Genomic DNA, 111,978 nt, shown 5'->3' on the forward strand with positions numbered 1-111,978 from the left:
AAAATGCGCGACGACGAAATAGGTGTCGTGCACCTGCGTGTCGAACGGCACGGACGCGACCATCACGCCGGTCAAGCCGCCGATGACGAAGGTGATGATGAAGCCGATGATGAAGAGCAGCGGGCTCTTGAATACCGGCCTGCCGTCCCACAGCGTCGCAAGCCAGCAGAAGATCTGGATGCCGGCGGGGATCGCAATCGCCATGCTGGAGGCTGTGAAGAAGCTGTCGCCGAGCCGCGGCAGCCCCGCCACGAACATATGATGCACCCACAGCCCGAAAGCGAGGATGCCGGTGGCGATCAGCGCCATCACGAGGCCGAGATAGCCGAAGGCCGGGCGCCTCGCGAACGGCTCGATCATGGTCGAAACCATGCCGACGGCGGGCAGAAAGATGATGTAGACCTCGGGGTGGCCGAAGAACCAGAACAGATGCTGCCAGAGCAGCACGTCGCCGCCCTCGGCCGGATTGTAGAAGTGCGTGCCGACGAGGCGGTCGAGGATCAGGCTGGTGCTTGCGAGCACGATTGCCGGCATGGCCATGATGACGAGGAACGACGTCACCAGCATGGCCCAGACGAAGACCGGGATGCGGTCGAGCGTCATGCCCGGCGCACGCTGCTTGAAGATGGTGACGACGAGCTCGACCGCGACCGCGAGCGCGGAGATCTCGGTAAAGGTGATCATCTGCGCCCAGATGTCGGCACGCTTGCCGGTGCCGTATTGCGGGCCCGACAGCGGCACATAGGCAAACCAGCCGACGTCGGGCCCCATGTCGAGCGCGAACGCGATCCAGAGCAGTGCGCCGCCGGCGAGATAGATCCAATAGGAGAAGGCGTTCAGGCGCGGGAAGGCGATGTTGCGGGTACCGACCATCAGCGGCGCCAGATAGACCGCGACCGCTTCCATCACGGGCACGGCAAACAGGAACATCATATTCGCACCGTGCATCGTGAAGATCTGGTTGTAGCGATCGGGTCCGAGCAAGCGCGCCTCGGGCTGCGCGAGCTGAATTCGCATCAATGCAGCGAGCACGCCGCCAAGGGCGAGGAAGACGAAGGCGGTGAAGATGTAACGGCGGCCGATGATCTTGTGGTCGACGGTCGCAAGCGCGCCCCAGAGGCCGGACGGGGTCTTCCACGTTTCCGCCAGCGCGTCGGTCAGCTGCGCGCGCTCGACATCGATGTCGCGCTGCTCTGGGGCCGCGGCGGACGGCTTCATTTCAGGCTCGCCAGATATGCGGACACCGCACGCAGCTCGTCGGGCGTCAGCGGCACCATCGGCATGTTGTTGCCGGGCTTGATGGTCTGGGGATCGGCGATCCAGGCCGCGAGCGAGCCCCGTGTGGTCTCGAACAGGCCGGCGGCGATGGTGCGGCGGTTGCCGACATGGGTGAGATCAGGGCCGGTGGTGCCGACCGCCGCGGTGCCACGAATGGTGTGGCAGGCCGCACAGGGCTTTGCCAGGAAGGTCTGCAGGCCGGCGGCGGTTTGCTCGTCGGCCGGTTGCGCCGCAGTCTGCCGCTGTGTTGCCGTCCATTTGTCGAAATCGTCCTGCGGTTCGGCAATCACCAGCAGCGACATATGGGCGTGCTGCATGCCGCAGAACTCGGCGCATTGACCACGGTAGATGCCGGCGTGCTCGGCGCGGATGGTGAGCTCGTTCGGACGGCCGGGAACGAGATCCTGCTTGCCGGCGAGGCTCGGGACCCAGAACGAATGGATCACGTCGAGACCTTCGAGCTTGAGGCGCACCTTGCGACCGACGGGAATGTGGATCTCGTTGGCGGTCTCGAACCGGCTCGACGGATCGGGGCCGATATATTCGAGACCCCACCACCATTGCAGGCCGCGCACGCGGATCGTCAGATCGTCCTGTCCTGCGACGGTGAGCGCGCGCGTGGCGACGAAGCTCATGACGGTGAAGGTCCCGATGATGAGAACGGTGGCGACGACGGCACCGGTGACGGCAATGGTCATGCGTCGCTCGCGTCCGGGTTCGGGCGACACCGGCCGCGCATCACGGCTTCGCCACAACGCGGCGATCAGCGCGATCAGCACCAGCATCCAGACCAGGGAGCAGACCGCGACGATCAGGATGATGAGGTGCTTCAGGCTGATCGCCGAGGTGCCGTAGACGTCGAGCGCGGATTGCCAGTTGCCGCCGCAGCCGGCCAGCGGCGCGGCGAGCATTGCGCTCGAACAGGCTTTGCGGGCGGCGCGGATCACGGTGTCGGTCCCTGGTCCGGATGGACGGGCGAGGGACCTTCATCGAACAACAGCTTTGCCGGCGCGCGGTTCTCCGCGGGCCGGGTCTGCTTCTCGTCGTTGCGGCTCGGTGCGGCGGTCTTGCCTTGGTAGGAGCCGATCGTCTGCACATAGCCGGCGAGCTGCCAGATCTGATCCGTCGTCATCTTGTTGCCGAACGCGGGCATGCCGTGCGGCCGCCCATCACGGATCGAGGCGAAGATCGAGACCATCTCGGGGCCGTAGTACCACCAGCCGTCGAGGAAGCCGGGGCCGCTGCCGCCCTGGCCGTCGCCATGGCAGCTCCTGCAGCCGAACCACGCATAGAGCCGCTTGCCCTGGCTGAGATTGTAGGCGTTGACCTCATAGGGCTTGCCGAGCACGAAATAGACGTCCGGCGGCGCACCGCTGATGCGGTTCGGCATCAGCGCTACCCTGTCGAGCGCATCGGCGATCGGCGGATCGAGCCGCAACTGCCGCTCTTCCCGCTGGCATCCCGCCAAAGCGGTTGCAAGACCAAGGAGAACAACGCCGGCCATCCGTTGCATCTGATCGCTTGAATTCAGGAACCTACGATCCTCAATCGAGACGCCGAACCAAGGTTCCTCGCGCTCAATTGACGTTGTCGCCGAGCATGTTACGGACGGCGGTGGTGACGGCGGCGAGGCCGCTCGCGCCGTGCATCAGCGCGATCTCGCCCTGCTGCTCGTGGCGAATGGCTTGCGCCATGATGCGCAGGCGCAGATCGCCGCGGCTGTGCCACATCTGATCGGCCATCCTGACCGCACCGCGGTGATGCTTGCCCATCGTCTCGACGAACAATTTGTCGAACTGGTCCGGCGGCGCGGTCTTGACCTGTCGCATCTCGGCCGGCGTCAGGAAGCCCGGCATCGCCGCACGCTCCTCCGTGCTGCAATCGGGCATCTCCGTGTCGAACCAGCTCAGCCACCAATTCTCGAAGATCCGGTTCTCGCCGGTCTGGCTCGCGACCATCAGCATCGCGAGCTTTCGCAGATGCGGATCCTGCGCGCGTTCGGCAGCCGTCCGCGCCAGCTCAATCCCCTGGGCGTGGTGCGTGCTCATATGCCGGATGTAAGCCTGATCTTGATCCCTGTCGCGGCCCATCCATGGCAGCTCGTATCCATGGCCGCCGAACAAAGCGATCGCCCCGAGCACTGCAATCACGGCCAGCGCGCCGGTGGTCCACGCGTTGGTGAACCGCACGTCGCGTCCCGGCGCATGCCCGCGCCTCCAGCGCAGGCGGGCGAACAGGGGATACATCACGGCCGAGGAGCCATGCACCAGCAGCCCGATCCAGTAGGGCTGCTGTAGCGTGAACAGCGGCTGCCAGAACGGAAACAGCGGCACCAGCGCGAACCATTCCACGCTGGATGAGAATACGGCCCAGGGCAGCGCCAGCAGCAGGATCGTGGCCGGCCGCAAGTCGGCAGTCCAGCGCCCGAGCACGCCGAAGAAGACCAACGCCCAGGAAAAATCCGCCCATTGGTGAAAGGCGATCCCGGCCAGGATCGTGCTCCAGGATGGCTCGCTGCTGATCGCCCAATCGCGCGCCGGAATGGCGGCGACCGTCATCCAGTCGACCGCGGCATCGCGGCCGATGCGGGCGGCGAAGAGCTGGCTGACGATGGTGGAGAAAGTGCTGCTGATCAGGCCGAGCTCGGCGGCGGCGATCCAGCGCGAACGTCGCCGCCCGCCGGTGATGCGCCGCGCCCCGCTGGCAAGCGCTGGTCGCGGCTCTGCGTTCACGTCAGCTGCTTGAGCTTCTTCAGCGGATTGAGCTCGCTCGGCTTGTCCTGTTCGTCGCGCCCGCGCTCGGCTTGCGCCTTGCAGTCATCGTGCAGATCCTGGTCGCCGATGATCTCGCCGACGGCCTGCTTGGTCCTGCCGGCGATCCGGTGCTGAAGACCTTTGGTCTTGCCCATGAGCTGCCTCCGATATGTCCTTCCTTAAGGGCTCGCGCCGCTTCCCCGGCGCCCGAAGGGGGCGTGAGCGCCGGGGCTGCGGTTCCGTCCAAATTGCCTCCGGCGACGGGGGGACGCCGGAAGCGTTGATGAGACGCTTCGAGAGGCGGATGGTTCCTTCGGGCCGTCACCGGGGCTCAATCGCGATGATCACGCCTTCGTTGCCCCGGAGCAGGATGGAAGCATCCGGCAAGGGCTCGGGTCGCCGGTCCAGCTGCGTCGACAGCAAGAGGCGGCCGCGGCCTTGCCAGTGGAAATTCCGCGGTTCGGCCGCGATGTTGAGCGCGACCAGAAATTCGTTACGGCCATCCATCCTCTTGTAGGCCAGGACGTCGTTCTGGGAGCGCAGCGGCGCGTAACCGCCCCGCCGCAGCCCGGCATGGTCGCGCCGCAGCGCCATCAGCGTGCGAAACAGCGCCAGGACCGAACGTTCGTCGCGCTGCTGGCCGGCGATGTTGGCCGCGCCCTCGGGCGGCTCCAGCGGCAGCCATGGGCTGCCCGTGGTGAAGCCGCCGCCCGGGCTGTCATCCCATCGCATCGGTGCGCGTTCGGGATCGCGGCACAGCCCGTATCCGGGCACGAGCTTCTCGAAGGGATCGTGGACGCGGTCCGGCGGAATGGGAACGCGCTTGCGGCCGATCTCGTCGCCCATGAAGAAGAAAGGCGTCCCGCGCAGCGTCATCAGCAGCATCGCCATCACGCGCATCTGCGCCTCGCCGATCTTGCTCGCGATCCGCTGCTTGTCGTGGCCGCCGATCACCCAGACCGGCCAGACATGTTCAGGGATCGCATTGAAATAGGCGTCGATCGTCGCTTGCAGCGACAGCGCATCCCACTTGGAATCGAGCAGGGCGAAATTGAGCGGCAAATGCAGGCGCGGCCGGCCGTTGCCGTAGAAGTGGCCGATGCGGTCGGTCTTGCCCTGGACTTCGCCGCAGAGCATTCGTCCCGGATAGGCGTCGATCACCTCGCGGATGAACTCGATGCAATCCATCGTTTCGGGCCGGTCGTCGGTAAACACCGGCGTCTGCCGCTGCGGTGGCGGCTTGCTCTTGGCTTGCGGGTTCGGCGGATTGTCGCGCAGCAGGTGGTCCTTGATCAGCACCGCGCTGGCATCGACGCGAAAGCCGTCCACGCCGCGGTCGAGCCAGAACCGCATGGAAGTGGCGATCGCGGCACGCACCTGCGGATTGCGCCAGTTGAGGTCGGGCTGCTCGACCAGAAAGGAATGATAGTAATATTGCCGCCGTGCCTCGCACCATTCCCACCCGCTGCCGCCGAACCGGCTCAGCCAGTTGTTGGGCGGCCCGCCATTCTCGGCAGGATCGGCCCAGATGTACCAATCCGCCTTGGCGCTGTTGCGCGAGCTCGAGCTTTCGACGAACCATGCATGATCGTTCGCGGTGTGATTGGGAACGAGATCGAGGATGAGCCGGATGCCTGCGGCGTGCAGCGCTTCGAGGAGGCGATCGAACGCGTCGAGGCTGCCGAAGGCGGGCTCGATCGAGCAATAGTCGGAGATGTCGTAGCCGAGATCGCGGAAGGGGCTCTTGTAGATCGGCGTCAGCCACACCGCATCGATCCCGAGCCACTTCAGGTAATCGATGCGCGACATCAGTCCGGCGAGGTCGCCCTTGCCGTCGCCGTTCGAGTCCTGGAAGGAGATCAGCGCGATCTCGTAGATGACGGCGGATTCCCACCACGCGGCTTCGTCACGGGACTCGACGCTCATCACCTTGCATCACCTCGTTATGCCCAGCATGCGATGTGATCTGCCGAGCCGCAGTCCGGACGCTCTCGATGCCCTTGGGGAAACCGCTGCGGTTGGGATAGAGCTTGCGCCGTGCGTTGCGCGGCGGTCGCCGCGGCTTGGTGTCCTGTGCGGCGCGGTAGTCCAGCATGGCGATGCCGCCGACCATCAGCAGCGCCAGCGCGATGTTGCCCTTCTTGGGATTATTCGACGTCAGCCCTGAGAGCAGCGCCGCGGCATCGAGGCCGTCGCCGCCGAAGCGGGCCCACAGGCCGGCGTTCTTGTCGATCGACAGCGACATGATGCCTGCGAGGATTTCGCGCACGCCGAAGGCGCGGACCATCGTCTCACGGCCTTCCATGCCCAACGTTTCCGTGACGCGCCTTGGCGCGAAAAGTTCGACGACGCCAAGCCCGATGCTGAACCAGCCGAGTGCACGCGCGAGCTGGTCCGCGGGCTGTTTCAGGCTCGGGCCGCCTTCGACGATCTTCGGATCACCCTTGGTGCGGACGATGTTGGAGAAATGAAACATAAGCCTGCTCCTTCAGGGCTTCAGCACGACCTTGACGCAGGAATCGCGCTTGTCGCGGAACACCTGGTACATCTCCGGGCCTTGGGCGAGCGGGACGGTGTGGGTGATGACGAAGGACGGGTCGATCTCGCCCTCTTCGATGCGGCGGAGCAGGTCGTCGGTCCAGCGGTTGACGTGGGTCTGGCCGGTGCGCATCGTCAGGCCCTTGTTCATGAAGGCGCCCATCGGCATGTTGTCGGAGAGGCCGCTATAGACGCCCGCGACGGAGATGATGCCGCCGGGCCGGCAGACATAGATCATCTCGCGCAGCACGTGCGGCCGGTCGCTTTCCAGCATCACCATCTGCTTGGCGCGGTCGAGCACGGTGTCTGGCCGGGACGGCATCACGTGAGCTTCCATGCCGGCGCAGTCGATGCACTTTTCCGGTCCCTTGCCGTCGGTGAGCTCGTTCAGACGCTCCACCACGCTCTCGGTCTCGAAGTTGATCGTGGTGGCACCGCCGGCTTCCGCCATGCTGAGCCGCTCGGGCAGGCAGTCGATCGCGATCACCTGGTTGGCGCCGAGCAGGATGGCGCTGCGGATCGCCATCTGCCCGACCGGACCACAGCCCCAGATCGCGACCGTGTCGGTCGGCTCGATGTCGCATTGCACGGCGGCCTGCCAGCCGGTCGGGAAGATGTCGCTGAGGAACAGCAATTGCTCGTCGGGAATGCCTGGGGGCACCTTGATGTGGGTGGCGTCGGCAAAGGGTACGCGGAGATATTCGGCTTGGCCGCCGGGATAGCCACCGGTCAGATGCGTATAGCCAAACAAGCCGGCTGTCGTGTGCCCGAACACCTTATCGGCCAGATGACGCTTGCGGTTGGTGGTTTCGCACACCGAATAATTGCCGCGCTTGCACTGTTCGCATTCGCCGCAAATGATCGTGAAGGGCACGACGATGCGGTCGCCCTTCCTGAGCTTGCCGTCGACGCCCGAGCCGACCTCGACCACTTCGCCCATGGTCTCGTGGCCCATGATGTCGCCGGGCAACATGCCCGGAATGAAATTGTGGAAGAGGTGCAGATCGGAGCCGCAGATGGCGCAGCTCGTGACCTTGATGATGGCGTCGCGTGGATCCTGGATCTCCGGGTCAGTGACGGTGTCGCACCTTATGTCCTCCTTGCCGTGCCAGACCAGCGCCTTCATCGTCCGTCCTCCCGCTTGAATCACTTGGCATCTAAGTCCAGGAAGGAACGATGGTTGCTAATCGCCCCGCGCAAATTCTTCGCACTGCGCAAATAGGAACGCGGGAGCAGGGCGGCGATTGAGCGTCATCACCTCAATTCCCCAAGGGTCCAAATCCGAGGATTTGCCGCATGCCCGCCAATCAACTCGCCGTCGTCACAGGCGCCTCAACCGGTATCGGTCTGGAACTCGCCAGGTGCTGTGCGCAGGCAGGCTTCAACCTCGTCATCGCGGCGGACGAGGCCGCGATCGAGCAGGTGGCCGTCGATCTGCGCCGGCTCGGCGGCAGCGTCGAGCCGGTCGAGGCGGATCTCGCCACCACCGAGGGCGTGGACAAGCTCTGCGCCGCGCTCGGCGACCGGCCGATCGATGCGCTGCTGGCCAATGCCGGCATCGGCCTCGGCAAAGCCTTCCTCGACCAGGACTTTGCCAGGGTGAAGCACCTCATCGACACCAACATCACAGGCACGCTGTATCTGATCCACCGCGTCGGCAATGAGATGCTCCGCCGCAATGCCGGCCGCATCCTGATCACCGGCTCGATCGCCGGCTTCATGCCGGGCAGTTTCCAGGCCGCCTACAATGCGAGTAAGGCGTTCCTGGATTCATTCTCGTTCGCGCTGCGCGAGGAGTTGCGCGACAGCGGTGTCACCGTCACCTGCCTGATGCCAGGTGCGACCGAAACCGAGTTCTTCCGCCGCGCCGACATGATGGATACCAAGGTCGGCACCGAGAAGAAGGACGGCGCCTACGGTGTCGCCAGGGCCGGCTTCGATGCGATGATGCGCGGCGACGCCGACATCGTCACCGGACTGAAGAACAAGATTCAGACCACGGTTGCGAGCGTCACGCCGAACGAGATGCTGGCCAGGCAGCATCGCAAGATGGCGGAGCCGGGCACCGCGAGGTCGTAGAGCGACATCGTCGCAATTTCACGGAGTGGCGCGAACCGTGTTGCGGGCCGACAACAAAGGCGCCCGCCGATTCACATAGCCTAATGCACAGCGGCCCCGAAACCGTCAAATTGTACGGGCTGAAACAAGAGGGGGGCTGCGATGGCGATGGATCGCATCGAACAAGCCTTTGTCGCGACTGCGGTCACGGGTTTTCTCGTGATGATGGTGGCAATTGTCTGGATGATGATCAGCTGAATTGGGGGAGCTTGCCGTCTTGCGCGTCGCGCTACCTTACGCCGCGATTGTCCTGTGCCTGGCGGTGACCGCCTGGCTTGCTGTCGCACATCTGTTCTGATTCGATCGGCTGCGCGGCGCAGATCAGCGGGCCTTCCCCGATTTGCGGTCCCGGCGCGGCGGCTTGCGGCGCTCTTCCTCCAGCTCATCGCGCAGGCGCTGGGCGCTCACGAGATGGTCGGTGCTGCGCAGCAGCGCCATGCCCTCGCGCACCAGCTCACGCGATTGGCTGAGCATCTGCTCATCGAGGGCGGTATCAGGTAGGTAGATCATTGAACGTCACACTCCACTGCGAGAAGTGGGGAAGGATGCGCTGCGTTGCGTGTCATGCCCGCCGATCGCCGATGAGTCCCGCCAGAGTCCGCGCCATGGCTGCGACATCGATCGGCTTTTCCCAGAGCGGCACGTCGTGGAATTCCGGCGCGATGCTGATTCTGTCGTAGCCGGTGGTGAACACGAAGGGCACGCCGCGCGCCCTGAGTTCCCTGGCGACCGGAAAAATCAGCTCCGTCCGAATGTTGACGTCGAGCACGGCGCCGTCGAGTACGCCGGCCCCCTGCAGCATTGCCATCGCGTCCTCAATGTCCCCCACCGGACCTGCAACCTCGGCGCCCAGCTTTCGCAGCGCATGTCCGATGTCGTCTGCGAGAAAATATTCGTCTTCGACCACGAGGATACGGCGCCCAGTCAGGGGCGCGCGCTGACGAGACGATGCGTGAGAACTGGACATGATCCCCTCCAGCAATCCCTCCAGGCGGATAGGAACATAAGACCGGGACCCACTTTGGTGCAAACGATGCAATCGAAGGTGGGTTCCATGGGAAACCGCGACATCATCGTGATCGGGGGCTCGGCCGGGGCGACCGCGCCGCTGAAGCAGATTTTGGGCCGTCTGCCTGCGGATTTGCCGGCTGCCGTCTTCGTCGTGCTGCACATTCCGGCGCAGGGCATCGGCATCCTCTCGACGGTTGCCAGCAGTGCCGGCCCACTTCCGGTCCGGCAGGCCGAGAACGGCATGAAAATCGAGCCTGGTCACGTCTATCTGGGTGCGCCGGACCATCATTTGCTGCTCGCTGGAGATCGCGTTGTCCTCGGCCGAGGGCCGCGCGAGAACATGGTGCGGCCGGCGATCGATGCCCTGTTCCGCTCTGCCGCCCTCTATCACGGCCCGCGCGTGGTCGGCGTGCTCCTCAGCGGCCTGTTGTCCGACGGCGCGGCCGGTCTCAACGCCATCAAGCGCTGCGGCGGGATGGCCGTGGTGCAGGATCCCGCGGACGCAATCTCGGACGAGATGCCGCGGCGCGCAATGGAAGCGACTACAGTCGATCTCTGCGTTTCCGGCGCCACCATGGGCGACGTGCTGTCCGAGCTCGTCAGGGAGCCGGCCGGAGCCGCGCTGCCGGTCCCCCCCGAGATCAGGCTCGAGGTCGAGATCGCGGCTGGGGAGCGTGTAGGCAGCGACAATCTCAGCGCAATTGCGGACCCTGTCGGGCTGACTTGCCCGGCCTGCGGCGGCGTGCTTTCGGAAGTCAAGGAAGCGCGACCGATGCGCTTCCGCTGCCAGGTGGGTCACGGCTTCACCGCCGATGCTCTCGCCAAGGAGCAGGAGGGGCGCGTCGACGAAGCCCTGCGCGTGGCGCTGCGCATCATCGAGGAGCGCGCGGAGCTGGTGCAGCGCATGGCAGCCGACGGCCGGCGCAGCGGCCGGGCTGCCGTCGCCGAGATGTACGAGGCTCGGGCACGCGAATATCGCGAATATGCCAACATGATCCGGCGCGTTGTGCTAAAGTCCCTTGATCCTCCCGTGGGCAAACCGGAGGCCTGAAGGCTCTGCCATGGCCACCTCCCTTGCCGAACGCACCGCGCAACTCAACATCGAGCAGAGCCTCCTGGTGAAGGCCGATAGAGACATCGAGGAGGGCTGGAGGCGCATCCGCGATCAGGAGGATCGGGTGCGCGAGCTGATGGCGGGCGGACACGACACGCGCCAGGCGGAACGACTGGTCAGCCTACTCAGGCAGACCCTGGTGGAATGGGAGCGCCACCGCGTTTTGATCGAGCAGCGGGTCGAGTATCTCCGGCAGGAGGTCGCGGCGGGGTAGTTGGGGAAAGGACGGCAGCTCTCCTGAACTCCGCGCTGAGCTCGAACATGGTATCGAGCTGACGCTCCGTATACCGGCGCCAGCGCTCGTTCTCGGCCAGCAAGCGGCGGGCTTCCGCGGTCGCACGCTCGGCCCGCCTGATCAGGCCGGCGAGCTCCTCGGAGATGGGCATCGCGGGTTCCTTCGCAGTGCTGGCGAGCATGGACCTTTCGGCCGGAGCTGACAACGCTGAACGCTTCGGGACATTTTTGCGTTTGATCTATTGGGATAATATTGATTTCTGTTATTTGCAGGAGCCGGGCGCCTGTTGGTCCCGGCGAGCGAACGAGAGCCATCAGAGCCATGCATGACGTCGGCGACCAGCCGGTCCAAGGAGAGCGCCAGATCAAGACTCCGCTGATCATAGGAGTGGGCGCCTCGCCCGGTGCGCTGGACAGCATCGAGCGCTTCTTTGCCAAGCTGAGCTTAGGCGCCGATCAGGCCATCGTGCTGGCGCTTCAGCACCACGAGAGTTTTGACGAGCAACGGCTGCGCGGAATCGTGCGTGCGTCCAATGGCGGCAAGGTCGCCGATATCGGCGACGGCCACGCGATCGAAGGCGGCATGGTCTATCTGTGCCCGCCGGCGATGATTACCACGATCCAGAACAACCGGTTCGCGATTCGCAAGGCCGAACAGGCGCCCGGCGAGCGGGCCACGATCGACAGCTTCCTGGTCTCGCTGGCCGAGGAACGCTCCGAGCAATCGATCAGCGTCATTCTTGCCGGCACCGGCGGTGACGGCACGCTCGGCACGGCGACGCTCAAAGATCACGGCGGCCTCGCCATCGCCGAAAGGGTAGCGAGCCAGGACGAGGCTGAGCATCTGCGCAACGGCAACACGCCCGCCGCCATCGCCGACTATGTGCTGCCGCCGGAAGATATTCCCGAGCACATCCAGGTCTATGCCCGTCATCTCAGGCGTCTGGAAGAGAAGCAGGGCTTCGATGAGGTGCTCGCAGCGGCCGCGTCGTCGCTGTCGCGCATTGCCGACATCCTGCGCAACAAGACCGGCAATGATTTCCACGGCTACAAGCAGAACACCTTCCTGCGCCGCGTGCAGCGGCGCATGCAAGTGGTCCAGATCGACGACATCGCTGCCTATGTCGATTACTTGCGGAACGACAAGGACGAGGCCCAGCACCTCTTCAATGATCTCTTGATCGGGGTCACCGAATTCTTCCGCGACAAACGCGAATTCGAGGTGCTGGAGACCCAAGTCATCCCGAAGATCTTCGAGGGCAAGGGTGCGGGGCAGCAGGTGCGCGTCTGGGTGCTCGGCTGCGCCACCGGCGAGGAGGCCTATTCGATCGGCATCCTCCTGCGCGAGCATATGGCGCGGATGGAATCCGCGCCGCAGGTGCAGATCTTCGCCACCGACATCGACGGACGGGCGCTGGCGACCGCACGGGTGGGGCGCTACCGTACCAAGATCGAGGCAGAGGTGACGAGCGAGCGCCTGGCGCGCTGGTTCGTGCGCGAGGGCGACACCTATTGCGTGGTGAAGGAGCTGCGCGAGATGTGCATCTTCTCGCAGCACAACGTCATCAAGGACGCGCCGTTCTCCAAGCTCGACCTCGTCTCCTGCCGCAATCTGCTGATCTATCTCAATGCCGAGCTGCAGAACCGGGTGATCCCGCTGTTCCACTTCGCGTTGCTGCCGGACCGCTATCTGTTTCTCGGAAATTCCGAGAACGTGACGCGGCACCCGAAGCTGTTCGCGCCGGTCGACCGACGGGCGCGCATCTTCAAGAAGCTGGAAACCGGAACGCGGCTGCCGCCGGAATTTCCGATCACGACGGTGGCGGGCAGGGTGCCGGCCGAAGTGCCGGCGCCGCGCTCGTTCGGTCCCGACGTCGGGCTGGAGCGGCGCGCCCAGCGCATCGCAGAGCGCTATGCGCCGGCCTACGTCATCACCGATGACAATTTCCAGATTTTGCACTTCTCGGGGCGCACCGGCCGCTATATCGAGCCGACGGCGGGTGCCGCCTCGCTCGACCTGCTTCAGCTCGTGCACCGCGATCTGCGCCTCGAACTGCGCACCGCGCTCAGCCGCGCTGTCGAGACCAACGAGCCCGTCCATGCCGAGCAGGTGCAACTCGGGGTGAACGGTCACCGTGTCGTGGTCGACATCACGGTCGAGCCGGTCCAGGACGGCGCGGGCGGTCACCGAAATTTCGTCGTGCTGTTCAAGGACGGCCCGGTCCGAATGATCGAGGCCGATCAGGGCAACCCCAACGCGCTGGTACGCACTGAGCATGTCGAGCGCCTCGAAACCGATCTGCGCGCCACGCGCGAGCGCCTTCAGGCGACCATCGAGGAACTGGAGAGCACCAACGAGGAGCTGAAATCCTCGAACGAGGAATACCAGTCGCTCAACGAGGAGCTTCAGTCGGCTAACGAGGAGCTGGAGACCTCGCGTGAGGAATTGCAGTCGGTCAACGAGGAGCTGACCACCGTCAACGGCGAGCTGGCCCACCGTGTTCAGGAATTGACGCGCGCCACCAGCGACCTCAAGAATTTCCTCGAGAGCACGCAGATCGCGACTGTATTCCTCGACAATGATTTGCGCGTGATGAACTTCACGCCCGCGATCACGCACCTGCTGCATCTCGTCGAAACCGATACGGGCCGGCCGATCAGCCATATCAAGGCGCGCATCCCGATCGAGGAGCTCTATGACGACGTCCGCCGCGTGCTGCGCACGCTGGCGAGCGTCGAGCGCGAGCTGACCGCGCCTGACAGCGGCACCCGTTACATCGTGCGTATCCTGCCTTACCGCAGCATCGACAATTTCATCGCGGGCGTCGTCATCACCTTCATTGACGTCACCGCGATCACTCGCGCCGAGGAGCGCCAGCGCCTGCTGCTGGCCGAGCTCCAGCACCGCGTTCGCAACACGCTCGGTGTGGTGCGGTCGATCGCCCGCCGCTCGGCGGAAACGAGCTCTACCGTGGAGGAATACGCCTCTCATCTCGATGGTCGTCTCAACGCTTTTGCCCGCACCCAGGCGCTGGTGACCCGAGATCCCGAAGGCGGCGTCGATCTCGAATATCTCGTGATCGAGGAGCTGCTTGCCTACGATGCCCGCGAAGGCGAGCAGATGCGGGTCTCCGGGCCGACGGTGCGCTTCCAGCCCAAGGCGGCGGAAACCTTCGCACTCGCGATCCACGAGCTCGCGACCAATGCGCTCAAATACGGCGCCCTGAGCCAGCCGACCGGTCACATTGAAGTGACCTGGCGCGTCGATGAGAGCGTTGAGCCCGCGGAGCTGGTGTTCGAATGGCGGGAGCGCGGCGGGCCGCCCGTGACCCCGAGGCCTCGAAAAGGATTTGGTACCGATCTTCTGGAGCGTACGCTGGCATTCGAGTTCAAGGGCCAAACCAAGATGATATTCAACCCTGCGGGGCTGCAATGCACAATCACCGTCCCGCTGAGCAAGCGCGCCTTCCACACACCCGTGGTGGCGGCCTGATGCCGTTGTCGACGGTCGATCGCAGCGCATTGCAGCCGGTCATTCGCCGGCTGAGCGCGCTGAGGCCGTTGTCGACCGAGGCCCGCGCATCGCTCGAATATGCCATGCTCGAAGGCCTCCAACGTGCCGGAGCGGGCGAGGACCTGATCTCCGAGGGCGACCCTGTCGATAGCGTCCGCGTCGTCCTGTCCGGCTGGCTCTGTCGCTACAAGACGCTCGAGGATGGGCGACGCCAAATCGTCAATTTCATCTTCCCGGGCGAGAGTTGCGATGCGCATGCGTTCCTGCTCCCGGTGATGGATCATTCCATCGCGACGATGACGCCTGTGGTCTACAGCGAGATCAAGCGCGCGCGCTTCGAGAGCCTGATGGCAGGCGACCGTTCGCTCGCGGAGGCGTTCTGGTGCGAGACCCTCGTCAACATCGCCATTCAACGCGAATGGGCGATCAATCTCGGCCGTCGCGTGGCGGTTGAGCGCGTCGCCCATCTGTTCTGCGAAACGTTCGAGCGGCTTCGCGTCGTGGGGATGGTCGACGGCAATTCCTGCGTCATGCCGGTGACGCAAATGGATCTCGCGGATGCCACGGGCTTGTCCGTCGTTCACCTCAATCGGACTCTTCAGGAGCTGCGCGCGTCGGGGCTCATCATCCTGCGCGAGCGGATGCTGACCATCCCAGACCTCGATGCGCTCAAGAACGCGGCGCTATACTCGCCGAGCTATCTGCAGCTCTATCGAGGAGACTGAAGCGACGCGATGAAGCCGGCCTTCGTTATCGGGACCCGCTTCGTCGGTGACATCCCGCCGGAACGTCGCCGGAGCGGCCCCCTTGCGATCATCGCGGTCTGCGGGGCTGTCTGTCCTGCGCACCCTCACCTTGTTCGCTTGGAAAAGGCTCGTGAGTTCGTCGGCCGAGAAACGTATCCGGTCGGGGAAGCGTCAATACCTCCCACGATTCACGGATGGCCTTGCGAACCTGCTCCGCGTGCTTCTCGTCGGACGCCAAAGGATAGTGAGACTGCTTCGCCATCGGGCGCTCCCCGGATGATCATGCAGGCGGGAGCACCCTACGTCTCTCAGCCACCGGCGCCTACGGGCGGGGCGTTAGCCGGTGATGAACTGACCATACACCTGCCGCGGCGTTTCGGCCAAGGAAATCGGGGATCTGCCGGTCAATTCCCGTTCCGGACATCGATCATAGGTTGAGAAACCGTCCGAGAGGGGTTGTGAAGGCTTGATCCAAGTTAATGAGCGAGGCTCTTTGAGCGATTGGCGCAATATGAGTAACCTATGCAAGAGAGTGCCGTTGAACTCTGTTGCATCATGGCTGATGCCTGATTCCCTGTTTGCCCGCGCTAGACGTGCTATCGAGGAGAGCCGCGCCCTTCGGGAGCAGCATAGACAGGCTGCGGGTCACTACGGCGAAACCGTGAACGATTTGCGTTTGGCCATCATGGACAGCGCCATGCTTCGCTCGGAGATCAAGGCGCGCCGGGACAACGAGGAACCATAGCTCCGGTCTTTTCGCAGAAACGGGCAACCGTTCCTCCCCCACAACGTTGACCGTCTGCCAGGCTGCGCGGCTCGGCACCCGCCAGACGTCAGAACGCAACGGCGCGCTCGACCTCGTGCACCAGGGAGAACGCCTGATGACGACGCGACATCGGTTCAAGCATATAGAGACTCTGGAGGCGCGGCTCGCCGCCGAGGCGGAGCGACTGCGCCAACAAGCGAGCACGCTTCCGCCCGGCGCCGCGCGCGACGAGATGTTGCGCAAGGCGCGCCAGGCGGAAACAGGGTCTCAGATGAGCGAGTGGCTGCGGTCGCCGGGCCTGCAGCCGCCCGAATAGATTGTCTGCCATGATGATCCGCCTTCAAGTCGTCTTTGAATATGCGCGTTGACATTTCGGTTCCGGCGCGGTCCGGATCTCGCTCGCGCGAACTCATGCAGCGTTAACTTATTGAAATGCCGGAACCGGCTGTTGCGGCGGAAGCTACAAACGTTGCCGGGCTGGGCCGCCCCAGCCGGTAAGCGAATTGAGTGGCAATAGAATTTGGGCCCCGGCGCCAGATCCCCCGCCGGGGCTGATTTCCTTCCAACCGATTATCCGCGACAGTGCAAATGACCGCCAAACGTAACCGCAGGAAACAGACCCAATCGCTCCAGGAGCGGCTGGCCGCCTTCGCCGAAAACGCCCGCGAGCGCGCCCGCACCCTGCCGCCGGGCAGGGAACGTGAGATGCTGCTGCAACGCGCCAAACAGAACGAAGTCACCTCGAACCTGACAGACTGGTTGAGCGCGCCCGTCTCCCCAAGACGAGGACAAACATGATGGGGAGCATCAAGCATTACCGCGCGTTTCAGATCGATCCTGATGGGCACGTGTTCGGATGCATCAATCTGGTCTGCGACGATGATGAGCAGGCCAAGCGCGAAGCGGCCGCGCTCGTGCTGGTCCATCGCATCGAGCTGTGGCGGCTCGACCGGCGGATCGCGCAATTCGACGTGCCGCAGGAGCCTGCTCGCGGGTAGAGCCCTGGGAACCCCGCGCTGCGCGCCGGGTTGGTCGAATGATATCGACCTCGCCAGGAGCCAGCATGACGGACGCCGACGTTCGCAAGGGGATGCCACCCGTCAAGCTGTCGCGCGAGGAGTTCGAGCGCCGCTACAAGCGTCAGTTCGTCGATCCCGCCTTTGCCCCGCTCGGACGGGAGCTCGATACGATCACCGCTGCGGCCTGGGACGCCTACAGCCATTCGCGCAAGGCGCCGTTGACGCGGAAGGCGGGCCCAGGCTTCTCCGATCCCGACTACGATCTTGCCGTCGACTGGCTCGATGCGCGCGCAAAAATCCTGGAGGCGCAGCGGCGGCACGACGATGCCGACGAGACGCCGCGCATTCTCCTCATCAACGGCTCGACCCGCAGCGAGCACACCTGTCCCGGCGAGATGTCCAAGACCTGGCGGCTGGTCAAGCTGGCCGAGCCCGTCCTCGTCGAGATGGGATTTGCCGTCGACATCCTCGATCTGTCGCGCCTCGCCTCGGAGTTCGGCAAGACCATTCATCCCTGCAAGACCTGTGTCGGCACCGCCATGCCGCTCTGCCACTGGCCGTGCAGCTGCTATCCGAACTATTCACTGGGGCAGACTGGCGACTGGATGAACGAGATCTATCCGCTCTGGGTTGCGGCCCACGGCATCCTGATCGTGGCGCCGGTGAACTGGTATCATGTGCCCACCGGGCTCAAGGCGATGATGGACCGCATGGTCTGCGCCGATGGCGGCAATCCCGATCCGACTGCGACCCACGGCAAGAATGCCGCTGAGGCCAAGGCGCTGGAGCTGAAGGGCTGGTCCTATCCGCGCCATCTCGCCGGCCGTCACTTCGGCGTCGTCGTTCACGGAGATGCGGTCGGCGCCGCGGGCGTGCGCCGGGCGTTGTCGGATTGGTTGACCGACATGCAGCTGATCTCGGCGGGCCGCTACGCCGAGCTCGACGGCTATGTCGGCTATAGGGAGCCATACGCCACCTCGCATCGCGATCTCGATGAGGACAGCGAATTCCAGCACGAGGTGCAGAATGCGGCGCGTGCGCTCGGCAACGCAGTCCGGCTGGCAAGGAGCGGGCGTTTCGGCGATCCCGGTGCCGGTCTTGTGGACCCCAAACCCAAATGACCGGCGCGCCGCCGCTTGAATGCCTGATCGTCGGAGGCGGCCCGGCCGGGCTGATGGCCGCGATCTATCTGGCGCGCTTCCGCCGCCGCGTCTGCGTCGTGGACACTGGCGCGAGCCGGGCGGCGCTGATCCCGCGCAGTCGCAATGTCCCGGGCTTCGTCCACGGCCTGTCCGGCACGGAGCTGATCGAAAGGATGTCGGCCCAGCTGGACGAGCTCGCCGTCACGCGCGTGGACGCCGAGGTCACCGACTTGCAACGACACGATCGTGGTTTTCTGGCGAGCTGGAATGGCGGCGCGCATGCAGCCGCCACCGTCGTCCTCGCCTGCGGGATCGTCGATACCCATCCGCCGTTCGACGAATGGCGCGCCGCCGTCGCGGATGGGCTCTTGCGCTACTGCCCGATCTGCGACGCCTTCGAGGCGACCGGCCGCCGCATCGGCGTCATCGGCCCGCTGGCGCGTGCTGCGGGCAAGGCGCTGTTCCTGCGCGGCTATTCGCGCGACGTGACGCTGCTCGCAACCGAGCCGGATGACGATCGGGCCGCAACGTCACGGCTGGCCGAGGCGGGCGTGGAGGTCGTGCGTGCGCCCGATCTGCGTTTGCAGCGGAGAGGCGATGGCATCGAAGCGGTCTTCGCCGACGGCCGCACGGCGCAATTCGACATGATCTATCCCGCGATGGGCGCTGAGGTGCGCTCCCAGCTCGCGATGGCGCTGGGTGCCGAGCATACCGTTGAGGGTTATCTGAAGGTCGACGACCATCAGCGCACGTCGATCCGCGGGCTCTACGGCATCGGCGACGTCGTCACCGACCTGCACCAGATCTCGGTCTCGTTCGGCCACGCCGCAATTGCCGCCTGCACCATCCACAACAGCGTGCCGGCGCGATTGGCGTGAGAAGCGGAGTATCGGACATTGGCGAACATGGCGGCAGGATCATCCACGAAGACCTCTGTCTATGCGGCGCTGCTCGGCAATGTCCTCGTCGCGGTCACGAAGATCGGCGCCGCCGCATGGACGGGAAGTTCGGCGATGACGAGCGAGGCGGTGCATTCGCTCGTCGATACGACCAACGAGATCCTGCTGCTCTATGGCTACCGGCGCGCGGCCCGTCCACCCGACGAATCCCATCCGCTTGGCTACGGCCGGGAGCTGTATTTCTGGAGCTTCATCGTTGCGCTGCTCATCTTCGCGCTGGGCGCCGGCGTCTCGCTGTTTCAGGGCATTCTGCACGTCGCCGCGCCCGAGCCGATCGAAGATCCCATCGTCAGCTTCGTGGTGCTCGGCCTGTCATTCCTGTTCGAAGGCGGCTCCTGGCTGATTGCCCTGCGGCGCTTCAGGTCGGACGCCGAGCGGTTTGGTTACTATCAGGCTTTCGTCCGCAGCAAGGATCCTCCGGCTTTCATGGTGCTGCTCGAGGACAGCGCGGCGCTGCTCGGTATCGCGATCGCCGCCGCGGCCACTGCAGCTGCCGTATGGCTGGACCAGCCGGTCTGGGACGGGGTTGGTTCGATCCTGATCGGGCTGTTGCTGGCGACCGCGTCCGTCGCGCTCGCGCGCGAAAGCAAGAGCCTTCTGATCGGCGAGCCTGCAGATCCGGAGCTTGCGCGCTCCATCCTAGAGGTGGCAAGGCGCTCGCCCGGCGTGCTCAGGGCCAACGGCCTCCTGACGGTGCAGCTATCGCCGGCCGAGGTCGTGGTGGCCTTGAGCATCGAGTTCGCCGACGACAAGCGCGCCGACGATATCGAGCAGTGCGTCGTTTCGACCGAGACCGAGATCCGCAGGCGCCATCCGAGCGTGGCGGCGCTGTTCATCAAGCCGCAGACCGATGCCCGCTACCGGGCGGCGCGGGCGCGGCGTTTCGGCTAGAGCCGCATCATGTGGTTCCAGGTCGTCACAATCGGGGGGAGGGCAGGAACGATGAAAGCGTCGCCTTGGTTGAGTTGAGCAGGGGCGGCATGGACGCGCAACTTGGGAGAGAACGGATGGCCCGATCCGAAGAGATGACCCGCTGCATCGAACTCTGCATGAGCTGCTACCAGACATGCCTCGGCACGGCGATGAACCACTGCCTCGAGACAGGCGGCAAGCACGTCGAGCCAGAACACTTCCGCCTGATGATGGCCTGCGCGGAGATGTGCCGGACCGCCGCGCATTTCATGCTGATAAACACGCCGCACCACAAGCATACATGCGCTGAGTGCGCCGAAATCTGCGGCGAATGCGCCGAGGATTGCGCGCGGATCGGCGGCATGGACGAATGCGTCGCGATCTGCCGCTCCTGCGCGCAATCGTGCCGCGCAATGGCGGCGTGAGGAGGGGCCCATGCTGGAAGAAAAGCTCAAGGAAGCGATCGTCGGCGAGTTGCAGCGTCAGGCCGCCGACCGGCCGCAATCGCTCAAGGTCCAGGGCGCGAACGATGGAAACCGCTCGGAGGAGCTGACCGTCAACGGCAAGATCGACGTTGGCGCGCTGGTCATGGTGATCGCGGGATCGGTCGCGGGCGGGCCCTAAAGCATGATCCGGAAAAGTGCGAAGCGGTTTTCCGGAAAGATCATGCGTAAACAACAAGCTTAAGCGCGATGACGATTCATCCAAATCTCATCGCGCTTTAGCCATACTCCTCGCCGATGCCGTATTCCCGGTAGATCTCCAGCGGGTCGAGCTCGGGAAACAGGCGGCATTTGGCCTGCGCCAGGTGCAGGCTCACCGCCGCCGGCTCCTTGCCGTTCGCGAGCAGCTTGCGGATGTCCTCCATATGGGCGTTCGGCCGGTGCTTCGGCTCGAGCTGCTCCAGCGCGACCAGGGCGGTCGCGAGCGCCTCGGTCAGCACCCAGTCATCGTGGCCCGTGATTCCCTTTTTCGACATCGGCAGACCCCAGATGTGGCGGCAGCTCCCAAGTCTATCGCGACTTCGGCCAAATCGCCATTGAGCCGTTGCGGCCGCCGGCGCCGCCATGGACCGGCGACGTGCTCCGGCTTGCATTATGGCCGCGTGTGGCTAAAAGGCGGCGGGTGCGGGGCGATCGTATCTCTGTCGAAATAAACTTGGCGTAGACGGGCCTGCACGGCATCCAGGCCGGCTGTTCCGGTTTGGCCCCTGATCCCGTACGCGCAACGATCCGATTGCGCTACCCCTCAAGGCTCGAGCGCGCATGGTCTTTCTCAGCTTCGTCTATCGCTTCTTCACCAACTTCGCCTTCATGGCGATGGTCTATTTCAGCCTGAACTTCATGGAGAAATATCAGAACCGGGCGATCATCGCGATCCTGGTGCTGGTCTATGCCGCCATGCGCGCGGCCTCGACGCTGCGCGCATTCTATTTCTTCCAGAAGATCGAGAAGCTGGAGGCCGAGACCAAGCGCCTCCAGGCTCCGATCAATGACGGTTCGGGCGGAACCACGGCGCGCAAGCAGGTCGTCGCCGACGTTGCGCGGCTGCGGCGCGACGGCGAGCTCAAGTCCTATATGGACCTGTTTTTCCTGGCGCTGATCGTGCTGCTCTGCGTCGCCGCCATCATGCGGCAGTGAGGGCTTAAACGCGCTTCTTCAGGCTGGCGACGCGGGTCGGGCGGGGCGTAGCGCGCTTGGAGGCCGCGTCCTTGACCGCAATCCCCTTGGCCGCAATCCCCTTGGCTGCAGTCACCTTGGCTGCAGTCCCCTTGGGTGCAATGTCGATGGGCTGCGCGGCATGATCCGGTGCCGCCGACGCTGTATGCGCCGTACGCCGTCCTTGCAGCTTGGCTGCCTTGCCCTTTGCTGCTTTGCCCTGTGCTGCCTTGCCCCTGGCCGCATGAGGTGGCTCGGCTGCCATCGCCAGCCGGGTTGCGGCACGCCGCGACAAGGTCGTCGACAGCAGCACCTCGACCGAGCCCTCCGGAATTGCGAACAGATCGCGGTCGGGCACGGGCAGGGTGGATGCGATATCCATCTGCCCCTTGGTCCGGCGCGGCAGCAGCGGCTGATGCTCGGTCTGCGCATTGAGATCGGCCAGCGCGGGCGCCGGCAGCATCCGGGTCTGCGTGAATACGAAATTCGGCACGCGCGGCCAGCGTGCGATCGGCGTCGTTTCGGTCGGCGGATGCAGCAGCCATTCCACCGCCGTGGTCGGCGTCGCCGGCCGCTCGGCGGTCGCGGGCACCACATGGACGATGCGATAGCCGCGCGCCTTGAGGTCGCGGATGATCTTCGGCAGCGCCGCCACGGTGCGGGCCTGGATGTCGTGCAGCAGCAAAATGCCCTTGCCCTTGGCCTCCAGCCGCTGGATCGCGAGCTGGTAGACGCGGTCGGACGATACGTGCCGCCAGTCGTCGGCCGGAAAGTCGGCGCTCCACACCTGGATGCCGCGCGAGATCAGAAGGTTCTCGACGCCCTCGGCGCGCATCAGGCCGGGAATGCGGAAGAACGGGGCGAGCTGGGACGGATCGGTCATCGCGGCCGAGGTCCATTCGATGCCGCCGTTGATCTCGGCCTCGGCCTTTTCGATCGGCATCCGGTCGAAGGTCAGCGGATGGTCCATGCTGTGGGTGCCGACGGTGTGGCCCGCCGCGACCAGCTTGCGCACGCCTTCCGGATTGGCCTTGGCCTGGTTGCCGATGATGAAGAAGGTCGCCTTGATGCACTCGTCGGCGAGGATCTTGAGGACCTGGTTGGAATATTTCGGCAATGGACCATCGTCGAAGGTCAGGACGACCTCATGGTCCTTCAGCGGCAGCGTCTCGCGGTACTGCATGGTGCCGATGCGCGGATGCTCGCGCGGATCGACCACGAGGGTGCGGGACGTCCCGAGCGCGTCCGGGTGACCGGGGCAGTCGGCTGCATAAGCTGCCGGCGCGCCCACGGTCAGCAATCCCAGACAGAGGACGATCCACGATCGCGTCCGAACTACAACGCTACTTCCGATCATGAACCCGGTCTGCCCTCATAAGCGATTGCCGCCATTCTAGGTCGGAGCTGCACCGAAACGGTTCAGGCGCACGTCCCCTCCATGTTTGCACGGCGTAGCATGAACAGAGTGTTAATAGGGCCAAAATCACCCCATTTTGCGCCGGCGTGACATTCCGGGATCAGCGCGCATCGGCATTCTTCGGCGGCGCGCCGGCCGCCACGACATGAACCACGCGAAAGCCGTTCTCTCTCAGATACCGCAGAAAGGCCGGCATGATCGCCGCCGTGCGCGCCTTGGGGTCGTGGAAGAGGATGATACCCTTGCCGCTAGCCGCGAGGCGCTCCGTGACGAGCTTCAACTCCTGTTCCGGCGTCATCTCGTTCCAGTCGCTGGCCCAAAGATCGGCGCCGAACACGACGATGCCGCGCGACTGGAGCAGGTCGAGCTGCGCTTGCGTCCCCTCGAAATAGGGGAAGCGGAAGAACGGCGTCGATGGTGTCGTCGTCGACACCCCGTGCAGCGCCATCTCGTCGGCCGCGATGCCGCGGTCGATCTCGCTCCTGGCCTTGTCGAACGGGATCCGCGCCATGAACGGATGCGAGAAGGTGTGGTGGCCGATGGTGTGGCCTTCGCGCGCGATCCGCTTGACCATCTCGGGGTGTTCGGTGGCGTGCAGACCAATCAGGAAGAAGGTTGCGCGCACGCACTCCTGCGCCAGCGCCGCCAGCACCTTCGATGTCGTCGGCGGGTAGGGGCCGTCGTCGAAGGTCAGCACGACCTCGTGATCGGCCAGCGGCAGCGTCTGCGGAAAGCTCTTCAAGCCGACGCGCGGATAGGTCTTGGCGTCGACGCTGAGGATGCGCGAGGTACCGAGCGCGTCCTTGCGCGGGCACTCGGCGGCATCCGTCGAGACGATGCCGACGACGAGCGCACCCGCCATCATCGAGGTCCACCTCAGTTGGAGCATCTTTGTCATTGCGCTCGGAGTTGCCTTGTGGGTATTGCCTGATCGTCAGCCCAGATCACTCGTTCCACCTGTCAAACGGCGAGGCGCGCCATGGACGAACATATGGACGTTGCCCCTACCGCTTCGGATTCGGTACTCGACCACGTGCCGATGCGCAATGAAGACGGCGAAATTCGTCACGAATTCGTCGAGGAAATTGCCCATGCGATCGAGGCCGGCGACAGTGCGGCGCTGCGCGCCTGCGTCGCGGAGCTGCACGAGGCCGATCTCGGCGATTTGATCGGGGCATTGCAGCCCGACGCCCGCGTCCGCCTCGTCGAACTCACCGGCCGTGATTTCGACTTCTCCGCGCTGAACGAGGTCGACGAGACCGTGCGCGAGGAGATCCTCGAGGAGCTGCCGCCGGAGACGGTCGCCGAGGGTGTCCGCGAGCTCGAATCCGACGATGCGGTCGAACTCCTGGAAACCCTCGACGCCGCGGAGCAGGAGGAAATCCTCGAAAAGCTGCCGCTCAAGGAGCGCGTCGCGCTCGAGCGCAGCCTGCTGTATCCGGAGAACTCCGCCGGCCGCCGCATGCAGACCGAGTTCATCGCGGTGCCCCAGGATTTCACCGTGGGCCAGGCGATCGACTATATGCGCGAGACGCCGGATCTGCCCGACCGCTTTTACGAAATCTACGTCGTCGACAAGGACCAGCACTGGCAGGGCGCCGTGCCGCTCGATGTGCTCTTGCGCACGCGCCGGCCGGTGGCGTTGACCGAACTCACTGACGAGGACCGCCGCCGCGTTTCCGTCCTGGAGGACCAGGAAGAGGTGGCGCGCATGTTCGGCAAGTACAATCTCGTCGCCGCACCCGTGCTCGACACCCAGGACCGCCTCGTCGGCGTCATCACCGTCGACGACGTCGTCGACGTCATCGAGGAGGAGGCGGAAGAGGACCTCAAGGCGCTCGGCGGTGTCACCAGTGACGAAGAGCTGTCGGACACCGTCCTCACGATTGCGCGCGGCCGCTTCAACTGGCTGCTGGTGAACCTCGCCACCGCGTTCCTGGCGTCCTCCGTGCTCGGCCTGTTCGAGGGGCAGCTCGAGAAGATGGTGGCGCTCGCGGTGCTGGCGCCGATCGTGGCGAGCCAGGGCGGCAATGCGGCGACCCAGACCATGACGGTCGCGGTGCGGGCACTGGCGACGCGCGAGCTCGGCTCCTCCAATGCCTGGCGCGTGGTGCTGCGCGAGTCGCTGGTCGGCCTCGTCAACGGGCTCGCCTTCGCCGTGATCACGGGCATTGCCGCGGTGGCCTGGTTCAAGATCCCGGGCCTCGGCATCGTCATCGGGCTCGCCATCATCTGCAACCTCGTCGCCGGCGCGCTCGGCGGCATCCTGATCCCGATGGCGCTGGAGCGCGTGCGGGCGGACCCCGCGGTGGCGTCGGGCACGTTCGTGACCACCGTGACCGATGTGGTCGGCTTCTTCTCCTTCCTCGGCATCGCGACGCTCTGGTTCGGGTTGAAGTAGGGCCGGTTTGGGACCCCAGGCTCTCACCACGTCATTGCGAGCTTCGTCGCAAGGGCTCCTCGCAATGACGGAGGAGGCAGCGGGGGCATCCTCACTCTCGTGTCCTGGCTGCGCAGCGTTTGGGGGCACGAGACAATCTTTAATCCGAACTTAAGCGACCTGCCGCATCATCGCTGCGCTTGGGGGACTGGACATGCGGTTGCGGCTGAAGGCGGACGGACGGGTCGTTGAATTGCGGGACGGACAGGAGTTTCCGGTCCAGCCGTCGGCGGTCGAGCTTGCGGCCAATGCCGCGCCGGCCGACACCTCTTCGCTCGCGGTGCGCGATTTGCGCCGCCGCGCCTGCCTGACCCAGATGGAGTTCGCGGCCAAGCTCGGCGTTCCCGTCGAGACCATCCGCAACTGGGAGCAGGGCAAGCGTGCTCCTCGGGGGCCGGCCCGCGCGCTGCTCGCGGTGATCGCGCATGCGCCCGATACCGTGTTCCAGGCGCTCGCCAAGGCGTGACGTCAAGGCCTGAAGCCTCGCGCGAACCTCCGGTTAGCATTGCCCTGAACATCCGTCCCGATAGCACTGACGTCCGTTGGCAACCATCCCGGACGAGGTCCATAATGTCGACGGGGCTGCCGCAACAGAGGGGATTCCTCATGCTGTTCGTAGAGGCCAATGGTGCAAGGATTCCGGCGATCGGGCTCGGGACCTGGGAGCTTGAAGGGCGCACCTGCGCGCGCGTGGTCGAGCAGGCGCTGCGGCTCGGCTATCGCCACCTCGACACCGCGCAGGCCTACGACAATGAGCGCGAGGTCGGCGATGGCTTGCGCGCCTCCGGCGTGCGTCGCGATGAAGTGTTCCTCACGATGAAGGTCTGGACCAACCATTTCGCGCCCCACGATCTCGAACGCTCGGTCAAGGAGAGCCTCGCACGCCTGCGGCTTCCCTCCGTCGATCTGCTGCTGCTGCACTGGCCCAATCCCCACGTGCCGCTGGCGGAGACGCTTGGAGCGCTGTCGCATGCAAAGACGATGGGCCTGACGCGCCACATCGGTGTCTCCAATTTCACGGTGGCGCTGATCGAGCAGGCGGTGGCGGCCTCGCCGGAGCCGCTCGTCTGCAACCAGGTCGAGTATCATCCTTATCTCGACCAGGCGAAGGTGAGGGCGGCCTGCGACCAGCACGGCCTCGCGCTGGTCGCCTACAGCCCGATCGCCAAGGGCCGCATCAAGACCGACCAGAGGCTTGCCGAGATCGGGCGCATCCACCGCAAGACGCCGGCGCAGGTCTGCCTGCGCTGGCTGGTGCAACAGAATGTCGCTGCGATCCCGCGCACCTCGCGCGTCGAGCGCCTGTCGGAAAACATCGAGATCTTCGATTTCGAGCTGTCGGAGGAGGAGATGAGCCGGATCGCCGCGCTCGCCACCCCGAAGGGACGCCTGACCGACTTTGGCTTCGCGCCGAAATGGGATTGAGAGGGACCCGCGGTATGCTAGGACCGCGACGGCAACCCAAGATCGGTCGATGGAACTGCGGAAGATCATACGGACGGACATTGCGGCCTCGGCGATCGCGCATCTGACGCTGGTGGCGCTGATCGTTTTGATCAGCGAGGTCCATCCGTTTCACGCCGCGCCGTCCGAGACTGTCACGGTCGACATCGTCACGCCGGAGCAGGTGAAGCAGGAGGAAGCCAAGGCCGAGGAGAAGGAAGCGGCGAAGGAGAAGCCGCCCGAGCCGCTTCCCGACCTGAAGCTGCCCAAGCTCGATCTCAACGACAAGGCGGACACAGCGTTGAAGTCTGCGGCCGAGCAGCAGACTGCGGCACCATCTTCGTCACCGCACGCCTCGCCCGAGCCACAGCAGAAGCAGCCGCAACCCGCACAGGCGTCGAAGCAGCACGAGGCCAACGTGCAACCGCAGCCGCAGTCTCAGCCGCAGCAGCACTCTCAGCCGACGCCGCAAACGCCGCCTCAGGCGATGCCGCAGCAGCAGGCTGCGCCGCCGGCCTATCAGGCGCCCCAGCCCGACGTCACAGTCAAATACGGGGTCATGCTGGGCCTGCCGCCCGAGCTGCCGCCCGAGCCGAAGGATGCCCCCAAGGACGATGGCGGCGACGCCAAGGATTCGATCGCGGCCAGGTTGCCGGCCGAAGTCATCGCGGCACTCCGTCGTCATTTGCGAAGTTGCGCAAAGCTGCCCGCCGGGGTCGCGCCGAGCGACAACGTCCATGTCAAGCTGCGCGCGGTGTTCGCCACCGACGGCACGCTGGCGCGCGAGCCCATCCTGATCGAAGCGCCGCCGTCCGCGAAAGGCGTGGCCATCGTCAAGTCTGCAATGAGCGCGCTCCAGAACTGCCAGCCCTACAAGATGCTGCCGGCCAATTTGTATGGGGAATGGAAGGTGCTGGACCTGCCGTTCAGCCCGAAGGATTTTGGGTCGTAGCGCTCCCGCCATCGTGCCTGTGTCGCCCTCTGTCAATCCCATCACGCAAATTCCGCGGCGGGATTCTGGATTGCTCACATGGGGATTTGGTGTGTCAAGGCGGTTTGTTCAGCTCTTTGTTCGATTGCAGGCCAGCTCTTCGTCCCGACCGTGGAGCACGTGGGATGGCGCGCGCAGATCGAGTCAAGGTCGGCCCGGAGGGCCGTCGCGAAGCGACTTGGCCTTGACTCGAGCGAGCACGCCATCAGGCTTTGGCAGTCGGGGCAGCGGGCGGATAACTCCTTTTCGTCAGGCGATCCAAGGGTCGAGCCGGTTTTTGCAATCTGGTTTGCTTGCCAGATCAAACTCACATTCGGTCGCCGCGCGGCGGCGGCTGCACCAACATTCCGCTTGCGGCGGGCAGGCTCGAGAGGACGAGACCATTCTTCGTTACGGCGTTTGAAGCCATGCAATCCATCGGTTCGTCCACCCGGATCGGCCGAGGCTGATCAATCTCGGCGGATTGGCTTTGAGGCTGAGGAGCGTGGTGTCAGGCGGCGGCCTTTATCTCGGCTCCCTCGATCACCACGCCCGCGGTCACGTACTTCCAGAGGGCCACGAGCAGCTTGCGCGCGAGCGCCACGATCGCGCGCTTGCGGCCGCGTTGGCTGTGCACCTTGAACCACTGGGTCAAAGCCGATTGAGGCTGGTGGCGTACCCAGAGCCAGGCGAGCTGGATCATCGTGGTTCTCAGGCGCGGATTGCCAGCCTTCGACACGCCTTGCTCGCGCTCGATGCCGCCACTGCGCCATGGCGTGGCTGCAAGGCCGGCATAGGATGCAATCTGGCGGCGGTTGGCGAACTGCCGGTAAAAGGCCTCCGACCAGAGAACGGCCGTGAAGTTCGGGCCCAGGCTCTTCAGTTCGAGCAGCATTGCCACCGGGTTCGATACGGTCTTCTCCCCCGCCGCCTTGCTCGCGGCCAGCAACGCATCCTGCTCGCGCTCCACCGCCGTGATCTGGTCGAGCAGCAGTTCGAGCCGGTCGAGTTCGCGGCTGATCTGCGCCTTCAGATGCGCCAGCAAGGCGCGCCCGTCGCCCGTCCGCAAGGCCTCCAGCCGCTTCCGCCGGTCTCGCCGCAGCGGCGCGTAGTCGAAGATCCCTTGCGCGAACAGAAGACCCTTGATCCGGTTCACATGCTCGATCCGCTCCGCGATCAAGGTCTCTCGCTCGCGGCACAGCCTACGGCGGTCCTCCTCTGCCGGAGAGGGCGCAACGACCATGGCGCAGACCCGTACCTCGCCGCGCTTGTAGGCCAGCAGCGTCCGCAACAGCGTCTCGCCATCCAGCCGGTCCGTCTTGGCCCGCCGGCGCCGGCGCGGCGTCGCAATCGAGGCCGGATCGACTACGTGGCTCTCGATGCCTTCCTGCTGCAGGGCGCGGTGAAGCCAGAACCCGTCCAGCCCCGCCTCCTGGATCGTGATGATCGGATAGCTCTCACCCGTTCGCGCCTGCGCCTTGCGCTTCAGCTCCGCAAACAGCTTCAACAGTTCCGAAAGCTCGCCGGCCTTCATGCTGCGTTTGGACATCTTCTCGCCCTTGCAGGGCGACAGCGAAGTGACCAGCCATGTCGAACGGCTCAGTTCCAATGACACAAAAATTGCGCCAAACTGCGTGCGGATAGCGGCCAGTCCGTCGGAAGGATGATCGAGCAACATCGTCGTCTCCAGGTTGAATGGATTCAGCAACCCTCAGTCTGGCCTCAGACCTGGTCGCTATCCACTCCCCATGGAATCTTCGTCGCAAGGGCTCCTCGCAATGACGAGGAGGAGAGAGCGTGGACCACACGCCTCTCGCGTGCCCCGGACGCAGCGCAGCGCTCCTTCAGCGTGCGCTGCAGAGCCGGGGCCCATGTCGCCGCGCCCGTGCCGTGTTGCTCGGGGTCCCGGCTCTGCGCCGCAACGCTTCGCGCGTTGCAGCCTGTCCGGGACACGAGAGATCAATGACTGCGCTTCATCCCCTCATCAAGGTTGACCTCCGGCGCCATCGCGGCCCACGCGCTCGACGCGAACTGCCTGCGCCAGGTCACGACCACCACGGCTGCGGTGGTGACGAACAGCACCCATGGGCTGACGAACCAGCCGAGATAGCCGAGCGCGAAGAAGAAGGCGCGCTGGCCGCGATTGAAATGGCGGCCGGCGGATTCGAACAGGCGCGAGGTGCGGATGACGTGGGCTTCGGCCTCCGGCGTGTCGCGCCGGTTGGCCGGCGGCATGCCGCCGAACAGGATCGCGACATAGTTGAACAGGCGATAGGCCCAGGCGAATTTGAAGAAGGCGTAGACGCAGATCAGCACGAGGCCGACGCATTTGAGCTCCCACAGCGCGGGCGAGGTGCTGAGGTCGATCGGCAGCTTGCTCAGGATCGTGATCGCGTCGTTGGTGGCGTGCAGCAGCGCCAGCGCGCCGCCGAGCGCGAACAGGCTGGTGGAGGCGAAGAAGGCGGTGCCGTTCTGGAGCGAGGCCATGATCTGCATGTCGACCATGCGCGTGTCGCGGTCGAGCAGCCGGCGTACCCAGACCTCGCGATAGCCGTTCATGCGCGCCGACAGGCTGTCGCGGCCATAGGCCGAGTGCTCCAGCGTCAGGGCATAAATCAGCCATTCGATGATGAAGAAGCCGACGGCAGCGATGTCGACCCAATGCCTGCTCATGTCTTTCTCCTCGCAAGGACCGCAACGATTGCCACGCATGACGGGGCGCAGCAACGATTGATTGGCGGCAGGCGATGGCGTTAAAAGCAGCTCGCTCTAGGACGTCTCGGGAAGGACTGGTGACATGGCTGCGCTGAAACTCGCGATCGGCAACAAGAACTACTCGTCATGGTCGATGCGGCCCTGGCTCGCGCTCCGCGCCAACGACATCCCGTTCGTGGAGACGCTGATCCCGCTCTACACCGACAATCCCGCGGACAAGGAGCAGATCCTGTCCTTCAGCCGCGCCGGCAAGGTGCCGGTGCTGGTCGATGGCGACATCACGGTGTGGGATTCGCTTGCCATCATCGAATACATCGCCGAGCGCTACCCGGAAGTGAAGCTGTGGCCGGACGATGTCGCTGCGCGCGCGCATGCCCGTTCGGTGTGCGCCGAGATGCATTCCGGCTTCGCCGCTCTGCGCAACGAGTGCGGCATGAACCTGCATCGGCCGATCCGCCCCGTGACGCTGTCGGCGGACGCCAAGGCGAACATCGCTCGGATCGAGGAGATCTGGCGCGAATGCCGCGCCCGCTATGGCGCGAAGGGGCCGTTCCTGTTCGGCCGCTTCGGCGCGGCGGACGCCATGTATGCGCCGGTCGTGCACCGCTTCCGCACCTATGCGATCGAGGTGGCGCCGGACACCAGGGCCTACATGGAAACGATGATGGCGCTGCCGGCATTCCAGGAATGGACGCGCGACGGGCTGGCTGAGACGCTTGTCATCGCGAAATTCGAGGACGCCTGATCGCAGCTCTGGTGGGTGCGGCCGACCGCGTGTCGGCCGGCGGCTCTCATGATCCGGAAATCGACCAGAGCAACGCCTCACTCGGAGCTGCGACCGGCCTGCCACACGCCCCCTGAACCAGCGACCCCGGCGGTATCATCGGTCCGCTGGTTCCATCTCTATCATTCTGAAAAAACTGCAAAATTTGTGTGCTCGCCATGCTGGCATGGTGCTGGCCAAAACGACCGGCCGCGTGCTATATAGCGGCCCGGGTTTCCGGCCAGCCATCGCAGTGGGACACTGGGCGAGGCAGGCGCTGTTTGAGTAATGGAGAGGGTGTTGAAGCACAAATTCCCCGTGGGAACGCGCGTCCTGTTCACGGCTAGCAATGTTGCGCGTCCGGCCGCCAGCGGCGCCTATGAGGTCATCCGCCTGCTGCCGACCGAAGGCGACGATTGCCAGTACCGGATCAAGAGCTCGACCGAAGCTTTCGAGCGCGTTGCCAAGGAAAGCCAGCTCGCGCTCTCCTGAAGGCTGTGACGCCGTCAGCGCATTGGCGACCCCGGGGAATTGCATTCTGCCGCCGTCAAAAGGCCTGCTTCACCTTCACAAGGTGAGCGGGGGCAGTTGCCGACACGCGGTGCTCGCTTGACCATTCGCTCTTTGCTCGCGTGAGGGGACGTCGCGCATGAACTGGGCATGGGCCAGTTCGCTTGACCAAATCTGGCGTTCGCCGGCCCTCCCGATGTGGATGACGCTGGCGGCTGCCGGATTCTTCGGATTGATCCTCCTGATCACGCTGCTGCGCGCCGACAGATCGGTCGCCAATGGTGCGCTGACCGTCATCACGCTGTTATCGATCGCGATCGCGGGGGCCGCCACCGTGCGCGTCTATGGACCGGAAGCGCAGTCCGCTCCAGCCGAAGCGCGCGCGCAAGGTGCGGTGACCGCGAGCCTGCCGGCGCTGTCCTGTCTCGACGATCTCGCCGGCGATGTCGTCGCCGCTGGTTGCGAGAAGGCGCTGTTCGGTGCGCCTGACGCAGCGGCTGCGGCGGTCTCCTACACTGCCGCCAGGATCGACCGGCTGACCGCGCTCGGCGACGCCGCCGCGGCCGAGAAGAGTCTGACAATCGATATGAAGGTGCTGCGCAAGTCGCTGGAGCGTGATCGCTACGGCCTTGTCGCGCATGTGCTGATGATGCGCGACGGCTGCACGCAGGTCGATTGCGCCGCGTTCCGCTCGCTGGCCGACCAGCGGCAGGTCGCGGCCAACATGGACTCCCATCTCTATGACACGCTGGTCGCGCGCTATGCGCCGACCTGGAACACGCCTGCAGCAGCGACAGCGATGCCGGTCACCGCTGCACTCGCCGGGATGCCGCCATCGGTGCCGACGGGCAAGCCGACCAATGCAGAGTTCCCGAGCGCTTCGTCGACGCCACCGGTGAGCATCATGAATCCGGAACCGTCGCCCGCGGCGACCCGCCAGGCGACGCCGGCCGCAAACGCAGCGGCGGCACCGCGTGCGCCGGCCGCGACCTCGGCACAGGCCGCAGCGCCGGCCGCGAAGAAGCCGCCGGCGCCAAAAGCTGCGCGTGCGCCGGCAGCCGCACCGGTTCCGCTCGCACCGCCGCCGGCATCGGCCGCTGCTCCGGCTGCGGATAATGAATAGATCGGCATTCCCAATGCGTGGCTGCCCGGCTAATGCTTGGGCATGCCACTCCATCTGATCAAGCTCGCCGTCGGCTGCGACTCCGTCAAGGAATTGAAGGAGTGGGTGGCCGAACGGATGCGGACCGCCAAGAAGAAGGGTCTGCCGCAACGTCACATCCACATCACCCGCATGGTGCCGAAGCGCGACGCCGAAATCCTCGCCGGAGGTTCGCTCTATTGGGTGATCAAGGGCGAGATCGCCGCGCGCGAGAAGATCATCGGCATCGAGCCGTTCCGCGACAAGGACGGCATCGGGCGCTGCCGGATCGTGATGCAGCCGAAGGTGATCTCGGTCTCGCCGCGGCCGATGCGCCCGTTCCAGGGCTGGCGCTATCTGACCGATGATTCCGCGCCGGCCGATCTCGGCAAGTCTGCGGCCGGCTCGATTGCGGCGATGCCGGAGCCGATGCGGCGCCAGCTGCGTGACCTCGGGCTGCTCTAAACAGCGATATTGTCGATCAGCCGGGTGGTGCCGAGCCTGGCCGCGACCAGGATCCGCAGGGGGCCGTCCTTGCGCGAGGTGACCGGTGCCAGCGTCTCGGCATGGCGGACCTCGTAATAGTCGAGCGCCAAGCCTGCCGCCTTGATCATCTCGGCGCCGCCTCCCATCGCAGGCGCGATCGAATCGCCGGCACGGATGCGCGCGGCGCTCTCTTTCATGGCGCGGTAGAGGACGGTGGCGGTCTGGCGCTCCTCGGGCGAGAGGTAGACGTTGCGCGAGGACATCGCGAGCCCGTCGCGCTCGCGCACGGTGCGGGAGCCGATCACCTTGACGCCGAGGTCGAGGTCGCGCGCCATCTGCATCACCACCCGCAACTGCTGAAAGTCCTTTTCGCCGAAGATCGCCACATCAGGCCGGCACTGCGTGAACAGCTTGCCGACGACGGTGGCGACACCGCCGAAGAAGTGCGGTCGGAAGCGGTCCTCGAGCCCGGCCAGCGCCGGCCCTTCCGGCACGATGCGGGTGGCAAAGCCCTCCGGATACATGGCTGCGACGCCCGGGTGCCAGACGATATCGACCTCCTCGGCGACGAGCCTGGCGATATCGGCCTTCCAGGTTCGCGGGTAGGCACCAAAATCCTCGGTCGGGGCAAACTGAGTGGGGTTGACGAAGATCGACACCACGACGCGAGTGGCGCGCCGCTTGGCAAGACGAACCAGCGACACATGCCCGTCGTGAAGGGCCCCCATGGTCGGGACCAGCGCGATCGTGGCCTTTCGCTTGCGGAGATTGTCGATGGCGCGTCGCAGGGTGGGGACCGTGCGGGCGATCAATGGGCTTGCTGACATCAGGACTCGACGGATTGGGAAGCGACGAAAGGCGCGGGCGCAGCGCCAGCAGGCTAACCTTAACAAGCGGCGCTCGTGGACGCCATGCATCCGGATGCGGCACAGCATCCCGCGCACGGTGGCGCAGCACGTTTGCGACATTGTGGGCCGGATCGCAGATGAAAGATGGCGCGCGATTCATGATGAAGCAGGGCGCGCTGCGATTTGCATTACCTGTCACGCATTTCACTTGACCGCAGAGGCGACCAACTCGAAGATATTCGTCAGGGTGTTGAGGATCGCTATGCTTGTGCAGGCTAGCCAAGGCCAATCCGGCGCGGCGCATGTGGTCGTGCTCGGCAACGAGAAGGGCGGCTCCGGCAAATCGACCACCGCCTTGCACATTGCTGTTGCGCTCCTGAAGGCCGGCCAGCGGGTCGCCACCATCGACCTCGACTGCCGCCAGCGAAGCTTCACCCGCTATATCGACAACCGCGCCGCCTGGGCCCGTCGCACCAAGCTCGACCTCGAACTGCCGGTGCATCGCTGCATCAAGCTCGGCGAGACCATGCAGATTGCCGAGAACGAGACTTCCGAGTTCCAGCAGTTCATGGAGGCGGTCTCGGCAGTCGAGAGCAGCTTCGACTTCATCGTCATCGATACGCCCGGTACCGACAGCTATCTGATGCGGCTTGCCCATTCGATGGCCGACACCCTGGTGACGCCGATCAACGACAGCTTCCTCGATTTCGATGTGCTCGGCACCGTCGATCCCGCGAGCTACGCGGTGACGGGCGAGAGTCACTATGCCGAGATGGTACGCGACGTCAGGCGCAAGCGCCGCCAGGTCGATGGCGCGACCACCGACTGGATCGTCGTGCGCAACCGCCTCTCCATGCTCGGCTCCCGCAACAAGCAACTCGTCGCCGAGGGGTTGAAGGATTTGTCGCTGCGGCTCGGGTTCCGCTACGTCGATGGCTTCGCCGAGCGTGTCGTGTACCGCGAATTTTTTCCGCGCGGCCTGACCGCCCTCGATGAGATCGATGAGGCCACGCTCGGCATGCGGCCCAATCTCGGCCATCTCACCGCGCGGGAAGAGGTGACGAGCCTGCTCCGCCAGCTCAAGCTGCCGCTCGACGAGCGCGGCCGCCGCCGCGCCGCCAACCGGGCCGAGTGGTTCAGCCAGGTCGACAAGCCGCTTGAGGTCCACGACATCCTCGGCGCCTGACGCCTCGGTATCGCGCCAGTTCCAGCCGTTCCGGGTAATACCTGTCGCGGGAACCCGGCCCGCGTCCGGCGCGTTCTATCCTGCATCTACTGCGAAATCGAACCGAATCGAGACCGGTTGCGTCGAACGGTGACCTGCACCCTGACGTAGCGGTATGAGGATGGGGTGCTCACAAACCGTGTGCGACGCACAATGAAAGGGCTGCGGGCTCACAATATTTAGCCTTCCTGTCACGCTCCTGTGACATATATTAGGGAATAGGCGACCAGGGGCCGAAGAGCCCCGGAAGAACACGATTTTCAACAGGGATTCAGGCCGCAAAGCCTGAGGCTGAGGACGAAAATGAAGCGTGGAATTGCCGTTCTGGTTTCGGTCAGTGCCCTCTGCGGCATCGCCTATTTCACGGCGAGCAAGTGGGCGATCAAGCACGAGACCATCACCTTCTACGATGCCTCGCGCGACAACCGCCCGGTGCCCGTAGACATCGCGGTGCGCCGCGACAAGGAACTGCAGGCCAATGCCGGCATGATCACGCTGCCGGTCGCCGTGATCAACCACGGCAACACCGTCAAGAACACCGAGTACGGCTTCCTCGCCAACATCTTCGCCGCGCGCGGCTACATGGTCGTGAGCCCGCAGCATGATTTGCCGACCGATCCTCCGATGGTGACCAAGCCCGGCGAACTCTACGTCGGCCGGCTGCCGCAGATCCTGCGCGGCGTCGCCAACATCCATCTCGCCATGCAGGAGATGAAGAAGGTTCAGCCCAACGCCGACTATGACAAGGTGACCATGGTCGGCCACTCCATGGGCGGCGACATCACGATGTACTTCGCCAAGCAGTATCCGGACGAAGTCAAGAAGGTCGTCACGCTCGACAATCTGCGCGTGCCCTTCGTCACCGCCGGCAAGTTCAAGATCCTCTCGTTCCGCTCGCAGGATCCACAGTTCAAGACGGACGCAGGCGTGCTCCCGACCGACGAGGAATGCGAGAAGGCGGGCATCCAGGTCGTGAAGACCGAATTCCAGCACAACGACATGCGCGACACCGGTCCGGATGCGGCCAAGAGCTCGATCCAGAGCATGCTCGACAAGTTCCTGAACGCGACGGACAGCGAGGTGGCGCCGGTCGACACGCAATCGGCCCCGCCCAAGGTCCTCGAGCCTGGTCCGGTCGCCCTGATGGCGCCTGCCAAGAGCTGACGTACAAGGGCTGACGTACAAGAGCTGACATCGCCGCTCGACTGTAAGCCTCCGCCGGCGCCCGCCCGCGGAGGCTTTGCGCATTGACCGGGCCGCATGCGCTGACCACATTAGCCGTTCACGCAAGGTGCAAGCGATGTCGGGCGAACCCATCAAACCGCGCGGTCGCGATGCCGTCTCGGCGCAAGCAGACGGCGCGCTACCGCAAGCGGGGACCTCAACCGCGGAAGACATCGCCGCCTTCGTCGCCAAGGCGCGGGCCCTGTCACCGCATGCACCGGGCGCGAAGGGACGGCTGATCTTTGCGCTGGATGCGACGATGAGCCGGCAGCCGACCTGGGACATGGCCTGCGCGCTCCAGGCCGACATGTTTCGCGAGGCCGCGGCGCTCGGCAGTCTCGACATCCGGCTGGTCTATTATCGCGGCTTCAACGAGTGCCGGGCCACGGGTTGGATCTCCGACAGCGCCAAGCTGGCGGCGCTGATGAGCAAGATCGATTGCCGCGGCGGCGACACCCAGATTGGCAAGGTACTGAGCGAGGCCCGGCGCGAGGCGGTCGCATCCGGCGTGCGGGCCGTGGTCTTCGTCGGCGATGCCATGGAGGAAGAAATCGACCAGCTCTGCGCCAAAGCCGGCGAACTCGGCATGCTCAAGGTGCCGGTGTTCGTGTTTCAGGAAGGTCATGACGCCGTCGCCGAGCGGGCCTTCCGCGAGATCGCGCGCCTGACTGGCGGTGCCTGGTGCCGGTTCGATCCCGGTGCGGCGGCGCAGCTGCGCGAGCTGTTGCGGGCAGCTGCGGCCTATGCCGCCGGCGGACGTGAGGCGTTGCTGAAATTGGCTGGAAGCGTGAGCGGCGCGGCGAAGCTGATCAGCCAGCTGAAATAGCGGCCTGGCCGGCGGCAGTGAACGCCATGCTTTTTGACGAGAGGACGACTATATTCCGGCCATGACCCTGCTTGCCGGCGCTGTCGCTGTTATCACGCTTTACCTGCTGCTCCAGATGTTCCGCTCCGCCAATCCGGCGGTGCTGGCGCGCACCATCAAGTTCGGCGGCGGCGTGCTGGCGCTGGCGGTCGCAGCCTTCACGGGCTTGCGCGGCGAGCTGGCGGTTGCGATCCCCCTCGGAATATTTGGCGCCGGGTTGCTCGGCTGGACGCCGTTGGCGAATGCCGGCTTCGGCAATGTCGGAGGGCTGTTCGGCGGCGGCGCGACGCGCCCGTCCGGGCAGGCCTCGCGGGTGCGCTCGCCATTCCTGGACATGCGGCTCGACCACGACTCTGGCCAGCTTTCCGGCCAGATCGTCGCGGGGCCTCACGCCGGGCGCAGTCTCGATGAGTTCGATCTCGCCGGCCTGCTGGCGATGGTCCCGACCTTCGACGCCGAGAGCGTGGCCTTACTTGAAAGCTATCTGGACCGCCGGTTTCCCGCTTGGCGTCAGAACGCGCAGGGCGATGCGGCAGGGCGGCAGCGCCGCACGGCGGCGAGCAGCAAAATGACGGCGGAGGAAGCCTATCAGATCCTTGGCCTGCAGCCGGGCGCGGGGCGCGACGACATCAGCCGGGCCCACAAGGCCCTGATGAAGAAACTCCATCCCGACCAAGGGGGCTCGACGTATCTCGCTGCCCGGGTAAACGAGGCCAAGGATACTCTGCTTCGCACGCATAACGGCTAACTCCGGCACCACGCCACAAACGCCCGTACCGCGTGAGCTCCGTTTGCTCTGTGTCGCCGTCGCCCGCCTGTGTCGGCGTGGTCGATCCCCTCAAGCAAAGTTTTAACCGTAAATCCTTGACGAGAGGTTGTCGTGGAACAGCCTTGTCGTGAAACCGCTTCGGCATCACCGCAGCCCAAAATGAAAATGCCCGCGCAAGGCGCGGGCATTTGGTCTGCAACGGAGGAAGGAGATCAGTTGCGAACGGTGATGCAGGAGATCTCGGCACGCTTCAAGGTGCGGCAGACTGCTTCGGCCTGGTCGCGCTCGAGCCCGGCGAAGCGGGCGCGGTAGAGCTTGCGATTGTCCTTGGCGACAACGGGCTCGGTGAACGGGTCGGCCTTGCTGAGCAAGCCGCGCGCCGAGTTGCGGGCGGCATCGATGCGCTGCTGAGCTTCGTTCTCGCTATCGAGCGCGCCGACCTGGACGATCCAGCCGCTGTGGGTGACGGCTGGCCTGGTGGTGGCGCTCATCTGGATCGGCTGCGACGGCGGCTCGGCGGACGCGAGCTTCGGAGCGGCGGGAGCGGGCGCCGCGGCCGGCAGCACCCCGAGAATGCCGTTGCCGGTGCCGAAGCCGGCCGGCTGCCGAGGCAGTTCGGTGCGGGCAATCTCGGCCTTCGGCGCTTCCGGCTGGCTCACCGCCTCCGGCTTGTTGATGAGGTCTGCCCTGGCGACGATGGCGCCGGAGGTTTCCGCGACGTCCGAACGCGGCGGGATGGTGCTGGTGACCGGCGGCGCGACCTGAGCCGGGGCCGCAGAGGCGACCTTCACGGCGCCGGCCTTGACCTGAACCGTCTTGACCCGAACCGGCTTCATCGGCTCGGACGAGCCGGGGATGATGGAGAGCGGCTGGCTCGAGATCACACCATTGGTGAGCGGCGCAGGTTCGACCTTGGACTCCGTCGGCCGAACTTCGGGTTTGGGCTGAGCGGGCGGCATGGCGGCAGTCGCGGCGGCCAGCGTCGACAGACGCGCGGCAAGGCGTGACGGGGCAGCCTCGGGAGCAGGCGCTACAGCGGCCTGGACCTGCGGCGCGGAGCGGGGAGCATCCGATGCATCGGCGACGTCGGTATTGGCCTCGGCGCCGTTGCGCTCCGTGACTGCGGCGACGGTGTGGACGGTTGCACCCTTCTCGAGATTCTCGGCGAGCAGGTTGCGCATGATGGCGTCGCGCGAACCGCCGCTACGGCCGCCGAGCACAACGCCGATCAGGTGGCGGTTGCCCCGGCGCATCGAGGTAACGAGGTTGAAGCCTGAGGCGCGGGTGTAGCCGGTCTTGATGCCGTCCACGCCCTCGACGCTGCCGAGCAGGTGGTTGTGGTTGCGGATCGACTGTCCCCGCCAATTGAAGGTCGAGGTCGCGAAATAGCGATAGTAGCGCGGGAAGCGCTCCTGGATGGCGCGACCCAGCGTAGCCTGGTCGCGTGCGGTCGTGACCTGCTCGTCGTTGGGAAGGCCATTGGCGTTGCGGTAGACCGTCCGCGACATGCCGAGCGAGCGCGCCTTGCGCGTCATCATCTGGGCGAAGTCGTCCTCGTTACCGGCGATCGCTTCTGCGATCACCACGGCTGCATCGTTGGCTGAACGGGTGACGAGGCCCTTGATCGCGTCCTCAACGCGAATGGTCTGGCCGGCACGCAGATTCAGCTTGGTCGGATCCTGGTCGGCAGCGTGCTGGGACACCGGCATCTCAGTGTCGAGTTTCATCTTGCCGGATTCCAGGCGCTCGAACAGCAGATAGAGCGTCATGATCTTGGTCAGCGAGGCCGGATGGCGAATCCCGTCAGGACTTGTCGCCTGCAGCACCGCGCCGGAATTGCCGTCGATGATGATGGACGCGAATTTCGGGCTGGAGCTCTCGGACACATCGCGCTGGACCCGGTGGTGCGCGTAGTGTCGGCGATGGCGCCGCGCTTCGGCAGCATCGGTGGTGAAGATGACTGCGGTGGTGACCGTAAGAAGCCCGAAAACGCCAACCCGCGCCAAGCGCGAGGAAGACAAGTTTTTACGAAGCATGGAACCCCGTCCCCGTTTCTGACTTGATCACCGGCCCGTGAGGCGAAATTGTGCCCAATAAACCCGGGATCATTACCTGCTCAGGCTGTCCCTCCGCTGGTGTTCGCCGCGGGGGACGTTGGACCCGAGCCGCTGTTCTGGCCAAGGTGATGTTCTCAAACGGCTTTTGGCCGCTTGCGGAAGTGAACACGTCCAGGGAATCAGGGTAGGGGGCCGCGGTTTCCAAAAGCTTAAGGAACCCTTGCGGGAAACCCCGGGAATTTCTGCGATTTGCATCGAATTTTGTGCGATGCACAAGATTGTTGACTTTTTTGTGCGTTGCACTAATTTTGGGCGAAGTCAGGGAGCCGGGGCTTCCCGACGTGAGCCAGGGAAAAGGATTCCGAGATGTTCAAGGTTGAAGACTTTCAGAACTACGGGAAAGAGCAGTTCGAGCAGTGCGTTGCCTCCGCGACCTCGGTGCAGCACGGCCTCCAGGCGATCGCGAGCGCCTATGGCGACTATACGAAGAAGTCGTTCGAAGACACCAAGTCCTTTGTCGAGAAGCTTTCCGGCGTGAAGTCGCTGGACAAGGCCATGGAAGCACAGACCGATTTTGCCCGTTCCGCCTACGAGACCTTCGTTGCGGAATCGCAGAAGATCGCCGGCCTCTACAACGACCTCGCCAAGCAGGCGTTCAAGCCGGTCGAGACGATTGTGTCGAAGTTCACCCCGGCCGCTCACTAAACTCTCCGGGAAATCCTGGAAGCGAAAAGCCCGGCTGAAACAGCCGGGCTTTTTTTGTGAGTGGCTCCACTTCCGCGTCAGCGCGAGACGTGGAGCTTGGAGATGGAGGTTCCGATCTGACTGAAAGCGGATGCGATCTGGCTGGAGCTCGTCAGCATGAAAAACTTGCTTGAGTCGCTCGCGCAGGCCGGCAGGACCGCCGATTGGCCAGCGCCATCCGTATCGATCTGCACGGTGTAGATGGTGACGCCTGAATTCTTGATGTTCGTGCACAAGGTGCTCATGCGGGCATCGACCTGTGTGCTCGTACTAGAGAAGTCACCGTACCAGCGGTTGCCGGTGTTCAGGCCGTCAGTGAACAGCACAATGATGTGCTGGTAGGTGTTGCCGGTGATCGATTCCGCCGGTGCATTGAGGGGAGACTGCTGGAGCAGCGAGAACCAGCCCCACTGCAGGCCGATGGTTTGGTTGGTTGCACCGCGCGCGGTCATCGAGTTGATCGTGTTGTTGACCGCAGTCCAGTTGTAGGTCAGGGGGAGGATCTGGGCTGTCGGGCACGATTGATCCTGATCCGCGTAGAAGGAGGTGGCGAGAGAGGAGGGCGCGGTCGAGGTGACATCGTAGTTGGAGCTCTTGTCGCGGTCGGTCACGCATCCGTTCCACAGTGTCTTGTCGATCGTAGGCGTGTGATTCCAAGTGTAGCCGTGCCCCACGCATTGGGCATAAGTCATCCAGTAGCCGCCGCTGCAATAGGTCTGCCAGGGATACGACGAGTTCGGATAATTCGTGGGGTCCCACTGGTCCCAGCGCAGCCAGCTCGCATTGACGTTGGACGTGCCGACATTGACATCGATCTCGAACGGAATGACGGAAATGTAGACGTCGCCGGGGTTGACGGCGAGATTAGACAATTGGGTCACGAGGCTCTTGGCGGCGTTCTGCAACGAGGCGAGCTTGTTGTAGTTGGCCATCGATCCGGTGTTGTCGAGCACCAGTGCGACGCGGAGCAGGTTGGCTCCCCAAGTGCTGGTCGCGGTCGCGCCGAAACCGAGGTTCGGAAATCCGGCGATCTTCATGAATTCGGTCGGGATGGATCCGGATCCGGTGACCTGGACCGTCGCATTGCTACTGCTGCTGGCGGCGGTGTAGGTCGCGGAGATCGAGAGGGATTGAGCGCTTGTATTGGTGTACAGGCCGGTGAAGTAGCTCTGTGCCTTTGAGCTGATTTGGGATGTCGTGATTGTGCCCGCCGACAGGTCCTTGGAGAGCATCAGAGCAGTGGAGTCCAGCGCCGCCTGCATCGCGGTACGGGCGTTGGCGGCCCGGCTGTAATCGATGGCGGCGCCTATGAAGGTCAACACCGGGACGAGCGCGATGGCGAAGATCACGGCGATATTGCCTTGCTCGGCTCCGGCAAAACGGGCGAGCTGTCGACCAATGCGGATGACGACGGACGAGCGACACATGGCGACCCCGAAATCTGTGACTTTGCCGGATTTTGCGCCACATCGTTGAATCGCCGGTAAATTGCACGCTGCAAAGCCGGAGGGACCACGGACCAAAAGGTCGCGCCCTGCACCGCGGCTGGGTTCCTGGTCAACGCGTTCTAAACAGGCCGGCCGGAAATTTTTGTCAAATCGGTCCGGATTGATTAACCTTGGTGGGGATCGCCCGGACCGGGAATCGGGACCGCCGCGAGCCGCATCGACCAGGTGGCACGCTTGCGGCGAGGCGGGAGGGGGCCCATATTGCTTGCGAGCGATCCGGCTTCGACCGGACCGGTTGGAAGCGGCGATCCAATAGGGCGGCGCGCCTGTGCGAGGCTCCGGGTGCGGAGCGGTGCGGCGGACCGTCTTTCGCTTCCGTGGGGAATTTGAACGCCTGTGCCATGCCGCAACTGACTTCCAGACTCGACCTGTCCGCCGCCGCCCACGCTCTCCGGATGAGCAATGATGACAACCGTGCGGGCGGCCCGTCCGGGCCGAACACGTCGGTCATCACCAAGGTCAAGCCCAAGACCAAGCGGCCGAATCTGTACCGCGTGCTGATCCTGAACGACGACTACACGCCAATGGAATTCGTCGTCCACGTGCTGGAGAAGTTCTTCAACAAGGACGTCGAGGCTGCGACCAAGATCATGCTGCACGTCCACCATCATGGGATCGGGGAGTGCGGCGTGTTCACCTACGAGATTGCCGAGACCAAGGTGACGCAGGTGATGGACTTCGCCCGCAAGCACCAGCATCCGCTGCAATGCGTGATGGAGAAGAAATAGGTCACGGCGCGTTCGAAGTGTAAGTAGCAGTGTGACCGCCGTGTGGCGCGCGCGACGCCGCTTGTAACCGGCAAACTACGGAAATCCACGCCCTCGCCAATCCCGCCCAAATCGGAACGGGTTTTGCATCGAGAATATTCCGGGGTGCGCAGCCGCCGAGTCGCGGAACCGGTCTTTTGCCGCGATCTTGTATAACTATATGTGACGAAGGTTGTTGTTGCCTGACCGGGCGATGGCGATCATGATGGTGGGGGCCATAGAGGACGCGAATGCCGACTTTTTCCCAAAGCCTTGAACAATCCCTGCATCGTGCGCTGGCGATCGCAAACGAGCGTCATCACCAATACGCGACGCTCGAGCATCTTTTGCTCTCCTTGATCGACGACTCCGATGCAGCCGCCGTCATGCGCGCCTGTAGCGTCGATCTCGACAAGCTCCGTACGAGCCTCGTCAACTATCTTGAGACCGAATTCGAGAACCTGGTGACGGATGGCGCCGACGACGCCAAGCCGACCGCCGGCTTCCAACGCGTGATCCAGCGCGCGGTGATCCATGTGCAGTCGTCGGGTCGCGAAGAGGTGACCGGCGCCAACGTGCTGATCGCGATCTTCGCCGAACGCGAGAGCCATGCCGCTTACTTCCTGCAAGAGCAGGACATGACGCGGTATGACGCGGTCAATTACATCAGCCATGGCATCGCCAAGCGGCCCGGCGTCTCCGAGGCGCGTCCTGTGCGCGGCGTCGACGAGGAGACCGAGACCAAGGGCAACGAGGATGCCAAGAAGAAGGGCGAGGCGCTCGAGACCTATTGCGTCAACCTCAACAAGAAGGCGCGCGACGGCAAGATCGACCCGGTGATCGGACGCAACTCCGAGATCAACCGCGCGATCCAGGTGCTGTGCCGCCGGCAGAAGAACAATCCGCTGTTCGTCGGCGAGGCCGGCGTCGGCAAGACCGCGATCGCGGAAGGCCTTGCCAAGCGCATCGTCGACAGCGAGGTGCCGGAAGTGTTGGCGGCCGCGACCGTGTTCTCGCTGGATATGGGCACGCTGCTCGCCGGCACGCGCTATCGCGGCGACTTCGAGGAACGCTTGAAGCAGGTGCTCAAGGAGCTCGAGGCGCATCCCAATGCGATCCTGTTCATCGACGAGATCCACACCGTGATCGGTGCGGGCGCGACGTCGGGCGGGGCGATGGACGCTTCCAACCTGCTCAAGCCGGCGCTTGCCTCGGGCACGATCCGCTGCATGGGCTCGACGACCTATAAGGAATATCGTCAGCACTTCGAGAAGGACCGCGCTCTGGTGCGGCGCTTCCAGAAGATCGACATCAACGAGCCGACGGTCGAGGATGCCATCGCGATCCTCAAGGGCCTCAAGCCGTATTTCGAGGACTACCACCGGCTGAAGTACACCAATGAGGCGATCGAGGCCGCCGTGCAGCTCTCCTCGCGGTACATCCACGACCGCAAGCTGCCCGACAAGGCGATCGACGTGATCGACGAGTCCGGTGCGGCGCAGATGCTGGTTGCCGAGAACAAGCGCAAGAAGACCATCGGCATCAAGGAGATCGAGACCACGATCGCCTCGATGGCGCGGATTCCGCCGAAGAGCGTGTCGAAGGATGATGCCGAGGTGCTCAAGCATCTCGAGCAGACCCTGAAGCGCACCGTGTTCGGCCAGGACAAGGCGATCGAGTCGCTCGCCGCCTCGATCAAGCTGGCACGCGCGGGCCTGCGCGAGCCGGAGAAGCCGATCGGCTGCTACCTGTTCTCCGGACCCACCGGCGTCGGCAAGACCGAGGTTGCCAAGCAACTCGCGGCCGCGCTGGGCGTCGAGCTGCTGCGCTTCGACATGTCCGAATATATGGAGCGGCATACCGTGTCGCGCCTGATCGGCGCGCCTCCCGGCTATGTCGGCTTCGACCAGGGCGGCCTGCTCACCGATGGCGTCGACCAGCATCCGCATTGCGTGGTGCTGCTCGATGAAATCGAGAAGGCGCATCCGGACCTCTACAACGTGCTGCTCCAGATCATGGATCACGGCCGGCTCACCGACCACAACGGCAAGCAGGTCAACTTCCGCAACGTGATCCTGATCATGACCACCAATGCGGGCGCAGCGGATCTCGCCAAGCAGGCGTTCGGGTTCACCCGCTCCAAGCGCGAAGGCGACGACCACGAGGCGATCAACCGGCAGTTCGCGCCGGAATTCCGCAATCGTCTCGATGCCATCGTCTCGTTCGGCCATCTCAGCGTCGAGGTGATTGGCACGGTCGTGGAGAAGTTCGTGCTTCAGCTCGAGGCGCAGCTCGGCGACCGCGACGTCACAATCGAGCTGTCCGAAGAGGCCAAGGCCTGGCTGATCCAGCACGGCTATGACGAGCAGATGGGCGCACGTCCCATGGCCCGCGTGATCCAGGAGCACATCAAGAAGCCGCTGGCCGACGAGGTGCTGTTCGGCAAGCTGAAGGGCGGCGGCCACGTTCGCGTCGTTCTGGTCAAGGACGAGGCCGACGAGAGCAAGGAGAAGATCGGATTCGAGTTCGTTGAGGGTCCGGTTACGCCGAAGCAGGAGAAGCTCCCGGGCGCCCGCAAGCGCCCGCCGGGCAAGTCGAAGCCGGGCGGTCCTGGCGGCTCGAAGGGGCCGACCTCCAAGGGGCCGCTGGTCAAGGTTTGATCGGCGTGTGGTGAAATCGAAAAGGCCGGCTGAAGAGCCGGCCTTTTATTTTGGGTCGCAGTTGGCCCTACGTTCCGGCCTCTGGCGCTGCCGCCGGCGGCCTCGGCTTTCTCGGAGCGGCGGGCCGCGCGCGGGCAGGGGCCGACGGCTGCATCGTCACGATGACCGGATTGGGCTTGTGATCGGTCGCAGCCCCGGTCGCGGCGTCGACGCCCATGCCAACGACGCCGCCCAGCAGAAGATTGCCCGCGAATCCGGCGGCCCCGCTGGTCTGGACGTCCCGGCTGAGCGGCACGACTTGCGGCTCATACCCTTCCTTCTGGAAGGTGATCGAAATGTCGGCGTTTCGCTTGACGACCACGGAGCAGGGCGTCGTGCAGGTGGTCGGAACCTCCATTCCGCTGACCACGGCTTCCACGCCCGAAGGTGTCGATGAGATGCTGATGTTTTCCGTCGTACCGCGCGTAACGGACGCGCAGCCGCCAAGCATGACGCTGAGCGCCACTATTCCAAATGAACGCATGAAATGCCCCTTGTCCCGCGGCGAGTGGAGCGCAACCGGAGCGAGAGGGCAATACGTCAGGCGTCCAAATGGTTAAACCACGCACAGGTTGTGTGGGAGATACCGAGAAGGCGGCCGTGGCGCGCTCATTCCCCTTTCATCCGCTGTCCTTCCTGAACCCGGACATGCTCGGCGCCGCGCGCGCCCGCGGGTGACAAGCGCAGCATGCTGAGCAGCGCGCCGCACAGGGCAAAACCGACGCCGGCGAGCAGCGCGATCCTGGTGCCCTCCTGCGGGTAGCGGCCGAGCAACAGTGCGACCAGCGCCGCGCCGGTGGTTTGGCCGAGCAGGCGGGCGGTGCCGAGCATGCCGCTGGCGCCGCCGGAGCGCTGACGCGGGGCGGCGGCGATCATGGTGCGGTTGTTCGGCGTCTGGAACAGGCCGAAGCCAAAGCCGGCGAGGGCCATGCGCCAGACGACATCGACGGCGCTGGGCTCGGCCGGCAGCATCGCCAGCGAGGCGAGCCCGCCTGCGAACAGCAAAAGGCCAATGCCGCCGAGCAAGCCGGCCGGATAATGCTCGACGAGGCGCCCGGCGAGCGGGGCGGCGAACGTCACCGTGATCGGCCAGGGCGTGATCAGAAGGCCCATATGCACGGCTGAATAGCCGAACCGACTTTGGAGGTAGAACGGGATCGCGACGAAGGCGAGCATCTGGGCGCAGAACGAGGCGACCGAGGTCGCGATCGACAGGGCGAAGATCGGGATGCGCAGGAGATCGATCGGCAGCAGCGGCACAGCCATATGCGTCTCGCGCCAGATCAGGGCAGCGCCCGCGATCGCGGCGACGGCGAATTCGATCATGCAGGTGAGGAGCGGCTCGCCATGGCCGACGCTGTCGACGGCGAAAATGCCGACGCCGAAGGTGACGGCGCTCAGGCCCGCGCTCTGCCAGTCGAATGAATGCGCCGCCAGGCGCGTGTGCGGCAGGCAGCGGGCGCCGAGCGCAACTGCAACTGCACCGATCGGCACGTTGATCGCGAACAGCCAAGGCCAGCTTCCCACTGCCAGGATACCCGAGGCCAAGGTCGGCCCGATCGCGGCCGAGACCGCCACGACGAGCGCGTTGCGCGCGATGCCACGCCCAAGCAGCGCATGCGGATAGGTGAAGCGCACCAGCGCGGTGTTGACGCTCATGATGCCGGCCGCGCCAAAACCCTGTATGACGCGCGCGACGGTCAGCAGCGGCAGCGAGTGCGCGATGGCGCAAAGTGCGGAGGCAACGGTGAACAGCGCAAGTCCCGCCAGATAGACACGCCGATAGCCGACGATCTCGCCGAGCGAGGCCAGCGGCAGCAGCGAGATGGTGATCGCGAGCTGATAGCCGTTGACGATCCAGATCGAGAAGGCAGGGCTGGCATCGAGGTCGGCCGCGATCGTCGGCAGCGCCACATTGGCGATGGCGCCATCGATCACGGACATGGTGATGCCGAGCGCAATGGTGAGGATGGCCCATCGACGCTGCGGCAGCGGCAGGCCATCCGCCTGCTCGATGGTGACTGTCGACATTGTGAGCGGCGTCTGGTTTCGCGAATCGAACTCTGCCAGGTGGCCGAGTATTGCGCCAACAGGGCAGGACCGCGATAGTTCCGGAGCCGCAATTACCAGCGCGCGGTCGCCTTGCCCCAGACATAGAGGGCAATGAGCCCGAGTGTCACCGCCGTCGAGAAGACCAGGATGGTGCGATCGCGGTCGATCCGCGTCAATTCGGTGCGGTTGAGATTAAGCACCATGAACAGGGCCTTCATGGCAAATCGGCGCATCGGCAGCCAAGCGAGGGCCGCAGGGTGCCACGGCCGACGCAAGCGGGCTTGATGCAGCTCAAGTGTCCTACACCGCCGGCGGATTACGGTCGATGAAGGTCGTGCGCTGGTGCCAATAGGGATAGGGCAGCGTCACCTGGCTGGCGGCATCGAGCTTTGCGACCTGGTCCTTGGTCAAGGACCAGCCGACCGCGCCGAGATTTTCGCGCAGCTGGGTTTCGTTGCGCGCGCCGATGATCAGCGTCGAGACTGTGGGGCGCTGGAGTAGCCAGTTGAGCGCGATCTGCGAGACGCTCTTGCCCGTCTCCTTGGCGATCTCGTCGATTGCATCGACGACACGGTAGACGTGCTCGTCCGGCACGGGCGGGCCAAACTCGGCGGTCTTGGGCAGCCGGCTGACCTGCGGCTTCGGCTGACCACGCCGGATCTTGCCGGTGAGGCGTCCCCATCCAAGCGGCGACCAGACCACCGCGCCTAGGCCCTGGTCGAGGCCGAGCGGCATCAGCTCCCATTCGTAGTCGCGTCCGATCAGTGAATAGTAGGTCTGGTTGGCGACGTAGCGCGGGAAGCCGTGCTTGTCGGCAACGCCGAGCGACTTCATCAGGTGCCAGCCCGAGAAATTCGAGACGCCGACATAGCGGATCTTGCCGGCGCGCACGAGCACGTCGAGGGTGGCGAGCACCTCTTCGGGCGGGGTGAAGGCGTCGAAGCCATGGAGCTGGAACAGGTCGATATGGTCGGTGCCGAGCCGGCTCAGCGAACCGTCGATGGCGGCGAGCAGGTGCTGGCGCGACGAGCCGATGTCGTTAGGGCCGTCACCGAAGCGGAACGACGCCTTGGTCGAGATCAGGACCTTGTCGCGGCGACCCTTGATGGCTTCGCCGAGCACCCGCTCGGACTCACCGAGCGAATAGACATTCGCTGTGTCGAACATCGATACGCCGGCCTCGAGACAGATGTCCAGAAGGCGCCGCGCTTCGGTCGCGTCCGTCGTGCCCCAAGCAGCGAGGCGGCCGACGCCACCGAAGGTGCCGGTGCCGAGACTCAACGCGGGCACCATGAGGCCCGACCGGCCCAAGCGTCGGTATTCCATCGATTGGCTCCTTGGCTGGCCGCTGATTGATCACTGCGGCTCGGTGCCAAAGGATACCGCAAGCAGGCGCCGCGTCCTATCACGTGCGCACATAGCGGCCTTGCCTGAGAGCGGCCTAATCGTGCAGGCGCATGTCGTCGAATGCTGCATTGGCAACGTGCGAGCCGGGTGTCTTCACCAAGGATTGAGCTTCGAGCCTTGTTGCGGGCCCAGGGAAGCACGCTGGTTCGCTGTCACGCGTTTGCCGCGGCAGGAGCGTCAGGCTCCAGCCCACCAGGACCAGCACCGCGAGCCGGAGTGCGATCACACCCAGCAACAGCTCCGATCCGCCTATGGTGTGGTGAGTCCTCATGTGCGCCAGCCTGATCCAGGCCGCCAGGCAAGACAATCTGGAATTGGCGAGCATTGCCTTCGCTCGAAGCGAAGGCTCGTGGTGATAGCTGACTGGAACGAGATCTCAATGCCGCAGCTGCTCGGGGCGTCAGCCAAGCTGCGGCTCTATCACGAGGTGACAGTGGCAGCCGCCGCCGACGAACAATTCTTCGAATATCTGAACTGTCACCCAAAGACGGGGATGCTGGCGGCCGTGAACACCGCCGGCGCCGAGCAAGTCCGGATGCGCCGCGCAGATGTGGTGCGCGCCGGCATCCCGCAGCTCGGCCTCGCTGCCATAGCCGTAGAGCACGCCGATGGCGGTCATGCCGTTGGTGCGGGCGCCGACCACGTCATGGCTGCGGTCGCCGATCATGATCGCGTTGTTCGCATCGACCTTCGTCTCGTCCAGCGCATAGCGGAGCAGGTCGCGCTTGTCGACGCGCGTGCCGTCGAGCTCGGAGCCGAACACGCGCTCGAAATACGGTTTCAGTCCGAAATGATCGACGATGCGCGTGGCGTAGACGGCGGGCTTGCTGGTCGCGACGAACATGCGCTGACGTGTCGCTGCGAGCGATGACAATGTGTCCGCAATTCCGCTGTAAGCCTCGTTCTCGAACAGGCCGATATCGCTGAAGCGCTCGCGATAGAGCAGGAGCGCGCGGTCGGCGAGCTCATCGGTTCCGGTGAGTTTTCTCAGGCTCGCAAGCAGCGGAGGGCCGATGCACCAGGTCAGTTCGTCCTCGCTCGGCACCGAAACCCCGAGCCGCTCCAACGCATACTGGATCGAGCGAGTGATCCCGGGCTTAGGGTCGGTCAGCGTTCCGTCGAGATCAAAAAAGATTGTCACCATCAGGCGGGACCTGCGTTGATACTGCCGTATGTTGCTAGTTGGCTGGGGTTCCAAGTCAAGGTCCGATTTATCCGATTGCGACGATGCCATGCGAATAGCTCGGGTTATCGCTGTCTTGTGCCTGGCCCTCGTGCTGTCGCCGGCGCTCGCAGAGGAGACGTCGCCTCCCGACGTACCTGCGAAGGCCGAGGGACCAGCGAAGCCGGTGGAAAAGCCGAATGACGCCCGCGAGAGTGACACGCGGGAGTCGATCTGCTTGATCGTGGAGGCGGCGGCACGCGACAACGACCTGCCGCTGGAGTTCTTCGCCCGCGTGATCTGGCAGGAAAGCCGCTTCCACGCCGATGCGGTCGGGCCCATGACGCGCAGCGGCGAGCACGCGCAGGGGATCGCGCAGTTCATGCCGGGCACCGCGAGCGAGCGCGGACTGCTCGATCCCTTCAATCCGGTGCAGGCGTTGCCGAAATCGGCGGAGTTTCTGAACGAGCTGCGCAACCAGTTCGGCAATCTCGGCCTGGCGGCCGCTGCCTACAATGCGGGGCCGCGCCGGGTGCAGGAATGGCTCGATGGCACCGGCGGAATGCCGGAGCAAACCCGCAACTACGTTTACGCAATCACCGGCACCAGCGTCGATGCCTGGGCCAAGGCGGGCAGCACCGGCAAGGGACCGCCGAGTTCGCCGCCGACGAGCTGCCGTGATCTGATGGCGTTGCTCAAGCGTGCTCCCAACCCGTTCGTCGCCGAGCTCGAGCAGCATGTGGAGCTTGCCGCCGCAAAGGTCTGGGGGGTGCAGCTCGCGGCCGGCTTCGACCGCAACAAGGCGTTGGCGATGTATTCCCGGGCCGTCACGAAACTGAGCGCCGTGATCGGCGAGCGTGATCCGAGCCTGCTGAGCTCGGTGATGCGCAGCCGCGGCACGCGTGCGTTCTACCAGGTGCGCATTGGTGCGGATACCCGGGCCGAGGCGGATGATCTGTGCAACCGCATCCGCAAGGCGGGTGGCGCCTGCTTCGTTCTGAGGAATAGGGGTGTGAGGGGGTAGGCACTCCCGTCATTCCGGCGCGCGACGAAGAGCTTCGGAATCCATCGTGCAGCGATCTCTGTGGCGCAATGGATTCCGGGTTCGCGCCAAGGCGCGCCCCGGAATGACCGCGGTGGGTGTTTCACGCATGCCAGCCCCGCCGCGGACTTCCTTGACGCAGACCGCCGTACTGCCCGTTATGCGGGCACGATTCCTCACCCGGCCAAAACTCCCGTGGCGCTTCCTCCGCTCGATTCCCCTCAATGGCAAAGCCCGTGGCGCGCCTTTGCGTGGGGATTGCGCTCGATCACGCAGACGATCCTCACCGTCGTCCTGTTCGTGACCTATCTCGGCATCGGCGCGCTGGCTCATGACACCCATTTCAGCCTGATCTGGGCGCTCTGCTCGACGCTGTTCGTCTGGGCGGGGCCGGCGCAGATCATCTTGATCACCACGCTCGGCTCGGGCGCCACCATCGTCCAGTCGGCGATCGCGGTGACCGTCAGCGCCATCCGCCTGTTTCCGATGGTGGTCTCGGTGCTGCCGCTGATGCGCACGCCGAAGACGAAACGGCGCGAGCTGATCTTCGCCGCGCACCTCACCGCGGTGACGCTGTGGGTCGAGTGTCATCGCTTCCTGCCGCAGGTGCCGCGCGAGCGGCGGATCGCCTTCGTCCACGGGCTCGGCTGCGGCCTGGTCTCGGTGTGCCTCACCGCCAATACGGTCGGCTATTTCCTCGCCGCCAACCTGACGCAGACGCTTGGTGCGGCGATCCTGCTGCTCACACCGCTTTCGTTCCTGTTCTCGACCGCACGCAACAGCCGCGAGGTTGCTGATGTCGTGGCGCTGACACTCGGGATACTGCTTTATCCGCTGGCGGCGAAGATGAACTCGGGTCTCGACATCCTCGTGAGCGGCACGGTGGCGGGCACGATCGCCTATGGTGTGCATTGGTGGCGGGAGGTGCGCGCGTGAGTCTTGCGCAAGCGATCGGGGACTGGCACGCGCTCGCCGTGCTGTTCGTCGCCGGCGTCGTTCCCAACCAGATCTGGCGCATGCTGGGCCTGTGGTTCGGCGGCGGCATCGACGAGGGCTCCGAGCTATTGGTCTGGGTGAGGGCGGTCGCCACCGCGATCCTGGCCGGCGTCATCGCACAGATCGTGGTCGAGCCGCCCGGGGCGCTTGCGAGCGTACCCGATATCCTGCGCTATGGTGCGGTCGGCGCCGGGCTCGTCGTCTTCCTGCTGACGCGCCGTTCGATCTTTGCGGGTGTGGTCACGGGCGAAGTCTTCATGCTGGCCGGCAAGTGGTGGTTGGGCTAAAACCGCCGGCGAACAGTAGGGATGGACATATGGTTCGCGAACAGGAGCTCCGCGAGGGCGAGGTCGCTATCGAGCTGCCGCCGACGCAAGATGCCGGACTCGTCTTCATCGGCCGTATCCGCACGCCCTGGACATCGCGGCTGGAGACGCCGCGGCAGGGGCGTCAGGACGGCCCGATATGCCGCCTCGAGATCTTCGAGCCGTTCGTGCCGGCCATCAAGGGCGTCGATTTCTACAGCAATCTCGAAGTGCTCTATTGGCTCGACAAGTCGCGCCGGGACATCATCCTGCAGAGCCCGAAGAACAACGAGAAAACGCGCGGCACGTTCTCGCTGCGCTCGCCGGTGCGGCCCAATCCGATCGGCACCTCGATCGTGAAGCTGGTCGGTATCGAGGGCAACGCGATCCTGGTGCGCGGGCTCGACTGTATCGACAATACGCCGCTGATCGATATCAAGCCGGATCGTTGCGAGTTCACGCCGCTGGCTGCGCCGCAGAAGGGCGATTTCGAGACCGAGTGAGGAGCGCTCCGCTCTAATCCCGTCATTGCGAGGAGCTCTTGCGACGAAGCAATCCAGACTGCCTCCGTGGAGGGATTCTGGATTGCTTCACGGGGCCTGTCATCGGGCCGCGCTTGGCGCGGACCCGTTGGCTCGCAATGACGATGGATGCGGCGCCGCCTACCCCGCCTTCAGCGCCGCGGTCAGCTTCGCCGCGTGCTCTCGCAGCACCTTGTCGTCTTCCTTGCGGCTCGCCGGCGGCAGCATGGCGACGCCGTCGTGGCGCGGCATCACGTGCATGTGGAGATGAAACACCACCTGTCCGCCGGCAGGCTCGTTGAACTGCTGCACGGTGATGCCGTCGGCCTCGAACGCCTTCATCGCCGCGGCGGCGATCCTGTGCGCACCGCGGGCGACATGGGCGTAGTCGTCCGGTTTGATGTCGAGGATGTTGCGGGCAGCGACCTTCGGGATCACCAGCGTGTGACCGGGTACGCGCGGCATGATGTCGAGGAAGGCGAAGACGTGCTCGTCCTCGTACACCTTGTAGCAGGGCAGTTCGCCGCGCAGGATCTTTGCGAAGATGTTGTTGGCGTCGTAGGCGGTCATGATGGCTCCTCGGCGGCTCCTCGAGATTTTGCGCTTACTGTCACCAGCAGCGGCGAGGCGTCAAGGCGCCTCGTCGCCGCCTTTGCGGAACGGACCGAGCTCGGCGAGCTCACGCCCGGCCTCCGCGACATAGGCGCGCTCGCGCTTGAGGTAATCATCGATGGCGCGGCGCAGTCCGGGATCGGCGATGAAATGGGCGGAATGGGTGGTGCGCGGCAGGTAGCCGCGCGCGATCTTGTGCTCGCCCTGCGCGCCGGCCTCAACATGCTTCAGGCCGTGTCTGATTGCGAAGTCGATCGCCTGATAATAGCAGACCTCGAAATGCAAGAACGGATGATGCTCGACCGCGCCCCAGTTGCGGCCGAACAGCGTGTCCGAGCCGATGAAGTTGATGGCGCCCGCGATCCAGCGATTGTTGCGGCGGGCCATCACCAGCAGCACATCCTCGCTCATGGTTTCGCCGATCAGCGAGAAGAACTCGCGCGTGAGATAGGGGCGGCCCCATTTACGCGAGCCGGTCTCCATGTAGAATTCGAAGAAGGCGTCCCACGCATCCTCGGTGATGTCTTTTCCCGTGAGCCAGTGGATCGTGATGCCGGCGGCCAGCGCATCGCGCCGCTCGCGCTTGATCGACTTGCGGTGGCGGGAGTTCAGCGTCGCCAGGAAATCGTCGAAGCTCGTAAAACCCTCGTTGTGCCAGTGGAACTGCTGGTCGGTGCGCTGGAGGAAGCCGTGCTCGGCGAGCAGCTTCCATTCGTCCTCGCGCGCGAAGGTAACATGCACGGATGAGGCTTTGCTGACGCCGCACAGCGCCACCAGCCCGCTCGCCAGCGCGTCTGTGATGCGCTCGCGGTCGACACCGTCGCGAACCAGCAGCCGCGGTCCCGTTGCCGGGGTGAAGGGAACTGAGACCTGAAGCTTCGGATAATAGCGTCCGCCGGCGCGCTCATAGGCATCCGCCCAGCCGCGGTCGAAGACGTATTCGCCTTGCGAGTGCGATTTCAAATAGCAGGGCACAACGCCGGCGACGCGGCCGTCGAGCTTGGCCACGAGGTGGCGCGGCCCCCAGCCGGTGCGGATCGTTGCCGAACCCGATTTCTCGGCCGCGGAAAGAAACGCGTGCGAGACGAACGGGTTATAGGCGGGTCTTGAGAGCCCGAGAGAATCGCCTGGAGGAGCGGATGAGGTTCCCGCGCCATGACCGTTGCAAGCCTTCTCGTTAAAGGTCTTGCCGGGGTTGGCGCAGGCGTCCCAATCCTCGGGCGAGATGTCGCCAATGGACGGTACGGCCTCGAGCGTAATTTCGGATGATGCCATTGCGCCCAAGATCGTGCATTGCAGCAGCGACTTCAAGGGGCGGGAACACAGGTCGGGCGGTCGCCACCGCCGTCATTGCGAGCCAACGGGTCCGCGCGAAGCGCCCGATGACAGGCTCCGCGAAGCAAATCCAGACTGTTTCCGCGAAGGGATCCTGGATTGCTTCGTCGCAAGTGCTCCTCACAATGACGAGGAGGGAGGGGCGCCCTATGGCACGAACCCCTCGAAGATCATCTGGTCCGCATAGCGCCCAACCCGGGTCCGCTGCTCTGGCGTGCGCACGGTCCAGCCGAGCAGGGCGCAGCCGAAGACGTTGCGGGCGATCCAGGGGGCGGGGGCCGGGAGGTGGTCGACCTTGAAGGCGACGAAGTGCGGCTGGGTCTGCAAGCCGTGCCGCAGGTAGAGCATGCTGTCGCGCTGCTTCTGCGTGAGCTTGGCCCAGTACTCGTCCTCATAGGTCCGCTGCGCGACGATGCCGCGCGGGCGGTCGGGCAACAGCTCGCGCAGCGCGAGCACCTGGTCGGGATCGAAGGACATGCCGACCGCCGGGCCATCATAGGACGCCAGCACCTCCGCCATTCGCTTCACCAACTTGCGGTCACCGCCAAAGTGGCTCTTCACCTCGATCACCAGCGGCACGCGGCCGGCGACGAGGGCGCAGAGGTCGGACAGCGACATCATTCGCTCGTCCGTGTCCTTGAATTTGAGGGCTTTCAGCTCCGCGGCGGTTTTCGAGATGACCTCGCCGGTGGCCTCCGTGAGGCGGCCGAGCGCATGGTCGTGATGCACCATGGCCTCGCCGTCGGCGGAGAGCTGGATGTCGACCTCGACCGAGAAATTGCCTGTGATCGCAGCCTGCACCGCGCCCGGCATGTTCTCGACGATGCCGCGCGAAATGTCATGCAGGCCGCGATGGGCGACCGGCCGGGCTGTCAGCCAATCGGGAGCGCGCATGCGCGTCAGGCGACCTCGAACACGCCTTCGACCTCGACCGCCGCATCCGCAGGCAGCGAGGCGACCCCGACGGTGGTCCGGGCATGGCGGCCCTTGTCGCCGAAGGCGGCAACCATCAGGTCGGAGGCGCCGTTGAGCACCTTCGGCCCGTCCAGGAAGTCCGGCGCCGAGTTGATGAAGCCGCCGAGGCGCACCACGCGCACGACCTTGTCGAGATCGCCGAGCGCTGCCTTGACCTGGGCCAGCAGGTTGACGGCGCAGCCGCGCGCGGCGGCCGCACCGTCTTCGATGGAGACGCCCGCGCCGAGCTTGCCCTTGGCGATCAGCTTGCCGGCGGGGTCGAAGCAGACCTGGCCGGAGACGAACAGCAAGTTGCCGGTGCGCACGAACGGGACGTAGTTGGCGACGGGGGTGGGAGCCTCATGTAGCCTGATGCCCTGTTCCGCCAGTTTCTGCTCGACCGTGCCCACCATGTCCGACCTCGTTGTCCAAAAATCATTGCCCCCGGCGCGTCCGTTAGAACGCCGGGCGCGACCTGTTTCGCCCATCGTGCCGCCACATGCAAGCAACCCAACCAGACCGGGGCTGCGTTTTGTTGAGGCGGAGCAGCAGGTTCAGCGCGAGTGCCGCAACTTTACGTGAAATGGCCTCAGTTGCGACGCAATGGAACGGTCATTAAAATGTCGAATCTGCGCTTTCCTCAGGGAACAGACATGGTGCACCTTTTCCGGACTTCGCTCGGTGTGATGGCGCTCGCCGCGGCCAGTGTCGGCCTTGGTGGCGGGGCTCTGGCCGCCAACGGTCCGTTTCTCGCGCACCAGGCGCTCTATGACCTCAGCCTCGTCAAATCGCGCTCCAATTCGGTCAACAGCGCACGCGGCCGGATTCTTTACAACTTCACGGGCAGCGCCTGCGAGGGCTACACCTCCGAGTTCCGTCAGGTCTCCGAGCTCGACAGCGGCGAGGGCAAGGTCACGCTCAGCGACCTCCGCTCCAATTCCTGGGAGGACGCCGCGGGAAAGAGCTACCGCTTCAAGATCGAAACGCGCATGAACGAGGCGGATGCCGGCCGCGTCGACGGCTCGGCCGAGCGCGACGGCGACCATATCAATGTGAAGCTGAAGCTGCCGGCACCGAAGACCTTCACCCTCGACGGCAAGATCGTATTCCCGACCGAGCAGATCCAGCGCATCATCGCCGCAGCCAAGGAGGGCAAGTCGCTGCTCGAGCTCTCCGTCTATGACGGCTCCGACGACGGCCAGAAGGTCTACAACACGCTGACCGTGATCGGCCAGCCGATCCCCGCCGACCGCGCCACGCCGTCCGATCCGTCGATCTCGGACGAGCATATGAAGTCGCTGAAGCGTTGGCCTGTCACCGTCAGCTATTTCGACCGCGACGCCCAGCAGAAGGAGGGCGAGCAGACCCCGGTCTACGCGATGTCGTTCGAGCTCTACGAGAACGGCGTCTCGCGCCAGCTCGTGCTCGATTACAACGATTTCGTCATCTCCGGCGCGATGGGCAAGTTCGACGTGAAGGACAGCAAGCCCTGTAATTGAGGGGCAGTCTCTCTTCCGTCAATCCAACGGGTCCGCGCGAAGCGCGGCCCGATGACAGGCTCCGCGAAGCAATCCAGAGTCCGTCCGCGGGAAGATTTTGGGGTGCTTCCTCGCTTCGCTCCTCGCAATGACGGGGCTGGCTCTCCGCTTACTCCCCAGCTACGCTCGACAACCACGGAACTCAGGGAGGCAACCCGATGCCCAAGCTCGACCATCTCCGCCCCAGCGGACTGCATCACAATCCCGCTTATTCCCACGTCGTCACTGCCACGGGTGCGCGCACGATCTACATCTCCGGCCAGGTGTCTGTGGACGAGGAGGGGCGGATCGTCGGCGAGGGCGATATCGCGGCGCAGACGACGCAGGTGATGCAGAATCTCGGCCTCGCGTTGAAGGCGGCCGGCGCGAGCTATGCGAATATCGTCAAGATCACGACTTTCGTGGTGAACTACAAGCCGGAGTTGCGTCCAGTCATCGGCAAGGCTCGCTCCGCCTTCTTCGAAGGCATGGAGCCGCCGGCATCGACGCTCGTTGGCGTCTCCGCGCTCGCTGCACCGGAGTGGCTGATCGAGATCGAGGCGGTGGCCGTCGCGGATTGACTCCGTAGCCCGGATTGCGCTGCCAGCGTAATCCGGGCTACGAATGCTTCGCTTCTGACATCTCTCGTAGCAGCACCATCGCTTTATCGGCCAGGTCGGCAGGCACGAAGAGAGATCGTGATGAAAGGCCGACACGGCGTTCACGCTGATGCCGGCTTCGGCCAGACGCGTCGTGATTGCAGCCAGGAAGCCCACCGCATCGAGCGCGGAGTGAACTGACAAGGTGATCAGGCGCGATGGAAATTCATGGCGTAGTCCGGCGCGTTCGGCCTCCTCGTGCAGGATCACCAGCGTTGTTCCTTCGCGCTCCCGGAACGTCAGCATCGGGTGAATGGTGGCTGGAATGCTCGCACCCGGTGCAAGCGTGCAAAACACGAAGATGCCGTCCAGGATCTCCGGCTTCATGCTAGTCAGCAGTGCGTCGAGATCGCGTTCGCCTGTCACGGTGCCAGTCCCGAGATCGTTTGAGCGCCTGCGAAGCTATCTGCGCCAGGGGCTGTAGAAGTCACAAGCAACATACCTTTGTATATCTCCTCTAATCCTTCTCATGCGCTGACCTTACGCTGGTACAATTGAGCGACGGCGGCAGATTCTTACAATTCGAGTCCGCTCGGGTCACTGCGAAGAGGCTCAAATGAACGTCGTCATTCGGAAGCTCAACGGCTTGTGGCACCTCATCGTCGGGTCTTGTCAGATCCGAACGCCGTTCCTGGAAACCCAGGATCGACAGTTGGTCGTTCAGTATGCCCGGCGCGCCTATCCGGGTGCACGGATCTTCGAACGCGACTGACTAAAGCAGACTAGATCACTCCTGCGCCTTCTCCGGCCCTTCATACGCAATGCCGCGGATCACCGCGGTGCTGCCGAACTTCTTGCGCAGGCTGTCGACCGCACGTTCGGCGTGAGCGGCGCGGCGGTCGAGCATGTCGGTGTCGTCGCTCGTTGATCCCTCGCGCAGCGCGCTGACGCCGGCGCCCATCAGGCGGAAGGCGGTGCCGTCGATCTCTTTCGCCAGCATCTCGCGGCAGATCGAGAAGATCTTTGCGGCAAGCTGCGTCGGCGCTGCGATCGACTGCGAGCGGGTGCGCTGGCGAAAATCGGCGGTCTTCAGCTTCAGCGTGACGGTCGAGCCGGCAAGCTCGCTGTTCTTGAGCCGCGACGACGTTTTCTCGCACAGCCGCCACAAGATCTTCTCCAGCGTTGCGAAATCGCGGATGTCGGTCTCGAAGGTGGTCTCGCTGGAAATGGTCTTGGCGCCGCGATCAGGCTCGACGCGACGGTCGTCGATGCCGCGCGCGAGCCGCCACAGCCTGCGGCCGTCGCTCGGAAACTGCCGCATCATCTCGATCTCGTCGGCCTTCTGCAGGTCGGCGATGACGCGGAAGCTGCGCTGCACGAGGCGTTCCTGCGTGGCGGGGCCGACGCCGAAGATGAAGCCGACCGGCTTTTCCGCCAGCATCGAACGCGCTTCCTCCCGATCGAGCGCGGCAAAGCCACGGGGCTTGTCGAGATCGGAGGCGATCTTGGCCAGGAACTTGTTGCAGGACAGGCCGACCGAGACGGTGATGCCGATGTCGCGCTCGACGTCGCCGGCAAAGCGAGCCAGCACCTTTGCCGGGATCATGCCGTGCACCCGTTCAGTGCCGGAGAGATCGAGGAAGGCCTCATCGATCGAGAGCGGCTCGACCAGAGGCGTCAGCGCCTGCATGGCCTGCCGCACCGCGCGGCCGACCCGGACATATTTCGCCATATCCGGGCGGATCACGGTCGCATGCGGGCAGGCCTCCAACGCCCTGAACATCGGCATGGCCGAGCGCACGCCATAGGTGCGCGCGATGTAGCAGGCGGCCGATACCACGCCGCGTTTCCCCCCGCCGATGATGACGGGCTTGTCGGCGATTTCAGGGTTGTCGCGCTTCTCGACCGCTGCGTAGAAGGCGTCGCAGTCGATATGGGCGATGCTCAGGCCTGCCAGTGCGCGGTGGCGGACGAGGCGAGGGGATCCGCAGGCGGAACAGCGTCGCACCCCCATATCCAGGTCGGCCAGACAATCCCGGCAGAAGCAGCGGGGCCCGGCCGCCTCTGGGTCGCTCACGGCACGTCGCGCTCCCAGGAGGGGTCGCCGAGCGCGTCGCCGAGCACCTGCCGCGCTGCGGCGACGTTGGTCGGATGCAGTTCCGCGGAGCTGGCAAAGGCCTTCACCGTGGCATCGTCGCGCAGCACGAAATCGAGCACGCTGAGCAGGAAGTTCGGGTCCGCGGCGGCATTGCGGAGGGTCTCCGGACCGACCCCCGTCTCGGCCAGGAACAGGCCCAGCCGCTCGGGCTCGCCGGCGATGAAGGACAGGGCCTGAATCGCAACGATTTCAGCGACTTCGCGGGGGTTGTGAACAGGCTTTTTCACGGGGACGGTTTGCCTTTCCGTTAACTTTCGGTCTCTAATTTGGAATCATCATGCCCGAGTCTCGTCCTCAAGTCTTCCGGCCCCAGACAAGCAACTGGAAACCACACTGCAGAAAGTCGGCCCTCGGGTTTAACGAAACTCAAGCGAATCTGAGGCTAGTTTGAATCCAGTTTTCGAAACGCCGGGAAGCGGCGTCTGAGGCGTCACATGTACCGGTCCTTCGGACCAATCAGGAGGGCGGGATGGCTAAGACCGTCCTGATCGTGGAAGACAACGAGCTCAACATGAAGCTCTTCCGCGACCTGTTGGAGGCGCACGGCTACCAGACCACAGGCACCAGCAACGGCTACGAGGCGCTCGACCTCGTTCGCAAGATGCGGCCCGACCTCGTGCTGATGGATATCCAATTGCCGCAGGTCTCCGGGCTCGAGGTGACGCGCTGGATCAAGGACGATCCGGAGCTGCGTACCATTCCCGTCGTCGCGGTCACGGCCTTCGCGATGAAGGGCGACGAAGAGCGCATCCGCGAGGGCGGCTGCGAAGCTTATTTATCCAAACCGATCTCGGTCGGGAAATTCATTGAGACGGTCCGGCGTTTCATCGGATAGGAAGTGAGTTCACAGTGTCCGCGCGTATCCTGGTCGTCGACGACGTCCCCGCCAACGTCAAGCTGTTAGAGGCCCGCCTCTCCGCCGAATATTTCGACGTGATGACCGCCTCGAACGGCACCGAGGCGCTGGCGATCTGCCACCGCGCCGAATGCGACATCATCCTGCTCGACGTGATGATGCCGGACATGGACGGTTTCGAAGTTTGCCGCCGCCTCAAGACCGATCCGGCCACGCATCACATCCCGGTCGTGATGGTTACCGCGCTCGACAGTCCCGCCGACCGCAATCGCGGGCTGGAAGCGGGCGCCGACGATTTCCTCACCAAGCCCGTCTCTGATGTCGTGCTGATCGCGCGCGTGCGCTCGCTGACGCGGCTGAAGATGATGACGGATGAGCTGCGCATGCGCGCCATCACGTCGCTCGAGATCGGCATGCAGGCGCCCGAGCGCAGCGCCGTCGCCGATACCGGCAAGGGCGGCCGCATCCTCCTGGTCGACGACCGCGAGTCCTCGTACGAGCGGCTGGCGACGATCCTCGCCGCCGAGCACACCATCGACGTCGAGCCGAATCCGACTGAGGCGCTGTTCCACGCCGCAGAGGGCAATTACGATCTCCTGATCGTCTCGCTCGACCTCAACAATTTCGATGGCCTCAGGCTCTGCAGCCAGGCGCGCTCGCTGGAGCGCACGCGCCACGTGCCGATCCTGGCGATCGCCGACCCCGAGAACTCGACGCGGCTGCTCCGGGGCCTGGAGATCGGCGTCAACGACTATTTGCTGCGCCCCATCGACAAGACCGAGCTCCTGGCGCGCGCCCGCACCCAGATCCGCCGCCGCCGTTACACCGACCATCTGCGCGACAACGTGCAGAACTCGATCGAGATGGCGATCACCGATGCGCTCACCGGCCTGCACAATCGCCGCTACATGGAGAGCCATCTGGCAACGCTCGCCGAGCAGGCCGCGACCCGCGGCAAGCCGCTGGCGCTGATGATCCTGGACATCGACTACTTCAAGTCGATCAACGACAATTACGGCCACGATGCCGGCGACGACGTGCTGCGCGAGTTCGCGGTGCGCGTGCGCAAGTCGATCCGCGGCATTGATCTGGCCTGCCGCTACGGCGGCGAGGAGTTCGTCATCGTGATGCCCGAGACCGATCTCCACGTCGCCGGCATGGTCGCCGAGCGCCTGCGCCGCTCGATCGCGGGCGAGCCGTTCGCGATCCACAAAGGGGCCAAGCGCATCGAGGTCACGATCTCGATCGGCCTGACCACGCTGGAGCAGAAGGGCGAGGCGGTCGCCGACGTCCTCAAGCGCGCCGACACCGCGCTCTACCGCGCCAAGCACGACGGCCGCAATCGCGTGGTGTCGCACGCGGCGTGAGCGGCCGCCCGCAAAGTTTGCGAAAACAACCCCATGCACAGTAGCCGGCGCGAGCCGGATCAATGGGTTACGCAGGTGGCGCGATGGCTTGCGTCGGCGGCAGCGTCATTTGACCCGTCGGGCAAAACAGGAGCATATTGGTAGGGTCGCGGCGGTGCCACAAACGCCGCTGTCATTCCCCGCGAAAGGCGGGGAATCCAGTACGCCGCGGCGTCTCGGTTCCAGCCTCGCTGTCTCGGAATACTGGATCACCCGCCTTCGCGGGTGATGACACCGAATAGGGCGGTGGCAGTGATCATTGTGGCGCGCGCTTGCGCCCCTTCACCTGCTTCACCGCATCGCCGCCCACATCCACCCCCGCATTCCGCAACAGCACCTTCGCAGCTTCCTTCGCGGCCCTTGCCATCGCGGGGTCATCACGCACGAGGTCCTGCGCGATGGAGCCGTCGACCAGCAGCACGAGCTGCGTCGCGAGCGCCTCAGCGTCGCGAACGCCGAGCTCGGTCAACCGCTCGCGAAACCAGAGGCGGCGGCTTTCCTTGAAGGCGATGGCGATCTTCTTCACGGCGCGGTCGGCGGGGCCGAGCTCGGCGACCGCGTTGACGAACGGGCAGCCGCGAAAATCCTTGGCCGCAAAGCGCCGCTCCAGCGAATCGAAGGTGGCGAGGATCTGCTCGGCTGGCGGCTTGTCGGAAGGGCGTGCGCTTACGAAGCGGCGCTCGAGGTACGCCGCGATCAGGGCGTCCTTGGACGGGAAATGGTTGTAGAGCGTGCGCTTGGAGATGCCGATCTCGGCCGCGATGGTGTCGACGCCGATCGCGCGAATGCCTTTCAGATAGAACAGCTTGTCGGCGGTCTCGAGGATCCGCTCTTTCATCGTCTGTGGTTTGGGCGGGGGAGCCATGCGGTGGCGCGCGTCCTGTTCGCTTGACAGCATCCGGCGTTCATAGCCTAAGTAAACAGGTCTGTGTAACCAAAATCAACGGCAAAAGCAGACGTCGGCACGCGTGCCGCGCCCAAAAGGGAGAAGAAGAATGCCCCTGTTGCAGGTCCTGCGTCCGACATTGCCGATCCTGATCGGCGCCTCGATCATGCTGACGCTGAGCATGGGGCTGCGGCAGTCGCTCGGCATCTTCATGCAGCCGCTGACGCATGACATTCACATTTCGATCTCGGATTTCACGCTGGCGCTGGCCGTGCAAAACCTTGCCTGGGGCTTCCTCCAGCCGCTCGCCGGCGCGATGACGGTGCGCTACGGCTTCCGTCCGATCATGATCGTGGGCGCGCTGATGTACATCGTGGGCCTCGCGCTGATGGCGACCGCGCACGGCATGATCAGCATCATGATCGGCGCCGGCGTGCTGATCGGGACGTCGCTGGCCTGCACCGCAGCGGCGATCGCGATGTCGGTCGCGGCGCGCGCGGTCCCCGAGACGGTGCGCTCCACGGTGCTCGGCATCGTCTCCGGCGCGGGCTCGCTCGGCGCGCTGCTGTCGGCGCCGATCGGGCAGATGCTCAACGAGGGCTTTGGCTGGCGCATCGGGCTGGCCGGTTTCGTCATCATGTCGGTGCTGATGATCCCCGCCGCATGGTACGCCGGGCGCGTCGACCAGATCCCGCTGCCCAAGCCGGCGGCCGACGAGATCGACGATGCCACGGCCGCGACGGCTGCGAAAACCGCGTTCGGCAACGTGTCCTTCGTCGTGATGACCTGCGCCTATCTCGTCTGCGGCATGCAACTCGTCTTCCTGACCACGCATCTGCCGTCCTATCTTGCGATCTGCGGCCTCGATCCGATGCTGAGCGCGCAGACGCTCGGCATGATCGGCGGCTTCAACGTGCTCGGCTCGCTGTTCTTCGGCTGGGCGGGCCAGCGCTGGAACAAGCTGGCGCTGCTTGGCGGCATCTACATCCTGCGCTCGCTGGCGCTCGCCGGGTATTTCATGCTGCCGGCGACGCCGTTCTCGACGCTGCTGTTCGGCGCCATCATGGGCTTCTTGTGGATGGGCGTCGGCCCGCTGGTCGCCGGCGCGGTCGCCGAGATGTTCGGCTTGCGCTGGCAGGCGATGATCCAGGGCCTCGCCTTCATGAGCCACCAGATCGGCAGCTTCCTCGGTGCCTATGGAGGCGGGCTGCTCTACGACGCGCTCGGCTCCTACACCATGGCCTGGCGAATCGGCGTGGCGCTCGGCCTTGCCGGCGGCATCGTGCAGGTGGCGTTCGCGCTGGTCAGGCGGTCGCAGCCGCCGGTATTGCGGACGGCGTAAGGCGAGCGTGCGCTTGCTATCGTCAGCTTGCGAGGTTCGAGCGGACGCCGCGTTGGTTGGTTCGTGATGGGCCGCTTGCGGGAGAGGTGAACGAGCCGCGGCAATCGATTCAACCTGAAGTCATTCCGCCCTAGCCGGATAGGGCAAGACACGATGAGATTGGATCAATCGCCATCGCGCTTCAGGTTGTTGTATGCGCAGACGCGGCGCCATCGTGTTTGCTCCCCGTTCCGACACGTGCGGCTTGGCCACCTGTTTCGGCGCATCGACATTTGTGGTTGCGCAATCGAAGATTGAGGCGACCACTGCCCAATCGATTGGCCAAGGCGGTCAGGAGAAAGTGGAGCACGTCAATTCGTTCTCGTGCCCCGGACGCAGCGCAGCGCTCGAAGCGGAGCGGCTGGGCCTGATATCAAACCGCCGCCCTTCGAGGGCCGCTGAAACCTCAGGGGCCGCCAAAAGAAAACGGGGCCCGCAAGGGCCCGCAAAACTTCAACGCTTCGCCGATCTTACTTGATCTTGGCTTCGCGGAATTCGACGTGCTTGCGCGCGACCGGATCGTACTTCTTCTTGACCAGCTTGTCGGTCATGGTGCGCGAATTCTTCTTGGCGACGTAATAGAAGCCGGTGTCGGCCGAGGACACGAGCTTGACCTTGATGGTGACCGCTTTGGCCATGTTCTGAACCTCAGAGAATTGGGGAATCTCGAGCCGGCCAATCGGCCCGCGTTGGCCGGCAACCTAGCCAGAAACCGCCTGATGTCAAGGTTTTACGCCCGGAAAACCGCTCAAATCGGCCCGATCAGGCCTCGAAGAAGCGGTTTTTCGGCCGCGGCAGGCCCAGATTCTCCCTCAAAGTGGCCCCTTCATACTCTTTGCGGAAAATCCCGCGCCGCTGCAGCTCCGGGACGACCTTGTCGACGAAATCGTCGAGGCCGGCGGGGAGGAACGGGAACATGATGTTGAAGCCGTCGGAACCGCGCCCGACCAGCCATTCCTCCATCTGGTCGGCGATCGTTTTGGCGGTGCCGACGAAGGACAGCCCGCCATAGCCGCCGACGCGCTGGGCGAGCTGACGCACGGTGAGCTTCTCACGGGCGGCGAGATCGATCATGCGTTGGCGGCCGCTCTTGCTGGCATTGGTCTCGGGGATCTCGGGGAGGGGGCCGTCAGGATCGAAGCCGGAGGCATCGGTGCCGAGGATGACGGAGAGCGAGGCGATGGCGCTGTCGTAATGCACGCGGCTGTCGAGGAGCGCGCGCTTTTCCTTGGCTTCATCGACGCTGTCGCCGACCACGACGAAGGCTCCGGGCAGGATCTTGAGGTGCTCCGGATCGCGGCCGACCTTTTCCATACGGCCCTTGATGTCGGCATACAGCTTCTGTCCGTCGGCGAGGCTGCCGCCGCCGGTGAACACGGCTTCAGCCGTTTCGGCGGCGAGCTGCTTGCCGTCTTCGGAGGCACCAGCCTGCACGATCACCGGCCAGCCCTGCACGGGGCGGGCGATGTTGAGGGGACCGCGCACTTTGAAGTATCTGCCCTTGTGATCGAGCACGTGCATCTTCGCGGGATCGAAGAACAGGCCGCTCTCGACGTCGCGCACGAAGGCATCGTCGGCGAAGGAATCCCAGAGGCCAGTGACGACGTCGTAGAACTCGCGGGCGCGCTTGTAGCGCTCGGCGTGCTCCATGTGGTCGTCGAGGCCGAAATTCAGCGCCGCGTCCGGGTTCGAGGTGGTGACGATGTTCCAGCCTGCGCGGCCGCCGCTGAGATGGTCGAGCGAGGCGAAGCGGCGCGCGACGTGATAAGGCTCGTCGAAGGTGGTCGAGCCCGTCGCGATCAGGCCGATGCGGTCGGTGACCGCCGAGAGCGCCGACAGCAGCGTGAACGGCTCGAACGAGGTCACGGTGTGGCTGCGCTTGAGCGCGTTGATCGGCATGTTCAGCACGGCGAGGTGATCGGCCATGAAGAAGGCGTCGAACTTGCCGGCCTCGAGCTTTTGGATCAGCTGCTTGATGTGGCCGAAGTTGAAATTGGCGTCGGGCCAGGCCCCGGGATAGCGCCAGGCGCCGGTGTGGATAGAGATCGGGCGCATGAACGCGCCAAGCTTGAGTTGCCGTTGTGCCATCGCCCCGTATCCGTTCTGGGTGTCGTTCGCAAAGACATAGGCACGCCTGGGAACTGCGCCATTGGGGGAGGCGGGAAGAATTTTTTGTTTTTCGATCAACTCTCAGCACGTTCGCGTCATTCCGGGGCGCCGCGTCGCGGCGAGCTACGACGCGCAATTGCGCATCTGAGAATCCATCAAGCCGTAGACCCTGAGAGAAACTACTGCCCCTGGGCCCTTTGATCGAAGGCGCTCAGCACGGCGAGCGTCATCGCGGTGACACCGGTCTGGATGGTCGGTTTCGGCACCGGGGCAAATTGCGGCGAGTGGTTGCCGGGAAGTGGCGGAGCGCTGCCGTTACGCGCGGCGGCGACGCGGTCGGGCTCATAAACGCCGATGTTGAAGAACATCGAAGGCACGCCGGCGTTGACATATTCCGAATAGTCTTCGCTGGTCGTGTTCGCAGGGCTGACGTTGAACTTGTCGCCGAAGGCCGCTTTCAGCACCCGCTCGGCCTGGCCGACGACAGCAGCATCGTTCACAACCGCCTTGGTACCCTCGTCGAGATGGATTTCGGGCGCCGGCGCATCCGCCATCGCCGCCACCGCCTTCGCCGTCCGCTCGATCCCGGCTAGCATCCTCGCGCGCACCTGCGGCTTGAAGCTGCGGATCGTGCCGATCACCCTGGCCTCGTCGGGAATGATGTTGCCGGCGGTGCCGGCATGGATCGCGCCGATGGTAACAAGGCCGAATTCGGTCGGGTCCTTCTCGCGGCTGATCACGCTCTGCACGTCGACGACGAAGCGGGATGCCATCATCACGGGATCGATGGTCGCCTGCGGTATCGCGCCATGGCCACCGCGGCCGACAAATTTGATAAAGAGCCCGTCGACATTCGACGATCCGACCCCGACCCTGTAGGTCACGGAGCCGTAGGCTCCACTGCCGTCGTGCAGGGCAAATCCCGCATCGGGCTTCGGAAAGCGGGTGAACAGGCCATCGGCGATCATCGCTCTTGCGCCCGCGACCTCTTCCTCGGCGGGCTGCGCAATGAACATCAGCGTACCGTGCCACTGGTCCTTGATGCCGACCAGGGTTTTCGCCGTGCCGACCCAGCTCGCCATGTGGATGTCATGGCCGCAGCTATGGGCGACGAACGTCTCGCGGCCCTGCCAGATCTGCTTGTCACGGCTGGCATAGGGCAGGCCGGTCTTCTCCTCCATCGGCAGCGCATCGAGCTCGGTACGAACCATGATGGTGGGACCGTCGCCGTTCCTGTAGAGGGCAACAAGGCCGGTCTTGCCGACGTGCTCGGTGACCTCAAAACCAATCGCACGCATCTCGGCGGCCAGTTTCGCCGCGGTCTTCTCCTCCTGGAAAGCAATCTCGGGATGGGCGTGGATGTCCTTGTAGAGCGCGTCGAGCTTCGGATACTGGCTCTCGAAGGAAGTCTCGATGGTTTGCTTCAATTTGGCGACGTCGAGCTCCGCATGGGCAGGCGGCGAGAGCAGGCCGCACAACGCCACGGAAGCGAGCAGAGGCCTTACGAACCGCGTCATCCGATCCTCCAGTCGTTCAAGCGCCCTTCACCTAGCACATCTCGTCGTATCTTGCCGCAATGGAAAATGGAAGAACGGTACCGGCGCATCGCGGCGGAGCGGGGCCGGTCGCAAGGCGTCGGACGCGCCTCATCGCACCAATCCGCCCTTCGCCCCAACCAAGCCAAAACCTGTGAGGAGCCCCGACATTGCAGGCACAATGACAGTGGATGGCGGCATGATTCGCATCGACCGGCCCATGCCCTGGGTCGCCAGATCGTAATCACCAGACAATTCGGCCTGTTGAATATCCGCTCATCGCGCGATCTCGCCGACTATCACTTCATCAGCATCACCGACGACTATGATACGGATCTGACCACCGACGACGTCAATCTCTGCGGCAACAAGGGCACCGAGCCGATCACGCTTCAGACCTTCACCAGCGAGGAGGCGGACAAGCTCGCAAACGAGCTCGGCCGCATCCTTAAGCTGCCGGCGCGCGACTATGTCGGCTCCGAGCCGGATGAGAGCTGATCAAGGCCTGGTTGCGACCCGCTCCGGAAATTGTCATCCTCGTGGCCGAACAGCGCGATGGAAGGCCATGACCTCTGTGAATAATCCCATTCCCGCGCTTCTGCCGCGCGGCAAGGGCCACCAGTTTCTCTTGTACGGCGACTCCTGTTCGGGCGTGCCCGGTGCCTTGCACGAAAGGACCTTCGCTTCGGTCAATGCAGTCGTGCAGCGCCTGAAGCCGCAGCCTGATTTCATTCTCTTTCCGGGCGATGAGATCATCGGACTCACGCCGGACCCGGACGCTCTGCGTGCGCAGTGGCGTTACTGGCTGGACACGGAAATGGCGTGGCTCGACCGTGCGGCTATTCCGATCTGGCACACCACCGGCAACCACACGACCTACGACGCGATGAGCGAGGCGGTGTTTCGCGCAGTGCTGGACCTGCCGGACAATGGGCCGCCCGACCAAGCCGGACTCTCTTACTACGTACGGCGCGGCGACCTTCTGATGGTGTTCGTCAACACGCTCTGGAGCGGCCTTGGAGGTGAGGGCCATGTCGAGCTGGCCTGGCTGGAAGCGACGCTCAGAGACCACGGTGATGCCCGACATAAGCTCGTCCTGGGCCATCATCCGGTGTTTTCCATCAACGGCTTTACCGGGACGTATCAGCGCGAGATCGGCCACGAATACGGCCGCCCGTTTTGGGACATTCTAGTGAAGGAGAATGTGCTGGCTTATCTGTGCAGCCACATCCTGGCGTTCGATGTCCAGGCGCATCGTGGTGTCCTGCAGATTTGCACGGCGGGCGCAGGGACGGCGCACAGGATGCCCGAGGGCGTCGAGTATCTGCATTGCGTTCAGGCCGCGCTCGACGAGGAAGGCCTGCGCTATCAGGTGCTCGATATCGATGGCGTCGTCAGGGAGAGGCTGCAATGGCCGCTGCCCGATCCCGCCGGGTGGAGAGAGTTGCGGCTCGGAGATGTCGAAGCACCGTTCAAAGGACAAGTGAAGAGCGGACGCCGGATCGAGCTGAGGCTTGCGGGGCAAAGCGCTGCAGCCGACGTCGCAACGGCTCAGACGATTTTCACGGCTTTCGAACCTGGTTCGATCGCCCCGTTCTGGCTGGGGCTTCGGGGACCGCGGCAAACCCTGACGGCCATCGTGGGTGGTCAGCCAGGGCGAAGCCCGACCTATTGGTTCGGACCTGATCTTCCGCCGGGCGAGGGTTTCGATATCTACGCCACGATCTACCCTGATATGGGCCCCGGCGGTCTCTTGTACCGCCGGCACGACTGCACGCGCTGGTCGTCCTTCACCTCCGCGACGGCGCGGGGGCTGGAACAGCTGTCGTGGCCCCGGCATTGGGCAATCGGCCACGGACAGGGCGGCCGCGAAGACCGTCCCTTCAGAGGTGCGGCGTTGAGTGTGCTCATCACGCCAGAGGGGTGCTGATGACGGCGCGCCGAAGTGCGGCGACATCCGTCATGTCAGCTCAAAATATCCTTCTGCATCTTGCCGCCGTAGAAATGGAAGAACGGCACCGGTGCGTCGTGGCGGAGCGGACCGGTGGCAAGGCGGGTGTGGAGCTCGTTGAGCACGTTGCGCGTCATCGGGTGCAGATCGGCGAGCGGCTTCGAGCCGAGCTCGACCCAGACCAATTCGACCAGCTCGGCATCGGCATGGATCACGCCTTCGACGCGATGGGTGATCGCGGAAGCATCGGCGGTGAAGAAGCGCGTGTCGAAGCGCTTGACGCGGCCGGGCGGAGTGATCGCGCGCGCGATCAGGAACAGGCCGGAGGGATCAGGCAACAGGCCCGCATCCGCGAACGGCTTCCAGGGACCCTCGAGCTTTGCCAACTTTCCTTCCGCCTTGCGGCCGAGGCAAAGACCGGTCTCCTCGCAAGCTTCGCGGATCGCGGCAATCGCCAGCGACTTCGCGCGCGAGGCCGGTGTCTTCGGGCTGCCCTTGGCGAGATTGGCCTCCAACTCCGCGGTGATGGGCGCCGCACACGGCACGCGATGATCGGCCTTGTCGACTCGGCCGCCGGGAAAGACGAATTTTCCCGGCATGAACACCACCTTGTCATGGCGCTTGCCGACCAGCACTTTCGGCACGGCGCCGCTGCGATCGACCAGGATCAGCGTCGCCGCATCCCTCGGGCGGAAATAGGGATGGTGGTCGGCTTCCTTCTCCTCGTGAACCCTGGCCTTCTCCGCAATTTGCGCAATATCCGTCATGTCCTCACCCGAACTGTTCTTGCTTATTTTGCTTACACTGGCGGAATACCATCCGGAGGGTTCTCGTCAAACCCGTGCATGCGCAGAGCCCATTGCAAGCCGACCACAGCTCCCTTGACGGGCTGCAACAGCGCGAGCGAGGCGACGAAGGTGAAGGGTAGATAGGCAGCGAAGCTGAGCCAGACCGGCGTCGAATAATTGGTCTCGATCCAGAGGATGGCCGGCACCACGATGTGACCGACGATGACGATGACGAGATAGGCGGGCAGATCGTCGGCGCGATGCGGCGTGAAATCGAGACCGCATTTGGCGCAATCGTCGGCAGTCTTCAGGAAGGCGCGGAACAACTTGCCCTCGCCGCAGCGCGGACAGCGGCCGCGAAAGCCGCGCTTCATGGCCGCCCACACGTCGCGCTTCTCGACGAGACCGCTCTCGCGCGTCCAGATTTTTGGGGCCGTGCTCGTGGTCACCATGCCTTGCCCTTCTTGCCTCTTCCCTTGTTCTTTCCTTTGGCGTTCCTCTCCTTGCCGGACTTCTGCTTCTCCGGCTTGCGTTTTTGCTCTGGGCTGCGTCCGGGACGAGCCTTTGATGATTTGCGCTGCGGACGGAACGGCCGGCGCTCGCGTGGGCCGCCCTCGCTCTGTGACGACAGCAGCTCGAAGCGCAACGCGCCGGCGATTGGGGCTGCTTCGACCAAGCGGACGTCGACTACATCACCGAGCTGGTACATGGTGCCGCTGCGCGTGCCGACCAGCGCGTGACGGCTCTCGTCATAGTTGAAATATTCCGTGCCGAGGGATCGGATCGGGATCAATCCGTCGGCGCCGGTCTCGCTGAGCTTCACGAACAGGCCGGCGCGGGTGACGCCGGAGACGCGGCCCTGGAAACTGGCGCCGATGCGGTCGGCGAGGTGATGGGCGATCAGGCGATCCACGGTCTCGCGCTCCGCCTTCATCGCCCGCCGCTCGGTCAGCGAAATATGCGCGGCGACTTCGCCGAGACTTTCCGGCGTCTCGCTGTCGGGCAGGGCGCCTTCGCCGAGGCCGAGCGCGCGGACCAGGGCGCGGTGCACGACGAGATCGGCATAGCGGCGGATCGGCGAGGTGAAATGCGCATAGCGGCGCAGGTTCAGGCCGAAATGACCGTAGTTCTCCGCGGAATATTCCGCCTGCGCCTGGGCCCGCAGCACCACCTCGCTGACCAGCGGGTAATAGTCGTGGCCTTCGAGCTGGGCCAGCACGCGGTTGAACATCGTCGGACGCAGCGCGCCCGATTTGGCGAAGGGGACGTCCAGCGTATCCAGGAACTCCGCGAGCGCGTGGACCTTCTCCAAGGTCGGCTCGTCATGCACGCGGTAGATCAGCGGCAGCGATTTCTTCTCCAGCATCTCGGCCGCGGCGACATTGGCGAGGATCATGAACTCCTCGATCAGCTTGTGCGCATCGAGCCTTTCGGGGATGACGACGCGGTCGACCGTGCCGTCGCTCTTCAGGAGAATCTTGCGCTCGGGCAGGTCGAGATTGAGCGGATCGCGCTCGTCGCGGGCGCGCTTGACGCAAGCATAGGCGGCGTAGAGCGGCTTCAGGATCGGATCGAGCAGCGGGCCGGTGGTGTCATCGGGCCGACCCTCGATCGCAGCCTGCGCCTGCGCGTAGTGCAGCTTCGCCGCCGAATGCATCAGGATGCGGTGGAAGCTGTGCGAGCGTTTCCGCCCGTCCGGGCCGATCACCATCCGCACCGCGAGCGCGCCGCGCGGCTCGCCCGGCACCAGCGAGCAGAGATTGTTGGAGATGCGCTCGGGCAACATCGGCACGACGCGGTCGGGAAAGTAGACCGAGTTGCCGCGGTCGAGCGCGTCCCGGTCGAGCGCGGTGCCCGGGCGGACGTAGAAGCTGACATCGGCAATGGCGACGTTGACGATGAAGCCGCCCTTGTTGTTGGGATCGTCATCGGCCTGCGCATGCACCGCGTCGTCGTGATCCTTCGCATCCGGCGGATCGATGGTCACGAGCGGGACGTCGCGCCAGTCCTCGCGTCCCTTCAGATTGGCGGGCTCCGCGGCTTCCGCATCGCGCATCGCGGCGGAGGAGAATTGCAGCGGGATGTCGTGGGCGTAGATCGCGATCAGGCTGATCGCCTTCTCGGATTTGACCGAGCCGAGCTTCTCTTTCACGCGACCTGAGGCGAGGCCAAAGCCGCGCGAGCGGACGATGTCGACGCTGACGAGGTCGCCGTCCTGCGCGCCCTGGGTGTCGGTCTTCGCGATGTTCAGCTCGCGGTCGGCGAACTTTTTGTCGACGGGGACGAGCCGCCCGCCGCCTTCGGGAAGGCTGCGGAACACGCCGAGGATGCGGCTCTTGGCCTTGTCGATGACCTTGATGATGCGGCCGCGATAGGCGGGGCCTTCTGTCTCGTCGGTGCGCTCGACGCGTAGCAGTGCGCGGTCGCCGACGCCGGCGGCGGTGCCTGGCTTGGGCCGGCGCGGCATTTCGATGAGGATCTTTGGCGGCTCGCCGCTCTCGACCTCGTCCCATTCGGCGGGGGAGGCGATCAGCTCGCCGTCGCTGTCACGGCCGGTGATGTCGGCGAGCAGGATGGGCGGCAGCGCGTCCGGCTCCGAGACCTTGTGGCGCTTCTTCTTGATTATGCCGTCGTCGGCGAGCTCGCGCAGCATGCGCCTGAGCTCGGCGCGATCGGCGTTCTTCAGGCCGAACTCGCGCGCAATTTCGCGAGTGCCGACCTTTCCTGGATTTGCCTTGATGAAGGCGACGATGGCGTTCCGATCGGGAAAGCCATGGTCATTCTTGCGTTTCACTTAACCTCTAATTCTTGCCGGCACTCTTCTTGGCCGGAGCCTTGCTGGCGGTTGCCTTGGTCGGCGACGTCTTTGCCGTCGACGACACGGCGGCGCGCGCCTTGCTGGTGGATTCGGTTTTCGATTTGGCCGCGGCTTTCTTCGCGGCCGGTTTCTTCGGCTTTGGCGCGGCGTCCTCGCTGTTCGCAGCCTTCTCCGCAGCTTTCTCCGCAGCTTTCTTGGCCTTGGCAGGCTTGGCTGCCTTCGTTGCCTTGGTCTTGCCGCCGCCCTTGGCCGCGCGCTCGTCGATCAGCGCGATCGCCTGCGGCAGCGTGATCGCGTCCTTCTCGATCTCGCTCGGGATCGTCGCGTTGACGCCACCGGCGGTGACGTAGGGTCCATAGCGCCCGCTCTTCACGGTTATGGTGCCGAGCGAGGGATGATCACCGAGCGCCTTGCCGGGATCGGCGCCGAAGCGGCGGCTCGGGCCCTTGGCGGCTTTTTCCGCGATCAGCGTCACCGCGCGGTTGAGGCCGATGTCGAAGACCTCGTCGCCGGCTTCGAGACTCGCATAGGTCTTGTCGTGCTTCACGAACGGCCCGAAGCGGCCGAGCCCGGCGGTGATCGGCAGACCCGTCTCCGGATGCTTGCCGATCTCGCGCGGCAGCGACAACAGCTTCAGCGCGAGCTCGAGGTCGACATCGCTGGGCGAGGTGCCCTTCGGAATGCCTGCGCGCTTCGGCTTTTCGCCTTCCTCGTAATCCTTCTGCTCGCCGAGCTGGATGTAGGGGCCGAACCGGCCCGCCTTGAGCCAGACATCCCGACCGGTGTCGGGGTCCTGGCCCAGCGAGCGGTCGGCGGCAGCCTCGCCATCGGCGGCGAGCTGGCGGGTGTAGCGGCATTCCGGATAGTTCGAGCAGCCGACGAAGGCACCGAACTTGCCGGCCTTGAGGTTCAGCCGGCCGGTGCCGCAGTTCGGGCACTGCCTGACATCGCCGCCATCGGCGCGGGGCGGATAGATGTGCGGCCCCAGCATCTCGTCGAGAACGTCGAGCACCTGCGCGACGCGCAGATCCTTGATGTCGTCGACGGCGCCGATGAAGTCGCGCCAGAAATCCTTCAGCACCTGCTGCCAGGAGATCTCGTTGTTGGAGATACGGTCGAGCTGTTCTTCGAGCGCGGCGGTGAAGTCGTATTCGACGTAGCGGCTGAAGAAGCTCTCCAGGAACGCGATCACGACGCGGCCCTTGTCCTCGCCATGCAGGCGCTTCTTCTCCAGCTTCACGTAGCCGCGGTCCTTCAGGACCTGGAGGATCGAGGCATAGGTCGAGGGCCGGCCGATGCCGAGCTCTTCCATGCGCTTGACCAGGGAAGCCTCGGAGAAGCGCGGCGGCGGCTCGGTGAAGTGCTGGGTGACGGAGAGGCTCTGCCGTTTCACGGCCTCGCCCTGGCTCATCGCGGGCAGGCGGCGTGCATCCTCGTCCTCCTCGTCGTCGCGGCCTTCCTGGTAGAGCGCGAGGAAGCCGTCGAACTTCACGACCTGGCCGGTGGCGCGCAGCTCCAGCGTCCGGCCGCCGGCCTTCGCCGTGATGTCCACCGTGGTGCGCTCGAGCTCGGCCGATTCCATCTGGCTCGCGATGGTGCGCTTCCAGATCAGCTCATAAAGCTTCGCCTGATCGGCATCGAGCTTGCGGCTCATGCTGTCGGGGCGGCGCGAGAGATCGGTCGGGCGGATCGCCTCGTGCGCTTCCTGGGCGTTCTTGGCCTTGGCCTGGTACTGGCGCGGCGCATCCGGCACATAGGCGTTGCCGTAATCCTCGCCGATCACCTTGCGGGCCTGGGTGATCGCCTCGGGCGCGATCTGCACGCCGTCGGTACGCATATAAGTAATGAGTCCGGTGGTCTCGCCGCCGATGTCGATGCCCTCATAGAGGCGCTGGGCGATGCGCATGGTGTGCGCCGGCGCAAAACCGTATTTGCGGCTGGCCTCCTGCTGCAGCGTCGAGGTGGTGAAGGGCGCCTGCGGATTGCGCCGGGCGGGTTTTGCATCGACCGCCGTGACGGCGTAGGTCGCCAGCTCAAGCGCCTTCTTGAAATCCTCGGCTTCCGCGCCGGTGCCGATGTCGAGGCGCTGGATCTTCTTGCCGTCGGCGCCGACGAGGCGGGCCTCGAAGGCTTCGCCGCGCGGCGTGAGCAGGGTCGCGATCAGCGACCAATATTCCCGCGGCACGAACTTCTCGATCTCGAGCTCGCGGTCGCAGACGAGGCGTAGCGCCACCGACTGCACGCGCCCGGCCGAGCGGGCGCCGGGCAGCTTGCGCCACAGCACCGGGGAGAGGGTGAAGCCGACCAGATAGTCGAGGGCGCGGCGCGCCATATAGGCGTCGACCAGCGCGCCGTCGATCTGGCGCGGATGCTTCATCGCGTCCGAGACCGCCTGCTTGGTGATGGCGTTGAACACCACCCGCTCGATCTTCTGATCCTTCAGCGCGCGCTTTTCCTTCATCACCTCCAGCACGTGCCAGGAGATGGCCTCGCCCTCGCGATCAGGGTCGGTGGCGAGAATCAGGCGGTCAGCACCCTTCAGCGACTTGGCGATCTCGTTGAGCCGGCCGGCCGCCTTGGGGTCGACCTCCCAGATCATCTTGAAATTGGCGTCGGGGTCGACGGAACCGTTCTTCGCCGGGAGATCGCGGACATGGCCGAACGAGGCCAGAACCTCATAGGACGAGCCCAAATATTTGTTGATCGTCTTGGCTTTCGCCGGCGACTCCACAATGACGATATTCATTTAGTTCCAGTGTCTTACGGGAAAATCTGGGGCCGAAAACGAAAGGACTCGGGTCGGCCGTTTCGACCCGAACATGGGTGGTGAGCCGGCCCCTGTCAAATCGGGGGCTGTTGAAACCCGCTGGAGTGGGCAAAATTTCATATCGAGAAAGTTGCAAAATACCACCTTGGAGTTGCGGTGCATGTCGACGTAATGTTTCCGCGGGGCATGGATTCGGGTGGGGTCTGGTGACTAGGCCAGGAAAGAAACGGGCGCGCACCGGATCAGGCGCGCGGGTGGGCTCGCGTCACGAGGAACCGGGAGAGGGCGGGGCAGATGAGGCGGTCGCCTTCATCGCCGAGCAGGTGGCTGTCTTGCGCAAGCTCGCCGAGCGCCACAAGCTCGATGTGCTGCATCATCTCCTGGGGATGACGCAACTCGAGGCCGATGAGCATCTGCGGCTGCGGACCAAGCGCAAGCTGTCGTGAGCAGTCCGGCCAATATCGCCCTGTCATCCTTGTGCGCGAGTGGCGCGATGCCAGGCATCGCGCCGGAAGCCTCGAAGAATGAACGGCCGAGGTGCCAGCCGGGCCGTCACCCTTCGAGGCTCGCCGAAGGGGCGAGCGCCTCAGTGTGACGGTGACCGATAAGAGTACGCTGAAGCAATCCAGACGGTCTCGGCGGAAAGACTGGATTGCTTCGCTGCGCTCGCAATGACGGTGTCGTGGCAGCGCACCGTCATCCCACTGACCGCCGGCGCAGTGCCGGCCGCGGTTTCACCATCGTGTCCGCCGGGCTGAGCAGGCGGCCGTCCTCGGCGCGCATTTCGAGCTTCTTCACCGGGCGGCCCTTCTCGCGATCGACCAGGATCGTCGCGATCTCTTCGGGGTGGTCGTCGAACTCCTCGCTCCATTGCCGGAGCGCGACCAGGATCGGGAAGGTGCCGCGTCCCTTCGGCGTCAGCACATACTCTTGATATGCGCTGCCGTCGGAGGCGGGGGCGGTTGCCAGGATGCCGTGATCGACCAGCGCGCGCAGCCGGGCCGACAAAATGTTCTTGGCCATGCCGAGCTTGCTCTGGAATTCGCCGAAGCGGCGCAGGCCGAACAGCGCTTCGCGGATGATCAAGAGCGACCACCAGTCGCCGAGCGCGTCCAGCGAGCGCGCGATCGGGCAGGCATCGCTCTCGAAGCTCGTTCGTTTCACCATCGTCCTCTGTCCTGTCGCGTTCGCACGGCGCCAGCGCCGATCACGCGCTTGTGTGGTTGCATCATAGAACCGAATGGCCTAGATGGCAACTTAGTTGCATCATGCAACTACTGGAGGCGAGCGTGAGACTGAAGGACAAGACGGCCCTGATCACCGGCGGCAATAGCGGCATCGGGCTGGCGACGGCAAAACTGTTCGTGGCGGAGGGCGCCAAGGTGGTGATCACCGGGCGCAACAAGGAGACGCTGGCGGCGGCCGCAAAGGAGCTCGGGCCGAACGCGCTCGCGCTGCCGGCCGACGCCACGGACATCGGGGCGACGGAAGCCGCGATCAAGCAGGGTGCGGAAAAGTTCGGCAAGTTCGACATCGTGTTCGCCAATGCCGGCATCGCCGGCGGCACGCCGCTCGGTTCGGCCACGCTCGAGGTCTTCGAGAAGGTGATCAGCACCAATCTGACCGGCGTGTTCTTCACCGTGCAGTCCGCGTTGCCTTACATCAACGACAATGCCTCGATCATCCTCAACGGCTCCGTGATCTCCGTGCTCGGCATTCCCGGTTACTCCGCTTACGGCGCAGCGAAGGCGGGCGTGCGGGCGATGGCGAGGATCATGGCCTCGGAGCTGTCGCCGCGCGGCATCCGCGTCAATGTCGTGGCGCCCGGCGCGATCCGCACGCCGATCTGGGGGCCCGCGACCGCGACGCCCGAAGCCGAGAAAGCGTTCGAGACGCGGATTGCGCTATCGACGCCGCTGGGCCGCATCGGTGAAACGGACCATGTTGCGAAGACGGTGCTGTTCCTCGCCTCCGATGATTCCGCGCACGTGCAGGGGCAGGAAATCTTCGTCGACGGCGGCGCAGTGGCGTCCCCGAGCGGCGCGCCGATCTACCGCGGCTGAACAAGTCGAGTGCAAATTGAATCGGCCGGCACGACCAGGTTGGTTGCGCCGGCCGGTTCCCGCATCTTGGAAGACGTATTTCCTGAACCTTTGCGTGAGGCGTTGAACCTTCATCCAGACCGCGAAGACACTTTTACGGGCAAGGGGGCAGAAGACTCATTTTTAAGGGAGTCGGTTATGGCGAAGGCAGCCCGCATTTTTTCATCGATTTCATCACCGCGCGTTTTCACCGAAAGATCCGCCATTCCGGCCAAGCGTTCCGACACGGCCGAGTTCGTCGCCATCGCGTTGTTCTCCGGGATCGGCCTGCTCGTTTCCCTCCTTGCCGTGATCCTGGGCATGCAGGGCGTCTGGTTTTAGCGTCTCAGATCGTGCAGCCGTCAGCCGCCGCGCAATCCGGCGGCGGCTGATTTCAGCACGGCGTCAGGCCGCGTGCAGGCTGGTGGCTGCCTGAAGCGCGCCGGCGAGCGCCTTCTCGCGATGATCCGGTCCGACCTGGATGCCGTCGGCGATGATGAACTCGGCATTGTGGATGCCCATGAAGCCGAATACGCCTCGCAGATAGCTTTCGAGGTGCTCCAGGGCTGCAGCGGGCGAGCCCGCGCCATAATAGCCGCCGCGCGAGATCGCGACGATCACGCGCTTGCCACCGGCAAGGCCCTCCGGCCCGGCCGCGCCGTATTTAAAAGTCTTCCCCGCAACCAGAATGCGGTCGATCCAGGCCTTGAGCTGGCTCGGAATCGTGAAGTTGTACATCGGCGCACCGATGACGACGATTTCGGCGGCCAGGAACTCTTCCAGCGCCGCCGCGCTTGCGGCAAGGTCCGGTCCGAGTTCCGCCGGCGCCGGGGCGCCCTGCGCGGCCGCGAGATGCGAGCCGGAGAGATGGGCAAGCGGCGTCTGGGTCAGGTCGCGATAGACGACGTCAAGCGAGGGCGTCGCCTGCCGGAACCGGTCGACGATGGCGGCGGAAACCTGCCGGCTGACGGAGTGGGGGCCGAGTACGCTGGAGTCGATATGGAGCAGTTTCATTTGGGGTCACCCTGGTATAGGTTTGTAACCAGCGCTACATGAGTGACTGTTGAAATCCCCGCAAGAACGCACTTTTTTGAGCCATGAGCACATTATTGAAACCTGAGAACACCGATTTGCCTGCCTCGCCGAGGCTGGTTCCAGGTCCGGATCAAAGGCCGGATCAAAGGCCAGACCCCAACCATGCAGACTGTCGCGGGGTCGCTTCCGTGCTGTCCCGCGTTGGCGACAAATGGAGCGTGTTCGTCATCATGATGCTGAGCGACGGGCCAAAGCGCTTCAATGAGCTCAAGCGCATGATCAACGGCATCTCGCAGCGCATGCTGACCCTGACGCTGCGTGGCCTCGAGCGCGACGGCCTCGTCACGCGCACGATCTTCCCGACCATACCCCCGCGCGTGGATTATGAGCTGACCGATCTCGGCCACGGCCTCCAGCAGCCGGTGAAGGCGCTCGGAGAATGGGCGATCGCGCATCAGGAGCAGATCGCGGCAGCACGAGCGCGCTTCGACGAGCGCAACGACGGGTGAAGCGGAGAATCAAGGGGGTAAGCACTCTGCTCAAGCGCTCTGCTCATGCTGCGAGGTCGATTTTTCCCTCCCTCCAGGGGAGGTAAGGTACGAGCCCTCCATGATCGGCTGCACCGCATTGATGATGTCGGCGGCTTCCGTGACGAGCGTTGCGCCCTGCTTGATCAGGTCGTTGGTGCCGGCGGCGCGCGGATCGAGCGGCGAGCCCGGCACCGCGAACACCTCGCGGCCCTGTTCGGCCGCCATGCGCGCGGTGATCAGCGAGCCCGAGCGGTGGGCCGCTTCCACCACGACGACGCCGAGCGAAGCGCCCGAGATCAGGCGGTTACGGCGGGGGAAGTCGCGGGCGCGCGGCTCGTGGCCGAGCGGCATTTCGGAGATCGCGGCGCCCGCGTGATCCAGGATCGCGGCGAGCAGGTCGCCGTGCTCGGGCGGGTAGATGCAGTCATGGCCGCCGGCGAGCACTGCGATCGTACCGCTCTCGATGCTGGTTCGGTGCGCAGCCTGGTCGACGCCGCGCGCCAGCCCCGAGATGACGACAAAGCCGGCTTCGCCGAGCGCACGCGCGAGCTGGCCGGCGAATTTCAAGCCGGCACCAGACGCATTGCGCGAGCCGACGATCGCGATCATCGGCCTCATCAAGCTTTTTGTGTCGCCGCGCACGGCAAGCAGCGGCGGCGCATCATCGAGTGTTGCGAGCCGCGCCGGATAGCCGTCCTCGCCGGGCGCAAGCCAGGCGATGCCGAATTTGCGGCTGGCGGCGAGCTCGGCCTTCGCGTCGTCCGCGCTGCAGATGCGCCCCGATCGCTGCGCACCGCCACGGCGTGCCAGATCGGGCAAACGCTCCAGAGCGGCGCGCGGGCTGCCGAAATGATCGACCAGCGAGCGGAAGGTGCGCGGCCCGACGTTGTCGGAGCGGATCAGCCGCAGGCGATCGATCCGCTCAGCCTCGGTCAGCTCCACGCTTCTGTTGATGGCGTCCACGGTGTCTCCTTGCAGGGACAGCATGAAACAACCTGAGGGCGTTGCGCAACAGGGACGTGCGCTTGCGCGGCTTGGTCGCGATGCTAAAAGCGGTGGCAATAAGAAGGGTTTTGCCATGATCTCACTTGCCGACCTCCAGCGCCGCATCGAAGCGGGGGAGCTTTCGCCCGAGGCCGCCATCGCGCAATCGCATGCCGCGATCGAGGCAAAGGAGAAGGACGTCCAGGCCTTCGTCCGTCATGACAAGTCGGCGAGCGCGCAAAGCACCGGGCCGCTGCGCGGCATCGCGGTCGGCATCAAGGACATCATCGACACCGCTGATATGCCGACCGAGATGGGCTCGGAGATCTATCGCGGCTGGCGGCCGCGCGCTGACGCACCTGTCGTGATGATGCTGAAGCGGGCAGGGGCCACCATCATCGGCAAGACCACCACGACCGCGTTCGCCTCGCGCGATCCGACCCCGACGCGCAATCCGCACAATCTGGCTCATTCGCCAGGCGGCTCGTCCTCGGGCTCGGCGGCGGCCGTCGGCGCCGGCATGATCCCGCTGGCGCTGGGCACCCAGACCGGCGGCTCGGTGATCCGGCCCGCCGCCTATTGCGGGACGGCCGCGATCAAGCCGTCGTTCCGGATGCTGCCGACGGTCGGCGTGAAGTGCTATTCATGGGCGCTCGATACGGTCGGCCTGTTCGGCGCCCGGGCAGAGGATCTTGCGCGCGGGCTCTTGGCGATGACCGCGCGCCGCGAATTCTCGGGCATCACTCCGGCGAAGTCGCCGCGCATCGGCGTGGTCAGGCAGGAGTTTGCGGGCGCCGTCGAGGCGGCGGCCGAGGAGGGGCTGCAAGCTGCGATCAAGGCGGCGATGCGCGCCGGTGCCAGCGTGCAGACCATCGATCTGCCCGAGGCCATCAAGGAGGCCTGGCGCATCCACCCGATCATCCAGGACTTTGAGGCGCATCGCGCACTCGCCTGGGAGTTTTCAGAGCGTCACGACGAGATCGCGCCGATGCTGCGCGCCAGTCTCGATGCGACCGTCGGGCTGACGCCGAAGGAATATGACGAGGCGCGCCGCATCAGCCGTCGCGGCCGCCGCGAACTCGGCGAATTGTTCGAGGGCGTCGACGTGCTCCTGACCTATTCGGCGCCGGGCACCGCGCCGGCCAAGGAGCTCGCCAGCACCGGCGACCCCCGCTACAACCGGCTCTGGACGCTGATGGGCAATCCTTGCGTCAACGTACCGGTGCTGAAGGCCGGGGGCCTGCCGATCGGCGTGCAGGTGATCGCGCGCTTCGGCAATGATCCGCTCGCACTCGCGGTGGCCTGGTTCCTGGAGGAGGCGCTGGCGAAATCAGGCTAGCGCCGGACGAGTCGCGGCGGGTGAGGGTTATGGTCTCACTGAATGCTGCGGCCCCTCACCCGGAGGTGAACCAAGACCGCAGGCAGTCTCACACTTGGTCATACTCTAGACCAGTGCGGGCTCCACTGGAGCGATGCGCTGATCGGATGCAGGTGATGTTGCATTGCCAGCGGTACCTTGCCCGAGCCAGCGCTCGGCGGCCTCGCGGCCGCTCCGGTGCAAGAGGCGAATGAAGCCGCGGCCGAGATCGGTCGAAGAGCGCTGCGCCAGGCCGTCGACGGAATCTTCAGCCGCGATCCTGGAGAGCCGCAGCGACGGCGCGGCATGGGTCTTTGCCCATTCGATCGCTGCGATCTCGGCATTGAGCGCGGCGTTGGCTGCGATCTGGTCGAGCCGGCGGTCGATTGCGGCAAGCGTGATCGGCACGTAGCTGTCGCGCGTCGGCGTGACCTGCACCAGCAGGACATCGGACGTCGTGGTCTCCTGCGCCAGCCGCAGCAGCGGCGGGTTGCCGCCGAAGCCGCCGTCCCAATAAGCCTCGCCATCGACCTCGATGGCGCAGTGAACCAGGGGCGGGCAGGTCGAGGCCAGCGCGACGTCGGCGGTGATGGCGTCGTTGCGGAAGATCTGCTGCTGGCCGTCGCGGATCCGCGTCGCCGCAATCATGAGTCTTGGGCACCTCGGGTCGCGCAGTGCGGCAAAATCGATGTCGCGCGACAGCGCCTGCCGTAGCGGATCGAGGTCGAACGGATCGAACTGTCCGGAGCGCAGCGTCGGGCCGAATGCGACCGAGCTTCCCGCGGGGGAAAAGCCGCCGATCAGCATCAGCGAGCGGAACGAGGCCTCGTGCATCAGCCGGACCCAGAACCGGTTCAGCCGCGACCGCGCGCCTTCGCGGCCGCCTTCGGCCAAGCCGCACGCGAGCAGCAGTGCATTGATGGCGCCGGCGCTGGCGCCGCTGATGGTGTCGATCGCGATGTCTGGTTCTTCCAGCAGCCGCTCCAGCACGCCCCAGGTGAAGGCGGCAAAGGTGCCGCCGCCCTGCAGCGCCAGCGAAAGTTTTCGCGGCGGCCATTGGTCTGAACGCGCCTGTGCAGGCGCGGCCGGTACAGCCTTGGTGACCACGATATCGGGCGGAGCGGCGGCTCGCGCGACGGGCTCAGGCTGCGGCGTTGGCGGTGAAACAGCGGCAGCCGCTTGCGGCGGCGCATCGGACCAGATGTTGGTCGCCGAAAGCAGCCGGCTTGCCGCGGTGCCGGTCACACCTGACGAACCAACCCCATCCTGCACGCCGACAATCTTCTCGCTCATTCTGAGCAACCGCGTAACGCCTTTTTCTGGGTCAGGATGACAGGCGTGAAACCCGTTCGCTACAGCCTGACGTGAGTCGCAGCCAAGTTGCGAACAGAATTTGGCATATAGTGCGGAAGGGGTGCGGCGGTATCCGTACTTTTTCCGGCCCTCAAGCCTTCTCGCCGATCCGGCTTTCCCTGCCGGCCTGCAAGCGCTTGATGTTCTCGCGATGCGCGTAGAACAAGAGCAGCGTCAGCACTGCTGCCAGTGCCGACAATGCGAGGTGACCGAACCACCACAGGAACATCGGCGTGATGAACGCCGCCACCAGCGCCGAGAGTGAAGAGTAGCGGGTGGTGAAGGCGGTCGCCAGCCAGAGCAGGCAGAACACGACGGCGCCGGGCCAGAACAGGCCGAGCAGGATGCCGATATAGACCGCCACGCCCTTGCCCCCTCTGAATTTCAACCAGACCGGGAAGAGATGGCCGAGGAACGCGCCGAGCCCGGCCACCATCGCAGCATTTGGCCCGGCGATGTAGCCACAGATCACCACGGCCACGGTGCCCTTGAGCGCGTCGAACAGCAGGGTGCCCGCGGCAAGGCTCTTGCGTCCCGTGCGCAGCACATTGGTCGCGCCGATGCTGCCGGAGCCGATCGAGCGAATATCCTGCGTGCCGGCGAGCCTGGTCAGAATCAGGCCGAATGGAATCGAGCCGAGGAGATAGCCGGTGACGAAGGCGACCGGCAAAAATGCTTCAAGCGCCATGGCTGGATCTCCGTGTCGAACGATCTCGCACGTCAGACATGCTCATAGACCGTGCGGCCGCCGACAATGGTGCGCACCACGCGGCCTGTAAAGCGGGCCTCGTCGAACGGGGTGTTCTTGCAGGGCGATTTGAGGTCGGCGGGATCGACCACCCAGGGCGTATCGGGATCGATTACGATGACGTCCGCCGGGCTGCCCGCGCGCAGGGTTCCGCCTGGCAGCCCGAGCAACTCGGCCGGCCGGGTCGACATCGCACGGATCAGCGTCTTCAGTTCCATCTCGCCATTATGCACCAGCCGCAAGCCGGCCGGCAGCATGGTCTCGAGGCCGACGGCGCCGGGTGCGGCTTCCGCGAACGGCAGGCGCTTGACCTCGACGTCCTGCGGATTGTGGTCCGACATGATGACGTCGAGCAGGCCGGAGGCGAGCGCCGCCACCACCGCACGGCGGTCGGCCTCGGTGCGCAGCGGCGGCGACAGCTTCAGGAACGAACGGTAAGGACCGATGTCGTTCTCGTTCAGCGCCAGATGGTTGATCGAGACCGAGGCGCTGACCGCGAGTCCGGCGTCGCGAGCGCGCTGGAGGATATCGAGAGAGTCGATGCAGGTCAGCGAAGCCGCGTGGTAGCGGCCGCCGGTGAGGGCGACGAGGCGCAGGTCGCGCTCCAGCATCACGGCTTCGGCGGCATTCGGGATGCCCATCAGGCCGAGCCGGGTCGCGAACTCGCCCTCGTTCATCACGCCTTCGCCGACCAGGTTGGGATCCTCGGTGTGATGCACGATCAGTGCGTCGAAGTCGCGGGCATAGGTCAGCGCGCGGCGCATCACCTGGGCGTTGGTGACGCTCTTGTCGCCGTCGCTGAAGGCGACAGCGCCGGCCGCCTTCAGGAGGCCGAACTCGGTCATCTCCTCGCCCTGCATGCCCTTGGTGAGCGCGGCCATCGGCTGAATGTTGACGATCGCGGTGTCGCGGGCGCGGCGCATCACGAAATCGACGGTCGCCGAATTGTCGATGACGGGCAAGGTGGCGGGCTGGCAGATGATGGTGGTGATGCCGCCGGTCGCCGCGGCCTGGCTCGCCGAGGCAAAGGTCTCGCGGTGGCTGAGGCCGGGTTCGCCGACGAAAGCGCGCATGTCGATCAGGCCCGGCGCCACGATCTTGCCGGAGCAATTGATGATGTCGGTGCCCTCGGGGACACCGGCCGCGCCGATGCCGCGGCGGGTCTCGCGGATGGTGCCGTCGGCAATGAGAACGTCACCAATGCCGTCGAACTCCCTGGAGGGATCGACGACGCGGGCGTTGGCGAGCAGGATGGGGCGGCGGTCGGTCAACATCGGCATCACGCGTTCGGCAGGTTGCGGGCGAGCGCTTCCAGCACGGCCATGCGCACCGCGACGCCCATCTCCACCTGTTCGCGGATCAGGGACTGGGCGCCGTCGGCCACGATCGAGTCGATCTCCACGCCGCGGTTCATGGGACCTGGATGCATCACGAGCGCGTCCGGCTTGGCGTAGGCGAGCTTCTTCTGGTCGAGCCCGAAATAATGGAAATATTCCGACGAGGAAGGCACGAAGGAGCCGTTCATGCGCTCGCGCTGCAGCCGCAGCATCATGACGATGTCGGCGCCTTCGAGACCTTCGCGCATGTCGCGCGCGACCTCGACGCCCATCCGCTCGATGCCCGTTGGCAGCAGCGTGGACGGGCCGACGACGCGGACGCGGGCGCCCATGGTGTTGAGCAGGATGATGTTGGAGCGGGCGACGCGCGAATGCAGCACATCGCCGCAGATCGCGACCACCAGGCCCTCGATCCGGCCCTTGTTGCGGCGGATGGTGAGGGCATCGAGCAGCGCCTGGGTCGGATGCTCATGCGCGCCGTCGCCGGCATTGATCACGGAACCGTCGACCTTGCGCGCCAGCAGTTCCACCGCGCCGGAGGCGTGATGGCGGACCACCAGGATGTCGGGGTGCATCGCGTTCAGCGTCACGGCGGTGTCGATCAGGGTCTCGCCCTTGCGGATCGAGGACGAGGACACCGACATGTTCATGACGTCGGCGCCCAGCCGCTTGCCGGCGAGCTCGAACGAGGATTGGGTCCGGGTGGAGGCCTCGAAGAAAAGGTTCACCTGCGTCCGTCCCCGCAGGACGGTGCGCTTCTTGTCAACCTGGCGGTTGAGCTCGACATATTCTTCGGACAGGTCGAGGAGGCCGCTGATGTCGGCCGCGGAAAGGCCCTCGATGCCCAGCAAATGCCGGTGGCCGAGGACGAAGGTCGATTTCGATGTCATTAAAAGCAGAGCTATAGGCGGGGATGGCGGGGGGAGCAAGGGGCAAACGGCGGGAGGCGAGTTATCCCCTGATCTGTCGGTTTGGTCGCTGTGGCCTGGCCTGCCGCCACCTTCTCCGTCATGCCCGGGCTTGTCCCGGGCATCCACGATCTTCTATCGCATTTGACGCAATAGAACGTGGATGGCCGGGACAAGCCCGGGCATGACGATCGTGGGGCATTTCGTGAAAAGAATTCTGACGGCGTTCCTGGCCGCGGTGCCAATCAGCACGGCCCACGCCCAATCGCTCCCCGGCGGCTTCGTTTACCTGCGCGACATCGATCCCGGCATCATCCAGGACATCCGATACGCCACGGCGAACAATTTCGTGGGCCGTCCGCTCGCTGGTTACAATGCCGGTGAATGCGTGGTGAAACGGGAGGTGGGGCTGCGGCTGAAGGCGGTGCAAGCGGAGCTAGCCGCACAGAATCTGTCGCTGAAGATGTTCGACTGCTACCGGCCGGCGCGCGCCTCGCTCGACATGGTGAAGTGGTCGCAGAACGGTCACGAGACGGCGGCTGAGCGGCGCTACAACCCCGGGATTCCGAAGACCGAGCTGTTCCGCCTCGGCTATATTGCGAGCCGCTCGCAGCATTCCACGGGTGCAGCGCTCGATCTCACTCTGGTCGATCTCAAGGCCGACAATTCCGCAAAATATGATCCGTCAAAGACCTACGCCGATTGCACGGCGCCGGCCGAGATACGCGCGCCGGAGGGCAGCGTCGACATGGGCACAGGCTACGACTGTACCGATGCGAAGGGGCACACTGCGGCACCGTCGATCAATCCGGAGCAGCGCGCCTGGCGCAAGCGGCTGGTCGCGGCGATGGCGAGGCAAGGCTTTGTGAACTATTCGAAGGAGTGGTGGCATTTTTCCCTGCCGGGGGCGGGCGGGCCGGCCTATGATTTCCCGATCCAGCCGCGTACGAGGTAGAGTTCGATTGAAACGGAAGCCGCCGCGGGCAGGGTTACCTCTCCCAAGGGGCCCCAAGGGGAGAGGTCGGCGCGAAGCGCCGGGTGAGGGGATCAGGTCCCTCGATAGAGCGTAGCCCCTCGCCCGCGCCTCCGGCGCGACCTCTCCCGTTGCGAGAGGTGGCACTGCCCGAGCCGAGATAGATTCGATGGAAGCACAATGACCCAGCCCACATTTGCGACGCACGAGGTCCTCAACCAGTCACCGCCGTTCGAGGACGTCGACCTGTTCGCCACGGATCGGCCGCTGGTCGAGGCGGTCAAGGCCAATGGCGGCGCGGCGGCGGAGCGCGAGCTGTCAGCGTTCGGCAAGCACTGGGGCTCGGCCGCGATGGCCGATCGCGGGCGCCTCGCCAACGAGAACACGCCGAAGCTGCGCGCCTTTGATTCGAAGGGCCATCGCCGCGACCAGGTCGAGTTTCACCCCTCGTATCACGAGCTGATGGCGCACAGCGCGCATGCCGGCGTGCACAATTCCACCTGGACCGCAGATGGCAAGCCGGCGGGCGATGGCGCCGAGGTCATTCGTGCCGCAAAGTTCTACATGGCAGCCCAGGTCGAGACCGGCCACCTCTGCCCAATCACGATGACGCGCGCCTCCGTCGGTGCCCTGGCGATGCAACCCGATCTGCTCGCGCGCGTGATGCCGGTTTTGTCGACGAAGAGCTACGATCCCAGCTTCGCGCCCTGGTGGGAAAAGCGCGGCATGACGCTCGGCATGGGCATGACCGAGAAGCAGGGCGGCACCGACGTGCGCGCCAACATGACGCGCGCCGTGCGCGACGGGGACGGCTATCGCATCACCGGCCATAAATGGTTCATGTCGGCACCGATGTGCGATGCGTTCCTGGTGCTGGCGCAGGCGGAGGGGGGGCTGACCTGCTTCTTCATGCCACGCTTCGCGCCGGATGGCTCGGTCAATGCCATCCAGTTCCAGAGGCTGAAGGACAAGCTCGGCAACCGTTCCAATGCCTCGTCCGAAGTCGAGTTCGTCGGCGCCTATGCGCAAGCGGTCGGTGAGGAGGGCAAGGGCATCCGCACCATCATCCAGATGGTGCAGCTGACGCGGCAGGATTGCGCGATCGCCTCCGTCGGCCTGATGCGCTCGGGGCTGGCGCATGCGCTGCATCACGCCCGTCACCGCAGCGTGTTCCAGAAGCATCTGGCCGATCAGCCGCTGATGCAGGCCGTGCTGTCGGACATGGCGCTGCATGTCGAGGCGAGTACAGCGCTCGTGATGCGGCTCTGCCGCGCCTTCGACCGAACGCCGCACGATGCGGCGGAAGCCGCCTATATGCGGCTCCTCACGCCCGCGATCAAATACTGGACCTGCAAGAGCGCGCCGCCATTTCTCTACGAGGCGATGGAGTGCCTCGGCGGCAACGGCTATGTCGAGGACGGCATTCTGGCGCGCCACTATCGCGAGTCCCCTGTCAATGCGATCTGGGAAGGTTCGGGCAACGTGATGTGCCTCGACGTGCTCCGCGCGCTCTCGCGCGAGCCGGAGGCGGCGATGACCGTGCTGCAATCGCTTGCGGCCGACACGAAGAGCCTGCCGGGGGCCGGGGAGGCGGTCGCGTTCATCGGCAGGATTTTTTGGCGCGCCGACGGCGAGCGCGTCGCGCGGCTTGCCGTCGAGACGTTGGCGTTGCTCGCTGCGGCCGCAGCGCTCAACGGCGTGTCACCGCACAATGCCGAACTGTTCGCGGCGACGCGTCTCGCGGCCAATCACGCCAGCATGTACGGTGCGGTCGAACTCGACAGCGCCGACGAGCGCGCGCTGCTGGAGCGGGCGCTGCCGTGAGCGGCCGCGGTCTCTCCACAGCGTCATGGCCGGGCCTGACCCAGCCATCCACGTCTTGCTGCGTGGCAAGAAGAACGTGGATGCCCGGGACAAGCCCGGGCATGACGATCGCTCGTTAGTTTGCGCGTTCCAACGAAAGCCTCCTGATGGACACCCTCAATCCCGACCATCCGCCTCTCGTCATGACGCGAGCAGAGCACGCGCCACCTGTCTGGAAGTTCTGGGGTACGGCGCTGTGGGGCCTCTTCATCTTCGTCGCGATGTTCGTCGGCCAGATCGGCGCCGTCGTTCTGCTGGCGGCGCAGCGTGGCCTCCCCATGGACCTCGCCTCGCTCCAGCTCGTCGGCCATGAGCCCCAGACGCTCGCGCTCTCGGTCATCATGGGCCTGCCGGCAACGCTTCTTGCGGTCTGGCTCGCGATCCGCATCAAGAAGGCCTCCTTTGTCGACTATCTCGCGCTGCATTGGACGTCCTGGAAGCAGCTGCTGCTCGGCGCCGTCGGCCTCATCCTGATCGTGCTGGTCTGGGAGACGATGTCGCGCGCACTCGGCCGCGAGGCGACACCGGGCTTCATGACCGATCTGTTGAAATCGGGACGCGACAAGGGCGCTGCGCTGTTGCTTCTGTTCGCCTTCAGCGTGGCCGCGCCGATGTCGGAAGAGATTCTGGCGCGAGGCTTTCTCTATCGCGGCTGGTCCGCGAGCTTCCTGCGCGTGCCCGGCGCGATCCTCTTGTCGTCGCTGGTCTGGACAATCGTGCACCTGCAATACGACATCTACTTCCTCGCCGAGGTCTTCACCATCGGCCTGTGGTTCGGCTACATGCGCTATCGCGCCGGCTCGCTGTGGCTCACCATCGTGCTCCATGCGCTGAACAATCTGACCGCGGTGGTGCTGACGATGTGGGTGGGGGGCTGAGCGCTCGCCTGCCGCTTCCCCAACTGCGGCGGCTCCGAAAGACCCGCGGTGTCTCAGCGGGTCAGATTGGTGTTGCCGTCCGCTGCCTTGCAAGTTCCCGGCTCTATCGGGCATCCCAAGGTAGAAGAGGCTTGTCACGCATCCCCTTGTCGGCTTGAATGCGGAAATTAGCTAGGGGGCGCCGTCGCACGCGACACACGGCCCCCGCCCAACTTTTTATTTTGATTTTCGAGCTTTGTCCCACGCGCTACGATTGGAGGGGCCATGTCCGATTTAACGATTTTCATCAGCCACAAGATGCCGAAGGATAGTGAGGCGGCTCGCCGTATCGGAAATTTGATTGCCTCGTACTCTGGCAACAAAATCAAGATCGTCCTTGCGGAGGATTTTCAGAAGGGAAGAGAACTCAGTCCGGAGATCACAGCAGCGATCCAGAGTGCGGATCTCTTTCTGCTGCTCTACACTGGCGAGGATCAGGATTGGGGATACTGTCTGCTCGAGGCTGGCCAATTCCAAACGGCTCTGAGCAAAGACGAAAAAAGATCCATTGTCGTGTTTCACGATCCGAGCGTTAGCAAGCCAAGAGCGCTGAGCCAGTACATATCGGTGCCGATATCGTCGGATCAGGTTTACGATTTCCTGGAGCAATTATACGTCGAAAGAGATATTTACCCAGGTATTGATACGGCGTTCTTGCGCAAGACTGCCACCGACATCTGCAGATGGTTCGACTATACGCACGTCACCGCGATCAATTTTGATCTCGTGCCAAACTTCTCAATCGAATTGAGCCGCACGGAACAGAATGAAGACTGCCTGGAGCTGGAGAATCTGCCAGCGGATGCGCTATTCATGGGGACCCAGGGTTGGGAGGCGCTGTTCGGGAAGGATGTGTCAACGGGCGCTTGGAACTGGAAGGATTTGTCCTCCGATTGGGTCGATCGCGACATCTACGAGCCTGAACTCGCGCGGATGCTGAGGAGCGCCTGCAAGAAGAAGGCGCCCTTGGGATGTTTCATTCGTCCCACCGGTTCTGACGACCTGTTCCGGCTCACACTTCGGCGCTACGAGGAGATCGACGGCGCGAGTCGATTGAAGTTCTACTTCACTGCAGCGCCGATCGACATTCCGATCTTCGGAATCCATGACACCACAAACAAGGAGGAACTTGCGGTCTACAACATGATCAACATCACTTGGTACGCACGACGAAAGCTGATTGATCAATTGTATGACGAACTGTTGGGATACGTGAATTCGTCGCAAGTTGAAGCCGTAAAAGTCCGTAGCGTTGTCTTGAAAATACGGGACGAACTGCGAAGTCTAGAAATACAGAGCAATATACGCGGGCTTTCGAAGCCGATGGATGCTCGCGGCGTGGCGCCTCTGACCAAGACCATGAAGGATGAGGTCAGCTGGAACGACCTGCTGAAGAACATACTCGAATGCTCCAGGAAGGAGCCGGTCGACATCAAGACGATCGCGCAATCCCTGTATGAGATCGCGAAAATGAACCGCGATTACTATCAGTTGAGCGCACAAAAATATGCCGATATCGCTCAGAATCTCCAGTTGCCCCCGGCACCTCCGTAAGACAGAAACGGCGGCATCCGCGCGGGCGGAGCCGCTCGGTCGGAACGAGTACGATCGGTCGGCGTTCGGTCGTTCGCCTCAAGCCACCAGCGCGATCGCCATCGGCATCGTGATCGCCGCCAGCATCGTCTGTAGCGTGATGATCTGCGCCAGCAGCGGCGCGTCGCCGCCCATCTGGCGTGCGAGGACATAGGCGCTCGACGAGGTCGGCACCGCCGAGCAGATCGCAACGATCGCCAGGCTCTCGCCCGACAGGCCGAACCAGACGGCAAGCGCGAGGGCGAGTGCGGGCATCAGTACCAGCTTGAAGGCGACGCCGATCGCAGCGGCGGCGCTCGGACGCAGCAGGCCTTCGAGATGCAGCCCCGCGCCGGTGACGAGCAGGCCGATCGCGAGCGAGGAACGGCTGAGCGCGTCGGCAACCTCATGCCAGGCCTTTGGCAGCGGCAAGCGGGTGACATTGATGAAGAGGCCGATCGCGCAGGCCCAGATCAGGGGATTGCGCACCAAGGTCATGACGATGGCGCGGCCGGATTGCTTCTCGGGCGATGCGTAATGGGCGAGCACCGCGACGCTGAACACGTTGACCAGCGGAATGATCGCGACCATCGCCACCGAAGCGAGCGCCAGCCCGACGTCGCCGAACATGTTGGCGGCCACCGACAGCCCGACGAAGGTCTGCCAGCGCGTCGCGCCCTGGAAGATCGAGGTGAAGGCGGGGCCGTCGATATCGAGCCGCGAAAGGGCAGGGCGCAGCGCGAGGCACAGCAGCGACATCCCGAGCGCCGACAGCAGCAGCGCGCCGCCGACGCCGGCGACCGGCACCTTGGAGAGATCCGCCTTCACCAGCGTCTGGATCAGCAGCATCGGGAACAGCACGAAATAAGTCAGCCGCTCCAGCCCGTGCCACTGCGTGTCGAGCCGCATCAGGCTGCGCTTCAGCACGATGCCGAGCACGATGAGGATGAAGACCGGCAGCAGCGCCGCGACGACGACGGCCATGGATCAATCGATCCCCGGGCTGGCGCGAAGATTGGCGAGGCGGTCGAGCGCGCCTTGCAGGATGAAGATCGCGGCATGCTCGTCGATCACCTCGGCGCGCTTCGCACGGCTGACGTCCATGCCGATCAGCTCGCGCTCGACCGCCGCGGTCGAGAGGCGCTCGTCCCAGAGACCGATGGGAAGCGCGGTCAGGCCGGCAAGGTTGCGCGCGAAGGCGCGGGTGGATTGCGCGCGCGGGCCCTCGCTGCCGTCCATGTTGATGGGCAGGCCGAGCACGAATCCGGCCGCCTTGCGCTCGGCCGCGATCGCGAGCAGGCGGGCGGCATCCTGCTTGAACGCCTTGCGGGAGATGGTCTCGACGCCGGTCGCAAGCCGACGATCGGGGTCGGACACGGCAACACCGATGGTCTTGGTGCCGAGATCGAGCCCGACCAGCGCGCCGCGCGCGGGCCAATGGGTTGCAGCTTCGACGAGAGGCAGGATAAGAGCCGGCATGGCGTTAGCGCATATCACGCGTCACGCTGCGGAGTGAACCCGGAACATGGATGCGCTGACATTATTGGGCCTGTTCGCCGTCACGGCAATGCTGGTCACTTATGCCCTGGAGGATCGCAGCCACTGGTTCGTGCTGCTGTTCGCCGCATCCTGCGCGCTCGGCTCGGCTTACGGTTTCCTCCAGGGCGCCTGGCCGTTCGGCCTGGTCGAGGCGATCTGGTCCATCGTGGCGCTGCGACGATGGCAGCTGAAGGCGATCGGAAGAAGCGCATGAGAACGGTGGCGGACAAATGCAGCGATCATTTGTGGCAAATGTCACACGGACGGCGCCGCAGACCATGGCATGATGTCGCGTCCTCAGCAGCGCACGTTGATTGACGCTCTGGTTGTTGTGGAATAAATATATGGGCCTAAAGTAGTAGGGGCGGTGCCCCGATTTTCAGAACGATCGGCAGCGACCTGCGGTCCGAACCGCGCTGCAACCTTGGCGCAGATTTTCAGGCGCCGACCATGTCCAATATTCGCCCAGTATTTTGAGAGGTCATGATGCTCATCAAGCCAAGCCTGATCGCGGGCTCAGAAAGGCGATTCAAGCAAGCCGAGTTCTCACCCGATGCCCTGAACCGTAAATTGGGCGACGGGCCGATCGAGATGACCGTCGAAAAGATACGCCAGCGCCAGCGCCAGCTCCTGGCCGAGACGCAGGACGTGCAGGCGGCCGAGATCGGCCTGGAGCGAATTCTCCAGGGCAATGATCTCGACAGCATCAATTACCTGGCCAAGGGAACGGCCGCCTCGCGCCCGGTCTGCCGCATTCAACTCAGGGATCTCAAGTCGAACCTGCTCGGCTATGGCTCGGGCTTTCTGATCGGACCCGGCCTGCTGCTGACGAACCATCATGTCTTCGGTACGCCGGCCGAGGCGGCCAATTCGATTGCCGATTTCAACTATGAATTGGATGTTTCGGGACAGGAGCGTGTGCCGGTGCGGTTCGGATTCGAGCCGGGCAAATTCTTCTACACCAACGACAGGCTGGATTTCTCGGTCGTTGCGGTGGCGCCGACCTCGCTGTCAGGCAACGAGGGGCTCGAGGATTGGGGATGGCTGCCGCTGAGCGGCGCGCCCGGCAAGGCAGACCCCGGCGAGTACCTCACCATCATCCAGCATCCCAGCGGTCAGATGAAGCAGGTCTGCGTCCGCGAGAACAAGCTGCTCAAATATGTCGGCGACTTCCTCTGGTACAACACCGATACGACGGCCGGATCATCGGGATCGCCGGCGTTCAACCGCTTCTGGCAGGTGGTCGCGCTGCACCACAGTGGCGTTCCTCGGAAGGATGCGCAGGGCCGCACCCTGACCAAGGACGGCAAGGTGTGGAAGCCGACGATGGACGAATCCTCGATCGACTGGATCGCCAATGAAGGCATCCGGATCAGCGCGATCGTCGCCGATCTCAAAGTTGCGATTGGTTCTCATCCCTTGATCAGGCCGGTGCTCGATGAGGAGGAGCCGCCGATCCGGGACGAGGTCGCGAAAGTCCGGCCGCCGGCCCCCGCGCCTGCTTTCGGTGCCAATGCCTGGGTCGAGCAATCCCTCGACGGGACCTCGCTCGTGGTTCCGATCCGCGTGCCGTTGCCGATGTTCAGGACGGAAATTCCGATGCCTCCGCCGGCGCCCGTGCAGGGCCCGCCGGGAGGCAACGGCGGAGCACCGAACGGCGGCATGCACAATGGCGGCAAGCCGTTGATCGCCCCACCGGCGGGCTTGTTGCCCAACATCAGCGCGAAGAACGGCTTGCCGATGGAGGCCGTGCATATCGATCAGAGCACGCTGAAATCGCGTCCCGGATACAAGGCGAATTTCCTGGGCACCGGCAAGTTCTCGGTGCCGTTGCCGAAGATTCCGTCCGCTCTCAAGTCCCGGATCGCGATGCTGAAGGGAAGCTCCAAGCAGTCCGAGCTGAAATATTTCAACTACAGCGTCGTCATGAACAAAGAGCGCAGGCTCGCCTTCTTCAGTTGCGTCAATATCGATGGCGGCAAGCAGCAGGACGTCGGCAAGCGGGAAGGTGATTCCTGGTTGCGCGATCCGCGCATCGACGACGACGTCCAGATCGGCGATGAGTTCTACCGCAAGCAGGCCACCTTCGAGGCGGACCGCAGCAAGAATCCGTTCGACCGCGGTCATCTCGTACGCCGTCTGGATGCAACCTGGGGCGACACCGTCGCCGCAGCCAAGCAGCATGGCGACGATTCCTTCCATTTCACCAACTGCTCGCCGCAGTTCTTCTCGTTCAATCAGGGCAAGCAGCTCTGGGCAGGACTGGAGGACTACACGCGTGATGTCCTGCTCGAAGGCGAGGAGAAGGGCATCGTCATGAACGGCCCGGTGTTCGACGGACCGGATGCCGACGGATCCGATCTGCCCGATCCGGCCGGCCGGCCGCACAAGGATCCGAGCTTTGGCGGGGTTCAAATCCCGAAATATTTCTGGAAGATCCTGATCCGGCGCAACGAGGATGGCGACGCGCTCAAAGCGGCGGCGTTCCTGATGAGCCAGCGAAAGCAGGTTATGGAGATAGACCGCATCCAGGAGGCGGATCTGCTCGAGCGGATGTCCGAAGCAGACGTCAGCGTGTTCCAGGTCTCGATCGCGGATCTGACGAAATTGACCAAGCTCGACTTCGGCAATCTCGCCGACGCGGACTCGCACGAGGCAACCTCGGTCGGCCCGCGGCGGATCGAATCCTATGAGGACATTCGGATCTAGAGCCTAGGTTCGAGCGGCGGGACCGGCGCAGCATTCGGGTGAGGGAGCGGTGTACTCTCTCGAGACACTGCAAGACCCTCACCCGGGGCTGTTGCGACGGAGCCGTGTGGGATGTCAGCGGATCGCGATCGGGTTGATCATCGCCTGCACGCCGCCGGTCCAGCGCGGCTGTCCCAGCACGAACAGGAATTCGTAGCCCTTGTCTCGGGCGAGCGCGGCGGTGTCCATGTTTTCGAGGATGTAGGTGCCGTTCATCGCGAGCAGGATCTGGTGCACCTCGAACACGTTCTTGGATTCGAACGGCAGCACCTCGAGCGCCCAGGTGTCGGCACCGATCGCGACGACGCCCTTGCTGGTGAGGTACTTCGCGCCCTCGACGCCGAGACCGGGCTCGCCGGCCGAGTAGCGCTTGTCGTCCTTGCCGATCAGGCTGAGCCAGCCGGTGTGGAAGATGACGACGTCGCCCTGGCGGATCTCGACGTTCTGCTGTTTGGCGGCTTCCTCGATCTCCTTGATGTTGAAGGCGGTACCTTCCTTCACCACGTCGGTCTTGAAATAGGCCGCCATGTCGAGCAGCACGCCGCGCGTGACCATCGGCGGCACCTTTTCGATGCCGAGCTTCTTCAGCCCGGTCGGATCGGCGAAATCGGCGAGCTTGTTGCCGTTGTAGTAGACGTGCTCGACGCCGAGATGGCCGAGGCCGTCTAGCTGGCTGCCGATGCCGACCCAGGTGTCGAGGATATCGTCATTGTAGGTGGCCTTGTTGGGACCGAGGCCCGGGCTGCCGGCCTGTCCCGGCTGGACCACGGTGATCTTGAAGCTGCGCGGAGGATAGGCCGGCGTTTGCGGTGTGACGGGAATGCCGAGGGCATAGGTCTTGCCGGTCTTCACCAGCGATGCCGCCTTCACCACGAGCTCGGGCGTCATGTAATTGGCGGCGCCGATCTCGTCGTTCGGCCCCCATTTCGATTTGGTCCAGTCCTGAGCGCTTGCAGTTCCTGACATCGCCGACAACGCGGCGACACAGCACAACACGAGTGTATTGCGCATCGATAGTCCTCCCGATGTTTTGGCTTCGTTACGGTTTCGCGCTGGCCAGTCTCTCATCCTAACGTAGAATACTCACGCGCTTCAAAACTTTTCGAGCGCTGTGATGCGACGGCTGAACGCAGCATCGGCTGCGCGCACTGTGAGTACGACAAATTTGTGACGGCGAATTTCGTGTCGTGGAACGTCTGCGCTCGCGTCAGGCCGCGATGACGTCGTCGTCTTTCTTCAGGCAGGCGGCGAAGCCTTGAAGCGCGCTATATTGATGTCCGGCGCTGCGCTGGATGAAGAGCGTCTCCGCGCGTGCGTACGAAGGGCTCAGCGTGTGGATCGACACGCTGCCGTGCATCGCACTGCGCTCGACAACCGCGCGCGGCAGCAGCGTCACACCCATGTCCGCGGCGACGCAGCCGATCATGCCGTCGAGCGTGCCGAGCTCGAAGCGTGCGGCCGACGGCCAGCCGAACTCGACGAACACCTGTTCGAGCCGTTGGCGGTAGGTACAGCCGGTGCGGAATACCAGTGCGGTCGGGCCGGACTCCGGCGTGCCGGCGCGCAGCTCGGCGAGCGAAGCCCAGCGCCGCGCGCTGACCAGCACCAGCTCCTCGCGGAAGGCGCTCGTCGCGGTGAGGTCGTCATGCGTGATGGGCCCCGCGACGAAGGCGCCGTCGAGCGTGCCGTCGAGCACGCCAGTGACGAGGTCGGCGGTCGGCGCGGTGCGCAAGGAAAGTCGCACCGCGGGAAAGCGGCGGTGGAAATCGGCCAGCAGCGGCGGCAGCCGCACCGCTGCCGTTGTCTCCATCGAGCCGATGGCGAGCGGTCCCTTTGGCTCGCCGTCGTCACGCGCGGCGAGCAAGGCTTCGCGCGACAGCGCCGCCATCTTTTGCGCGTAGGGGAGGAGGCGCTTGCCGGCGCCTGTCAGCGTCATGCCGCGGCTGTGGCGCTCGAACAGCGGCGTGCCGATCTCCGCCTCCAGCGCCTTCACGCGCTGGGTCACGTTCGATTGCACGGTGTTGAGCTCTTCGGCGGCGCGGGTGATGCCGCCGGTGCGGGCGACGGCGGCGAAGGTCTTGATGTCGCTGAGTTCCATGGCGTCGTTCCGCTTTGGAGATGGCAGCATTCGCAACAATTCATTTTTCGCGAATGCTAGCTGCGCCTAGTCTCGCTGTCCAGAGTGGGAGGATTCATGCCAATCACAACGCCGCTCACGGAGCTGCTTCGGATCAAGCATCCGATCCTGTCGGCGCCCATGGACACGATCGCCGGCACCCGGCTGACCCGCGCCGTCAGCGAGGCGGGTGGATTCGGCATCCTGGGTGGCGGTTACGGCGACCGGGCCCGGCTTCAGGCTGAGGCTGCCGAGCTGAAGGGTTTTGCGCCGTTCGGGATCGGCTTCATCACCTGGAGCCTCGCCAAACAGCCCGAGCTGCTCGACATCGCGCTCGACGCTCGCCCGCAAGCGATCATGCTCTCGTTCGGCGATCCCGCGCCGTTCGCGTTGCGCATCAAGGCGAGCGGCGTGCGGCTGATCTGCCAGGTGCAGAGCGAGGACATGGCGAAGCAAGCGCTCGATGCCGGCGCCGAGATCCTGATCGCGCAAGGGACGGAGGCGGGTGGCCACGGCGCCTCGCGCACCACGGTAGATATCGTGCCTGCCATCGTCGATCTCGCGGCCAGGCGCGTGCCGGTTGTCGCGGCCGGTGGGATCGCCGATGGCCGGGGCCTCGCAGCAATGATGATGCTGGGGGCATCCGGCGTGCTGATTGGTACGCGCTTCTATGCGAGCGTGGAGGCGAATGGCGCCGAGAAGGCGAAGCAGCGCATTCGCGATGCCGACGGCAATGAGACGGTGCGCGGCGTCATCGCCGACTGGTCGCGGGAGCTGTTCTGGCCGGCGCCGTTCACCGCGCGAACGTTGGTCAATGATCACATCAAACGCTGGACGGGTCGCGAGGTCGAGCTCATGCAACGCGCCAGTGAGGTCGCCGTTGAATATGCTGCGGCGAAGGCCGCGGGCAATTTCGAGGTTGCAGCCGTGTTTGCCGGCGAAGCCGTTGGCCTGATCCATGATATTCCGCCCGCAGCCGAGATCGTCGAGCGGATCGCGGTCGAGGCCGAGCAGCTGCTCGAAGGAAAACGAAATTCGGTGACCGATGCCTTCTCTTCCTCCCTTGTGGGAGAAGGTGGCGCGCAGCGCCGGATGAGGGGCTTTGTCCGCGGAGAATAAATTCAAATCCGAAGAGGTCTGCGTCCGCGGAGACACACCCTTCACCCGTCTCGCCGCTGCGCGGCGATCCACCCTCTCAAGGGGAGATGGGAAAGCGAATACGAGGCAAGAACCATGTGGCCTGACCGTCGACTGATCGACCTCTTCAAGACCGAATTCCCGATCGTGCTGGCGCCGATGGCTGGCGTGATGGATGCGGAGCTGGTGGTTGCGGCTGCGCAAGGCGGGGCGCTGGGGTCGCTGCCCTGCGCAATGATCTCGGCAGAGAAGGCGCGCGAGCAGGTCGGTCTCATCCGCCAGCGCGTGAAGGCACCGGTCAACATGAACTTCTTCTGCCATACACCGGTCGAGCTCACGGCGGAGGCCGAAGCGCGCTGGAAGCAACGGTTGGCGGGCTATTACACCGAGCATGGTCTCGATCCCTCGGCACCGATCAATGCTGCAAACCGCGCGCCTTTCGATGCGGCGTTCTGTGAAGTGGTCGAGGAGCTGAAGCCGGAGGTCGTCAGCTTCCATTTCGGCCTGCCGGAGCAAGCGCTGCTGAGGCGCGTCAAGGCGGCCGGCTGTCTCGTCATCTCGTCCGCCACGACCGTGAAGGAAGCGGTCTGGCTCGAGCAGCACGGCGTCGACGCCGTGATCGCGCAAGGCGCCGAGGCGGGGGGGCATCGCGGCATGTTCCTGACCGACAACATCGCCGAGCAGCCCGGCACCTTCGCGCTGGTGCCGCAGGTCGTCGATGCCGTGAAGGTGCCGGTGATCGCCTGCGGTGGCATTGCCGATGGACGCGGCATTGCCGCAGCCTTTGCGCTCGGTGCCTCCGGCGTGCAGATCGGCAGCGCTTACCTGCGCTGTCCGGAATCCAAGGTCAGCGCGGGCGGCCGCAAGGCGCTCGCTGAAGCGCGGGACGATTCCACCGTCATCACCAATGTCATGACGGGCCGTCCGGCGCGCGGCGTGCAGAACCGCCTGATGCGTGAGGCCGGCCCGGTCTCGCCGGATGCGCCGCCTTTTCCCCATGCCGCGACCGCGCTGGGGCCGCTGAAGGCCGCTGCCGAAAAGCAGGGCAGGGTGGATTTCACCAATCTCTGGGCGGGACAGGCGATTGCGCTGGGCCGCGAGGTGCCCGCCGCCGAATTGACCCGGGATCTCGCCAAATCGGCGCTCGGGCGCATGAAGGCCCTCGCCGGATAGGGGGAAGCGCCGGTTGCGGCGCAAAAGCGGCCTCTGCTATACGGCACATAGGTTTTGCCGTGAGAGGCCTTATATAATGTCCGTTGACGCCGCTACCGTCCGCCGCATCGCGCATCTGGCGCGCATTGCGGTGTCCGAGGAGGAGGTTCCGCATCTGCAGGGCGAGCTCAACGCCATGCTCGCCTTTGTCGAGCAGCTCTCGGAAGTCAATGTCGAGGGCGTGGAGCCGATGACTTCGGTCACCCCGATGCAGATGAAGAAGCGGCAGGACGTGGTCAATGACGGCGAGATCGCCGACGATATCGTTGCCAACGCGCCCGCGACCGAAGGTCACTTCTTCCTGGTGCCCAAGGTCGTAGAGTAACTCTTAGGACGTGGTCCGATGTGCCTGCTTTGCGACGATGAAAAGGCCTATCAGGCCTACATGAATTACCTCGACAACATGGAGCGGCAGGGCAAGGCTGCCGATCCCAATGTCGCCGTCAATGCCGTGCTCGACGAGATCGAGGCTGCCGCGAAAGCCGCTGCCAAAAAAGACGACCCGGCCAACGACAAGACCCTGTCTCCGTTCTTCTGCAGCCCGATCAATAAATGACCGATTTGACATCGCTGACGCTCGCCGAGGCCCGCAAGGGCCTCGCCGACAAGACTTTCACGTCGCTCGAGCTGACCGACGCGCATCTTTCCGCGATCGAAGCCGCGCGCGTGCTCAACGCCTTCGTGATGGAGACGCCCGACCAGGCCCGCGCGATGGCACGGGAGGCCGATGGCAAGATCGCCAAGGGTGACGCCGGCCCGCTCGCCGGCATCCCGCTCGGCATCAAGGATCTGTTCGCGACCAAGGGCGTGCGCACCACGGCGTGCTCGAAAATCCTCGGCAATTTCGTGCCGACGTATGAGTCGACCGTCACCTCGCAGCTCTGGCGCGATGGTGCCGTGATGCTCGGCAAGCTCAACAATGACGAGTTCGCGATGGGCTCGTCGAACGAGACCTCCTGCTTCGGGCCCGTCGGCAATCCCTGGCGGCGCGACGGCAGCAACGCCACGCTGGTGCCCGGCGGCTCGTCCGGCGGCTCGGCCTCGGCCGTGGCGGCACTGCTCTGCATGGGCGCGACTGCGACCGATACCGGCGGCTCGATCCGCCAGCCGGCGGCGTTCACCGCGACGGTCGGCATCAAGCCGACCTATGGCCGCTGCTCGCGCTGGGGCATCGTCGCCTTTGCTTCCTCGCTCGACCAGGCCGGTCCGATCGCGCGCAGCGTGCGCGATGCCGCGATGCTGCTGCGTTCGATGGCCGGCCACGATCCGAAGGACACGACCTCGGTCGACATTCCCGTGCCGGACTACGAGGCGGCGATCGGCAAGTCCGTGAAGGGCATGAAGATCGGTATTCCCCGGGAGTACCGTCTCGACGGCATGCCGGCGGAGATCGAGAAGCTTTGGCAATCGGGTGCGGACTGGCTGAGGAGCGCCGGCGCCGAGCTCGTCGAGGTGTCGCTGCCGCACACGAAATATGCGCTGCCGGCCTATTATATCGTGGCGCCGGCGGAGGCCTCCTCCAACCTCGCGCGCTATGACGGCGTGCGCTACGGCCTGCGCGAGCAGGGCAGAAACATCATCGAGCTCTACGAGAACACCCGTGCCGAGGGTTTTGGCGCGGAGGTGAAGCGCCGTGTCATGATCGGCACCTATGTGCTCTCGGCCGGCTATTACGATGCCTATTATCTGCGCGCGCAAAAAGTGCGCACGCTGATCAAGAAGGATTTTGAGGACTGCTTCGCGAGGGGCGTCGATGCGATCCTCACCCCGGCGACGCCGTCGGCGGCTTTCGGCATCGGCGAGAAGGGCGGCGCCGATCCGGTCGAGATGTACCTCAACGACATCTTCACGGTGACCGTGAACATGGCGGGCCTGCCCGGCATCGCCGTGCCCGCCGGCAAGGACGCGCAGGGCCTGCCGCTCGGCCTGCAACTGATCGGTCGGCCGTTCGACGAGGAGACGCTGTTCTCGCTCGGCGAGGTGATCGAGCAGGCCGCCGGCCGCTTCGTGCCCGAGAGGTGGTGGTGAATGTCGCGGCCTTCATCGCGAGCCTCGACGGCGCGGTGCCCGCGCCTAGCCTGAACGCGCCGCTTAGAGGTCTCTGGTGGGCCGCCAAGGGCGACTGGGACCGCGCCCACAAGATCGTTCAGGATGAAAGCAGCCGTGAGGCCGCCTGGGTGCACGCCTATCTGCACCGCGTCGAAGGCGATCTCGGCAATGCCGGCTACTGGTACCGCCAGGCCGGCCAGCCCGTAGCGAAGGATTCATTGAAAGCGGAGTGGGAGCGGATCGCTGCCACGCTGCTCGGGAGCAAGACATGAGCACGGCCACGCACAAGCTTCTCAAAGGCGCCACCGGCGATTGGGAGATGGTCATCGGCATGGAGATCCATGCCCAGGTGACGTCGAACGCAAAATTGTTCTCGGGCGCGTCCACCGCATTCGGCGGCGAGCCGAACAGCCACGTATCGCTGGTCGACGCCGCGATGCCGGGGATGCTGCCTGTCATCAACGAGGAATGCGTCAGGCAGGCTGTCCGGACCGGTCTCGGCCTCAACGCCAAGATCAATCTGCGCTCGGTGTTCGACCGCAAGAACTATTTCTATCCGGACTCGCCGCAGGGCTACCAGATCAGCCAGTACAAATCGCCGGTCGTCGGCGAGGGCGAGGTGCTGGTCGAGCTCGACGGCGGCCGCAGCGTCACGATCGGCATCGAGCGGCTGCATCTGGAGCAGGACGCCGGCAAGTTGCTGCACGATCGGTCACCGACCATGTCCAATGTCGACCTCAACCGCTGCGGCGTCGCGCTGATGGAGATCGTCTCCAAGCCCGACATCCGGGATGCCGAGCAGGCCAAGGCCTATGTGACCAAGCTGCGCTCGATCCTGCGCTATCTCGGCACCTGCGACGGCGACATGGAGAAGGGATCCTTGCGCGCAGACGTCAACGTGTCGGTGCGCAAGCCGGGCGGGCCGCTCGGCACCCGCTGCGAGATCAAGAACATGAACTCGATCAACTTCATCGGCCAGGCGATCGAGTACGAGGCGCGACGCCAGATCGAGATCATCGAGGATGGTGGCGAGATCGAGCAGGAGACGCGGCTCTACGATCCCAACAAGGGCGAGACACGCTCGATGCGGTCCAAGGAAGAGGCGCACGACTATCGCTACTTCCCCGATCCCGACCTGTTGCCGCTGGAGTTCAGCCAGGCGTTCGTCGACGAGCTGAAGGCTGAACTCCCGGAGCTGCCGGACCAGAAGAAGACGCGCTTCGTCGCCGATTTCGGCCTCTCGGCCTATGATGCGAGCGTGCTCGTCGCCGAGCGCGAGAGTGCGGTGTTCTACGAGACCGTGCTCGACAGGCTTGCCAACCGCGCGCGCGACGGCAAGATGGCGGCCAACTGGGTGATCAACGAGCTGTTCGGCCGTCTCAACAAGGAAGGCCGGGATATCGCGGACTCTCCAGTCAACGCCGAGCAGCTCGCTGCGATCATCGATCTGATCGGCGAGGGCACGATCTCGGGCAAGATCGCCAAGGATCTGTTCGAGATCGTCTGGCAGGAAGGCGGCGATCCCCGCGCGCTGGTGGAAAGCCGCGGCATGAAGCAGGTCACCGACCTCTCGGCGATCGAGAAGGTGGTCGACGACATCATCGCGGCCAATCCCGACAAGGCGGCGCAGGTCAAGGACAAGCCGCAGTCGCTCGGCTGGTTCGTCGGCCAGGTGATGAAGGCGTCCGGCGGCAAGGCCAACCCGCAGAGCGTCAACGAGCTGCTCAAGGCCAAGCTCGGCGTCTGATCCTCACACGTTCGAACGAGGTGACGGACCGTTTCGTCACCTCGCTTTCGGCTCTCGGTGCGCCGCTCGCGCGCATCCTCGAACGGCAAACTTCATCCCGATCGACAGCGGTGGCGCGACCGAATCGCCGTCACGCGATTCGCCCAAAACGGCGCCTTGCGGACGCTTCGGCGAGCGCTCGCGCCGTTAAGCATGAAAATATTTTCGTTGCCAAAATTCGCGACTCAGAGTCCGCGAAACGCTTTCGCGACACGATCGCGCGATTGTCGATGCGCGCCGTCGCGTCGATCGCACGCGATGCGCGCGTGCGAAAAAATACTTGCGGCATAGTGTTTTTGTGCAATCGCGTCGTTCGCGAACGGCGACGATGCGATCACTCTGCTCGATCGCAATCGCACATGATGCGAAGCGCCTGCGTCGCGCCCGCCAAGCGCACGCGCCTTGCTGCGTCAACACTTCTTTAAGCGAGAAGCTGTTTTTTTCTTCGTGTTGGTGTATTCGGGATGAAGTGCATTCGATCCCCGAGTGCACGCAGCGATTAAAGCCATCTCACACATCGGAGGGCAACATGGCCAAGAAAGCGAAGAAGGCGAAGAAGGCGAAGAGCGCAGTGAAGAAGACTGCGAAGAAGACCCGCAAGGTCGCGAAGAAGAAGTAACTTCGCTTCTGAAGTTGCCGGCTCCAGATAGCCGGCACGTCATCAGCGCCTCCTGGAGGTTCTGGTCGACGATAGAGGGTGTCGGCGAGACATCAGGTCAACGGTCGGGCTGTTCTCTTTCGCGGTCCGGCAGAAGAAACGAGTTTTCTTCGTTCGGTGCGGTTCTCCTTCTTGGGGGCTCCGCAATTTCACGAGAGGCCTTCGGGCCAAAGTGGAATCTGGTCCTGACGTGTTCGCCGACGCCCTCGTTCTCTCGAAGCCGGGGCATTGCCGGCATTCCATTCCCCCCGACATTGTTGATCTGACCGCGACGCGTCCGCGCCGACGTCGGTGTTCTGCCTTGGAGCAGGCGAGGGCTGGGGCCCTGATTCCATTGTTCGCACGCAGGGATCCCCATTCGCTGTGTCCGGCTTCGACCGGGCGATCCAGTACGCCGCGGCTTCTCGGGGGATGACTTCTGTCTCTGGAATACTGGGTCACCCGCCTGCGCGGCTGACGACGATGAGCTGCACGCAGTACGCCACGCCGCACATCCGTCCGCGCGCAATGGTTATCGTTCTCCCAAAATCCCGCGGTAAACCGAAGCTGACGAATTGCAGAAGTGCCGGCAAATCAGGGGCTTCTCGAATTCCTCTCGCCGGCCTCGCCCGCTCGCGTTTACGTCTGCTTCATCGCGATACTTAAACTGCCATTCAAATTTGCCCGCCATCATCGCCTCCAACAAGCCGGCAAACGGCATGGGGATGAGTTGAACAGCTTTGTGGACGGAAGCCGCGCTCGGGGAACGGGACCGGCATAAGAACAAAGGGGATGCGTGATGTTTCAGGGTACTTTCGATCTGGAGACGGCAACGCCGGTCGACGCGAGCGCGCTGTCGGACGTGCTGTTCGAGCGCGGGATCTATTGGGCGAGCGGCCGCTCCGGGATCGTCGATCTCGTCGCCGCGCACAAATGGTTCAACCTCGCCGCGTTGAAAGGCCGCAAGGACGCCGTAGCGCTGCGCCAGGAAGTCGCCGGGCAGATGTCGGACGCCGAGATCTCGGTTGCGCAGCGCGAGGCGAGGGCCTGGGTCTGCGCGCACTGAGACGAGAATCGCCTCTGACCCGTGTTCGCACGGGTGGGCCCGGTTGCGCTGAAGCAAGTTTCTCCCCGGTGCCGCCGCCTAAAGTCCGACGGCATGAGCAACCCGGCTACGAATGAACAATGGCTGCCGATTCAGATCGCTCCCGGCGAGTGCGATCTGGAACTCGGGCGTCTGCACAAGACGGGAATTGTGCCCTGGCCCTTTCCATGCCGGCGTAAGGGCGGCGTCTGGTTCAATGTTTGGGCTGACGAGCCTATGCTGATCTCGCCCTCGCATTGGCGGATAGGGCGATCCGTCGTCTAGGTGCGTGCACACATATATTAAGGAGCACGCGAATCGAGCTGGGCTCGCCGTGCTCATCCTTGCGCCGGGCTTTCGCGCCGGCGTCACGCCCGCTTCAGCTGAGAGAACGCAGAAGACCTCGGATGATTCTGCTTGAGCGGCCCGAGACATAGGTGACAGAACGTACCGGGCACATGGGTTACACTTTCCGCTTTTGTTCTGCGGGAGGTGTGGATGCCGTGGAAAGCGACAACCCGTTCGGTCCGAGGCCCATCACTGATGTCTCCGCCACGACCACGGCGCCCTGACGGAGACGCGCTCTTGTGCATTCTTGGCATGGAGGGCCACTTGCTTGGCTCCGCTGTCGCGGTCAACCCCCGAAGCCCGAAGGGCGCGGCACGCGCGTGGTTGACGGCGACAGCGCGAGCCGAGCAAAAATAGCCGTGCCATGAATGCGTCACGCTGAAATGCAGCAGATTGCAGGCCATCGGCCTCAACTAAGCGAACTTGGAGCAGATGACTTTGAAACCCCGCGACAACCCGATCGGCACGAGGTTGTCACCCATCTCTTAGGTACGTTTCGTTACCCATGTCTCCGGGCCGGACACAGCTGCTGGGTGGCGGAGAGGGAGGGATTCGAACCCTCGATACAGCTTGAGACCGTATGACGCTTTAGCAAAGCGTTGCCTTCAGCCACTCGGCCACCTCTCCGGTGCGAGCCTTATGCCTCTAATTACTTGGGGCGGTCAATTTGGAAGCGTGTGTTTTCGCTCGAATATTCCCAGTGACTTTCGAAACAAACGGGTCTGTTCGCGCGGGTGACGCCGTAAAGAACAGGCCCCAAAGCTGGAACATCTGACACAAGGCGCAAGGATGTTCCGCATGGAGAAGCCTGCTTGCTCGTGTCAGAAGCTGAATTTGCTAGGAAATTCAATGATACGTGAGCGGGGTCCCATGGAACGTCGGCATCCCTGCGTCTTGACCGCCGAGCTGCCGGTCCGTTCCCAATCATCTCCGCCTCGATAACTCGATTAAGAGTGTTTGCCGCGCGGCTCGGGCGTTGTTGTGACCGCGCTTGTGTCAAACTGGAGGCGCGGAGGCGGGCGATGCCTGCCCATTGAGTCTCCTTCTGATTCTACGATTCCAGCGCATCAAAGCCGCTCCAGGCCGAGGTCTCGGCTGCGGTGCCTCATGTGCGGAACTTTGATGGCAAATGGAACCGCTCAAAAAATATAAATATAAACAATGTGTTACGAGGGCGACTTGATCACATCTGCGTGTTATTTGTGCAACACCCGTCGGAAAACACGCCTCATCGGCCCGTTTCGGAGCGTTCTCTTGTTGTGTGTGCAAGGACCTTCGGTAATTGTGACTGAGCGACGGAGGGGGGCATCCCGAGGTCGTCCCGTTTAGGTCGTTCGCTTAAGTCCCTCGCGTTCATGCGGGTGTGTCCGAAGGCGCGAAGGGGCCAAAAGCGGTGATTTAGAGGGGGTTGGGGAATTGGCCGTCCGGTCAGTGACCTTCCCTGAAGAGCAACTTGGAGGTTTAACATGAAGTTGGTTAAGAGCCTTTTGCTCGGCTCAGCGGCGGGTCTGATCGCCGTGGGCGGAGCGCAGGCAGCCGATCTCCCCGTGAAGGCCAAGGCGGTCGAATACGTGAAGATCTGCTCGCTGTACGGTGCGGGCTTCTACTATATCCCGGGCACTGACACTTGCATCAAGCTGGGTGGTTATCTGCGCGCTGAAGTCGGGCTGGGCACCAACAGCATCTACGGCATTGCCAACGGCTCTCCCGCCGGTGCGCACAATCGCCTGAGCAACTACTACACCATGCGCGCTCGTGAAGATCTCAACATCGACACGCGCACGGCCACCGAATACGGCGTCGTCCGCACCTTCTTCGATGCGACGTTCTCCTGGACCACGGGCGGCTTTGTCGCCACCGGCTCGGGAACTGGCGGCACCCAGTATACGAGCGGCGTTGCGCTCAACGCTGCCGGTACGGGTCTCGTCGGCGGAACGACGATCAACCCGACTGACGGCGGTACCTCGGGCGGTTCGCTCGGCGTGTACTACGCCTTCATCCAGTTCGCCGGCTTCACCATGGGTAAGGCCGTGTCGCAGTTCGACGCGCCCTGGACCAACTATCCCGGCAACAACATCGACAGCCTCGTCGGCGGCAGCGGCACGGTCACTGGTGTCAACCAGTTCACCTACACCGCTGACTTCGGTCAGGGCGTGACGGCGGCGTTCTCGGCGGAAGACGCGACGGCCTATTATCAGGCCGGCAACCTCAACATGACCGGCGCGACTGCGGCCGGCATCCTCGCTGGCTCCTACGGCACCAATGCCATCGGCGGCTCGCGTTCGCCGAACCTTGTCGGTATGGTCCGCGTCGACCAGGCCTGGGGCCTGTTCCAGGCGTCGGTCGCTGCGCATGACAACCACGTTGGCTATTACGGCGCGACCGAGCTGACTGGCCACCCCGACGACAAGTGGGGTTGGGCGGTTCAGCTCGCCCTCTCGATCAAGAACATCCCGACCGGCGCGGGTGACACGATCAACATCCAGGGCGTCTACACCGACGGTGCGACCCGCTACAACTTCCAGAACCTGGCGGGCAGCTCCTATCAGATGTTCGGCAGCTCGGGCATTGCCTACCAGAGCGTCGGCTTCGCCAATGCTCCTGACACGGTGTACGTCACCGGCAGCTCGCAGGAGACGGTCAAGACCTGGGGCTTCCGTGGTGCGTATACCCATAACTGGGATCCGTACTGGAACACCGCGCTCTACGGTGCTTACGCTCAGGCCCAGTTCGGCACGCTCGCCAAGACCACGCTCTGCGGCGTCGGTGGCGTGTTCGTCACGGGAGCGGCTCTCGCTGGTGTGACGAGCTGCAACCCCGACTTCGCGATCGGCCAGGTCGGTATCATCACCCGCTGGACTCCGGTCAAGAACCTGACGTTCTCGGCCGACCTGAACTGGACCCATCTCGACCAGAAGTATTCCGGCACGGTTGGCCCGATCGGCCCGTCCGGCACGTCGGCCAAGCCGGCCGCTGTGTACGAGCTGAAGGATCAGGACAGCATCACCCTGCTGCTCCGCGCTCAGCGCAACTGGTAAGTTCGGTCTAATGACCTGACAGAGAGCCCCGGCGGGAAACCGCCGGGGCTTTTCTTTCTGGCGTCGGATGCCCACGGTCTTGCGCCAAGTGCCGAGCTCGCGCTGCTCCCCTCCATCGATGGTTCGGTGCGACCCGATGCGGGTTGTCGTGGGAGGGGGATCCGCGCCATAAGTCCCGAGCGAGAATACGCCGGGGAGGGCTGCCGCGTCGGCCGGCTCGGCCGTGCGACCGTACTGCGGGTCGGGCCTTGCAGCAGGAGTGGACCGCCGTCTCATTGTCGAGAGACGGGCCACCGCCGAACTTCCCGATCTGACCGCAGTCGCCGCCGCGCTTGAGCCGCGAGTCGGGAGGACGCCCGAGGGTAGTGGTCGATCAATCGAGATGCTTCGCCTGCTCGGGTCCTGACCGGGACGGCGCTCGTTCCCCGATGCGCCGGCCTGCGAAGCGAGAGCGGAGATCGGCTATTCCACGCTTCCGACGCCGCGGCGCAGATCGGCTTCGATCTGCAGGCGCGTGCCGCCGCCGAAGCGGGCGCGGTAGACTTGCAGGTTCTCCATGATCCGCTGCACGTAGTTGCGCGTCTCGGAGAATGGAATCAGCTCGACCCAATCGACAGCGTCGACCTTGGGGTCGCGCGGATCGCCGTAGCGTTCGATCCACTTCTTCACACTGCCGCGGCCGGCATTGTAGGCGGCGAAGGTCATGATGTAGGAGCCGCGATAATCCTCTAGCAGTCCGCCGAGCTCGGCCGAGCCGAGCGTGGCGTTGTAGACCGAATCGTTCTTCAGCCGTCCCAGGTCGTAGGTCGCGCCGTGCCGCTTGCAGACATAGCGCGCGGCATCCGGCGTCACCTGCATCAGCCCGTAGGCCTGGGCCGGCGAGACCACCGACGGATTGAACGCGCTCTCCTGCCGGGCAATGGCGTAGACGATGCTGCGCTCGACCTCGGGGCCGATCGGCGTGAAATGCGGAATGCCATTGACGGGGTAGGCGTAGAAGTCGAACGGCAGGCCGCGATTGAGCGCGGCCTTGCCGACCAGCAACATGCCGCGCGCATCGCTGTAGCGCTGGGTGAGCTCGCCAAGGCCGGCAAGCGCCTCGGGATCGCCGTTCTCACCCATGTCGGCGAGCATGGG

General features: G+C 64.5%; 110 protein-coding genes, 1 tRNA gene and 4 pseudogenes (2 of these 115 cut by a window edge). 63 read left to right on the forward strand and 52 right to left on the reverse strand.

Annotated features, from left to right (window positions below; all coding sequences use genetic code 11):
• The 8 genes from ctaD to P6U27_RS15200 all read right to left on the reverse strand — a co-directional run.
• On the reverse strand, positions 1-1,218 hold the 5' portion of the coding sequence (ctaD, locus tag P6U27_RS15165) for a cytochrome c oxidase subunit I (protein ID WP_129143231.1). It extends 696 nt beyond the left edge of the window; the window shows 1,218 of its 1,914 coding nt (coding positions 1-1,218); the start codon lies at positions 1,216-1,218; its stop codon lies off the left edge, out of view.
• A complete protein-coding gene (gene coxB / locus P6U27_RS15170) occupies positions 1,215-2,189 on the reverse strand; it encodes a cytochrome c oxidase subunit II (RefSeq protein WP_122402806.1) in 975 nt (324 codons plus the stop codon). The genes ctaD and coxB overlap by 4 nt, the downstream gene beginning before the upstream one ends.
• A gap of 32 nt (positions 2,190-2,221) precedes the next feature.
• Entirely contained in the window at positions 2,222-2,782 is a 561-nt protein-coding gene (locus P6U27_RS15175) for a c-type cytochrome (RefSeq protein WP_122402807.1), read from the reverse strand.
• A gap of 73 nt (positions 2,783-2,855) precedes the next feature.
• On the reverse strand, positions 2,856-4,010 hold the full coding sequence (locus P6U27_RS15180; protein WP_122402808.1) for a DUF305 domain-containing protein: 1,155 nt from the start codon (positions 4,008-4,010) through the stop codon (positions 2,856-2,858).
• Entirely contained in the window at positions 4,007-4,186 is a 180-nt protein-coding gene (locus P6U27_RS15185; protein WP_407194269.1) for a CsbD family protein, read from the reverse strand. The genes P6U27_RS15180 and P6U27_RS15185 overlap by 4 nt, the downstream gene beginning before the upstream one ends.
• A gap of 166 nt (positions 4,187-4,352) precedes the next feature.
• Positions 4,353-5,957, reverse strand: coding sequence for an alpha-amylase family glycosyl hydrolase (locus P6U27_RS15190; RefSeq protein ID WP_122402810.1), 1,605 nt, complete (start codon positions 5,955-5,957; stop codon positions 4,353-4,355).
• Positions 5,938-6,507, reverse strand: a complete 570-nt coding sequence (locus tag P6U27_RS15195) for a hypothetical protein (protein ID WP_129143232.1) — start codon at positions 6,505-6,507, stop codon at positions 5,938-5,940. Before P6U27_RS15195 ends, P6U27_RS15190 begins: the two co-directional genes overlap by 20 nt.
• Positions 6,508-6,519: 12 nt before the next feature.
• The gene (locus P6U27_RS15200) at positions 6,520-7,695 is read right to left on the reverse strand and encodes a zinc-dependent alcohol dehydrogenase (protein WP_122402812.1); all 1,176 of its coding nucleotides are present in this window, start codon (positions 7,693-7,695) and stop codon (positions 6,520-6,522) included.
• A 170-nt stretch (positions 7,696-7,865) separates the two neighbouring features.
• On the opposite strand from P6U27_RS15200, the gene P6U27_RS15205 reads away from it, so the two are divergent.
• Complete coding sequence (locus P6U27_RS15205; RefSeq protein ID WP_122402813.1) at positions 7,866-8,648, forward strand: SDR family oxidoreductase; 783 nt, start codon at positions 7,866-7,868, stop codon at positions 8,646-8,648.
• A gap of 360 nt (positions 8,649-9,008) precedes the next feature.
• On the opposite strand, the gene P6U27_RS15210 is transcribed toward P6U27_RS15205, so the two are convergent.
• Both P6U27_RS15210 and P6U27_RS15215 read right to left on the reverse strand, forming a co-directional pair.
• A complete protein-coding gene (locus P6U27_RS15210) occupies positions 9,009-9,197 on the reverse strand; it encodes a hypothetical protein (RefSeq protein WP_122402814.1) in 189 nt (62 codons plus the stop codon).
• 52 nt (positions 9,198-9,249) lie between these two features.
• The gene (locus P6U27_RS15215) at positions 9,250-9,654 is read right to left on the reverse strand and encodes a response regulator (protein ID WP_122402815.1); all 405 of its coding nucleotides are present in this window, start codon (positions 9,652-9,654) and stop codon (positions 9,250-9,252) included.
• Positions 9,655-9,741: 87 nt separating this feature from the next.
• On the opposite strand from P6U27_RS15215, the gene P6U27_RS15220 reads away from it, so the two are divergent.
• The 13 genes from P6U27_RS15220 to P6U27_RS15280 all read left to right on the forward strand — a co-directional run bounded on the left by P6U27_RS15220 (position 9,742) and on the right by P6U27_RS15280 (position 20,728).
• Positions 9,742-10,749, forward strand: a complete 1,008-nt coding sequence (locus tag P6U27_RS15220) for a chemotaxis protein CheB (protein WP_122402816.1) — start codon at positions 9,742-9,744, stop codon at positions 10,747-10,749.
• A 10-nt stretch (positions 10,750-10,759) separates the two neighbouring features.
• Positions 10,760-11,026: a hypothetical protein gene (locus tag P6U27_RS15225; RefSeq protein WP_407194270.1), complete on the forward strand. Its 267-nt coding sequence runs from the start codon at positions 10,760-10,762 to the stop codon at positions 11,024-11,026.
• Between the two features lie 342 nt (positions 11,027-11,368).
• Entirely contained in the window at positions 11,369-14,539 is a 3,171-nt protein-coding gene (locus P6U27_RS15230) for a CheR family methyltransferase (RefSeq protein ID WP_407194271.1), read from the forward strand.
• Entirely contained in the window at positions 14,539-15,285 is a 747-nt protein-coding gene (locus P6U27_RS15235) for a Crp/Fnr family transcriptional regulator (protein ID WP_122402819.1), read from the forward strand. The genes P6U27_RS15230 and P6U27_RS15235 overlap by 1 nt, the downstream gene beginning before the upstream one ends.
• 559 nt (positions 15,286-15,844) lie before the next feature.
• Entirely contained in the window at positions 15,845-16,051 is a 207-nt protein-coding gene (locus tag P6U27_RS15240) for a hypothetical protein (RefSeq protein ID WP_244607976.1), read from the forward strand.
• Positions 16,052-16,187: 136 nt separating this feature from the next.
• Positions 16,188-16,388 carry a hypothetical protein gene (locus P6U27_RS15245; RefSeq protein WP_122406619.1) on the forward strand — a complete coding sequence of 67 codons (201 nt, stop codon included), beginning with the start codon at positions 16,188-16,190 and terminating at the stop codon, positions 16,386-16,388.
• Between the two features lie 272 nt (positions 16,389-16,660).
• On the forward strand, positions 16,661-16,870 hold the full coding sequence (locus P6U27_RS15250; protein ID WP_122402822.1) for a hypothetical protein: 210 nt from the start codon (positions 16,661-16,663) through the stop codon (positions 16,868-16,870).
• On the forward strand, positions 16,867-17,070 hold the full coding sequence (locus P6U27_RS15255) for a hypothetical protein (RefSeq protein WP_244607977.1): 204 nt from the start codon (positions 16,867-16,869) through the stop codon (positions 17,068-17,070). The genes P6U27_RS15250 and P6U27_RS15255 overlap by 4 nt, the downstream gene beginning before the upstream one ends.
• A gap of 65 nt (positions 17,071-17,135) precedes the next feature.
• A complete protein-coding gene (locus P6U27_RS15260; RefSeq protein ID WP_122402824.1) occupies positions 17,136-18,212 on the forward strand; it encodes a flavodoxin family protein in 1,077 nt (358 codons plus the stop codon).
• On the forward strand, positions 18,209-19,111 hold the full coding sequence (locus P6U27_RS15265; protein ID WP_122402825.1) for an NAD(P)/FAD-dependent oxidoreductase: 903 nt from the start codon (positions 18,209-18,211) through the stop codon (positions 19,109-19,111). The genes P6U27_RS15260 and P6U27_RS15265 overlap by 4 nt, the downstream gene beginning before the upstream one ends.
• Before the next feature lie 27 nt (positions 19,112-19,138).
• The gene (locus tag P6U27_RS15270) at positions 19,139-20,083 is read left to right on the forward strand and encodes a cation diffusion facilitator family transporter (RefSeq protein ID WP_407194272.1); all 945 of its coding nucleotides are present in this window, start codon (positions 19,139-19,141) and stop codon (positions 20,081-20,083) included.
• A 116-nt stretch (positions 20,084-20,199) separates the two neighbouring features.
• Positions 20,200-20,529 (forward strand): four-helix bundle copper-binding protein, encoded by a 330-nt coding sequence (locus P6U27_RS15275; RefSeq protein ID WP_122402827.1) that lies wholly within the window; start codon positions 20,200-20,202, stop codon positions 20,527-20,529.
• 10 nt (positions 20,530-20,539) lie between these two features.
• Positions 20,540-20,728, forward strand: a complete 189-nt coding sequence (locus tag P6U27_RS15280; protein WP_209296165.1) for a hypothetical protein — start codon at positions 20,540-20,542, stop codon at positions 20,726-20,728.
• A gap of 97 nt (positions 20,729-20,825) precedes the next feature.
• On the opposite strand, the gene P6U27_RS15285 is transcribed toward P6U27_RS15280, so the two are convergent.
• On the reverse strand, positions 20,826-21,083 hold the full coding sequence (locus P6U27_RS15285; protein ID WP_174221578.1) for a hypothetical protein: 258 nt from the start codon (positions 21,081-21,083) through the stop codon (positions 20,826-20,828).
• 286 nt (positions 21,084-21,369) lie between these two features.
• Here P6U27_RS15285 and P6U27_RS15290 point away from each other — a divergent pair, with 286 nt between their 5' ends.
• Positions 21,370-21,744 (forward strand): hypothetical protein, encoded by a 375-nt coding sequence (locus P6U27_RS15290; protein WP_122402829.1) that lies wholly within the window; start codon positions 21,370-21,372, stop codon positions 21,742-21,744.
• Positions 21,745-21,748: 4 nt separating this feature from the next.
• Here the strand turns inward: P6U27_RS15290 and P6U27_RS15295 are convergent, their stop codons facing one another.
• Together P6U27_RS15295 and P6U27_RS15300 are read right to left on the reverse strand one after the other, a co-directional pair.
• Positions 21,749-23,119 carry a polysaccharide deacetylase family protein gene (locus P6U27_RS15295; protein WP_122402830.1) on the reverse strand — a complete coding sequence of 457 codons (1,371 nt, stop codon included), beginning with the start codon at positions 23,117-23,119 and terminating at the stop codon, positions 21,749-21,751.
• 160 nt (positions 23,120-23,279) lie between these two features.
• A complete protein-coding gene (locus P6U27_RS15300) occupies positions 23,280-24,077 on the reverse strand; it encodes a polysaccharide deacetylase family protein (protein WP_122402831.1) in 798 nt (265 codons plus the stop codon).
• An 81-nt stretch (positions 24,078-24,158) separates the two neighbouring features.
• Between P6U27_RS15300 and mgtE the strand changes: the two genes are divergently transcribed.
• From mgtE to P6U27_RS15320, 4 genes are all read left to right on the forward strand, one after another.
• Positions 24,159-25,580, forward strand: coding sequence for a magnesium transporter (gene mgtE, locus P6U27_RS15305; protein ID WP_122402832.1), 1,422 nt, complete (start codon positions 24,159-24,161; stop codon positions 25,578-25,580).
• Positions 25,581-25,767: 187 nt separating this feature from the next.
• Complete coding sequence (locus P6U27_RS15310) at positions 25,768-26,085, forward strand: DNA-binding transcriptional regulator (RefSeq protein ID WP_122402833.1); 318 nt, start codon at positions 25,768-25,770, stop codon at positions 26,083-26,085.
• Positions 26,086-26,225: 140 nt separating this feature from the next.
• A complete protein-coding gene (locus P6U27_RS15315; RefSeq protein ID WP_122402834.1) occupies positions 26,226-27,044 on the forward strand; it encodes an aldo/keto reductase in 819 nt (272 codons plus the stop codon).
• Positions 27,045-27,093: 49 nt separating this feature from the next.
• On the forward strand, positions 27,094-28,014 hold the full coding sequence (locus P6U27_RS15320; protein ID WP_122402835.1) for a hypothetical protein: 921 nt from the start codon (positions 27,094-27,096) through the stop codon (positions 28,012-28,014).
• A 529-nt stretch (positions 28,015-28,543) separates the two neighbouring features.
• On the opposite strand, the gene P6U27_RS15325 is transcribed toward P6U27_RS15320, so the two are convergent.
• Positions 28,544-29,710 carry an IS110 family transposase gene (locus P6U27_RS15325; RefSeq protein ID WP_122406819.1) on the reverse strand — a complete coding sequence of 389 codons (1,167 nt, stop codon included), beginning with the start codon at positions 29,708-29,710 and terminating at the stop codon, positions 28,544-28,546.
• A gap of 281 nt (positions 29,711-29,991) precedes the next feature.
• Positions 29,992-30,705: a DUF599 domain-containing protein gene (locus tag P6U27_RS15330; RefSeq protein WP_122402836.1), complete on the reverse strand. Its 714-nt coding sequence runs from the start codon at positions 30,703-30,705 to the stop codon at positions 29,992-29,994.
• 124 nt (positions 30,706-30,829) lie between these two features.
• On the opposite strand from P6U27_RS15330, the gene P6U27_RS15335 reads away from it, so the two are divergent.
• The 4 genes from P6U27_RS15335 to P6U27_RS15350 all read left to right on the forward strand — a co-directional run bounded on the left by P6U27_RS15335 (position 30,830) and on the right by P6U27_RS15350 (position 33,626).
• Positions 30,830-31,492: a glutathione S-transferase family protein gene (locus tag P6U27_RS15335; RefSeq protein WP_122402837.1), complete on the forward strand. Its 663-nt coding sequence runs from the start codon at positions 30,830-30,832 to the stop codon at positions 31,490-31,492.
• Between the two features lie 306 nt (positions 31,493-31,798).
• Positions 31,799-32,002 (forward strand): hypothetical protein, encoded by a 204-nt coding sequence (locus P6U27_RS15340; protein ID WP_085969273.1) that lies wholly within the window; start codon positions 31,799-31,801, stop codon positions 32,000-32,002.
• A gap of 157 nt (positions 32,003-32,159) precedes the next feature.
• Complete coding sequence (locus P6U27_RS15345; RefSeq protein ID WP_122402838.1) at positions 32,160-33,143, forward strand: hypothetical protein; 984 nt, start codon at positions 32,160-32,162, stop codon at positions 33,141-33,143.
• Positions 33,144-33,185: 42 nt separating this feature from the next.
• Positions 33,186-33,626: a DUF1489 family protein gene (locus P6U27_RS15350; RefSeq protein WP_122402839.1), complete on the forward strand. Its 441-nt coding sequence runs from the start codon at positions 33,186-33,188 to the stop codon at positions 33,624-33,626.
• On the opposite strand, the gene panC is transcribed toward P6U27_RS15350, so the two are convergent.
• Complete coding sequence (panC, locus tag P6U27_RS15355) at positions 33,623-34,474, reverse strand: pantoate--beta-alanine ligase (RefSeq protein ID WP_122402840.1); 852 nt, start codon at positions 34,472-34,474, stop codon at positions 33,623-33,625. The two genes, P6U27_RS15350 and panC, sit on opposite strands and share 4 nt — an antisense overlap.
• A gap of 283 nt (positions 34,475-34,757) precedes the next feature.
• Here panC and P6U27_RS15360 point away from each other — a divergent pair, with 283 nt between their 5' ends.
• The 4 genes from P6U27_RS15360 (at position 34,758) to P6U27_RS15375 (ending at position 38,557) form a co-directional block, all read left to right on the forward strand.
• Positions 34,758-35,681 carry a division plane positioning ATPase MipZ gene (locus tag P6U27_RS15360; protein ID WP_122406620.1) on the forward strand — a complete coding sequence of 308 codons (924 nt, stop codon included), beginning with the start codon at positions 34,758-34,760 and terminating at the stop codon, positions 35,679-35,681.
• Positions 35,682-36,023: 342 nt separating this feature from the next.
• Positions 36,024-36,884, forward strand: coding sequence for an alpha/beta fold hydrolase (locus tag P6U27_RS15365; protein WP_122402841.1), 861 nt, complete (start codon positions 36,024-36,026; stop codon positions 36,882-36,884).
• A 136-nt stretch (positions 36,885-37,020) separates the two neighbouring features.
• Positions 37,021-37,770: a VWA domain-containing protein gene (locus tag P6U27_RS15370; RefSeq protein WP_122402842.1), complete on the forward strand. Its 750-nt coding sequence runs from the start codon at positions 37,021-37,023 to the stop codon at positions 37,768-37,770.
• Positions 37,771-37,831: 61 nt separating this feature from the next.
• A complete protein-coding gene (locus P6U27_RS15375) occupies positions 37,832-38,557 on the forward strand; it encodes a DnaJ domain-containing protein (protein WP_122402843.1) in 726 nt (241 codons plus the stop codon).
• 233 nt (positions 38,558-38,790) lie between these two features.
• On the opposite strand, the gene P6U27_RS15380 is transcribed toward P6U27_RS15375, so the two are convergent.
• On the reverse strand, positions 38,791-40,614 hold the full coding sequence (locus P6U27_RS15380) for a D-alanyl-D-alanine carboxypeptidase (protein WP_129143236.1): 1,824 nt from the start codon (positions 40,612-40,614) through the stop codon (positions 38,791-38,793).
• A 387-nt stretch (positions 40,615-41,001) separates the two neighbouring features.
• Between P6U27_RS15380 and P6U27_RS15385 the strand changes: the two genes are divergently transcribed.
• On the forward strand, positions 41,002-41,340 hold the full coding sequence (locus P6U27_RS15385; protein ID WP_122402845.1) for a phasin family protein: 339 nt from the start codon (positions 41,002-41,004) through the stop codon (positions 41,338-41,340).
• Positions 41,341-41,417: 77 nt separating this feature from the next.
• On the opposite strand, the gene P6U27_RS15390 is transcribed toward P6U27_RS15385, so the two are convergent.
• Positions 41,418-42,902: a pilus assembly protein TadG-related protein gene (locus tag P6U27_RS15390; protein ID WP_407194273.1), complete on the reverse strand. Its 1,485-nt coding sequence runs from the start codon at positions 42,900-42,902 to the stop codon at positions 41,418-41,420.
• A gap of 380 nt (positions 42,903-43,282) precedes the next feature.
• On the opposite strand from P6U27_RS15390, the gene clpS reads away from it, so the two are divergent.
• Together clpS and clpA are read left to right on the forward strand one after the other, a co-directional pair.
• Positions 43,283-43,615: an ATP-dependent Clp protease adapter ClpS gene (clpS, locus tag P6U27_RS15395; RefSeq protein WP_162500239.1), complete on the forward strand. Its 333-nt coding sequence runs from the start codon at positions 43,283-43,285 to the stop codon at positions 43,613-43,615.
• 269 nt (positions 43,616-43,884) lie between these two features.
• Complete coding sequence (clpA, locus tag P6U27_RS15400) at positions 43,885-46,293, forward strand: ATP-dependent Clp protease ATP-binding subunit ClpA (RefSeq protein ID WP_122402848.1); 2,409 nt, start codon at positions 43,885-43,887, stop codon at positions 46,291-46,293.
• Between the two features lie 67 nt (positions 46,294-46,360).
• On the opposite strand, the gene P6U27_RS15405 is transcribed toward clpA, so the two are convergent.
• The 5 genes from P6U27_RS15405 to P6U27_RS15425 form a co-directional block, all read right to left on the reverse strand.
• Positions 46,361-46,816 carry a PEGA domain-containing protein gene (locus P6U27_RS15405; protein ID WP_162500240.1) on the reverse strand — a complete coding sequence of 152 codons (456 nt, stop codon included), beginning with the start codon at positions 46,814-46,816 and terminating at the stop codon, positions 46,361-46,363.
• Positions 46,817-46,941: 125 nt separating this feature from the next.
• Positions 46,942-48,363, reverse strand: a complete 1,422-nt coding sequence (locus tag P6U27_RS15410) for an MFS transporter (protein WP_122402850.1) — start codon at positions 48,361-48,363, stop codon at positions 46,942-46,944.
• A gap of 92 nt (positions 48,364-48,455) precedes the next feature.
• Entirely contained in the window at positions 48,456-48,602 is a 147-nt protein-coding gene (locus P6U27_RS15415; protein ID WP_162500034.1) for a hypothetical protein, read from the reverse strand.
• A gap of 82 nt (positions 48,603-48,684) precedes the next feature.
• Positions 48,685-49,710: an aldo/keto reductase gene (locus P6U27_RS15420; RefSeq protein ID WP_122402851.1), complete on the reverse strand. Its 1,026-nt coding sequence runs from the start codon at positions 49,708-49,710 to the stop codon at positions 48,685-48,687.
• Positions 49,711-49,825: 115 nt separating this feature from the next.
• Positions 49,826-50,116, reverse strand: a complete 291-nt coding sequence (locus P6U27_RS15425; RefSeq protein ID WP_244607979.1) for a hypothetical protein — start codon at positions 50,114-50,116, stop codon at positions 49,826-49,828.
• A 66-nt stretch (positions 50,117-50,182) separates the two neighbouring features.
• Here P6U27_RS15425 and P6U27_RS15430 point away from each other — a divergent pair.
• A pseudogene (locus tag P6U27_RS15430) lies at positions 50,183-50,314 on the forward strand (phenylacetaldoxime dehydratase family protein); the annotation flags it as partial.
• Here the strand turns inward: P6U27_RS15430 and P6U27_RS15435 are convergent.
• Positions 50,312-50,935: pseudogene (locus tag P6U27_RS15435) on the reverse strand (HAD family hydrolase); the annotation flags it as partial. The pseudogenes P6U27_RS15430 and P6U27_RS15435 overlap by 3 nt on opposite strands.
• Positions 50,936-51,023: 88 nt before the next feature.
• On the opposite strand from P6U27_RS15435, the gene P6U27_RS15440 reads away from it, so the two are divergent.
• The 4 genes from P6U27_RS15440 (at position 51,024) to tsaA (ending at position 53,799) form a co-directional block, all read left to right on the forward strand.
• Positions 51,024-51,977 carry a transglycosylase SLT domain-containing protein gene (locus tag P6U27_RS15440; protein WP_122402853.1) on the forward strand — a complete coding sequence of 318 codons (954 nt, stop codon included), beginning with the start codon at positions 51,024-51,026 and terminating at the stop codon, positions 51,975-51,977.
• A gap of 213 nt (positions 51,978-52,190) precedes the next feature.
• A complete protein-coding gene (locus tag P6U27_RS15445) occupies positions 52,191-52,931 on the forward strand; it encodes an AzlC family ABC transporter permease (RefSeq protein ID WP_122402854.1) in 741 nt (246 codons plus the stop codon).
• Complete coding sequence (locus P6U27_RS15450; RefSeq protein ID WP_122406622.1) at positions 52,928-53,278, forward strand: AzlD domain-containing protein; 351 nt, start codon at positions 52,928-52,930, stop codon at positions 53,276-53,278. Before P6U27_RS15445 ends, P6U27_RS15450 begins: the two co-directional genes overlap by 4 nt.
• 29 nt (positions 53,279-53,307) lie before the next feature.
• Positions 53,308-53,799: a tRNA (N6-threonylcarbamoyladenosine(37)-N6)-methyltransferase TrmO gene (gene tsaA / locus P6U27_RS15455; protein WP_129143237.1), complete on the forward strand. Its 492-nt coding sequence runs from the start codon at positions 53,308-53,310 to the stop codon at positions 53,797-53,799.
• 159 nt (positions 53,800-53,958) lie between these two features.
• Here tsaA and P6U27_RS15460 read toward each other — a convergent pair whose 3' ends face one another.
• From P6U27_RS15460 to P6U27_RS15475, 4 genes are all read right to left on the reverse strand, one after another.
• Entirely contained in the window at positions 53,959-54,387 is a 429-nt protein-coding gene (locus P6U27_RS15460; protein WP_122402856.1) for an HIT family protein, read from the reverse strand.
• Positions 54,388-54,447: 60 nt separating this feature from the next.
• On the reverse strand, positions 54,448-55,704 hold the full coding sequence (locus tag P6U27_RS15465; RefSeq protein ID WP_122402857.1) for a GNAT family N-acetyltransferase: 1,257 nt from the start codon (positions 55,702-55,704) through the stop codon (positions 54,448-54,450).
• A gap of 207 nt (positions 55,705-55,911) precedes the next feature.
• A complete protein-coding gene (locus P6U27_RS15470; protein WP_122402858.1) occupies positions 55,912-56,658 on the reverse strand; it encodes a glycerophosphodiester phosphodiesterase in 747 nt (248 codons plus the stop codon).
• 5 nt (positions 56,659-56,663) lie between these two features.
• A complete protein-coding gene (locus P6U27_RS15475; protein WP_122402859.1) occupies positions 56,664-57,131 on the reverse strand; it encodes a RidA family protein in 468 nt (155 codons plus the stop codon).
• A 240-nt stretch (positions 57,132-57,371) separates the two neighbouring features.
• Between P6U27_RS15475 and P6U27_RS15480 the strand changes: the two genes are divergently transcribed.
• Together P6U27_RS15480 and P6U27_RS15485 are read left to right on the forward strand one after the other, a co-directional pair.
• Positions 57,372-58,217 carry a cell envelope integrity EipB family protein gene (locus P6U27_RS15480; RefSeq protein ID WP_160118821.1) on the forward strand — a complete coding sequence of 282 codons (846 nt, stop codon included), beginning with the start codon at positions 57,372-57,374 and terminating at the stop codon, positions 58,215-58,217.
• A 197-nt stretch (positions 58,218-58,414) separates the two neighbouring features.
• Positions 58,415-58,816 carry a RidA family protein gene (locus P6U27_RS15485; RefSeq protein ID WP_122402861.1) on the forward strand — a complete coding sequence of 134 codons (402 nt, stop codon included), beginning with the start codon at positions 58,415-58,417 and terminating at the stop codon, positions 58,814-58,816.
• 37 nt (positions 58,817-58,853) lie between these two features.
• Here the strand turns inward: P6U27_RS15485 and P6U27_RS15490 are convergent.
• Positions 58,854-59,260: pseudogene (locus tag P6U27_RS15490) on the reverse strand (ACT domain-containing protein).
• A gap of 190 nt (positions 59,261-59,450) precedes the next feature.
• Here P6U27_RS15490 and P6U27_RS15495 point away from each other — a divergent pair.
• On the forward strand, positions 59,451-59,606 hold the full coding sequence (locus P6U27_RS15495; RefSeq protein ID WP_008548553.1) for a hypothetical protein: 156 nt from the start codon (positions 59,451-59,453) through the stop codon (positions 59,604-59,606).
• A 15-nt stretch (positions 59,607-59,621) separates the two neighbouring features.
• Here the strand turns inward: P6U27_RS15495 and P6U27_RS15500 are convergent, their stop codons facing one another.
• Together P6U27_RS15500 and P6U27_RS15505 are read right to left on the reverse strand one after the other, a co-directional pair.
• A complete protein-coding gene (locus P6U27_RS15500; RefSeq protein WP_245163376.1) occupies positions 59,622-60,848 on the reverse strand; it encodes a DNA polymerase IV in 1,227 nt (408 codons plus the stop codon).
• A gap of 59 nt (positions 60,849-60,907) precedes the next feature.
• Complete coding sequence (locus tag P6U27_RS15505; protein WP_122402863.1) at positions 60,908-61,219, reverse strand: DUF3572 domain-containing protein; 312 nt, start codon at positions 61,217-61,219, stop codon at positions 60,908-60,910.
• Positions 61,220-61,461: 242 nt separating this feature from the next.
• Between P6U27_RS15505 and P6U27_RS15510 the strand changes: the two genes are divergently transcribed.
• Together P6U27_RS15510 and P6U27_RS15515 are read left to right on the forward strand one after the other, a co-directional pair.
• Complete coding sequence (locus P6U27_RS15510) at positions 61,462-61,827, forward strand: response regulator (RefSeq protein ID WP_027573612.1); 366 nt, start codon at positions 61,462-61,464, stop codon at positions 61,825-61,827.
• A gap of 14 nt (positions 61,828-61,841) precedes the next feature.
• A complete protein-coding gene (locus P6U27_RS15515) occupies positions 61,842-63,215 on the forward strand; it encodes a PleD family two-component system response regulator (protein WP_122402864.1) in 1,374 nt (457 codons plus the stop codon).
• A 295-nt stretch (positions 63,216-63,510) separates the two neighbouring features.
• Here P6U27_RS15515 and P6U27_RS15520 read toward each other — a convergent pair whose 3' ends face one another.
• Positions 63,511-64,119, reverse strand: coding sequence for a TetR/AcrR family transcriptional regulator (locus tag P6U27_RS15520; protein WP_162500585.1), 609 nt, complete (start codon positions 64,117-64,119; stop codon positions 63,511-63,513).
• Between the two features lie 130 nt (positions 64,120-64,249).
• Between P6U27_RS15520 and P6U27_RS15525 the strand changes: the two genes are divergently transcribed.
• The gene (locus P6U27_RS15525) at positions 64,250-65,482 is read left to right on the forward strand and encodes an MFS transporter (RefSeq protein ID WP_122402866.1); all 1,233 of its coding nucleotides are present in this window, start codon (positions 64,250-64,252) and stop codon (positions 65,480-65,482) included.
• A 509-nt stretch (positions 65,483-65,991) separates the two neighbouring features.
• Here the strand turns inward: P6U27_RS15525 and rpmG are convergent.
• The 3 genes from rpmG to P6U27_RS15540 all read right to left on the reverse strand — a co-directional run bounded on the left by rpmG (position 65,992) and on the right by P6U27_RS15540 (position 69,147).
• Entirely contained in the window at positions 65,992-66,159 is a 168-nt protein-coding gene (rpmG, locus tag P6U27_RS15530; protein ID WP_007603295.1) for a 50S ribosomal protein L33, read from the reverse strand.
• Positions 66,160-66,283: 124 nt separating this feature from the next.
• Positions 66,284-67,609 (reverse strand): LLM class flavin-dependent oxidoreductase, encoded by a 1,326-nt coding sequence (locus P6U27_RS15535; RefSeq protein WP_122402867.1) that lies wholly within the window; start codon positions 67,607-67,609, stop codon positions 66,284-66,286.
• A 200-nt stretch (positions 67,610-67,809) separates the two neighbouring features.
• On the reverse strand, positions 67,810-69,147 hold the full coding sequence (locus P6U27_RS15540; RefSeq protein ID WP_122402868.1) for an amidohydrolase: 1,338 nt from the start codon (positions 69,145-69,147) through the stop codon (positions 67,810-67,812).
• A gap of 282 nt (positions 69,148-69,429) precedes the next feature.
• Between P6U27_RS15540 and P6U27_RS15545 the strand changes: the two genes are divergently transcribed.
• Positions 69,430-69,663: a hypothetical protein gene (locus P6U27_RS15545; protein ID WP_244607980.1), complete on the forward strand. Its 234-nt coding sequence runs from the start codon at positions 69,430-69,432 to the stop codon at positions 69,661-69,663.
• A gap of 67 nt (positions 69,664-69,730) precedes the next feature.
• Complete coding sequence (locus P6U27_RS15550; RefSeq protein WP_122402869.1) at positions 69,731-71,095, forward strand: metallophosphoesterase; 1,365 nt, start codon at positions 69,731-69,733, stop codon at positions 71,093-71,095.
• Between the two features lie 35 nt (positions 71,096-71,130).
• On the opposite strand, the gene P6U27_RS15555 is transcribed toward P6U27_RS15550, so the two are convergent.
• Genes P6U27_RS15555 through topA form a run of 4 tightly spaced genes read right to left on the reverse strand, consistent with a single transcriptional unit; the run spans position 71,131 to position 77,468 of the window.
• Positions 71,131-71,883 (reverse strand): NUDIX domain-containing protein, encoded by a 753-nt coding sequence (locus tag P6U27_RS15555; protein WP_122402870.1) that lies wholly within the window; start codon positions 71,881-71,883, stop codon positions 71,131-71,133.
• Positions 71,884-71,915: 32 nt separating this feature from the next.
• Entirely contained in the window at positions 71,916-72,356 is a 441-nt protein-coding gene (locus tag P6U27_RS15560; RefSeq protein WP_122402871.1) for a DUF983 domain-containing protein, read from the reverse strand.
• A complete protein-coding gene (gene rnr, locus P6U27_RS15565; RefSeq protein WP_407194274.1) occupies positions 72,350-74,698 on the reverse strand; it encodes a ribonuclease R in 2,349 nt (782 codons plus the stop codon). Before rnr ends, P6U27_RS15560 begins: the two co-directional genes overlap by 7 nt.
• 7 nt (positions 74,699-74,705) lie before the next feature.
• A complete protein-coding gene (topA, locus tag P6U27_RS15570) occupies positions 74,706-77,468 on the reverse strand; it encodes a type I DNA topoisomerase (RefSeq protein WP_122402873.1) in 2,763 nt (920 codons plus the stop codon).
• A 227-nt stretch (positions 77,469-77,695) separates the two neighbouring features.
• Between topA and P6U27_RS15575 the strand changes: the two genes are divergently transcribed.
• On the forward strand, positions 77,696-77,935 hold the full coding sequence (locus P6U27_RS15575; protein WP_122402874.1) for a hypothetical protein: 240 nt from the start codon (positions 77,696-77,698) through the stop codon (positions 77,933-77,935).
• A 250-nt stretch (positions 77,936-78,185) separates the two neighbouring features.
• On the opposite strand, the gene P6U27_RS15580 is transcribed toward P6U27_RS15575, so the two are convergent.
• Entirely contained in the window at positions 78,186-78,656 is a 471-nt protein-coding gene (locus tag P6U27_RS15580) for a helix-turn-helix domain-containing protein (protein ID WP_122402875.1), read from the reverse strand.
• A gap of 122 nt (positions 78,657-78,778) precedes the next feature.
• Here P6U27_RS15580 and P6U27_RS15585 point away from each other — a divergent pair, with 122 nt between their 5' ends.
• Both P6U27_RS15585 and P6U27_RS15590 read left to right on the forward strand, forming a co-directional pair.
• Positions 78,779-79,552 carry an SDR family oxidoreductase gene (locus P6U27_RS15585; protein WP_162500241.1) on the forward strand — a complete coding sequence of 258 codons (774 nt, stop codon included), beginning with the start codon at positions 78,779-78,781 and terminating at the stop codon, positions 79,550-79,552.
• Positions 79,553-79,729: 177 nt separating this feature from the next.
• On the forward strand, positions 79,730-79,912 hold the full coding sequence (locus tag P6U27_RS15590; protein WP_122402877.1) for a hypothetical protein: 183 nt from the start codon (positions 79,730-79,732) through the stop codon (positions 79,910-79,912).
• 63 nt (positions 79,913-79,975) lie between these two features.
• Here P6U27_RS15590 and P6U27_RS15595 read toward each other — a convergent pair whose 3' ends face one another.
• The gene (locus tag P6U27_RS15595; protein WP_122402878.1) at positions 79,976-80,584 is read right to left on the reverse strand and encodes an FMN-dependent NADH-azoreductase; all 609 of its coding nucleotides are present in this window, start codon (positions 80,582-80,584) and stop codon (positions 79,976-79,978) included.
• A gap of 83 nt (positions 80,585-80,667) precedes the next feature.
• Here P6U27_RS15595 and P6U27_RS15600 point away from each other — a divergent pair, with 83 nt between their 5' ends.
• Entirely contained in the window at positions 80,668-81,114 is a 447-nt protein-coding gene (locus P6U27_RS15600) for a helix-turn-helix domain-containing protein (protein ID WP_122402879.1), read from the forward strand.
• A 96-nt stretch (positions 81,115-81,210) separates the two neighbouring features.
• On the opposite strand, the pseudogene dprA reads toward P6U27_RS15600, so the two are convergent.
• Positions 81,211-82,122 (reverse strand): annotated as a pseudogene (gene dprA, locus P6U27_RS15605) (DNA-processing protein DprA); the annotation flags it as partial.
• Positions 82,123-82,213: 91 nt separating this feature from the next.
• Here dprA and P6U27_RS15610 point away from each other — a divergent pair.
• Positions 82,214-83,458 carry an amidase gene (locus P6U27_RS15610; protein ID WP_122402880.1) on the forward strand — a complete coding sequence of 415 codons (1,245 nt, stop codon included), beginning with the start codon at positions 82,214-82,216 and terminating at the stop codon, positions 83,456-83,458.
• 105 nt (positions 83,459-83,563) lie between these two features.
• Here P6U27_RS15610 and P6U27_RS15615 read toward each other — a convergent pair whose 3' ends face one another.
• The 4 genes from P6U27_RS15615 to P6U27_RS15630 form a co-directional block, all read right to left on the reverse strand.
• Positions 83,564-84,769 (reverse strand): patatin-like phospholipase family protein, encoded by a 1,206-nt coding sequence (locus P6U27_RS15615; RefSeq protein ID WP_122402881.1) that lies wholly within the window; start codon positions 84,767-84,769, stop codon positions 83,564-83,566.
• A gap of 151 nt (positions 84,770-84,920) precedes the next feature.
• Complete coding sequence (gene plsY, locus P6U27_RS15620) at positions 84,921-85,517, reverse strand: glycerol-3-phosphate 1-O-acyltransferase PlsY (protein ID WP_122402882.1); 597 nt, start codon at positions 85,515-85,517, stop codon at positions 84,921-84,923.
• Positions 85,518-85,549: 32 nt separating this feature from the next.
• Positions 85,550-86,851, reverse strand: coding sequence for a dihydroorotase (locus P6U27_RS15625; RefSeq protein WP_122406623.1), 1,302 nt, complete (start codon positions 86,849-86,851; stop codon positions 85,550-85,552).
• A gap of 5 nt (positions 86,852-86,856) precedes the next feature.
• Positions 86,857-87,804, reverse strand: coding sequence for an aspartate carbamoyltransferase catalytic subunit (locus tag P6U27_RS15630; protein ID WP_122402883.1), 948 nt, complete (start codon positions 87,802-87,804; stop codon positions 86,857-86,859).
• Positions 87,805-88,006: 202 nt separating this feature from the next.
• Between P6U27_RS15630 and P6U27_RS15635 the strand changes: the two genes are divergently transcribed.
• The 4 genes from P6U27_RS15635 (at position 88,007) to P6U27_RS15650 (ending at position 93,129) form a co-directional block, all read left to right on the forward strand.
• The gene (locus P6U27_RS15635; protein WP_245163386.1) at positions 88,007-88,777 is read left to right on the forward strand and encodes a M15 family metallopeptidase; all 771 of its coding nucleotides are present in this window, start codon (positions 88,007-88,009) and stop codon (positions 88,775-88,777) included.
• A gap of 198 nt (positions 88,778-88,975) precedes the next feature.
• Entirely contained in the window at positions 88,976-90,619 is a 1,644-nt protein-coding gene (locus tag P6U27_RS15640; RefSeq protein ID WP_122402884.1) for an acyl-CoA dehydrogenase family protein, read from the forward strand.
• A 146-nt stretch (positions 90,620-90,765) separates the two neighbouring features.
• Entirely contained in the window at positions 90,766-91,536 is a 771-nt protein-coding gene (locus P6U27_RS15645; RefSeq protein WP_122402885.1) for a CPBP family intramembrane glutamic endopeptidase, read from the forward strand.
• 264 nt (positions 91,537-91,800) lie between these two features.
• On the forward strand, positions 91,801-93,129 hold the full coding sequence (locus P6U27_RS15650; protein ID WP_122402886.1) for a toll/interleukin-1 receptor domain-containing protein: 1,329 nt from the start codon (positions 91,801-91,803) through the stop codon (positions 93,127-93,129).
• 78 nt (positions 93,130-93,207) lie between these two features.
• Here P6U27_RS15650 and P6U27_RS15655 read toward each other — a convergent pair whose 3' ends face one another.
• A complete protein-coding gene (locus tag P6U27_RS15655) occupies positions 93,208-94,131 on the reverse strand; it encodes an AEC family transporter (protein ID WP_407194275.1) in 924 nt (307 codons plus the stop codon).
• Between the two features lie 3 nt (positions 94,132-94,134).
• Complete coding sequence (gene ruvX / locus P6U27_RS15660; protein WP_162500242.1) at positions 94,135-94,626, reverse strand: Holliday junction resolvase RuvX; 492 nt, start codon at positions 94,624-94,626, stop codon at positions 94,135-94,137.
• Positions 94,627-94,672: 46 nt separating this feature from the next.
• Between ruvX and P6U27_RS15665 the strand changes: the two genes are divergently transcribed.
• Positions 94,673-94,900 carry a hypothetical protein gene (locus P6U27_RS15665; RefSeq protein WP_407194276.1) on the forward strand — a complete coding sequence of 76 codons (228 nt, stop codon included), beginning with the start codon at positions 94,673-94,675 and terminating at the stop codon, positions 94,898-94,900.
• Between the two features lie 269 nt (positions 94,901-95,169).
• Positions 95,170-97,395, forward strand: a complete 2,226-nt coding sequence (locus P6U27_RS15670) for a DNA/RNA non-specific endonuclease (protein WP_122402890.1) — start codon at positions 95,170-95,172, stop codon at positions 97,393-97,395.
• A gap of 114 nt (positions 97,396-97,509) precedes the next feature.
• Here the strand turns inward: P6U27_RS15670 and P6U27_RS15675 are convergent, their stop codons facing one another.
• Complete coding sequence (locus tag P6U27_RS15675) at positions 97,510-98,445, reverse strand: cyclase family protein (protein WP_129143240.1); 936 nt, start codon at positions 98,443-98,445, stop codon at positions 97,510-97,512.
• A 196-nt stretch (positions 98,446-98,641) separates the two neighbouring features.
• Positions 98,642-99,532 (reverse strand): LysR family transcriptional regulator, encoded by an 891-nt coding sequence (locus tag P6U27_RS15680; RefSeq protein ID WP_122402891.1) that lies wholly within the window; start codon positions 99,530-99,532, stop codon positions 98,642-98,644.
• 96 nt (positions 99,533-99,628) lie between these two features.
• On the opposite strand from P6U27_RS15680, the gene P6U27_RS15685 reads away from it, so the two are divergent.
• The 8 genes from P6U27_RS15685 (at position 99,629) to P6U27_RS15720 (ending at position 107,437) form a co-directional block, all read left to right on the forward strand.
• Entirely contained in the window at positions 99,629-100,669 is a 1,041-nt protein-coding gene (locus P6U27_RS15685; RefSeq protein WP_122402892.1) for a nitronate monooxygenase family protein, read from the forward strand.
• A gap of 114 nt (positions 100,670-100,783) precedes the next feature.
• Positions 100,784-101,860: a nitronate monooxygenase family protein gene (locus P6U27_RS15690; protein WP_122402893.1), complete on the forward strand. Its 1,077-nt coding sequence runs from the start codon at positions 100,784-100,786 to the stop codon at positions 101,858-101,860.
• A 76-nt stretch (positions 101,861-101,936) separates the two neighbouring features.
• The gene (gatC, locus tag P6U27_RS15695; protein ID WP_122402894.1) at positions 101,937-102,224 is read left to right on the forward strand and encodes an Asp-tRNA(Asn)/Glu-tRNA(Gln) amidotransferase subunit GatC; all 288 of its coding nucleotides are present in this window, start codon (positions 101,937-101,939) and stop codon (positions 102,222-102,224) included.
• 18 nt (positions 102,225-102,242) lie between these two features.
• Positions 102,243-102,455: a hypothetical protein gene (locus tag P6U27_RS15700; RefSeq protein ID WP_122402895.1), complete on the forward strand. Its 213-nt coding sequence runs from the start codon at positions 102,243-102,245 to the stop codon at positions 102,453-102,455.
• Positions 102,452-103,927, forward strand: a complete 1,476-nt coding sequence (gatA, locus tag P6U27_RS15705; RefSeq protein WP_122402896.1) for an Asp-tRNA(Asn)/Glu-tRNA(Gln) amidotransferase subunit GatA — start codon at positions 102,452-102,454, stop codon at positions 103,925-103,927. The genes P6U27_RS15700 and gatA overlap by 4 nt, the downstream gene beginning before the upstream one ends.
• A complete protein-coding gene (locus P6U27_RS15710) occupies positions 103,918-104,220 on the forward strand; it encodes a hypothetical protein (RefSeq protein ID WP_122402897.1) in 303 nt (100 codons plus the stop codon). The genes gatA and P6U27_RS15710 overlap by 10 nt, the downstream gene beginning before the upstream one ends.
• On the forward strand, positions 104,217-105,695 hold the full coding sequence (gatB, locus tag P6U27_RS15715) for an Asp-tRNA(Asn)/Glu-tRNA(Gln) amidotransferase subunit GatB (RefSeq protein WP_122402898.1): 1,479 nt from the start codon (positions 104,217-104,219) through the stop codon (positions 105,693-105,695). The genes P6U27_RS15710 and gatB overlap by 4 nt, the downstream gene beginning before the upstream one ends.
• A 1,475-nt stretch (positions 105,696-107,170) precedes the next feature.
• Positions 107,171-107,437: a hypothetical protein gene (locus P6U27_RS15720; protein WP_122402900.1), complete on the forward strand. Its 267-nt coding sequence runs from the start codon at positions 107,171-107,173 to the stop codon at positions 107,435-107,437.
• Between the two features lie 900 nt (positions 107,438-108,337).
• Here the strand turns inward: P6U27_RS15720 and P6U27_RS15725 are convergent.
• Positions 108,338-108,430 (reverse strand) — tRNA-Ser (locus P6U27_RS15725).
• A gap of 839 nt (positions 108,431-109,269) precedes the next feature.
• Between P6U27_RS15725 and P6U27_RS15730 the strand changes: the two genes are divergently transcribed.
• A complete protein-coding gene (locus P6U27_RS15730; RefSeq protein WP_122402902.1) occupies positions 109,270-110,841 on the forward strand; it encodes a porin in 1,572 nt (523 codons plus the stop codon).
• 462 nt (positions 110,842-111,303) lie between these two features.
• Here P6U27_RS15730 and P6U27_RS15735 read toward each other — a convergent pair whose 3' ends face one another.
• Positions 111,304-111,978, reverse strand: partial view of a transglycosylase SLT domain-containing protein gene (locus P6U27_RS15735; protein ID WP_376707322.1) — the end only. 1,818 nt of this gene lie beyond the right edge of the window; only the last 675 of its 2,493 coding nucleotides appear in the window; its start codon lies off the right edge, out of view — the gene reads right to left on this strand; the stop codon is at positions 111,304-111,306.

The organism is Bradyrhizobium sp. STM 3566 (assembly GCF_045571445.1).
In the GTDB taxonomy this organism is placed as follows: domain Bacteria; phylum Pseudomonadota; class Alphaproteobacteria; order Rhizobiales; family Xanthobacteraceae; genus Bradyrhizobium; species Bradyrhizobium vignae.

Bases quoted from the DNA above. Each gene is read 5' to 3' on its own strand.
- gatB (WP_122402898.1), top strand. From the start codon at position 104,217: ATGAGCACGGCCACGCACAAGCTTCTCAAAGGCGCCACCGGCGATTGG.
- tsaA (WP_129143237.1), top strand. From the start codon at position 53,308: ATGGTTCGCGAACAGGAGCTCCGCGAGGGCGAGGTCGCTATCGAGCTG.
- P6U27_RS15255 (WP_244607977.1), top strand. From the start codon at position 16,867: ATGATGGGGAGCATCAAGCATTACCGCGCGTTTCAGATCGATCCTGAT.
- P6U27_RS15730 (WP_122402902.1), top strand. From the start codon at position 109,270: ATGAAGTTGGTTAAGAGCCTTTTGCTCGGCTCAGCGGCGGGTCTGATC.
- P6U27_RS15260 (WP_122402824.1), top strand. From the start codon at position 17,136: ATGACGGACGCCGACGTTCGCAAGGGGATGCCACCCGTCAAGCTGTCG.
- P6U27_RS15340 (WP_085969273.1), top strand. From the start codon at position 31,799: ATGGAGAGGGTGTTGAAGCACAAATTCCCCGTGGGAACGCGCGTCCTG.
- P6U27_RS15670 (WP_122402890.1), top strand. From the start codon at position 95,170: ATGATGCTCATCAAGCCAAGCCTGATCGCGGGCTCAGAAAGGCGATTC.
- P6U27_RS15550 (WP_122402869.1), top strand. From the start codon at position 69,731: ATGACCTCTGTGAATAATCCCATTCCCGCGCTTCTGCCGCGCGGCAAG.
- P6U27_RS15265 (WP_122402825.1), top strand. From the start codon at position 18,209: ATGACCGGCGCGCCGCCGCTTGAATGCCTGATCGTCGGAGGCGGCCCG.
- P6U27_RS15480 (WP_160118821.1), top strand. From the start codon at position 57,372: ATGGTGCACCTTTTCCGGACTTCGCTCGGTGTGATGGCGCTCGCCGCG.
- P6U27_RS15555 (WP_122402870.1), bottom strand. From the start codon at position 71,883: ATGACGGATATTGCGCAAATTGCGGAGAAGGCCAGGGTTCACGAGGAG.
- P6U27_RS15560 (WP_122402871.1), bottom strand. From the start codon at position 72,356: ATGGTGACCACGAGCACGGCCCCAAAAATCTGGACGCGCGAGAGCGGT.
- P6U27_RS15220 (WP_122402816.1), top strand. From the start codon at position 9,742: ATGGGAAACCGCGACATCATCGTGATCGGGGGCTCGGCCGGGGCGACC.
- P6U27_RS15675 (WP_129143240.1), bottom strand. From the start codon at position 98,445: ATGCGCAATACACTCGTGTTGTGCTGTGTCGCCGCGTTGTCGGCGATG.
- clpA (WP_122402848.1), top strand. From the start codon at position 43,885: ATGCCGACTTTTTCCCAAAGCCTTGAACAATCCCTGCATCGTGCGCTG.
- P6U27_RS15655 (WP_407194275.1), bottom strand. From the start codon at position 94,131: ATGGCCGTCGTCGTCGCGGCGCTGCTGCCGGTCTTCATCCTCATCGTG.
- P6U27_RS15195 (WP_129143232.1), bottom strand. From the start codon at position 6,507: ATGTTTCATTTCTCCAACATCGTCCGCACCAAGGGTGATCCGAAGATC.
- P6U27_RS15700 (WP_122402895.1), top strand. From the start codon at position 102,243: ATGTGCCTGCTTTGCGACGATGAAAAGGCCTATCAGGCCTACATGAAT.
- P6U27_RS15225 (WP_407194270.1), top strand. From the start codon at position 10,760: ATGGCCACCTCCCTTGCCGAACGCACCGCGCAACTCAACATCGAGCAG.
- coxB (WP_122402806.1), bottom strand. From the start codon at position 2,189: ATGCTCGCCGCGCCGCTGGCCGGCTGCGGCGGCAACTGGCAATCCGCG.
- P6U27_RS15360 (WP_122406620.1), top strand. From the start codon at position 34,758: ATGCTTGTGCAGGCTAGCCAAGGCCAATCCGGCGCGGCGCATGTGGTC.
- P6U27_RS15650 (WP_122402886.1), top strand. From the start codon at position 91,801: ATGTCCGATTTAACGATTTTCATCAGCCACAAGATGCCGAAGGATAGT.
- ruvX (WP_162500242.1), bottom strand. From the start codon at position 94,626: ATGCCGGCTCTTATCCTGCCTCTCGTCGAAGCTGCAACCCATTGGCCC.
- mgtE (WP_122402832.1), top strand. From the start codon at position 24,159: ATGGACGAACATATGGACGTTGCCCCTACCGCTTCGGATTCGGTACTC.
- P6U27_RS15350 (WP_122402839.1), top strand. From the start codon at position 33,186: ATGCCACTCCATCTGATCAAGCTCGCCGTCGGCTGCGACTCCGTCAAG.
- P6U27_RS15690 (WP_122402893.1), top strand. From the start codon at position 100,784: ATGTGGCCTGACCGTCGACTGATCGACCTCTTCAAGACCGAATTCCCG.
- P6U27_RS15495 (WP_008548553.1), top strand. From the start codon at position 59,451: ATGAACGTCGTCATTCGGAAGCTCAACGGCTTGTGGCACCTCATCGTC.
- P6U27_RS15635 (WP_245163386.1), top strand. From the start codon at position 88,007: ATGACGATCGTGGGGCATTTCGTGAAAAGAATTCTGACGGCGTTCCTG.
- gatA (WP_122402896.1), top strand. From the start codon at position 102,452: ATGACCGATTTGACATCGCTGACGCTCGCCGAGGCCCGCAAGGGCCTC.
- P6U27_RS15385 (WP_122402845.1), top strand. From the start codon at position 41,002: ATGTTCAAGGTTGAAGACTTTCAGAACTACGGGAAAGAGCAGTTCGAG.
- P6U27_RS15175 (WP_122402807.1), bottom strand. From the start codon at position 2,782: ATGGCCGGCGTTGTTCTCCTTGGTCTTGCAACCGCTTTGGCGGGATGC.
- P6U27_RS15245 (WP_122406619.1), top strand. From the start codon at position 16,188: ATGACGACGCGACATCGGTTCAAGCATATAGAGACTCTGGAGGCGCGG.
- P6U27_RS15720 (WP_122402900.1), top strand. From the start codon at position 107,171: ATGTTTCAGGGTACTTTCGATCTGGAGACGGCAACGCCGGTCGACGCG.
- P6U27_RS15580 (WP_122402875.1), bottom strand. From the start codon at position 78,656: ATGGTGAAACGAACGAGCTTCGAGAGCGATGCCTGCCCGATCGCGCGC.
- P6U27_RS15210 (WP_122402814.1), bottom strand. From the start codon at position 9,197: ATGATCTACCTACCTGATACCGCCCTCGATGAGCAGATGCTCAGCCAA.
- P6U27_RS15600 (WP_122402879.1), top strand. From the start codon at position 80,668: ATGAGCACATTATTGAAACCTGAGAACACCGATTTGCCTGCCTCGCCG.
- panC (WP_122402840.1), bottom strand. From the start codon at position 34,474: ATGTCAGCAAGCCCATTGATCGCCCGCACGGTCCCCACCCTGCGACGC.
- plsY (WP_122402882.1), bottom strand. From the start codon at position 85,517: ATGGCGCTTGAAGCATTTTTGCCGGTCGCCTTCGTCACCGGCTATCTC.
- P6U27_RS15460 (WP_122402856.1), bottom strand. From the start codon at position 54,387: ATGACCGCCTACGACGCCAACAACATCTTCGCAAAGATCCTGCGCGGC.
- P6U27_RS15375 (WP_122402843.1), top strand. From the start codon at position 37,832: ATGACCCTGCTTGCCGGCGCTGTCGCTGTTATCACGCTTTACCTGCTG.
- P6U27_RS15215 (WP_122402815.1), bottom strand. From the start codon at position 9,654: ATGTCCAGTTCTCACGCATCGTCTCGTCAGCGCGCGCCCCTGACTGGG.
- P6U27_RS15370 (WP_122402842.1), top strand. From the start codon at position 37,021: ATGTCGGGCGAACCCATCAAACCGCGCGGTCGCGATGCCGTCTCGGCG.
- P6U27_RS15640 (WP_122402884.1), top strand. From the start codon at position 88,976: ATGACCCAGCCCACATTTGCGACGCACGAGGTCCTCAACCAGTCACCG.
- P6U27_RS15300 (WP_122402831.1), bottom strand. From the start codon at position 24,077: ATGACAAAGATGCTCCAACTGAGGTGGACCTCGATGATGGCGGGTGCG.
- P6U27_RS15475 (WP_122402859.1), bottom strand. From the start codon at position 57,131: ATGGTGGGCACGGTCGAGCAGAAACTGGCGGAACAGGGCATCAGGCTA.
- P6U27_RS15665 (WP_407194276.1), top strand. From the start codon at position 94,673: ATGGATGCGCTGACATTATTGGGCCTGTTCGCCGTCACGGCAATGCTG.
- P6U27_RS15320 (WP_122402835.1), top strand. From the start codon at position 27,094: ATGGAACTGCGGAAGATCATACGGACGGACATTGCGGCCTCGGCGATC.
- P6U27_RS15615 (WP_122402881.1), bottom strand. From the start codon at position 84,769: ATGAGCGAGAAGATTGTCGGCGTGCAGGATGGGGTTGGTTCGTCAGGT.
- P6U27_RS15425 (WP_244607979.1), bottom strand. From the start codon at position 50,116: ATGCTCGCCAATTCCAGATTGTCTTGCCTGGCGGCCTGGATCAGGCTG.
- P6U27_RS15680 (WP_122402891.1), bottom strand. From the start codon at position 99,532: ATGGAACTCAGCGACATCAAGACCTTCGCCGCCGTCGCCCGCACCGGC.
- P6U27_RS15270 (WP_407194272.1), top strand. From the start codon at position 19,139: ATGGCGGCAGGATCATCCACGAAGACCTCTGTCTATGCGGCGCTGCTC.
- P6U27_RS15510 (WP_027573612.1), top strand. From the start codon at position 61,462: ATGGCTAAGACCGTCCTGATCGTGGAAGACAACGAGCTCAACATGAAG.
- rpmG (WP_007603295.1), bottom strand. From the start codon at position 66,159: ATGGCCAAAGCGGTCACCATCAAGGTCAAGCTCGTGTCCTCGGCCGAC.
- P6U27_RS15610 (WP_122402880.1), top strand. From the start codon at position 82,214: ATGATCTCACTTGCCGACCTCCAGCGCCGCATCGAAGCGGGGGAGCTT.
- P6U27_RS15290 (WP_122402829.1), top strand. From the start codon at position 21,370: ATGGTCTTTCTCAGCTTCGTCTATCGCTTCTTCACCAACTTCGCCTTC.
- P6U27_RS15185 (WP_407194269.1), bottom strand. From the start codon at position 4,186: ATGGGCAAGACCAAAGGTCTTCAGCACCGGATCGCCGGCAGGACCAAG.
- P6U27_RS15250 (WP_122402822.1), top strand. From the start codon at position 16,661: ATGACCGCCAAACGTAACCGCAGGAAACAGACCCAATCGCTCCAGGAG.
- P6U27_RS15285 (WP_174221578.1), bottom strand. From the start codon at position 21,083: ATGTCGAAAAAGGGAATCACGGGCCACGATGACTGGGTGCTGACCGAG.
- P6U27_RS15205 (WP_122402813.1), top strand. From the start codon at position 7,866: ATGCCCGCCAATCAACTCGCCGTCGTCACAGGCGCCTCAACCGGTATC.
- P6U27_RS15525 (WP_122402866.1), top strand. From the start codon at position 64,250: ATGCCCCTGTTGCAGGTCCTGCGTCCGACATTGCCGATCCTGATCGGC.
- P6U27_RS15470 (WP_122402858.1), bottom strand. From the start codon at position 56,658: ATGCGCGCTCCCGATTGGCTGACAGCCCGGCCGGTCGCCCATCGCGGC.
- P6U27_RS15645 (WP_122402885.1), top strand. From the start codon at position 90,766: ATGGACACCCTCAATCCCGACCATCCGCCTCTCGTCATGACGCGAGCA.
- P6U27_RS15625 (WP_122406623.1), bottom strand. From the start codon at position 86,851: ATGTTGACCGACCGCCGCCCCATCCTGCTCGCCAACGCCCGCGTCGTC.
- P6U27_RS15590 (WP_122402877.1), top strand. From the start codon at position 79,730: ATGGCGAAGGCAGCCCGCATTTTTTCATCGATTTCATCACCGCGCGTT.
- P6U27_RS15465 (WP_122402857.1), bottom strand. From the start codon at position 55,704: ATGGCATCATCCGAAATTACGCTCGAGGCCGTACCGTCCATTGGCGAC.
- P6U27_RS15440 (WP_122402853.1), top strand. From the start codon at position 51,024: ATGCGAATAGCTCGGGTTATCGCTGTCTTGTGCCTGGCCCTCGTGCTG.
- P6U27_RS15325 (WP_122406819.1), bottom strand. From the start codon at position 29,710: ATGTTGCTCGATCATCCTTCCGACGGACTGGCCGCTATCCGCACGCAG.
- P6U27_RS15190 (WP_122402810.1), bottom strand. From the start codon at position 5,957: ATGAGCGTCGAGTCCCGTGACGAAGCCGCGTGGTGGGAATCCGCCGTC.
- P6U27_RS15500 (WP_245163376.1), bottom strand. From the start codon at position 60,848: ATGGGGGTGCGACGCTGTTCCGCCTGCGGATCCCCTCGCCTCGTCCGC.
- P6U27_RS15345 (WP_122402838.1), top strand. From the start codon at position 32,160: ATGAACTGGGCATGGGCCAGTTCGCTTGACCAAATCTGGCGTTCGCCG.
- P6U27_RS15280 (WP_209296165.1), top strand. From the start codon at position 20,540: ATGCTGGAAGAAAAGCTCAAGGAAGCGATCGTCGGCGAGTTGCAGCGT.
- P6U27_RS15275 (WP_122402827.1), top strand. From the start codon at position 20,200: ATGGCCCGATCCGAAGAGATGACCCGCTGCATCGAACTCTGCATGAGC.
- P6U27_RS15335 (WP_122402837.1), top strand. From the start codon at position 30,830: ATGGCTGCGCTGAAACTCGCGATCGGCAACAAGAACTACTCGTCATGG.
- clpS (WP_162500239.1), top strand. From the start codon at position 43,283: ATGAGCAATGATGACAACCGTGCGGGCGGCCCGTCCGGGCCGAACACG.
- P6U27_RS15520 (WP_162500585.1), bottom strand. From the start codon at position 64,119: ATGGCTCCCCCGCCCAAACCACAGACGATGAAAGAGCGGATCCTCGAG.
- P6U27_RS15315 (WP_122402834.1), top strand. From the start codon at position 26,226: ATGCTGTTCGTAGAGGCCAATGGTGCAAGGATTCCGGCGATCGGGCTC.
- P6U27_RS15540 (WP_122402868.1), bottom strand. From the start codon at position 69,147: ATGACGCGGTTCGTAAGGCCTCTGCTCGCTTCCGTGGCGTTGTGCGGC.
- P6U27_RS15415 (WP_162500034.1), bottom strand. From the start codon at position 48,602: ATGAAGGCCCTGTTCATGGTGCTTAATCTCAACCGCACCGAATTGACG.
- topA (WP_122402873.1), bottom strand. From the start codon at position 77,468: ATGAATATCGTCATTGTGGAGTCGCCGGCGAAAGCCAAGACGATCAAC.
- P6U27_RS15405 (WP_162500240.1), bottom strand. From the start codon at position 46,816: ATGCGTTCATTTGGAATAGTGGCGCTCAGCGTCATGCTTGGCGGCTGC.
- P6U27_RS15420 (WP_122402851.1), bottom strand. From the start codon at position 49,710: ATGGAATACCGACGCTTGGGCCGGTCGGGCCTCATGGTGCCCGCGTTG.
- P6U27_RS15630 (WP_122402883.1), bottom strand. From the start codon at position 87,804: ATGACATCGAAATCGACCTTCGTCCTCGGCCACCGGCATTTGCTGGGC.
- P6U27_RS15235 (WP_122402819.1), top strand. From the start codon at position 14,539: ATGCCGTTGTCGACGGTCGATCGCAGCGCATTGCAGCCGGTCATTCGC.
- P6U27_RS15595 (WP_122402878.1), bottom strand. From the start codon at position 80,584: ATGAAACTGCTCCATATCGACTCCAGCGTACTCGGCCCCCACTCCGTC.
- P6U27_RS15330 (WP_122402836.1), bottom strand. From the start codon at position 30,705: ATGAGCAGGCATTGGGTCGACATCGCTGCCGTCGGCTTCTTCATCATC.
- gatC (WP_122402894.1), top strand. From the start codon at position 101,937: ATGTCCGTTGACGCCGCTACCGTCCGCCGCATCGCGCATCTGGCGCGC.
- P6U27_RS15200 (WP_122402812.1), bottom strand. From the start codon at position 7,695: ATGAAGGCGCTGGTCTGGCACGGCAAGGAGGACATAAGGTGCGACACC.
- P6U27_RS15685 (WP_122402892.1), top strand. From the start codon at position 99,629: ATGCCAATCACAACGCCGCTCACGGAGCTGCTTCGGATCAAGCATCCG.
- P6U27_RS15410 (WP_122402850.1), bottom strand. From the start codon at position 48,363: ATGTCGACAGTCACCATCGAGCAGGCGGATGGCCTGCCGCTGCCGCAG.
- P6U27_RS15485 (WP_122402861.1), top strand. From the start codon at position 58,415: ATGCCCAAGCTCGACCATCTCCGCCCCAGCGGACTGCATCACAATCCC.
- P6U27_RS15380 (WP_129143236.1), bottom strand. From the start codon at position 40,614: ATGCTTCGTAAAAACTTGTCTTCCTCGCGCTTGGCGCGGGTTGGCGTT.
- P6U27_RS15295 (WP_122402830.1), bottom strand. From the start codon at position 23,119: ATGATCGGAAGTAGCGTTGTAGTTCGGACGCGATCGTGGATCGTCCTC.
- P6U27_RS15230 (WP_407194271.1), top strand. From the start codon at position 11,369: ATGCATGACGTCGGCGACCAGCCGGTCCAAGGAGAGCGCCAGATCAAG.
- P6U27_RS15535 (WP_122402867.1), bottom strand. From the start codon at position 67,609: ATGGCACAACGGCAACTCAAGCTTGGCGCGTTCATGCGCCCGATCTCT.
- P6U27_RS15365 (WP_122402841.1), top strand. From the start codon at position 36,024: ATGAAGCGTGGAATTGCCGTTCTGGTTTCGGTCAGTGCCCTCTGCGGC.